Genomic DNA, 115,343 nt, shown 5'->3' with positions numbered 1-115,343 from the left:
GAACTACCAAACCTCTGCGTTATTGCGGTTGCAAAGATAGTACAGAATTTCATTTCTGCAAGTGTTTTTATAAAAAAAATGAAATTATTTTTATAAAAATCACCCAAAGTTTTGTTTTTCAACTAAATATGTTGTCAATATTTTTTCAAAATTATCGCCAACATTTACCGGAACGTACTTAATTTGATTCTTTGCACAGGTTAAAGCCAAGTTTTTAAAGTAAGCTTCTACCCTTTTTTCATATTCTTCTTTTACATTGTCAGCAAAAATCGAAACCTCTTCACCTGATTCTAAGTCGATAAACTTTCTTGGTGCGTTATCAAAATCAAATTTCAATTCGGTTTCATTATCAACTACATGAAACAAAACCACTTTGTGTTTGTTGTGTTTAAGATGCTGTAATGCATTAAAAAGCTTTTCATCATCTTCGGTCTGGAACATATCGGTAAACAAAATAATCATAGAACGGCGATGCATTTTCTCTGCAATTTGATGCAGATAGGTAATCGTATCCGTCGTTTTTTTGACTTTTGGTTGAACCAATAATTCTTCCAGTTTATTCAAAAGCATTCTGTGATGGCGATCGCTTCCTTTTTCTGGTGCGTAATATTCGTAATGATCGGAGAAAACGCTTAAACCAACAGCATCGCGCTGTTTCTTTAAAATATTCATCAAAACTGCCGAGGCCAAAACTGCAAAACCAATCTTCTTTTCATAAAAAGGCTGATTCGATTTGAGCTCAGGATAATGCATTGATGACGAATTATCTACAATAAGATGACAGCGTAAATTGGTTTCTTCCTCAAAACGTTTCGTGTACAAACGATCCGTTTTGGCGAATAATTTCCAGTCGATATGTTTGGTGCTTTCGCCTGCATTATAAACTTTATGTTCGGCAAATTCGGCCGAAAATCCATGAAACGGACTCTTGTGCATTCCCGATATAAAACCTTCCACAACCTGATTCGCCAGCATTTCTAGATGCTGAAAACTGGAGACTTTCTCTATTTCCGATTCGATTTTCATTCGGTTTCTTTTTTAATATTTTGTGCTTTATAAAGCAAATCTGTCGCCTGAAACAATTTACGCTTCAAGATCGGACTAAAATTAGGGTTTTCTTTTAAGAATCGCTGTACTTCATCAAAAGCAAATTTCGACGAATATTTTCCAACAGTATTATCCAGCCAATCTTTCGGAAAGAAAATATCTCCCGTGCGCTGAATTTCATCAACCAAATCTAATGAAAATCTAATATATTTCTGCGCACTTTCTTGACGAAGCGGATGATGAATATTTGCCAAACCAACCGAAACCCAAGATTCTTTCTCACGGTTTGCATCGTCTTTTAAAGATTCCATAAAAGCATTTCGAACCGATTCATCATTTGATAATGAAGGCAATAAAAACTCAAAACGCTTTTGTTTATCCGGATTTGTGAAAGATGTTCTGGTTTTTTCCAAGATTTCATCGGCTTTTGGATGTTTAAAAATCGCTAGATTCATCGCCATATTGGTGTAATCATCTTCGTTAAGTTTCAAGTTCGGAATCGAGATTTCTTTGCTCCAAACCTTATATAAACTAGTCATTCCAAGATCTGAATAAGCAACCGAGCTAAACAAACCAAATAAGGTCTTTTTAATATTAAAAGACAAGTCCGATGGCAAACGTGTAAACAAAGTATATACAAGCATTTTTTCACTAATTGTCTGTTGTTTTTCTGTAAAAAATCTCCAATATATATTGTTTATATTATTAGTTATAATTCGCAAAACCAGTTCATTTTCTTCTAATTGAATTCCTCTAAAATAACATCTAAATGCATCATCAGGTGAAATCTTCCCAATAAGCATATTTTCGTAGAGATTACTGTAAGCCGAAGCTCTCGCCATTTCATCTTTTAAAGAAGCAATATAATTCAAATTATTCCCGTCAAGCGGAAAAACACCGTATCCAAAACCATTATAATTGTAAATGATAGCAAACGGTTTTTCAAGTCCGATAGCTTCTTTTACAACGGTATTTTTGTCATTAACATTGACTGATAAAACCTTCACTTCTTTGGCATAAACCAAACCAATCTGAAAAACCTGAGGCCAGATATTCTCTGATTTATCTTCTGCTTTTTGCTGAATTTCAAAGCTTTTAATTCGGTTTTTAGCATCATATTCGATTTGATCCGTAAAAATGGCTCTCCCCGATTTATTTACCCAGACATCGCTCCATTTTTTCATGTCAAGCGGAGTTTCAGCATCAAGAAGTTCTACGAGATTATTCCAATCTGCATTGTCGTTGGCATATTTCTGAATGTATTTTTCGATTCCTTTCTGAAAAGCTTCCTTTCCCATAGAAGCCTCTAACTGACGCATCATAATTGGCGCTTTGTTGTAAATAATGGCTCCGTACAACGAACCCGCATCTTTTAAATTCGCCAAATGCTGTTTGATCGGATGAGTTCCTAAAGATCGATCTTCCGCGAAAGCGCTAGGATAATGCGCCGTAAAAAATTGCAGATTATGATTGACTTTTGGAAAAATCGGATTCATGATTTTATCGGCCATGAAGTTGGCGAAAACCTCTTTCATCCAAACATCGTCAAACCACTTCATCGTAACCAAATCGCCAAACCACATATGTGAGGTTTCATGAGCAATGAGTTTTGCACGGTTTAATTTCTCGCTGTCGGTTGCACTGTTGTCCAGAAACAAAGTCGATTCTCTGTATTGAATCGCACCAACATGCTCCATTCCGCCATATTGAAAAACGGGAATCGAAGCAAAATCCAATTTCTGAAATGGAAATTTATAATTAGTATATTTTTCTAAAAAATCTAAAGATTGCTGATGTAAACTGAAAATAGTATCAGCGCTTACGCGAAATTTCTCCGGACTGTTTTCACGATACAACATTGTCATTTCTAAACCTGGCTTTTGTGTCGCGCTTTTGAATTTTCCTGCAACGAAAGAAAATAAATACGTACTCATTTTGTCTGATTCTCCAAAAGTGTACAGTGTAAAATCTCCCTTTTCGGTTTTTTCTTTTACATGGGCTCCAGCCAAAACTGACCATTCTTTGGGCACAGAAAGACTTAGTTTATAAGTCGCTTTTATGTCTGGCTGATCGAAACACGGGAACAATGTACTTGCGCGATCTGGAACTAATAAAGTGTATAGAAAATCATCATTTCTATTTAATGATAAATTACCTGCAATAAAAGAAATTGAAATGCTATTTTTTCCTGAAACTAAAGCCGAAGAATCAATCACAATATGTCCATTTTCGTGTACAATTGAAACCTTTTTCCCATTGACTTCAATTGCTTGTATGTTTTCCGTTTTCTCTTTAAAATCTAAATAAATATAACGATAAGGATGATTTGGCAAAGTTACTCCTAAAACCAAATTGGCTTTAATTTGTTCTTCTTTTTTATTCGGAATTTCAAATGAAAGTCCGTAAGTGACATCTGAGATTTCCTGTTTTCTATAATTAGCCAATGATTCTGAAACACCTTTATCCAAAAGATAAACCTGCATTTCTTTTGACTGAGAAAAACCATTGAAAATCAAGATAAAAAAACAAAGAAAGCTGTAGAAAATTTTCATTTTTAAGGAATATAAGATTTGCTAAAATTAGCAAAAGCATTGATTTTTCGCAAACAATTACTGCAACAACATTGCATTTAAAAATAAGATTTCTATATTTGCAACACTATTGCATTAATTCTGACTTTAAATGAGTCGGAAATAATCTCAACGAATGAAAAAGAAACTTAAACTTATTAATCTTTTAATGCCTTTAATTGTATTGTTCGCAATACTTTTTCCGGCTGTCCATTCGTACGAACATATTTTAGACACTCATAGTTGCAAAGAGAAATTAGAGTTTTCTGTTTCCGAAAAACCGCAATTTAAAGCCAAACTGCATTCATTTCATAAATGTTCGATTTGTGATTTTAAATTCAGTGCTGTTGGCACCTTTGAGTTTACTGTTTTTCAGTTTTTCAAGAATAATCCTGTTGTAAAACACCTTAGTTTTTACAGCAAACCACATTTTACATTTTTTAAGGGCTCTTTATTTTCCCTTCGAGCCCCGCCTTTTACACTTTAGTTTTTTTTTGTATTCCCTATTGTTTTGCAATTCGGCTATTTAATTGTTTTTATGATTTCAAAATCTTAAAACATTCAAAGGCTATTTCATTCATTTTAAGCATTTAATGCAACATATTGATATTGATATTGAAATAGCTTTTCTACACAAAAAAATCACCTCAAAATTTTATTCTTTTTTCATTTAGAACAAAGCTTTATCCAAAAGTTTTAGTCTGAAATGAACTGCTTTTATTCTGTTTATCCGATTGCTAAAATCGGTAGGCATTGTCTTTCGCAACCCAAATACCCTTTATAAAATGATCAAAATCAAATTAGAAAAAATGAAAACAACAAAACTCATTCTGGTTTCGCTCTTTGCCGCAATGGCTCTTACAAGCTGCAGTAACGACGATTCAGAAGAAAAACAGGCAATTCCAAAGATTGACAAAATCGAACTAGGTCTTAACAACAGCGAAACAGCAACTATTGGCGCAGATTTCCATTTTAATGCAGAAGTAACTGCTGCTGATAAAATCGAAAATGTACAAGTAAAAATTCTACAAAGAAGCACCGAAACATACTCAAAAGTCTGGTCGCACGAAATTACTTGGACACAATATGCAGGTGCAAAAAATGCAACTGTTCACAAACATTTTGATATTCCAGAAGATGCTACAGAAGGAAAATACAACTTCATCATTATCGTAAACGATCAAAACGGAAGCAAACTTGAAGTAAAGAAAAACCTAACGATTATAACTCAAAAAATATGAAAAATTTAAACCTCTTATTAGGCATTTTTGCTTTTGCCTTTATAACGTCTTGCTCCAGCGACAAAGCCGAAATTGACACCGAATATCCTTTAATTGACATTTCAGCAACAGATGCTTTTCCAATTCAATGCAGCACGATCGAAAGCGGAAAAACCTTCACTTTTAAAGCCACTTTTAATGACAATGTCGCTTTGGGCTCTTACAGCTTAGACATTCACCACAATTTCGATCATCATACACATAGTACAGAAGTTAATACCTGCAAAACCGAAGCTGTAAAAAGTCCCATAAAACCAATGCTTTTCATTAACAATTACAGTATTCCGAACGGTGTGAAAAGTTATGAAGCAACGGCACAAATCACCATTCCTGCCGATGTTGATCCTGGAGATTACCATTTTATGATTCGCTTGACGGACAAAGAAGGCTGGCAGACGCTGAAAGGTTTAAGTATTAAAATTTTATAAGATCAGATTAATGAAGAATGCCCTATCCATGTATTGGAAATATTGTTTTTTACTACTCAGTTTATTGGTTTCAGCAGAAGCTTTTTCTCAAAATCAGCCATCAGAAAAGAAGCCAGAAATCAAGGAACTTGACGAAGTTTTAATTAACGGAAATTCTGCCGAAAAACGCAAAAAAGAAGAATCGCTGAATGTTGAAACGGTAAACAATAGTTTCATTCAGCGTAATCTTGGCGGGAGTTTAATGCAGTCTTTGCAGAAATTGCCTGGCGTTAAAACTATTTCGATTGGTTCGGGAGGTTCAAAACCGCTTATTCGTGGTTTGAGCTTTAATCAGGTGATTGTGGTTGAAAATGGCTTGAAACACGAAGGCCAACAATGGGGCGCAGATCACGGACTTGAAATCGATCAATATGCTGTCAATCGGGTAGAAATTATAAAAGGCCCTTCTTCATTTATTTACGGATCTGATGCTGTTGGCGGTGCAGTCAATATTAAACCGTTGCCGCTTCCATCTCAAAATACTTTTGGCGGAAGTGTTGATCTTACTGGAAAAAGCAACAATGCGCAATTTGGAAGTTCCATTAATTTATTTGGAAGAAACGAAAATTGGTTCTTTTATTCTCGAGTAACCACAATGGATTATGGCGATTATCGCGTTCCGACCGATGTGGTTCATGTCTATAGTTATGCTGTTCCATTATACAAAAATCATTTACGAAATACGGCTGGACGAGAACTTGATTTTCATGTGAGCACAGGTTATTCGGGAGAACATTTTAAATCGGTTTTCTATATCAGCAATGTGCATACCAAAAGCGGTTTTTTCGCGAATGCGCATGGGCTCGAACCTCGAAATGTAGATCTCGAATTACACGACAAATCAAGTCGTGATATTTTGATGCCGTATCAGCAAGTCAATCATTTAAAGGTTAGCAATACGACTTCTTTTCAATTGGGAAATCATGCTTTTGAGATGCAAATTGGTTTTCAAAATAACTTCAGAAGAGAATATAGCCATTATGTAAATCACGGTTATATGCCACCGATTTATCCGGAAGATATGTACGCTCCACAAGATTTGGAACGTCAATATGATAAAGATGTTTGGTCGTTTTCTGCTAAAGACGAATTTAGAATTCAAAATCATCAAATTACGGTTGGTTCGAATGTAGTTTTTCAGCAAAATGAAATTGGCGGATGGAGTTTTTTAATTCCATCTTTCACGCAATTTAACGCGGGTTTATTTGCTTACGATAAAATTGAACTGAACGAAAAATGGTTTTTAAACGGTGCTGTTCGTTACGATTACGGAAAAATCAAAATGAAATCGTATTACGATTGGTTTCAAAGTCCCGTTTCTGAAAACAATCAGACGGAGTTGGAATATTTACAGCGTTCTCAAGATCTAACTAAAATCTTTAACAGTTTTACATCGTCAATCGGAGCAAATTACAATCTTGGAAAGCTTTCGCTAAAAGCCAATTTGGGTTCGAGTTTTAGAATGCCGATTGCCAAAGAATTGGCTTCAAACGGTGTAAATTATCATTATTTCCGATTCGAAAAAGGAAATCCGAATTTGGATGCAGAACGTTCCTATCAACTGGATTTGGGAATGGAATGGAAAGCGCAAAACTTCTCTTTTCAATTTACTCCATTCGTAAATTATTTTCCAAATTTCATTTATCTCAATCCGACTTCAGCTCATGATATTTATTATGGCGCAGGAAATCAGGTTTTTGAATATGAACAAAGCAAGGTTTTCCGTTATGGCGCAGAATTTCAAACGAGATATTATTTCCTGAAATCTTTAAGTGCAGAAATTGGTGCCGAATATCTTTATTCGGAACAAAAATCAGGAAGCAAAAAAGGCTATACACTCCCGTTTTCTCCGCCGCCTTCTGTTTTGTTCGGATTGAATTATGAACCTCAAATTAGCTTTTTAAAAGAACCTTACTTTTCTGTTGATTATCGTTTTACGGCACAGCAAAACAATATCGTTCCGCCTGAGAAAAAAACGGCCGAAAGTCATGTATTCAATTTGGCTTTTGGCTCAAAAATTAAAACAGGAAAACAGGATATCAGCCTCAATATTCAGATCCAAAATTTATTTAATACCAGATACTTAAATCACACCAGCTTTTATCGACTTATCGAACTTCCAGAAGCGGGACGAAACATTATTGTTTCTATGAAGATTCCGTTTTCGATTTCGAGATAAGTTCAACCATTCAAAAAATCAATTATTTACAAATTTTAAACCCTTTATTACAATGAAAAACAATTTTTACAAACTGCTTTTTTTATTCGCTTTATCGCTTTTTGCGGTTTCATGCAGCAACGACGATGACAACCACGACGATCACGATCATGATCACGACACTTCTGAAGAACACACTTTTGTTCGAGTTTTACTTTCTGACGAAAAAACGACTGAGCTAACTCTTTTTGATCCGCATGAAGATAAAATCAGCTCTTTTACGGCAAAATTTGCTAAATCGTCTTTGTACACAACAGAATCTGGACGTTATGCAGGAATTGTTCACAGAGACAATAATTTTGTAGAAACTTTCGACAGCGGATTGGAATTACACGGCGATCATATTGATGTTGATGATGTTCCGAAATTTGGAATTTTAGCGACAAGCGCATTAAAACCAACGCATTTTAAAAGTAAAATTGGCGAAATCCTGACTTTTAATGACGGCGACGGAACGCTTTCTGTTGGTAAAGAAGCTGATGTAAACAAAGTTGGCTCGACTTTCAAAACCATAAACGCAGGTTTATTGGCGCATCACGGTGCAATGGCGACTTTTACAAACGGAACTTATGCGATTACGGTAAAAGATAATTCGGTTACGGGAACGCTTCCAGAAAAAGTAAAAATTATCGACAACACTGGGAAAACACTTTTTGATGCTAAACTTGCGACAAAAGGAATTCACGGAAATGCTTCAGACGGTGTTTATGCTGTTTTTGGTTCATCAAGCGGAATTTTGGTTGTAGAAAGTAACGGAAACCAAAAACTAATCGATCATCCAACAGATTTTGGAACAGCTTGGTTTGGAAGTATTTTAGAAACGGCTTCGGCTGGAAAATTTATTGGTTATACAGCTGCAAAAGGCGCTTATTTAATTGATGTTGTTGCTGGTTCAGTAAAACCAATTATTCAGAATACAACCATTATGCAGTGCAAAACAAGTTACGATCGTAAAAAACTGGCTGTTTTACTGCATTCTGGAGAGTTTAAACTTTATGATATCAGCAGTTTGCAAACGGTGAAAGAAACTAAAGCAACTGCAGAAACAGCTACAGATGCGACATTAAAACCTCAAATGGCAGTTACAGACCGTTTTGCTTATATCACTTCGCCAACAACTGGAGAGTTAGTACAAGTAAACCTTTCTACATTGGCAATCAAAAAGACCAAAGTTTCAAGTACACCTTATATGATTACAGTTTTGGGTTATGAAAACAGTGAAACGCACAGTCATTAATTGATTTTATAGCAACTCTTACAATTATTTTAACACATAGAAACATAGCTTATCTTTGAGTGTAGAGGCGTTTCACTTATTTAAAACCACATAGCTATGTGTAAAAACTAGTTTTCTCTAAACTCTTTTATGAGCATAAAATTTATGTTTCTATGTGTTTAAAAAACTTAACATATAAAACAATAAAAAAGGTTTGACTTTCGTCAAACCTCTTTTATATAAATCGTAATCTAAGATTACAATAAAGCGTCTAAACTATCTGCGTAGGTTTGTTTCGGAGCTACTCCTACTTGTTTTCCTACTACTTCACCGTTATGAAACACCAAAACGGTTGGTATGTTACGCACACCATATTTTGCAGCAAATTCTTGGTTAGCGTCTACATCTACTTTACCAACAACTACTTTACCAGCGTACTCGTCGCTTAATTGGTCAATGATTGGACCAACCATTCTACAAGGACCACACCATGCTGCCCAAAAATCTACCATTACTGGTTTATCTGATTTTAAAACTACTTCATCAAAAGTAGCATCTGTTATTGCTAATGCCATAATATATTAAGATTAAATTAGGTCTGAAATATTAACTTTCAAACTACAGTACAAATTTAAAAATTTAAAATAAATCAAACACCATTACTAAATTAGTTTTCGTTATAAATGTATTATCATTAATTATGAGCTAAATAACTTTAAAATTACAATTTATTTACCTGAAAATCAAACCAATAAAAAGTTAATGTTTTTTGTAGTATCTTTAATACATCTAAAATTCGGCTACTATGAAAGAAGCTTTATCCAAAACCAAATCCTTTCTGCAATCTGATTCTTTTAAAAAATATGCCAAACGTTTTGGATATTTTATCTTGGGCTTAATTGCCATTCTTTTGCTTGCCTGCGGAGGTTTGTCGATATATTTTAACCGAAATAAAGCCGAAATTATTGCTAAAGTCAATACCAAAATCAATGAAAATATAAATGGTAAATTTCATATTAGAGATTTTCATTATAAATTTCTAACTGGTTTTCCGAATTTTACATTGGCGCTTAATGATGTCGAAATAAAAGACAATCAATGGCAAAGCCACAAACATACTTTGCTGAGAGCAAAAGAAATTGAAGCGCGTTTGAACATTTTGAGTTTGTTGCAACACGAAATCAACATTCATAAAATCTTAATCAACGACGCCCATATTTATATTTATAAAGCCGAAAACGGTTATTCTAACGCCAATATTTTTAAACCCAAAAAGAAAAAAACGCAAACCGACAAAGAAAAACCCGAAACTACGATTGATGAAGTAAACCTCAACAAAGTCCACGTAATTATTGACAATCATTTGGGGCATAAACTGTTTGATTTTGATGTGGCAAGTTTAGAATCTAAAGTAAATTATGGCGATAACAGCTGGCAGACCAATCTCTATTTGAAAACCAAAATTAACAGTCTAGCCTTTAATACCGTTCACGGAAGTTTTGCCAAAGAAAAAGTTCTGGAAGGCAATTTTGATATTTCGTATGCCGAAGCCAATCAGAAAATAGATATTAAAACCAAAGGACTTAAAATTGGTTCTGACGTTTTTGACATTATCGCTTATTTTAATATCGGAAAAAACAATTCGCTGTTCGGAATCAATATTGGAACGGATATTTTATGGCGAAATGCTTCCAATTTATTGTCGGCAAACATCAGTTCAAAACTTAACCAATTTGATATAAAAAAACCGATTAAGGTAAACTGCGACATAAAAGGAGATTTGAATGTAGAAGGCGATCCTAAAATTGTGGTTCAGGCAGACATTCGCGATAATGAAGTGAGTATTCCAGATGGTTTGTTTACCAATTGCAGTTTCAAAGGAATTTTCACGAATAATTTCAAACCAAAAGAAGAACCCAGCGATCCAAATTCAGCCATTATTCTAACCAATTTTAAAGCTGAATATGAAAGTATTCCGTTAAAAATTGCTCAGGCCGTAATTAACAATCTCGAAAAACCGATTGCCACCGGAGTTGTAAATTCTGATTTTGACATTTCGAAACTCAACGGAATGATGAACGAGAAAATTCTTCATTTCGAAAGCGGCCATGCCAAAGCCAATTTGAAATTTCAGTTTGATATTGTCGATTTGTACATCAATAAACCCAAATTTACGGGCGATGTAGATATTGCTGATGCCACATTTGATTATATTCCAAAAAAGATTCACGCCGAAAAAACGGCTGTACAATTGTCGTTTACGCAAGAAGCGCTTTACATTAAAAAAATAGCCTACAAACACAAAAAGAACATTATCCGCATTGACGGAAAAATTGATAATTTCTTGAATCTCTATTACGACGCGCCCGAAAAAATGGTGGTAAATTGGAATATTTATTGTCCGAATATTGACGTGAAACAGTTTTTAGGCGTTCTGCAAAATTCTCCAAAACAAAAAGTGGCAGAGAAAAAACCAGTTAAAAAGAATGTCAATTTTACAAATCAGTTACGATCAGTAATAGAAAAATGTGCGGCTGTAATTAATCTCAAAGCCGATAACATCACCTACGGATCACTTACCGCAACCAATACTCAGGCCACAATCCAGATGCTAAATTCTAAGATTCTTCTTAAAAACGGAACATTAAATACTTCTGGCGGAAGCATAAACTTTAGCGGTTCTGTGCAGCCAAGCGGAAATCGTTATGTTTTTACTTCAAACGCACAAGTAAACCGAGTTGATATTGCAAGTTTTTTAAGGTCTTTTAATAATTTCGGAATCAAATCTTTTAGTCCAAAAAACATTCGCGGACGATTGACAAGCAATGCCAATGTTGCGGGTTTAATGAGCAGTAAAGGCGATCTGATTGTCAATTCGATGAAAGGGAAACTGGATTTTAATGTCAATCAAGGTGCCTTAATCAATTTTGAACCGATTATGAAAGTCGGAAAATTTGCTTTTCCGTTTCGCGATGTTGAGAATATTACTTTCAGCGATTTGTCGGGTTCGCTTAATCTGCGCGGCGAGCAAATCGATATCCATAAATTGACTATAAGTTCAAGCGTTCTCAACCTAGACGCAGAAGGCATTTATTCTTTCGGTCGAGGCACCAATCTCGCGCTTACCATCCCGCTAAGAAATTCTAAAAACGACGCCAAACTCGCCACCAAAGAAGAACGAAAAGCCGTTCGAGAACGCGGTATTGTCTTGCATTTGATTGCTTACGATAATGAAGGAAAAATGAAGGTTAAGTGGGGGAAGAAGGATAAGGGGTAGAAAAAGCTTCTAATTTTTTGTCATTAATGAAAAACCGTATAAATACGCTGTTTTTATCTCGTATTTATTAATAAAATTGTCCACATAAAATATGGTTTTCCGTAATCAAAGTAACTAGTTTAGAACTATATTTGTTTTAAAATTTATTATAGCATTTTTTTGATTAAAAATTATTTTTATTTTTAACGAGATAAAACCTATAATAATAAAATAAAAAACATGTTTTTATAAAACGTTTAAAATTAAGAAGGTCATAATTGCTCTTCTTAACTACAAAAAAGCTTAAAAGTTAAAACGTTTTTAAAATAGAATTAAATTATGGAGAATAGCCTCAATTTTATTGATTTGTTTGCCGGTGCCTCTGGTATGTCTGAAGGATTTATCAAAGCAGGATTTAACCCTGTATCTCATATCGAAATGAATCCTGAAGCTTGCTTAACGATAAAAACGAGAGCAGCATATCATTATTTAAAATCAAAAAATAATCTTGATTTATATTATAAATACATTCAAAACGAAATCACTTCGAGAGATTTTTATAAAGAAATTCCAGATGAAATTCTTAATTCTGTTTTAAATGTAGAAATTAATGATGATACAATTTCTGACCTTTTTGATAAAATAAAACAGTCTAAAAAACAAATAGATTTAATAATTGGTGGCCCGCCTTGTCAGGCGTATTCCTTATTAAGAAGACATCAAGAAGACATTGAGAAAGACCCTCGAAACAAACTATATATTCAATACGGTAGGTTTCTTAAAGAATTCAAACCAAAAGCATTTGTTTTTGAAAATGTTCCTGGATTATTAACTGCAAATAAGGGAGAACATTTCAAGAATTTAAAAGCATATTTTAGAAGGCTTGGTTACGAAGTACATCATGATACTTTAATCGCATCAGATTTTGGTGTTTTACAAGCTCGTAAAAGAATCATAATTGTTGGATGGCGAAAAGAAAATGATTTTGGATTTCCTGAATTTGAAAAAATAATTCATGATTATAAAGTAAATGATGCTTTTCAAGATTTACCTAAATTAAAGCCCGGAGAAGGTTTTAAAACAGTAAATTATACTCAAATCAAAAATGAATATCTTGAAAAATTCGAATTGCGAAATGGAGTCGATTTTGTAACACAACATATTTCTAGACCCCATAATTCAAGAGATTTAGCTATTTACAAAACTGCAATTCAAAAATGGAATAAAGGACAAGAAAGATTGCGCTATCCGGATTTACCTGAAGAATTAAAAACACATAAAAACGAAACAGCGTTTACAGATAGATATAAAGTAATTGATGGATTGGGAATTTCTCACACTGTTGTAGCTCATATCGCTAAAGACGGACATTATTATATTCATCCAGACGTAAAGCAATGTCGTTCTATTTCTGTTCGTGAAGCTGCAAGATTACAATCTTTTCCAGATGATTTTTATTTTGAAGGCTCCCGTTCAGCAGCATTTAAACAAATTGGTAATGCAGTTCCTCCTTTAATGGCTAATGCAATTGCTAAAAAAATGAAAGATTTATTATGCCAGAAATTTTAAAAGAGAAACACTTCAATCCAAAAGCTCATATTTTAACTTTACTTGGAAATGAATTAATAAAGAGTCCAGTAATGGCAATATATGAACTTGTAAAGAACAGTTATGATGCCGACTCTACAAAGGTTAATGTTAGATTTAGAGATATTGAAAATATTGAAAAAGCAGTAATCATTATTGAAGACGATGGTATTGGAATGACCTCAGAAATAATTGAAGATGTCTGGTTAGAACCTGGCTCTGATTTTAGAAAACCTGTCGACAAAATAACAGGAGAAAGGACAATCATAAAATCTCCTATATTCAATAGAGTCCCTATGGGAGAAAAAGGAGTTGGCAGATTCGCAGTACACAAATTAAGCAGTCAAATATTACTTATCACTAGACCAGTTCTATTAAAATTCAAGCCTGATTCCAGAGAAATTGAAAGTAAAGAGTTGGCTAACTATGAGATCCAGCTTTATATTGATTGGAAAGATTTTAGTCAATCTAAGCATTTATCAGATGTTCCGATTAAGTGGAAGATTAAAAATGATATTCAAGATTTTAGATTTAAAGAAAAGGGAGGTACTTACATTAGATTAAGTGGTCTAAAAGAAACTTGGACTAAAGGAATGGCTCGTGAGTTAAAAGGCCAAATAATATCGATGCTTTCTCCTAAAATACAAGAAGATGGCTTTAAAATTAATTTAAATCTTGAAAACGATTGGTTAATTGATTTTCCATCAGTTAATTCAATTCTTGAAGCTGCCCCCTACAAGATCAGTGCCTTAATTGATTCTTCTTACAATCTAAGCTTTGAATATATTTTCACATTAAAAAACAATTCTAACATTGGATCTAGGATTATATTAGATAACCCTCAATACGATACAAATATAAAAGGTGATATTAGACCACATTATAGAAATTATCTCGAAAAAAAAGAATATAGTGATAATGCAATAGAAGATTTAATGACCGTTTTCGATCAAAACAACTTGTCAATTGGAAACTTGTTTTTTGAATTTTATTCTTATGATCTGGATCCGGTCTCTTTGAGAGACTATACTAATGATCCAAAAGTTCTTAGAGAAATTTTAAAACTACATTCTGGGGTAAAAGTTTTTAAAGGCGATTTAAGGGTTTATGATTACGGAGAACCAAATAACGATTGGTTAGGGTTGGACTTAGAACGTATTCAAAACAAGGAATGGTTTTCAAATAACCAAAATATTGGTTACATATATTTAGATTCTGAAAATTCTGGTGGTTTAATTGAAAAGACTAATAGAGAAGGATTTATTAAAAATGAAAGTTTTGATTTATTTTATATCATCATAAAATACTTATTAACGGAATTTAAATCTACTCGTTTAGTTGATAGAACCAAATGGTTAAATCATAATAAAAAACATTCATCAAATTTATTCGATTCCAAAATAAATAATTTTAAAACTCTTTTGGAAGATTCAGATTTAGATAATGAAGAAAAGAAAAAGAAACTTTTAGAAGAAGCTGAAAAGCTAGAAGAAAAATATGAAGAAGATAAAAATATATTACTGATTCCTGCTGGTGTGGGAATGACTGCCTCAGTTGCTCTACATGAAATTGAAAAGCTCGTTCCTAGAATGGAAGAAACAGTTAATAACTCTGTGATTGATAAAATAATAATTTCTGATCAAGTAAATGAGTTAAAACAATACACAGATGGCATTATCTCAATATTACGAAAAGGAGGGGATAAACCTATTAGTATTAAAGAATGTTTAGAAATTGCTTTTTCTAATTACAAACTTAAAATGAGAGTTAGGAAAGTTAGTTATGAACTTTGCTTAGATGACTCCTTGAATATTATTAAATGTGACAAAAGATATTTCATAACAATGGCTATGAATATCATAGACAATAGCATTTACTGGCTAGATACCACTTATGTTGATAACAAACAAATCTTTGTAAAAACCTATAAAGAAAATGATGCAATTTGTTTAATTTTTGTTGATAATGGTCCTGGATTTAAAGATGAAATTACTGATCTTGTAAGACCATTTTTTTCACGAAAAGTAGAGGGCATAGGTATTGGCTTATATTTAATTGACACTATTATGATGAAGTATGGAAAAGTTGACATCATTTCCAATAATGATAAGTTAGAAGAATTAGAAATTCCTGCCCAGTTCAGAGGCGCTGCATTAGTTTTAAAATTTAATAAAGAACAAGCATGATAGAGTTTGGCCCTGTAATAGCAATTGTAGATGATAAAAAGGACGAGGTTCAAGGAATAATAGACTATTTATCATCCCAAGATATTGGTTTTAGATATTTTGATGCTGATATCGACGAAAGTAACTTTCCTGAAAAACAAATTGAATCTGTAGAACTGATTTTTCTTGATTTATATTATTCTTCAGCATTTGATCCATACCAATGTGCACAATGGATTGATGAAATTATACCATCTAAAAAACAATATGAGCTTGTTGTTTGGTCAAGAGATAGTCATAGAACCGAAGAATTATTATCCGTTTTAACAGAAATCAACAAATTTCCTAGATTTTGTATTACCAAGCAAAAAAGCGAAATTTATGAAACTCCTGATGGAATTCAAAAATTAATAAATGAGGTTAAAAATGAAATAAATGAAAATAAAAATGTGAGAGTGGATGAATTTTTGGCTGAAATAATAGATTTTTCTGAAGAACACGTAATATTAAATTGTTTAATTGATCAAAAATCAGATTTTTTTCAAATTAGAAAATTTGAAAAAACGCCATTAACGCATTTTTTAAAATTTGATGTAGGAACAATTTTAATGGTCAAAGTAACAACAAGTAAAGGAGAAAGATTATTTGAATATATAGAACAATTTGAAGATTATTCAGATCTATTTGAACAAAAAAATATTTTTGATAAATTTAAAGATTCGCCTTTAACCAGAGATTAAATTTATTATGGTAAAAATAACTTTTAAAGATGTTGGACAAGGTGACTCAATTCTTATTGAATGGCTCACTAAAACTAAACAATTAAAACTTGGAATAATAGATTGTAAAAGTAAAGCCGGAAAAAATCCAATTCTGGAACATATTATAAAAGAAAACATAAAAGAAATTGATTTTATAGTACTTTCACATCCCCATACAGATCACTATTCAGGAATGACAGAATTATTAACTTTCTGTTCAGCGAATAATGTTAGAATAAATAAATTTTGTCATACGCTTAAAGACATCGAAATAGAATATTGGAAATATCTAGAACCAAACATTACAAATTCAACCGAATTATTCAAGGTTTTCGAAATAGTCCTGAACAGTTATAATAAAAATTTACAAGAAATCATAAAGTTAGATTTTGACTATAGAATTTACTTAACGGATGAATATTATTTACGTTGTCTTTCTCCTTCTCATTTTGAAAAGGCGGAATACATCAGTACTTTAGGCTCTATTCCTGAAAAAAACAGAATGAAAAGAAGTAGAGTTGCGAATCTATTATCCACTTTATTTAAACTTAAACTTGATGACAAATTTGTTTTATTTACGTCTGATGTTGAAAAAATAACCTTTCAACGAATAACACAAAAGAATCTAGATTTATTTACCGACAAAACTAACTTACTATCGCAAATACCACATCATGGATCTGAAACAAATCATGAGCCAAGCTTTTGGTCAGCTCTAAATAAAATCAACCAATGTTGTGCAATGGTATCTGCTGGCGAACATAAATCCTATAACCACCCTCATTATGAAGTAGTCAATTACTTTTACAGCCTTGGTTATAACGTTGAATCTACAAACATTATCAATGGCATGAAACAGCATGTACTTGACATTCAATTGAAATCTTTAGCATTAGATTCTGACAGTCTAATAGCAGAAGAATTCTATGTTTCGGGTGATAAAGTTTATGAATTTTAAAACCCGATTATCAAAAATGATATTCATAAAGAATTGTGATACTTAACTTTTATAAATTCAAAACAAAATAAACTGAACATTAATCAAATAAAAAAACAAAAAAGCCAGTCCTTCAAGTGGCTTTTTATATTTCTTAATCAATCACCAAATAAGGATCAAGAATTTCTGCTAATTCATTTAGCCAATAGAAACCATCTTCAATATTTACGGTTTCAGTTTTCATAAATCCATCTTCTCGTATTGCATTTAACGCAATAAGGAAATTTACTTGCCTAATGGTTTTTGCCATACTTTTGGAATCAATTGAATTGTTGAAGAATTCAGTCAATCTCAATTCGGTTTCTTTTGAAAGGGTGTTTGTACTCATTCAGTCTGAGAGTTTAAAACTACATACCCATAAAACCAATAAACAAGTTTTTCCCTTAGCTTATTAGGTAACTTTTGGCCATATTGGAAATTACAAAATTGAAAAATAAATCAATTTAAAATTTCATAATATTTCCTTAACCTACTTGTCTTTTAGCTTTAAAATCGATAAGTTTGAGAATGAATCATTAAATTTTATTTGTTATGAAAGTACAAATCAACACCGACAAAAACATTGAAGGAAGTGCAAGATTAGAAAGTTATTTTTCTGGAGAAGTAGAAAAAAGCTTAGACCGTTTTCAAGATAAAATTACTCGCGTAGAAATTCATTTTGGAGATGAAAATGGAGAAAAATTCAGCTTGCATGACAAAAAGTGTGTGATTGAAGTTCGTCCCGTAAAACTACAGCCAATTACAGTTACAGAACACGCCGAAAGTCTTGAAAAAGCTTTTAGCGGTGCGTTGGCCAAAGCTAAAAAAACATTGACGAGCACTTTCGAGAAGATAAAAGAACATTAATTTTTTTTAAACCATATAAGTGATATAAGTTCATTTTAAGTTTACTGAAAAACTTATTTCATAAAAAAAGCGAAGCACAAAAATGCTTCGCTTTTTTTTATGGATAACAACAAGTGAAAATCTTAAATTAACTTATATCACTTATATGGTTTACTTTATTTAGGCAACGGTGCGCCAACTGCAATATCGCAACGGTGACCTGGTTTTCCGTGTGGCGGATTCATTCCCTCTGCTACTGTAGCTTCAGTACCTTCTGTACTTAACAAAGCTGGAACTGGGTTTGATGCTGGTGGAGTAACCGTAAAATTTTGCGTAACTGTTCCGCTTTGAGCGGTATTTGAAGCTGTTGTTGTTGTTGTTGTTGTTGTAGTTTTTGCAGGAGCAGAATTTAAAGGTGCTCCAACAGGAATATCACATCTATGTCCTGGCTGTCCGTGTGGCGGATTCATTCCTTTTGCTACTTTAACTGGCGCAGCAGTTGTAGTCGTAACCATTTTCTGCTGAGTCGGATTTACCTGAACGGTTTGTGCTTGAGTTGCCTGCGCTTGCTGTGTTGGTGCAGAATTTAAAGGTGCGCCAACCGCAATATCGCAACGGTGTCCCGGCTGTCCGTGAGCAGGGTTAATTCCTTTTGTATCGCTTAAAACTGTATTTGGGTTTGTTGCAGGTGCTTCCACCAGTGGTGCAGCAGGTTTTGTGGTATCTTTTGCAAGTCCTAATCTTACTAATTCAGAAGTTGCTGTGCTTGCTTGCGGTTCTAATTCCTTTTTACAGGAAATAAAAAGTAAAGAAGTAACAGCTATTGAGCTTAGAAGTATTTTTGCCTTCATGACTGGGGTATTTTTATTGAGAATCAAATATAGTGGTTTTTGAGATATTACACCATATAAGTATTGTAAGATAATTTAAGCTTTACTTTAGGATTGTAATTTGTAAAGAGTTTCGTTTTTATCTCTCGCAAAGTCGCAGAGTCGCAAAGTTTTTTTGTTTCACGCAGATTTTAAAAGATTTGAGCAGATTTTTTTTAGAAATTAATCTGCGTTTATCTGCCTAAATCTTTTAAAATCTGCGTGAAACCAGAATTATAAAAACTTCCATTTCCTTATATCACTTATATGGTTTAAAAAAAATTATAACTTTAAACTCAAATACTATATCTCATGAAAAAAACACTTTTACTTCTTTTATTCGTTGCTTCTTTTGCCAATGCACAAACAGACAAAAACAAAATCAATCAGACTTTAGATGCGTGGCATAAAGCTGCCGGCGAAGTAAAATTTGATGCTTACTTTAATACATTGGCAGACGACGCAATTTACATTGGAACCGATGCAACCGAGAATTGGACTAAAAAAGAATTTGCCGTTTGGGCAAAACCCTTTTTCGACAAAGGAACTACATGGAATTTTAAAGCTTTAGAGCGTCATATCTTTTTTGATAAAAGCGGAAAGATTGCTTGGTTTGATGAATTGCTAGACACACAAATGAAAATCTGTCGCGGTTCTGGAGTTTTGGTTAAAGTGGGGAACGAATGGAAAATTCAGCATTATGTTCTATCGATGACCGTTCCAAATGACGAAGTTGATGCTGTAACAAAGATAAAAGCTCCAATTGAAGACGCTTTGATTGCAAAACTTCAGAAAAAATAAAACATTTTACGGTTTTCTTATTATAAACGTAACTTTTTGAGCACTTTAGAAGCACTGTTAGCAGATTATTTTTAATTAATTCGGCAAAAACAGTGCTTTTTTGTAACTTTAGAATAAGATACTGTCAAAAAAACGAGCGGTATTTTACAAAATTCATCAAAATAAAAGCCACACCTCTATTTTATCAGCCTTAAAAACAAGAATATTTATTTTTTTCTAACTTTGACCCCAAAAAAAATAGGGTTAAACAAAGTATTTTAAAAATGAAAATAGAAAAACGCTGGATTATCTCCTTTATCATGATAAGCGTCGTATGTACGATAGGGGCTTTTTGGCCAACAGTTACCGAAAATAATTATGTTTTATCAGAATTTGGAACGACAGATCATATTGTTCCTGCCGATGTTGCCTGGATGCTTACTTCAAGCTGTCTGGTTTTAATCATGACACCAGGATTGTCTTTCTTTTATGGTGGAATGGTAGGAAAGAAAAATGTTATTTCGACCATGCTTCAAAGTTTTATCTGTCTAGGTGTCGTTACGCTTTTATGGGTTGTAGTTGCATTTAGTTTAGCTTTTGGAGAACCGGTTGGTTTTGGTTCTGGCGACCATTTTTACAGCTTTTTTGGTAATCCGACCACTTTTGCTTTTATGGATTATGTTGGCGTTCTGCCTCATAAACAATTGGCCAATACAATTCCGTTTATGCTTTTTGCTTTGTTTCAGATGAAATTTGCCATCATTTGTCCTGCGATTATCACAGGTTCGTTTGCAGAGCGCGTTCGCTTTATCTCTTATTTAGTTTTCATTAGTTTATTTACCATTTTTATATATGCTCCTTTATGTCACGCGGTTTGGTACCCAACGGGCATTTTAGGAAGTTATTTTGGTGTTAAAGATTTTGCTGGAGGAACTGTGGTGCACATGAGTTCTGGTTTTGCAGCTTTAGCCGGAGTTATTGTTTTAGGAAAAAGAAAAAACAGCCAGCATATTCCAACCAATATTCCATTTGTATTATTAGGAACAGGAATGCTTTGGTTTGGATGGTTCGGATTCAACGCTGGATCTGCGCTTGCGGCCAACGGAACTGCCGCTATGGCTTTTGCTACAACGACAACTTCATCGGCTGCAGCGATGTTAACTTGGATTTTCTTTGACAGAATGAACGGAAGAAAAGTTTCTGCTTTAGGTGCTTGTATTGGAGCTGTTGTTGGTCTTGTTGCCATTACGCCTGCTGCAGGATTTATTTCTGTCCCAGAAAGTATGTTCTTCGGTTTCATTACAGCTTTGGTTTCTAATACGGCTGTAAATTGCAAATATTCTAAAAGATTTGACGATACACTTGACGTTTTTGCTTGTCACGGTGTGGGAGGAATTATGGGAATGATTCTAACCGCTATTTTCGCTCACGGCGAAAATGCAAGTTTACTTCACGGCGGATGGAATGTTTTCGGACATCACATGATGGCATTGGTTCTGGTTTCAGTCTTTACTTTCTTTGGAGCTTATTTCTTGTTCAAAGTAACCAATTTCATTATTCCGCTAAGAGTTTCAGAAGAATCAGAACACATCGGATTGGATTTATCACAACACGATGAAACATTAGATCCGAAATCAAAACCAATTACTGAGCCTCATTACGGTTAACACATTATAGAATCGCAAGATTTGTTTTAAAAAAGACAACTCTTGCGATTTTTCTCTTTTTTAAACAATCCTACCGTTTATATTCCTTAATTTTGCGGAAAATTTTTGTAAAAGTGGGAAGTAAAAATAAACTAAAAAGATTCAGAGAAAACGAAACATTTCAAAACGTTTTTCAGCCAACCAGAGAAGAAGTTGTAGGCGATTTAATGCCTTTAAAAGGAAAATGGAACTCTGATTTCTTTAAAAATGATAATCCATTAGTTTTAGAATTAGGATGTGGAAAGGGAGAATATTCTGTTGGATTAGCAGAAAAATACCCAAACAAAAATTTTATAGGAATTGATATTAAAGGAGCTCGTTTCTGGCGTGGTGCAAAAACTGCTGTTGAAGACGGACTTCATAATGTTGCTTTCGTTCGTACTCAAATTGAATTGATCAATCATATTTTTGCTGAAGGCGAAGTAGACGAAATCTGGATTACTTTCCCAGATCCGCAGATCAAATACAAAAGAACAAAACACAGAATGACGAATTCTGAGTTCTTGAAATTGTACAAAAAAATCTTGAAAAAAGACGGTGTTGTAAACCTTAAAACCGATAGCGAATTTATGCACGGTTATACTCTTGGATTACTTCACGGAGAAGGTCACGAAGTTTTGTATGCCAACCATAACGTCTATAAAAACGAAGGAAGCCCAGAAGTTGTAACTTCTATACAGACTTTTTACGAAAAACAATATTTAGAAATTAATAAGGCAATTACGTATATTCGTTTCAAAATTAAAGACTAACTTTAATTTTGAAACCTTTATCTAACCGATTTTAATAACTAAATGACCTATCTTACCCCATTACTTTCAGGCTTTATTGCTGCAGCCATCGGGACTATTCCGCCAGGATTGCTCAACATGACAGCTGCCAAAATAAAAATGAAAGAAGGCAAAAAAAATGCTTTATGGTTTGTAATCGGGGCTGTTTTAGTTATTTTTTTTCAAGCTTATGTTGCTGTATTGTTTGCTCGCGTTATAGATAATCGACCAGATGTTGTAACCTTATTGCGTGAAGTTGGTTTTGTCATTTTTTCGATCTTAACTATTTACTTTTTGTTTTTTGCAAAAGATCCGATAGCAAAGAAAAAAACGAAAATCAAAAAGAGTAAAAAAAGCAGTTTCTTTCTCGGAATGTTACTTTCTGGATTAAACTTCTTTCCGATTCCGTATTATGTTGTCGTAAGTGTTACTCTGGCTTCATACAATCTTTTTACATTTCAAAACCCGATTATACTAACATTTGTATTAGGTTCTGTTCTTGGGGCTTTCGGAATTTTATACAGCTATATCGCTTTCTTCGGAAGAATAGAAAAGAAAACCGATTACTTCATGAGAAACATGAATACCATTATCGGGACCATTACTGGATTAGTAGCTCTAGCAACACTTTTTAATATCCTGAATTACTACTTCGGATAAATAAAACGAACCACTAAGAGATTAAGAAAATTAAGTTTTTATCTTTATTAACTTCATATCTTACTAGAAAAACATTTTAAAATGGCAGAGGAAAATTTTTTCGAAAGAGTTTATGTAATCGCCAGACAAATTCCGTTTGGAAAAGTTACTTCTTATGGTGCAATTGCAAAAGCATTAGGCACAGCTCGTTCCGCTCGAATGGTCGGCTGGGCAATGAGTGCCTGTCATAATATGGATGATGTTCCTGCACATCGAGTGGTAAACCAAAAAGGACTTTTGACAGGAAAACATCATTTTGACGGAACCAATTTAATGCAGCAGCTTTTAGAAAATGAAGGCATAAAAGTGGTCAACAATCAGATTGTAGATTTAGAAAAGCACTTTTGGAAACCGGAAGTTGAATCGTAAAAATCATTTTCACCATATAAGAGATATAAGTTCATTTTAGAAGAAAGAATTTATATTTTTATTTTTCTCTCGCAGATTTTGCAGATCTAGCCGATTTTCTTTTTTTAAATTCAAATCTGCCGAATCTGCAAAATCTGCGGGAACAAAAAAACTTTGCGACTTCGCGTCTTTGCGAGATTAAATGACAAAGTAAAACTTTAAATGAACTTATATCACTTATATGTTTCATTTTTCAAATCAAGCAAATCACAAAACTCGTTTTATCTTCATCAGTTTGATAGCTTAGATAACCTCCGTGTGCTTCTATAATATTCTTAGAAAGCGTTAAACCTATTCCGGCTCCGTCTTTTCTGGTGGTGAAAAACGGAAGGAAAACTTTATCTCTAATTTCAGCATCCACTCCTTTTCCGTTGTCTGAAATCACAATGAAAAAACGATTGTTTTCGGTATAGCTGGAGATTATTAATTTCTTTTCTGACTTCTCTTTTAAAGCATGAATACTATTGGTAATCAAATTGATAATCACTTGTTCCATCTGATTTTTGTCAATTAGAATAGAACGCGAGCTGTGAATTTCATTAATCAATTCAATTCCTTCTGCTTTCAAAATTGGACTCATAATTCGCAGACAATCTTCAAACAGCGCATTGATTGGTGTCATTTGTTTATTCGGCGTTGGAAGCATTGCCAGTTTGCGATAATTTTCCACGAAAAACTGTAAATGATCGCTCCTATTTATGATGGTCGAAATACTGCTTTTGATATCTTCAAAATCGTCATCTTCCAATTCATCCTGATCTACAATGTGGAGCAAATTCTGCGAAAGCGCACGAATAGGCGTTAAAGAATTCATTAGTTCATGCGAAATAATCTTCATCAGATTAATCCATGCTTCTTTTTCTTTTTTCTCAATAACGCGCTGGATACTATCTAGCAAAATGATAAAATACTCTTTGTCATAAGTCTGCGTAAGAGAAGTTTGCAACATAAAAGTCTGCAGGTCCTGATCTTCAATTTTGATTGAAATAGCGGTTTTTAATTCTGCAAAACCAACCTTTTCAATTTCACTGCACAAACTCGGAAGATAGTTTTTAAGGTATTTCCAATGACTTACTTTTGGCACTTTGAAAAGATTCGAAAAACAGTCGTTCATTATAAAAATGGACCAATCTTCATTTTCTTTTTCTAAGATTAAAGCAGCAGTATCAATACTATTCAAAATCGAACGATAGATTAATTCTTTAGAGATCTGCTCTTGTTTCTGAACCTTTAAAGTATCATATAAAAGATATAGACTATTAAAATTATCTTTTTTGTGCTCTTCTGGAAAATGGGCAGAAAAGTCGTCATGCAAAATAGAGTTGATCGTTTTGTCATAAAACAGCAACTGGTTTTTGACAAAAAAATACATTTCAATTAGAAAAATCAAAACAAAAACACCCACTAATAATGCATTGTATTGAAATCCTTTGTAAAACAATAATGCACTGCAAATAAAGAGCGCCATTACAAATACAACTCTTACAAATAACGCGTTATAAAACTTCCAATTCTTCATTTAATTATTTTTTTTACCACGTTTTTTCTAACCACAGATTAAAAAGATTAAAGGGATTTTTTTATCTGATGAATTTGCAAAATCTGCGTGAAACTAAAATTTAAGACAAAGCAAAAATCTTAATTCTTGCTTCTTCCTCTTTAATTCTTCAAATCGTATTTTTCTATTCTTCTGTACAACGCAGCGCGCGACAAACCAAGTTCTTCAGCCGTTTTACTGATGTTTCCGTTATGCTTAAAAAGTGCTTTTTCAATTGCGCCTTTCTCCATTTCCGATAACGGATTTTCATCATTCTCCTGAATTTCTTCGAAGTTCAGAATATCCAGATCCATTACAGAAATGGTATTGTTTTCTGCTAAAATCAAAGCGCGTTCAATTTTGTTTTCCATTTCTCGGACATTCCCTTTCCATGGATATTTTTCAAGATAGGATGCAGCATTTTCTTCAAAACGCCAATTTTCCTGATTGTATTTTTCGGCAATTTGTTCCAGAATAAAATTGGCCATCGGTACAATATCGTCTTTTCTTTCTCTTAAAGAAGGCAGATTAATCTCCATGGTATTAATTCGGTACAGCAAATCTTCACGGAACGTTTTATTTTTGACTTCTGTTTTTATATCACTGTTCGTTGCGGCAATAACACGAACATTCAGCGATCGCGGTTTGCTTTCGCCTAAACGCGTTACGGTTTTGGTTTGTAAAACGTGCAATAATTTAGCTTGAAGATGCAGCGGAATATTTCCAATTTCATCTAAGAAAATAGTTCCGTTTGATGCATTTTCGAAACGGCCAGCGGTATCGATTTTAGCATCCGTAAAAGCACCTTTGGCGTAACCAAAAAGTTCACTTTCAAACAGGTTATCGCTTAGAGAACCTAAATCTACATGTACAAAAGGCTCGTTTTTCCTTTCAGAATGCTGATGAATAAATTCGGCAAAAACATATTTTCCCGTTCCATTTTCGCCCAAAATCAAAACATTGGCATCTGTTCTGGCCACTTTTTCGGCAATTGAATAAGCTTGTTTTATTTTTGCTGAAGTGCCGACAAAATATTTCTTTTCGGCCTTCTCTGTTTTTTCTGAAGCTGTTTTTTTGCTAGTTTTTCTGCTTTCAGCGACTGCTTTATCAATAACTTCTATCAATTTTTCGTTATTCCACGGCTTTAACACATAATCAAAAGCTCCAATTTTAATACCCTCTACAGCGGTTTCAATTTTACCAAAAGCGGTCATTAAGATCACAATTGTATTCGGAGAAAGGGTTTTAATTTCTTTCAGCCAATGAATTCCTTCTCGCCCATCTTCAAAACCAATTCGGTAATTCATATCCAGCAACACCACATTTATGTCATTTTCGCTTAAGATTGAAATGATTTTTTTAGGACTATTGGTTGTAAAAATGGTCTCGAAATGTTTTTTAAGAATCATTTTTGCAGAAAAAAGAATTTCTTCCTGATCGTCAACAACTAATATTTGGGCTAGTTTTTTTCTCATGTGGTCTTTTTTCTGTCCGCTTCCGAACGGTCAACTGTTCATTATCGGACACTGCTTTTTAGAAGTGTTTTTTAGAGCCTCTTTAAAATCAATACTTTACAGATAATAAATTTTATGGCACAGTATTTACCTATTGATTATCAGTAAAATAATTTAAAAAATGGACACGATAATTCCTCGTAAAAGTAAAAAATTTAGATATCTCGCAATAGCAATTGCTGTTTTTTTAGTTTTGCTCGTAATCGTCCTTTTTGCATTTAACACCAAAAGAACTTTAAATGTAAAATCCGACGAATTGGTAATTCAAAAAGCAGAAAAAGCCTTTTTTGAAGATTTTGTAGTTTTTCAAGCAAAAGTAGAGCCATTGAACGTTATGCTTGTAAATGTTACTGAGGGAGGTTCTGTAAAAGAAATCTTTGTAGAAAATGGCGCAATGGTTACCAAAGGACAATCGCTGGCTCGTTTGTACAATCCGAATACAGAATTGAATTATCTTACTCAGGAAACTGCTATTATTGAGCAAATCAACAATTTGAATACGGGTAAATTAAATATCCGAAATCAAGAATTAAATCTAAACAAAGATTTGGTTTTGATAGAGCATGATTATAACGACGCGAAGAGATTATATGATATGAATGCGAAGTTGTATGAGAAAGATGTAATTTCTAAAAATGACTGGAATACTTTTAAAGAAAGCCTTCGTTTTCAGGAAGAACGCAAAAGAACAATTCAGCAAAGCATTCAAAAAGAAAAACAAAGCAATCAGGTTCAGATTTCGCAAATAAACCGTTCGATCCAGACTATGGAAAAAAGTTTGGATATTCTTAGAAACAACAAAAAGAACTTTTTAATTACAGCACCAGAAACAGGACGATTAACCTCTTTTGAACCTGTTTTAGGAAAGACTTTTCAGGCAGGTGCAAGCATTGGAAGAATCGATTCTAACAAAGGTTACAAGCTGATTGCCGAAGTAGACGAATTTTATCTGGAAAAACTTAGAGAAGGTTTAAAAGGACAGGTAGAATTTAAAGGGAAAAATCTTGAAATTATCGTGACCAAAGTAATTCCTGAAGTAAAAGGCGGACGATTTACTGTGGAGCTTGCTTTTGTAAGTAAAGAAAATATTGTTCTGCAGGACGGACTTAGTTTTGGCGTAAAACTGATTTTGTCTGAAAAGAATAGAACTTTGGTAATTCCGAGAGGAGCTTTTAACCAGGAAGCAGCAGGAAAATGGATTTTTGTCGTAAACGGAAACAAAGCAGTAAGAAGAAATATCAAACTAGGCCGCGAAAATCCTTCGTATTATGAAGTGCTGGAAGGCTTAAAAGAAGGCGAATCTGTAGTTACTTCTTCTTACAGCGATTATAAGGATATCGAAGAGCTTTCTCTCGAGTCGCAATCGCAGTAGATAGTCGCAGTTTACAAATCGCATTTCACATTTTACAATTATAAAAGATCAATCATCAATCAAAAAACGTATTTAATAACATTTCAAAACCTAAAAAAATTATGATCACAATTCAGAATTTAACCAAAGTTTTTAGAACAGAAGAAATAGAAACTGCTGCTTTGAGCGGTATCAATTTAGAAATAAAAAAAGGAGATTTTTTAACCATCATGGGGCCTTCTGGATGTGGAAAATCGACTTTATTAAATATTATCGGGCTTTTGGATAGCGCAAGCACAGGAAGCTACAAACTGCTAGACCAAGAAATGATTGGCTTAAAAGAAAAAGGCAGAGCGCAAGTGAGAAAAGAAAACATTGGTTTTATTTTTCAGAATTTCAATTTAATTGATGAGCTTTCTGTTTACGATAATATCGAAGTGCCCTTGCTTTACAACAATGTAAAAGCTTCTGAAAGAAAACAGAAAATTGAGGCGATTGCTGAGAAACTTAATATCTCTCATCGTTTGAAACATTTTCCGCAACAGCTTTCTGGAGGACAGCAGCAGAGAGTTGCCGTTGCAAGAGCTCTGGTAAACGATCCAAAAATTATTTTGGCCGATGAGCCAACAGGAAACTTAGACAGTAAAAACGGTAATGAAGTAATGGAACTTTTAACCGATTTGCACGCTAAAGGCGCTACCATTTTGATGGTTACCCACTCTGATTATGACGCTTCTTTTTCGCAAAGAACCATTCATATGAAAGATGGAGTTATATTTTCTGAGAAATTAAATCAACGCAATGTTGATGTTTTTATGGACGCTAAATAATAAAGTGATGATTAAAATTATTGTTACTGCACTTGTAGTTCTGGTAGAGCTAGTATGCAAAATATTTACTATGATGTAAAACCGAAAGGTTTACCAAAAACAACCATATCAACTATAAAAAATATACCTCAAAATGATTTTTAACTGGTTTAAAATATTTATATATCATTTAAAACAAAGCAAATTGTTTTCGTTTTTAAATGTTTTAGGACTAAGCATCGGGATTGCTTCTGTCATTTTTGCGATCTTATATTGGAACAATGAAAATGCATACGATCAATGGAATCCTGAAAAAGAGAATGCTTATCTTGTTCTAAACAAAATTGGTTCGGGAGATATCTGGGCGACTAGTTCGATCCCTTTTGGCGAGACTTGTAAAGCTACAATCCCTGAAATTGACAAAATTTGTTTTCTCTACAATTGGTACGAAGATGGCGTTGTTAAATTTCAAAATCTAAAAATATTAGATAAAAAAGTTATCCGTACAGACGAAAACTTTTTTGATTTTTTCCCTTTTGAAATTATAAAAGGAAATAAACAGAACATTTTAAAAGAAAAAAATAGTGTTGCCGTATCCGAAGATCAAGCAAAATTGCTTTTCAAAAACGACGATCCAATTGGTAAATCAATTACGTATGGTAATGGCGATTATATCGTAAAAGCGGTTTTTCGCGTAACTAAACCGTCTTCAATCGAGCCAAATTATGTCTTTAACGGGGTTAAACGCGAGGGCGACAGAGATCAATGGGGGAATTTTAATTATGCTTTAATGGTCAAAGCTAAAAAAGGAACCAATTCTGCTGCTCTTATAAAGAAAATGCAAAATGTAATTTTTGTTAACAGAACCGTAAAAGATGCCAAAGCCAGCGGTCAGACCGTAGAGCAATATTTAAAAGAAAACGGACAGGTAGAAGTGATCCTAGATCAATTGAAAACGTCTCGTTTATATGGCACAATAAGTTCAGGAGGCCAAAATTTTCCTGAAGGGCAGGGCAATTTAAAATTGCTTTACATTATGGGCGGTTTGTCTGTTCTAATCTTATTTTTATCTATAGTAAATTATATCAATTTGGCAACTGCATCGGCCATCAAACGTGCCAAAGAAGTAGGTGTGCGTAAAATTGTGGGTGCAACAAAAAAACAAATTGTTACGCAGTTTATTTTTGAAACCTCTATAATCGTAACGCTTGCAATTGTTTTTGCACTTGCAATTGTAGAACTTTCATTGCCTTATTACAATACCTTTTTGAGAAAAACTTTGACTATGAATGGCGGCGAATTTTACCTGCAGCTTATTTTTATATTTGGATTAGTAATCGTTCTTGCGGGTATTTTCCCTGCTGTTTATATCTCAAATTTTGAAACATTAAAGGTTTTAAAAGGGAATTTTTCAAGAAGTAAAAGCGGTATTTGGATTCGAAACTCAATGCTTATCTTTCAATTCGGAATTGCTGCCTTCTTTATCATTGGAGCATTGATTGTTAATTCGCAGGTTAGTTACATGATGAACAAAGATCTAGGCTTTAGCGGTGATCAGGTACTTTCTATTACCTACAACACAAAAGACCGATTAAGCAGAACAGATAAATATTTAGCAGAGAAACAAGAAATTAAAAAAATTCCAGGAGTTGTAGATGTTACTACATTTGCTGGCACTTTTGGAGGCAATTCGGGATCAAGTTCAGGATTTAAGCATAATGGAATTTTTGTACAGCCAAAAAACATCGAAATGGATTTTGGATTTCTTGAAATGATGAAGATTAAAATAGTTGAAGGACGCGACTTATCTGCTCAATTTGCTTCAGACACTGTAAACGGCATGCTTATAAACGAGACACTTGCCAAAGAACTAAATCTTAAGAATCCAGTAAACACCATGATAACATCGGGCTGGAGTATTGGAAACAGTGATAATTTGAAGTTTAAAGTTGTTGGAGTTGTGAAAGACTTTAATTTAATCAATTTACAGAATAAGGTTCCGCCAATGGTTTTTATTAGTTTAAAAACACTAAAATGGAATAATTTCAATAGAGTGCTTGTAAAGGTTTCTCCAAATAATTTAACAGAAACGTTAGAAAAATTGAAATTATATTGGGAGAAAAACGTTAACCCTGACTATCCGTTTGATTACGAATTTGTTAACAAAGGATTTGCAAAAACTTATGAAGAGCAAGTCAAACAAAAAAACCTCTTTTTCATCCTAAATTTAGTCGTAATCATAATTGCTATCTTTGGATTGTTCGCTTTGGCATCATTTTCGATGGAGAGAAGATTGAAAGAAATCGCCATTCGAAAAACATTAGGAGCCGAAACAGATATACTCTTAAAAGAATTGTCGAAACAATATATTGTTTTCTGTTTTATAGGATTTGCAATCGGGATTGTTCCTGCTTATATATTATTACAGAAATGGCTTGAAGATTTCGCTTTTAGAATTGGAATATCAACAGTTCCGTTTATAATTGCCCTGATTTCACTTTTGTTTTTAACATTAGTAATTGTTTTAACAAAAGCATTTCAGGTAACTAGAATAGATGTATTAAAATATCTAAAATACGAATAAGCTTGTAGACCATTTTTTTTAAAGAAGCCCGACAGATTTCAGTAAAATCCGTCGGGCTTTTATTTTTAATCTTTCATTGTAATGGCATCATTATAAATTAACTTATCCAGACTTTGGTCTCGATCGTAAACATCTGGGAAAAAATTGACTTCTCCATTGTCCTGAACCCAGCAGGTAAAATAACCTATATAAACCGGAATTTTACGTTTAAGCATGCAGGTTGTTTCTTTTCCGCCATTCATAGCACTCTCAATTTTGTCTGCCGGCCAGTCTGGATCGTCTTTTAAAATATGCAATGCAAGCTGTTTGGCTTCTTTCACATTGATACAGCCGTGGCTAAAAGTGCGTTTTTCAAATTCGAATAAACTTTTTGCAGGCGTATCGTGCATGTAAATATCATTCGGATTTGGGAACATGAATTTTACTAATCCCAGCGAATTTTTCGGCCCTGGTTTTTGTCGCACTTTACCCCCATTCCATTCCATGTTATGCTCTTCCAAATAGTTCTTATCACTTGCAATCTGGAGTTTTAATTCGTTTTGAATAATGCTATTGGGTACGTACCAATAAGGGCTAAAGACTATTCGATCCATACTTCCGCTAAAAATCACCGTTTCACTAAGTCTGTTACCCACAAAAATGTCCGAAACCAGATCATATTTTCCGTCCTTAACATAAAACAGTCTAAATGAAGGAATATTAACCATGACGTACTCCTCTGCTTTTGCCAATTTGGTCGGAATCCATCTGCATCTTTCCATGTTCAACATAATGGTTCTGATTCTCTTGCTAATCGGCTCATTCATTTGATTAATAATATCTCTCGTTAGGGCATAATTTATTTTTAAATTATATCTCTTTTTATAATTTAAAACTCCCGCCATCAATTCTTCATCATAAATATCACTTCCAGAATCTTGTTTTAAATCTCCTACTACAAATAAGCGATTTCTAATTTGTTTAATGGCGATAGCTGTATCGTCTGGTCTTAAATCTTTAAAAGTCGCACTGTCAATCGCAATTTTCTGCCATAGATTATCGGTTTCAATTTTACGGTATTTTTTTAGCGCATCTTTCAATCTGTAGTATTGGCTGAATAAAAGATTATCGTCTTTATCCAATCGATCCGAATCCACCATTAATGAATCTAGAATGTGAGAATACGAAATGGATTTTGCAGGCAGATACCATCCTATTTTTTTCAATGTCGCGGGATCAACTCCAGAATACACATTGCTTGCATAAAACACATACATACTGGTAAGTAGTAATTCGGTATCAAGCTGAGATGGTTTGTTTGAAGAACTTTCATTAAATGCCTCATCAATTTGTTCTTTATAAGGCATCTTTTCTTCAATTCCCTGATCTTTCAGAACATTTACTTTCTGATACAATAAGGATCCAAATTCAGTGATACTTTTATCATCATACCAAATAGATTTGTACTGTTTGGCTTTATAAATATCATCAACATCTTTCTGATATTTTTTAAGCTTTGGATATTTCTTGAAGAAGGCATTGATGGAAGCCGCATCGATTGTAATGACAGCAACATCTTTTCGATTTGACAGATCAGAATTGCTTTTAGCATTGTTTGACAATGAATTGAATGAAAATGCAAAAAAACTGACTGTAACAATAATTAAAGAAAAAGTAAAATTTCGCATATTTTTAAAGTTTAAATTGGTAGAAATAACTTTAAAAAAAATACCGAAAACCCAAAAAATTACTCAAAAAACCTTAGTTTTCACATATTTTTTTCCTGTCTGGTAATCAATCGATTTGGGTAATCAAATATAACGAAGTTTTGTGAGAATTTTATTTATTTGAAAGAAAACTTACATAAAAGAACATTCTTTTAAATTGGAAAAACTTTTCTAAATGCATCAAAATAGATAATGCTACATAAATTCCATTTTAATGAAAAGTTATGTTGAATAATTTTGAATAATCTCAATATCAATAATTACAATCCAAAAACGCTTAATTTCCGAACTTAATCTGTTATCTTTGCACCCTGAAATCAGTTTAAATAAATATAATCTTATAAGACTGTTTTTAGAGAATAAAAAAATAGCCCATTACAATGAAACTAGATAGAAAAGAAATTCTAAAAGCCTTAGAGACAATCACTATTGCTGGAGAAGGAAAAAATATGGTTGAAAGCGGTGCTGTAACCAATGTTATTACATTTGGAGATGAAGCTGTTGTAGACCTTGTATTGCATACGCCTGCTATGCACATCAAAAAAAGAGCTGAAGATGATATTAGAAGAACAATTCATGAACTAATATCGCCAGATGCAAAAGTAAAGGTAAATATTAAAGTAGAAGCTCCAGAGAAACCGGAAATTAAAGGCCGTGCTATTCCTGGAATTAAAAATATTATTGCAGTTGCTTCTGGTAAAGGAGGAGTAGGAAAATCTACTGTAACTGCAAACTTAGCTGTTACACTTGCAAAAATGGGTTTTAAAGTTGGTGTTTTAGATGCTGATATCTATGGCCCCTCTATGCCAATTATGTTTGACGTTGAAAACGAAAAACCGATTTCTGTAACCGTTGACGGAAAATCAAAAATGAAACCTATTGAAAGCTACGAAATCAAAATGCTTTCAATCGGATTTTTTACAGCGCCAAGCCAAGCCGTAATCTGGAGAGGACCAATGGCTGCAAAAGCATTAAACCAAATGATTTTTGATGCAGATTGGGGAGAATTAGATTTCATGCTTCTTGACCTGCCTCCTGGAACTGGAGATATTCACCTTTCTATCATGCAGTCACTTCCAATTACTGGAGCGGTTGTAGTAAGTACTCCGCAAGCAGTGGCACTTGCAGATGCCAAAAAAGGTGTGGCAATGTTTATGCAAGACAACATCAATGTTCCTGTTTTAGGAATTATAGAAAATATGGCTTACTTTACACCAGAAGAATTGCCAGAAAACAAATATTATATCTTTGGACAAGAAGGTGCTAAAAACCTTGCTGAAGATTTAGGAGTTCCGTTTTTAGGAGAAGTTCCAATTGTACAGTCTATTCGCGAAGCAGGAGATTACGGTCGTCCGGCAGCATTGCAAACTGGTTCTCCAATAGAAACAGTTTTTGAAGAAATTACTAGAAATGTTGTACAAGAAACAGTAAACAGAAACGAAAGCTTACCAGCAACAGAAGCCATCAAAATTACAACAATGGCAGGTTGCTCGGCAGTTAAAAAATAATTAGATAATTGAGATGATGAAACTAATGAGATAATTTGAAAATTAGATAATGAGATAATTTCACGCAACAAAGTAAATTTTCTAATTTTCTAATTGGCACATTTTCGAATTAAAAAACATTCTCTAATTGACACATTAATATTATGACAACAGAAGAATTAACAAGTAATGTTTTATTGGCCTTAGATGAGATAAGACCATTCTTAAAATCTGACGGTGGAGATATTTCATTAATTTCTATCGAAGATGACAAACATGTAAAAGTTCGTTTGGAAGGAGCTTGCATTAGCTGTAGCGTTAATCAAATGACACTAAAAGCTGGTGTTGAAACTACCATAAAAAAATATGCGCCACAAATTGAAACTGTGGTAAATGTAATGTAACAAAAACAGCATCTTTTTTTCCAAATTAAACCCTAAAAGTTTAACAAGAATAATAGGTAAATTATTGTTTGATTGAAAAAATCATAAAATAACACCTAAAAAAAGACGTTTTTTGCCACATTCACAAAAAACAACGCAAAGATTTAAGAGTTTCTGTTAAGGAATTGTTACATTTTTAACTTAAATTTGTCACAAAACCCTTAAATCTTAAACTTATGAAAAACTATTACGCTCTTTTTTTATTATTGTTTTTTGTTTCTGTAGGATATGCCCAAAGTAAGAATGTTGTGGTTGACAAGGCTTGGGTAAGTGAATCTGAAGAATGGTCTGACTTTCAATATTCAGGTAAGATTATCTTTTCAATCAATCCAAACGAAGCACCTGGAACATTGCGAATTGGAAACTACGATTTCTTATACGATTTTGTAGAAGGAAAAGCAAAATTTACAGTAAAATCAACTTACAGTTCAGCAGAATTCTCAAATCCGAGAAAGCTTTCTGCTTCAACTGACAAACAAGGAGTATTAAACACGACTTACGAAGGAACATTGATTTTCCAGTCTGATAGAGATTATTATTCTGTAATCGCAGTGGTTACAATTCTTGAAAAAAACGATAACGTTCTTGGTGTAAAAATGCACTTAAAAGAGAATGATAGAAAAGAATACGCTTTTAGTACTAAACCTACTAGCTAATATAAATTAGGATTTTTTCACGTTATAAAATCCTGCCAAAAATTCCAATAATTAAAATGGATGTATTAATTAAAATTAAAGATCGAGAAGGAGTTATACACGAATTACAGGCTCCGACTGATATGGCAATGAATATAATGGAGTTATGCAAAGCATACGAACTTCCTGTTGAAGGAACCTGCGGAGGTATGGCCATGTGCGCATCTTGCCAGTGTTATGTTCTAAATGATGTTGCATTACCAGAAATGGGAGACGATGAAGAAGCTATGCTTTCGGAAGCATTTTATGTTAAGTCTAATAGCCGTTTGGGTTGTCAGATACCAATTACTGAAGAATTAGAAGGACTAGAATTAGAACTGGCTCCGGAATATTAAAAATAAAAGAAAAGCGAGGATTTATTGATTCTCGCTTTTTTATTATCAGTTCTCATTAGCAATATAACTTCGAAATAGATTCTATTTCTCTCATATACGGTTTCATTCTTCAGAATTATTAAACTCTCTTTTACAAAGCTTTCATAAACTCCCTCGGGTTTTTAAATAATTTTGTTCCCGCAATTAGACAAAAACTAAATAAGTTTACACCACATTAAGCTTATTATATTATTATCCTGACTTTTACAGGCTACCCATAGACTCTTTTGAAAATACTTTTGTAAAAAATTAAGGACTAAACCTATCCTTATATTAATCAGCAAAAATATTCTAATATGAAAAAGTTTCTAAATTACATCAGTATTACATTAATTGCTTTGACATTGTTTTCATGCAGCAAAAATGAATGGACGCCAGAAGTAGAAGCTGAATTTAAAATTGATGCAAAAGAAGGAATGCTAAAAAAGGGGAAAGGAATGCTTTCAGAAGACCAGGTGGATTATATTGTTGATTGTTCTGTTCAAAAATTCAAACAGCAAAACATTTTACCCAATGATGCAAAAAAACCTGAAAATGAATCAAAAGTAAAACAGGCTGCTAAAGAATGTGCTCAGGAATGGCTTACCAAAAATCAGGACAAAATAGGAAAATCGATACTAGCAGAATAAATATTCTAGAATTATAATTCTATTAAATCAAAAAAACCGTAATTACATTGCTGCAATTACGGTTTTCTCTTTATAACAATTTAATTTAATCTCTAGATTATACCAAACCTGCTTTGATTAAGTATTCAGCGATTTGGATCGTGTTTGTTGCAGCACCTTTTCTTAAGTTATCGGCAACAATCCACATGTTTAATGTATTTGGCTGGCTTTCGTCACGACGAATTCTTCCAACAAAAACATCATTTTTACCTTCTGCGTACAATGGCATTGGATAAGTAAAGGTATCTAAATTATCTTGAACTACTACTCCATCTGTATGGTGTAGAATTTCGCGAACTTCATTTACATCAAAATCATTTGTAAACTCAACGTTTACCGCTTCGCTGTGTCCACCTACAACTGGCACACGAACTGCAGTAGCTGTAACTCTAATGGTGTTATCGCCAAGAATTTTTTGAGTTTCGCGAACTAATTTCATTTCTTCTTTAGTGTATCCGTTTTCTTCAAAACTATCGCAGTGTGGAATTGCATTTCTGTGAATTGGATATTTGTAAGCCATTTCACCTTGAACTCCAGCGTACTCGTTTTCTAATTGTTTTACCGCTTTTACACCAGTTCCTGTAATAGATTGGTAAGTAGAAACAATGATTCTTTTAATGTTGTATTTTTTGTGCAAAGGAGACAAAGCCAAAACCATTTGAATTGTAGAACAGTTTGGATTTGCAATAATTTTGTCTTCTTTCGTTAAAACTTCAGCATTGATTTCTGGAACTACCAATTTTTTAGTAGGGTCCATTCTCCATGCAGAAGAGTTGTCGATTACGGTTGTTCCAGCTTCAGCAAATTTTGGAGCCCATTCTAATGAAGTATCTCCACCAGCAGAGAAAACAGCAATATCAGCTTTCATATCAACAGCTGTCTGTAATCCTACTACTTTATATTTGGTTCCTTTATATTCGATTTCTTTTCCAACTGATCTTTCTGATGCAACAGGAATTAATTCTTTAACAGGAAAATTTCTTTCTGCTAATACTTTAAGCATTACTTCGCCTACCATTCCGGTAGCACCTACAACTGCAATTCTCATTTTTATATTTTTAAATAATCAATTAATCTAATTTGTAACGCAAAAGTAAGTATAATAAAAGTTTCCACAAGGCGATTCACAAAAAATAACAAAATGTTATAAAATGAACATTTTGTAAAAAAAACCATTTCTACAATACATCCTTATTGATTAACTTATTACTCATTTTCTCCCCAAATTAATACTTTGTCAATATTGGTAATGTTAAGTTTTTCTGTTTGGTTAATTAATCTCAGTCGACTCGCAAAAATCTCCAATACTTTATTTACTTCAATGATTGCAAATTCCAAGTCAGACTTTTCAAGATCTATAATATTATATAAAACGGGAGGCACAAATTTTTCCTTAACTTCAATGTCAACAAAATCAAAGCGAATTTTATTGTTCACTTCTGTTACTCGTGGGAAAGGATGCCCGATATAAAAAGATTCTGTAATGCCCATTATTAAATTTTCCCATTCTTTTATATCAGACAAAGAACCACAACATTGAGGATAGTAAACTGCTTTGTCATCAATATTTAAAATATAGCCTCCACTAAAAGAACACTCTAAATCTTTTACTCCTTTATAATCATCAGTTTGCTGAATATCAATTTCTTTTTTAATTACACACAACAAATCTATGTCGGATATTTCATCAATTTTATATAATGATAAGCCTTTAGAATAAGGCTTAAACATATTTGAAAAACCTGCACAAATATTAGTTAAATGATAATAGCCAGCCCACTCATCTTTATATTTCCATGAAGGACCGAAAGCAGGTAATTCTATATTCTGATCGGCATTTAAAACTTCAATAACTGGAATTAATTCTATTTTCATACCACACTTTTTTAAAGCATATTCTTTTTACAAATTTAGACTTTTTCTTACAATTTAATAAAAAAACCGCCTCTTTAGAAGACGGTTAAGTTAGACTTAGTGTAGCGGTATTATATTTTTATTTATTTTTCAATAAATCTCTAATCTGTATCAATAATTCTTCTTGAGTTGGTCCAGCTGGAGGTGGCGGTGCAACATCTTTCTTTTTAGCATGGTTCATTGCTTTAATTATAAGGAACAAAACAAAAGCCACAATAATAAAGTTAATTACTGCCGATATAAAGACTCCGTACTTTACACCTCCAAAAGCAGTTAATTGCTCAATAGTAGACAAATGTGCAGCATCTAAAGCTGGTTTCAACAGCAATGGCGTAATTACATCTTCAATAAATGAGCTGACAATTTTACCAAAAGCTGCTCCAATGATCACCCCGACAGCCAGGTCAACCACATTGCCTTTCATTGCAAATTCCTTAAATTCTGAAAAAAATCCCATATCTGATCTGTTTAGTTGAATAATAAATGAATATCGAAAATACGCAATTTTATTGAAAATTCTTAATATTATCTAAAAAATACCCTCTTAACACGTTGCGAAATACTCGTCATTATCTCATACGGAATTGTTTTTAAGGCTACAGCCATCTCTATCACAGTCGGGCTTTCGCCGAAAATAATTACCGAATCGCCTTCTTTACAATCTATGTCGGTTACGTTGACCATTAGCATATCCATACAAACGCTTCCAACGATTTTGGCTTTTTGATTTTTGATGGTGACAAAACCCACTTCATTTCCCCATAATCTCGCAATTCCATCAGCATAACCAATCGGAATTGTGGCAATTTTAGTTGCTGCATCGGCCATAAAACGGCGTCCGTATCCCACGCTATCGCCAGCAGGAATGGTTCTGACTTGAGAAATGATGGATTTTAACGTTCCAACATTTTCTAAATACTTTTGCTCTGCAGGATCATTTGAAACACCGTACAATCCAATTCCTAAACGCACCATGCTGTATTGTGCATCAGGAAAATTACTGATTCCAGAAGTATTCAAAATATGTCGAATCGGATTAATGTTTAATTCGGCCATCAGTTTTGAAGACAGTTTTTCGAACAATGCAATCTGCTGTCGCACAAAATCAAAATGTTTTGGATCATCGCTTGTTGCCAAATGCGATAAAATACTTTGAACACGAACCGTTGAATTTCCTTTTAAAGTTGCAATCAATTCGTCGATCGTATTGTTTTCAAAACCCAGACGATGCATTCCTGTATCTATTTTGATATGAATTGGATACTCTTTTAAGTTCTTTTCGCGAGCTATTTTCAAAAAGGCATTTAGTCCTTTCAGACTATAAATCTCAGGCTCTAATTGGTATTGAATAATAGATGGGAAACTGGTCGATTCTGGATTTAAAACCATAATGGGAAGTTTTATTCCTCCGTTTTTCAACGCGATTCCTTCATCCGCGAAAGCGACACCCAAATAATCTACTTTTTGATGTTCTAGTAATTTTGCAATTTCTAATCCGCCGTTTCCATAACCAAATGCTTTTACCATCACCATCATTTTGACATTTGGCGCTAGTTTTGACTTATAATAATTGAAGTTATGCGTGATCGCATCGAGATTAATTTCAAGAACGGTTTCATGTGTTTTTTCTTCTAGAAGCGAAACAATTTCTTCAAATTGAAAAGATCTTGCTCCCTTTACTAGAATCGTTTCATTATTGAAATTCAGATTATCGATTTCGGCTATAAAATCGGTCGTGTTTTCAAACATTGTACTGTTTGGAAACTTCGCTTTAAAAGAAGAAATTGTGGGCCCTATACCAATTACGCGGTTTATTTTATTATCTGAGATTAACTGAGCAACTTTAGAATACAATTCTTCATTGCTGAATCCGCTTTGAAAAATATCTGATAAAATAACCGTTTTTGAAGCACCTTTTTTCTTCTGACTTTCTAAAAAGTCTAAAGCAATTTTAAGCGATTGAAAATCGGAACTGTAGCTATCGTCAATAATACTGCAATTATTGATTCCGTTTTTTACTTCCAAACGCATACGAACAGGATATAGCATCTCAATTCGATTCTGAATCGTTTCTTGATCGTAATTAAAGTTTAATAAAACTAATAAACAAGAAATCGCATTTTCTACCGAAGCCGAATCGTTAAAGGGAATTTCTAAACTGAAAATTTCGTTTTTGTATCGATATTGAATAAAAGTATGGTCATTTTTATGTTCTCGTTTTTCAATAAAAACATCTGCATTTTGATCGGTAAAACTCCATGAGAAAAGTTTTCGTGGATGCACCATGTATTCTGCTGCAAACTGCGTTAAACAAGATTCGACAACTTCGTTTTTTTGATAGATAATGATCGGACAATCTTTAAACAAAAGTAATTTTTCATCAATCTTTTGCACCAAATTTAGAAACCCTTCATCGTGCGCGCTTCCAATATTAGTGAGCACACCTATTGTAGGTTTAATTATTTTTTCCAGATGAGTCATTTCGTTAACCGTCGAAATTCCAGCTTCGAAAATGCCTAAATTATGCTTTTCATTAATTGCAATTACCGAAAGTGGAACCCCTACTTGAGAATTATAACTCTTTGGACTTCTAATAATATTATAATCCGGACTCAATAAGAAATTAAGCCATTCTTTTACAATCGTTTTACCATTGCTCCCTGTTAATCCAATAACTGGAAAATGGAATAAGTTTCTATAGTAAGCAGCAAATTCCTGAAGTGCAAAAAGCGTATTTTCAACAATCAAAAAATTAGCTTTATCGGCATAACCTTCTGGAATATATTGCACAACAAAATTTTGAACCTTGTTTTCTATTAAATCTGGAATAAACAAATGAGCATCATTGTTAACCCCAGCCAGAGCAAAAAATAATGTTTGCGATCCGTTTTGAAGCGAACGGCTGTCAATTGAGATATGATCGATTAAAACATCAGCATCTGAGCCAATCCATTTGGCGTTGAGAACTGAAACAAGGCTTTTTAAATTTAGACTCATTTAGAAATTTCTTTTTTTCAAATTTAAAAAAAGGTTTGCCACGAATGTCCCAAATTTTTACAAATTAATTTCACGCAGATTTAAAAAAAATTAAGCAGATGCGCGCAGATTTTTTTATTAATTAAATTGGCTTAGATCTGCCTAAATCTGCAGAATCTGCGTGAAAATTTTTAGCCACAGATTAAAAGATTATCACTGATTATAATCCTTTTTAATCCTAAAAATCTGTGGCAAAAAAAATAATTTGTGGATTCGTGTAATTCGTGGCAGAAAAAATTTATTGATTATATTTGTTTTTACACTACAAATTTCCATGTTTTGAAAAAAGTACTTCCGATATTCTCCTATATATTACATCCGATTTTTATATCGTTATATGCAACTTTGTTTTACCTATTTTACAAAGACGATATTTTCAGTACAAACGAAAAGTATTTTGTCTTAATTCAGATTTTGGTCATTAACGTCATTGTTCCTGTCTTATTTTATCTATTGTTAAAATCGACTGGGCATGTAAAATCAATAATGCTAAGTCAGACTTCAGAACGAACGATTCCGCTTATTCTGCAATGCTTCCTGTATATTTTATTAGTTAAAAGAAGCATCATAATTACGCGTTATCCAGAGCTTCATTTCTTTTTTCTTGCAGCATTATTCAGTACTATTTTAGCACTGGTATGTGTACTGTTCAAGACAAAAGCAAGCTTACATATGGTTGCTATCTCAGGTTTAACGATTTTTGTTATCGGATTAAATATTCATCTTCAGCTTCATAATCCGTATTGGCCCGCTTTACTTATTTTATTATCGGGAATTGTGGCCTCATCCCGTTTAGAAATGAATGCGCATACTTCTAGGGAAATATTAATTGGATTGTTTGTTGGAATAATGCCGCAGCTTCTATTTTTATATTTGTGGCTATAAAATGTAAAAGATCAATCCTGCATTTAAGGTTTTCATATTGATTTTTTCGCCAGACAAAGTAGTTGCCGAATTAAACAAAGGGCTTAAACCATAATAGATGTAAACATTCCAAGTGTTGTATCCCGCCGAAAGATATGGGCCGTACTGAAATTTATTGATATTATCGTTATTCTTAATTCTATATGTCGTTTCTCCATCATCAAGAATAGAGGAACTTGAAAACACATAACTCAATTTTATACCACCATAAATACGCCAGAATTTAGTGCTCTCGAAAGTCGAATTACGCCATCTAAATTCTATTGGAAGATCTACAGAATATTGTCGGTAACGATTAGAAACAAATTCTCCATAACTGTTAACTCCATATATAATTGCACCTGAAGCATCCTCAGAAATCGTTAAATTTTGATAATAATTCTGATAACTCAATCCCAAACCCGTAGCAATAGCAATAGTTCTCGATTTATTAACCGGCATATCGCGTAAGAAACCTCCCGAAAGCCCAAGAGAAAACTTATTCTGTTTGAAATTAACTGGAATATCAGTAAACATATTATAAGTAACCGAAAAATAAAACTGATCTTCTCGATACAAAGAATCTATTTTTACAACTGGTTTTATCTCAGGCTTAACGTCTTCTTGTGCAAAAGAGTTAAAAAAAGTGAGTAAAAATAAGCAGCTAAAAATAATTCGCATATCGTAAATTGGGTTTAAAAAGAGGATTTTAAAATAAACGTTTTTATGTGTTTATTTATTTCATATACAAATATAATACAATGCTTTTAGCAACACTAAGAAATGCAAATATTCTTATTTTACCTGCTAATAAAATTAATTGCTGCATATTTTTCAATAAATCGGCTGGAAAAACCAAAAATAAATGAATTATCTTTTTATGTTTTATACCTTTGCAGTAAATGAAGAAAAAACAGCTCATACTAAGTTTATCTTTTGCTGTCACGATATTGTTCTCAATATTGTTTCAGTCTATACATAGTTATGAGCATATTGTAAGGCAGCTTTCAGAAAAACAGTGCCATCATAATTATAATGATCCGAACGGCGAAATAACGCATCAGCATCATGATTATGACGTTTGTTTTGTTTGCCATTTTGCTTTTGAATCTTTTATTCTTCCACAAGATTTCTCTTTTGAATTTCGTTCATTTGATAGAGAAACCCCATATTTCTTCCCCTCTTCAGAGAAGATTTTTTCAATTTCGACCACTTCGTATTTCTTACGGGGACCGCCTGCCGCTATAGTTTCTTAAGTTTCGATTATTCGAAAAAATAGCACATTTCTTTTAATTTAAATTCAAATAACATTGAGTTTCCTAATCCTATTTTTATCCATTAGGATCAGAATGCTTTATTGTTGGCTTTTGGTTTTTCATTCGAAGAAAAAAATCCATTTAACTATAGCATCATTTTCAAATGAAAAAATTTATAATAGCCCTTATTTTAGGGTTTTCGAGCATACTTACTGCTCAAAATTCGGTTTCTGGAACCGTAACCGACAATCAGAATAATCCATTACCTGGAGTTTCTGTTTATGCTCCAGAATTACATAAAGGAACTACAACAGACGCAAACGGAAAATACGAATTGAATAATCTTCCAAATGGAACTCTACGTATTGCTTTTACTTATGTTGGATATGCCAACCAAAACAAAACGATTGCTAAATTATTAAAGCAAAACACACTAGATATTGTTCTTGAAGAATCTATTTTAGAAATGGATGAAGTAGTGGTTTCAACGCCTTTTAACAAACTGCAATCGCAAAACGTAATGAAGATTGAGCACGAAAGCATTAAAACATTACAGCAAAAAGGAACTTCTACTTTAATTGAAGGTTTGGCAACAATTCCTGGAGTTTCTCAGATTTCTACAGGAACTTCTATCGGAAAACCTGTAATTCGCGGACTTAGCGGTAATCGTGTTTTGGTTTACTCTCAAGGCGTTCGTATAGAAAATCAGCAGTTTGGAGACGAACATGGTTTAGGTTTAAACGATGCGGGAATAGAAAGTGTTGAGGTTATTAAAGGCCCAGCTTCTTTATTGTACGGTTCTGATGCTTTGGGAGGTGTTTTATATTTCAATCCTGAAAAATTTGCTGATGCCGGCGATTTTAAAGCTAATTTCAGTCAAAAATATTTTACAAATACGCAAGGAAGCAATTCGTCTATCGGATTGAAAACTTCTACCGATAACTGGAAATTCTTAGCGCGAGGAAGCTACAACACGCATTCTGACTACAAAATTGCTGACGGCGATCGCGTAACCAATTCACGCTATAACGAAACTGATTTTAAAACGGGAATCGGGTACAGCAACTCTACTTTTTCTAGTGTTGTAAGATATAATTTTAACAAACTGGACATTGGAATTCCAGAAGATGGAATTGCAGAACAATCTTCGAGCAAAAACACTCAATTTCCGAGACAAGGAATTTACAATCATTTATTAAGTTTGAATAATGTGATTTTCTTTGAAAACTCAAAACTAGATGTCGATTTAGGATATATCGCTAATGATAGAAGCGAATTTGAAGATAGCAACGAAGCTTCTCTTCACATGAAATTGAATACTTTTAATTATAATGCGAAATATCATTTTCCTAAATTCGGAAAAATTGAAACTATTTTTGGTGTTCAAGGAATGCATCAGACCAACAAGAATTCTGGAGAAGAATATTTAATTCCAGATGCCACAACGAATGATTTTGGAGTTTTTGGAACTGCAAATTACGAATGGGACAATAGCGTTATTCAAGCCGGATTGCGTTTTGATAACAGAAACATCACTTCTATCGCACACGGAATTGAAGGCGAAGAAGGCTATTTTCAAGCTTTAGATCGCTCTTTTGATAGCTTTAACGCTTCTTTAGGTTACAAAACAAAATTTGCTGAGCCTCTAACTTTTCGTTTGAATGTAGCAACAGGATTTAGAGCGCCGAATTTGGCAGAATTGACTTCAAACGGTGTTCATGAAGGAACCAATCGTTACGAAATTGGAAATGCAAATCTGAAAACAGAACAAAACGTTCAGACTGATTTGAATTTAGAATATAAAAACTCGCATTTTGAGTTCTTCGTAAACGGATTTTACAATCACGTAAACAACTATATTTACACTTCGCCAACAGGAGAGGTTTTAGAAGACAATGATGTTTTTGCTTATATTCAGGATAATGCACAGTTGTACGGTGGAGAAGTTGGTCTTCATTTTCACCCTCATCCGTTAGATTGGTTGCATTTTGAAACGAGCTTTGAAACGGTTACTGGTAAAAAAGACAACAAAGATTATCTTCCTTTGATTCCTGCAAATAATTGGAATAATACGCTTAGAACTGAATTTAATATCAAAAATTGGTTGAGCGAAGGTTTTGCTTCTTTGAATGTTTCTTCTACTTTCAATCAAGATAATGTAAGCGGTTTCGAAACAGCTTCTAAAGGTTATACTTTGGTGAATTTAGGTTTTGGAGGAACTGTCAAACTAGGAAAAACGGCTTTCGACCTTAACCTTAATGGAAACAATTTGTTTGATAAAAAATATATTGCACACCTTTCTAGATTAAAAACAGACGGTATTCCGAATATTGGAAGAAATATCGTTTTGGGGGTTAATTTTAATTTATAACTTTAAATTTAACCGCAAAGAGCGCAAAGTATTACGCAAGGTTCGCTAAGTTTTATTTTATAAAATGACGATTAAAAGATTCTCGCAAAGACGCCAAGCCGCAAAGAAATTTTAAAACTTTGCGCCTCCGCGTCTTTGCGAGATTAATTCTGCGTGCTTTGCGTAAACTCTTTGCGTTCTTTGCGGTTAGTAACACAACAATCTCACAAAAAGCGCTATTTTTGTTACAACAGATAAAAACTAATTATGAAGAAAACATTTTTATTAATGGCACTTACAACTGCAGGGGTTTCGTTTGCCCAAACTAAATATCCCGAAACCAAAAAAGGAGAAACTGTTGATGTTTATTTTGATACTAAAATAAGCGATCCGTACCGTTGGCTAGAAGATGATAAGTCTGCCGAAACTGGTGCTTGGGTAAAAGCTGAAAATGAAGTTACTTATGCGTATTTAGATAAAATTCCGTTTCGCGAAGAACTTAAAAAGCGAATGGAAAAACTTTGGAACTACGAAAAGATTGGAGCTCCATCTAAAGAAGGAAAATTTACTTATTACTCTAAAAACAATGGACTTCAGAATCAATCTGTTGTTTACAGAAAAGATGCAAATGGGAAAGAAGAAGTTTTCTTAGACCCAAATACTTTTTCTAAAGACGGAACAACTTCTCTTGGCGGTCTTGACTTTTCTGAAGACGGAAACAAAGCGGCTTATGCAATTTCTGAAGGCGGAAGCGACTGGAGAAAAGTAATCATCATAGATGCGCTTTCTAAAAAAGTTGTAGAAGATACTTTGGTAGATGTGAAATTTAGTGGTGTTTCATGGTACAAAAATGAAGGTTTCTACTATTCTAGTTATGACAAACCAAAGGGAAGTGAATTATCTGCTAAAACAGATCAGCACAAATTATATTTCCATAAACTGGGAACTTCTCAAAAAGAAGATAAAGTAATTTTTGGAGCAGATCAAAAAAGAAGATATGTGGGCGGATATGTTACTCAAGACAATCGTTATTTGGTAATTACAGCTGCTAACTCAACTTACGGAAATGAATTGTACATTAAAGATTTGACAAAACCGAACAGTCCAATTGTTACAATCGTAGACAACTTTAACAGCGATAGCAATGTTATCGAAAACGAAGGAAGCAAATTGTTTATAGAAACCGATTTTAACGCTCCTAACAAACGTGTTGTAACGGTTGATGCAGCAAATCCGAAACCAGAAAACTGGAAAGATTTTATTAAAGAAACCAAAGATATCTTATCTCCTTCAACTGGTGCTGGCTATTTCTTTGCTAATTACACAAAAGATGCTGTTTCATTTGTACAGCAATATGATTACAACGGAAAATTGATTCGTGAAATAAAACTTCCTGCTGTTGGAACCGCAGGCGGATTTGGCGGTAAAAAAGAAGATAAAATTTTATACTACAGCTTTACTAACTATACAACTCCAGGGAGCATCTATGCTTTGGAGCCAAAATCTGGTAAATCTGAAGTGTATCAAAAACCAAAAGTAGATTTCAAAAGCGAAGATTATGAATCTAAACAGGTTTTCTATACGTCAAAAGACGGTACAAAAGTTCCTATGATTATTACATATAAAAAAGGAACAAAATTAGATGGTAAAAATCCAACTATCCTTTATGGTTATGGCGGATTCAATATTTCTTTAACTCCAAGTTTCAACATTGCAAATGCGGTTTGGTTGGAAAACGGAGGTATATATGCTGTAGCGAACTTAAGAGGAGGCGGTGAATATGGTAAAAAATGGCACGATGCGGGAACAAAACTTCAAAAGCAAAACGTATTTGATGATTTTATTGCTGCTGCAGAATATTTAATTGCTCAAAAATATACTTCTTCTGATTATCTAGCTATTCGCGGAGGATCTAATGGAGGTTTATTAGTTGGCGCAACTATGACACAGCGTCCAGATTTAATGAAAGTAGCTTTACCAGCTGTTGGGGTTATGGATATGCTTCGTTACAATGCTTTTACAGCAGGTGCAGGATGGGCTTTTGACTACGGAACTGCTCAAGACAGCAAAGAAATGTTTGAATACTTAAAAGGATATTCGCCAGTACACAATGTAAAAAAAGGAACTCATTATCCTGCTACAATGGTAACTACTGGAGATCATGACGATCGTGTTGTTCCTGCGCATAGTTTCAAATTTGCTTCTGAGTTACAGGAAAAACAAACAGGAGAAAATCCGGTTTTAATTAGAATTGATGTTAAAGCAGGACACGGAGCAGGAAAATCTGTTGCAGCTACAATTCAGGAAAATGTAGACATCCAAGCTTTCACGCTTTACAATATGGGTTTCAAAGCTTTGCCTAAAAAGTAAGACTTTAAGCTTAATTTTTTTAGCCACGAATTCACGAATTTAATTTTGTGAATTTGTGGCTTTTTATTTTGATTGAGTTTGAGAATTTTACCGCAAAGCACGCAAAGTTTTTTTATCAGTTTGATTTTGTAAAAAAAAAGCAAAGTTCGCAAAGCTTTATATTGAACCAGCTTTGCGAACTTTGTTTTTCTATAAATATTCTAAGTATAAAAACTTTGCGTGCTTTGCGGTAAAATTAAATCTACTAAATCTGCAGGAAAAATAAATTCGTGGAAATTAGTAGAATTCGTGGCAAACCTTTTTTAAATTTGAGAAACTTAAAACCTAAACCATGAAAATTATAAAATGGGGAATTATTGGCTGTGGAAATGTAACCGAAGTTAAAAGCGGACCAGCTTTTCAGAAAGCTCCAAATTCGGCTTTAGTTGCGGTTATGCGAAGAGATGCGACTCTTGCTGAAGATTACGCCAAACGCCATAATGTTCCGAAATGGTATTCTAACGCTGAAGATTTAATAAATGATCCAGAAGTTGATGCTGTTTACATAGCTACTCCTCCATCTTCTCATAAAGAATACACTATTTTATGCGCCAAAGCTGGAAAACCTGTTTACGTAGAAAAACCAATGGCTTTGACATTTGAAGAATGTAACGAAATGATTAGCGCTTGCAAAGAGCATAATGTTCCTTTGTTTGTTGCTTATTATAGAAGGGCTTTGCCTCGTTTTTTAAAAATTAAAGAAATAATCGATCAGGGAAAATTAGGAACTATTAGACACGTAAATTGTGTTTTGTATCATCCTTTTGAAGCACGTTATGATGACGAAATCAATCTTCCTTGGACGGTTCTGCCACATATTTCTGGAGGTGGAATTTTTGTTGATCTTGCCTGTCATACTCTAGATTTTCTAGATTTTGTTTTAGGTCCGATAAAATCAGTTCGCGGACATGCCACTTCTCAATTAAAAGCCTATCCCGCCGAAGATGCTGTTTCAATGTCATTTTTATTTGAAAACGGAATTCACGGATCTGGTTTATGGAATTTTGCGAGTTTTGAACGTTATGATAACACTGAAATTGTAGGCGATAAAGGTAAAATCTCGTTTTCTACTTTTGGTAATGATCCCGTTCATATTCAATATGTAAATGGCGAAAAAGAAAGTATTACAATAGAAAATCCGCTGCACATTCAACAGCCGTTTATTGAAACTGTTATTGCTGATCTTTTGGGCAATGGAACTTCTCCATCTAAAGGAACTTCTGGTGCAAGAACAACGTGGGTTATTGATCAAGTTTTGAAGGAGTTTAGAGAAGCTTCTAAATAATATTCTAGAGTCATTGCGAGGAACGAAGCAATCACATTTTGCATATCAATATTTGACATTAGGTGTAGTGTGATTGCTTCGTTCCTCGCAATGACAAAACAAAAAAAGAGGATATTCTTTCGGAATATCCTCTTTTATTAACTATAAATTGGAATAAATTATAGGCTGTATTTGATACCTAAAGTTAATCCTAAACCAGAAATTCCAACATAAGAACTTAACTCGTCCATTGGTTTTGTTTGATCAACACCATTAGGGTTTGTTAAACTATTATTTGAAGTTGTAGTTAATTTATCCACATAGTTAGTATGAGTTGCAGCTGTTGAAGCCACTCTAAAATTAGTAGTTGTATTTAATTTATCTACCCCATTTTCAGTGTAAACTTCAGTTTCTTTAGTTTTTCCGTGAACTGTAAAGTTGCGATATTCTAACTCCGCGAAAGCAGAAATATGTTTTCCTAATTTATAAGATGTCCCTAAAGATGCCATGAAACCTAATGTTGGGTTTGGTTTTACTACGTCTTTAGAGTAAGCATCAGTTTTAGCAACTTGGTTTGCTCCCACGAATGTTGTATATTCTCTATTTGTTTTAATATCTAGTGTACCATGAACCGGAACAATAACACCAACTTTAGTATAAGGCTCAAAACCATGAGCTTCTCCCAAAAACATTACAATTGCAGGAGCTAAATCAAAAGCCTTAATTTCTCCTTCAGCTGTAAAGCTTAAATAGGTTACTGGTACAGTTGCGCTAGGAGCTGGAGTTACCATTCTATTTGTTGTTTGAGCCATAGTTTTCTCATTGCTTATATAGTAGTTTGCAGACATTTCTACTCCTAAACGAGTTGAAAAACGGTAACCAGCAGTAATTCCACTTCTAAAACCTTGTCCAAAAGAACCTGTTACACTTTCTCTAGAAACTAATCTATTAGCTCCTAAAGTACCTTCATAAACATCTCTATTTGGCAATTGCCCCCCAACAACTGGAAATTCAGTTGAAGCTGTTTGGTTAAAATAAGAAGCTCCCAATTTAAAATACCAGCTTTCTGGTTTATCTGCTTTTTCTGTTGTCTGCGCTACTGAAGCCATAGAGCAAACTAATAATCCTAATAAAAATAGGTTCTTTTTCATAATTCTGATTTATTGATTTATACAAACTTAGAACATTTTAACATATTCCTACAGTTTGAAAGGTTAGACTTGGAACGAAAACGTTGTAATTTTGGGCAATATTACTAAAAAACTATTATGCATGCATATTTTTAACATAAAAAATTAACATGTGTTTAAATTTTAACTGTTAATTTTTTAGTTCAATTTAAAATTAATCTGCATTTTCTCTAATTCCTGCAATAATTCAGTTGAAATTTTAACCTTCAAACGACGACTCGGCATGGTTAATTTGGTGACTACTTTTATCTCTTCGACCTCATTTACCTCTTGAATCTTAGTGTCTTCCATCGCAGTATCTTCATTTTCATTTTCTCCCTCAAAAACAGCATCATCTGAATCAAAATCTGTTGGAGTTTCAACCTCAACCAATTTTTTTATTTTTTCTAATTCCATGATTTCAAAAGTCACAGAATTCTCTCCTTTGTATTCAGCAAACAAATGACTCAGCTTATGAATAAATTCAGGATGAAGATCTTTGATATTTAACAGAACTATTAATTTCTTAGCGAAAGCTTCTAAAATATCCTGCAATTGTCGAATCTCCACAAATTGCATTCTAGGATCTGACTTTTTACCTGTATCATGGTTTACCCATCCGTCTTTGATCAATATTTTTAAAAAGGCAAAATTGTTCTGAATTAAGAAGTGGCGGAATTTTAAATATTCCTCTCCAAAAATCTTAAACTCGTAACTTTCATCATACCCTTCTAAGTTGAAAGCCGCCCATCCTTTTCCGTTTTTGGCTACACGATGCTGTACGTTATTGATAATTCCGGCAAAGTGCAAATTCTTTCCAACATATTCATTCATACTCTTTAAAGCTTCCAATCGAGCATTGCAGAAGTATTTCATTTCAAATCTAAAATCGTCAAGCGGATGTCCAGAAATGTAGATTCCGACAACCTCTTTTTCTTTAGCCAGTTTTTCCATTGTACTCCAATCTTCACATGCAGGAATAATTGGCTCTGCAATTTGCACTTCGCTGGCTTCTCCAAACAAACTTACTTGTGATGAATTTTCATTTTCCTGAAACTTTGATCCATACCGAATTGCTTTTTCATAAAATGTAATTCCGTCGCCATCATCATGAAAATATTGTGCTCTGGTTGTTCCTTCAAAAGAGTCGAAACCACCAGCAAGTACTAAGTTTTCAATCGCTTTTTTATTGGCCGCACGCAAATCAATTCGCTTCGCCAAATCAAAAATCGATTTATATCTTCCATCTTTTCTATTTTCTACAATGGTTTCTACAGCTCCAGAACCTACACCTTTAATCGCTCCCATTCCGAAACGAACAGCATAATCATCATTTACTGTAAATTTATAGTACGATTCGTTTACGTCTGGACCTAAAACCTGCAATCCCATACGTTTACATTCTTCCATGAAGAAAGAAACCTGTTTGATGTCGTTCATGTTATTCGAAAGTACCGCTGCCATGTATTCTGCAGGATAATGCGCTTTCAAATAAGCGGTTTGGTACGCAATCCAAGCATAACAAGTCGAGTGCGACTTGTTGAAGGCATAACTCGCAAAAGCTTCCCAGTCCTTCCAGATTTTCTCCAGAACTTTTGCGTCGTGACCTTTTGCGGCAGCTTGCTCCACAAACTTAGGCTTCATTTTATCTAGTACGTCTTTTTGTTTCTTACCCATCGCCTTACGCAAAACGTCGGCCTCACCCTTTGTAAATCCTGCTAAAGACTGAGACAAAAGCATTACCTGCTCTTGGTAAACGGTAATTCCGTACGTTTCAGATAAATATTCTGCACAGGCATCTAAATCGTATTTGATTTCTTCGTCACCATTTTTTCTTCGAACGAAAGACGGAATGTACTCCAAAGGCCCTGGACGATAAAGTGCATTCATGGCAATTAAATCTCCAAAAACCGTTGGCTTCAGATCTTTCATGTATTTCTGCATCCCGGGTGACTCGTATTGGAAGATTCCAACAGTTTCACCTCTTTGGAAAAGCGCATATGTTTCTTCGTCATCAATTGGAAAATTATCTGGATCCAGATCAATTCCAACCCTATATTTTACCAGTTTTACGGTATCTTTTATCAGCGTAAGGGTCTTCAGACCCAAGAAGTCCATTTTCAGCAATCCGGCACTTTCTGCCACCGAGTTATCGAACTGTGTTACATATAAATCGGAGTCTTTTGCTGTCGTTACGGGAACATAGTTTGTAATATCCGATGGCGTAATGATAACCCCACAGGCGTGAATTCCCGTATTACGCATCGATCCTTCCAGAATTTTTGCCTGCTGAATGGTTTCTCCTGCCAAATCATCTTCATTGGCAATCGCGATTAATTCTTTTACGTTATCAAATTCGTCAGAACGAAGCGCTTTTTTAACCTCATCTTCACTCTCAGAAATAAAACGCGCCAAATTCCATTTAGAAGGCATCATTCCTGGAATCAGTTTCGCAATTCTATCGGCTTCAAATAAAGGTAAATCCAATACACGCGCCGTATCACGAATCGCCGATTTGGTTGCCATTTTACCATAAGTGATAATCTGAGCAACCTGTTTTTGACCATATTTGTTGATTACATAATCCATTACACGTCCACGACCCTCGTCATCAAAGTCGATATCAATATCGGGCATCGATACACGGTCAGGATTTAGGAAACGCTCAAAAAGCAAATCATATTTAATTGGGTCAATATTGGTAATTCCCAGACAGTATGCAACGGCAGAACCCGCTGCAGAACCACGACCAGGCCCTACTGATACGTCCATTTTTCTTGCCTCAGCGATGAAATCCTGTACAATCAAAAAGTAGCCCGGATATCCTGAGTTTGAAATCGTCATTAACTCAAAATCCAAACGTTCCTGAATCGATTCGGTAATTTCACCATAACGTCTTTTGGCACCTTCCATCGTAAGGTGTCGCAAGTATTTATTTTCCCCTCTTACACCGCCATCTTCTTCATCTTCGGGAACCATAAACTCGTCAGGGATTTCGAATTTCGGAAGTAATACATCACGATACAATGAATATCCTTCAACCTTATCTATAATTTCCTGAATATTGATAATCGCTTCAGGTAAATCGGCAAAAAGTTTTTTCATCTCGTCTTGCGACTTGAAGTAGTATTCCTGATTTGGAAGTCCGTAACGGTAACCGCGTCCTCTTCCAATAGGTGTTGCCTGCTTTTCACCATCTTTTACACAAAGTAAAATATCGTGCGCATTGGCATCTTCTTTATTTAAGTAATAAGTATTATTAGTTGCAATTAATTTGACATTATGCTTTTGCGAAAATTCAATGAGGGTTTTGTTAACGCGATTTTCGTCTTCCTGATTGTGGCGCATAACTTCTAGATAGAAATCTTCGCCAAATTGTTCCTTCCACCAAATTAAAGCTTCTTCGGCTTGGTTTTCACCAATGTTCAGAATTTTACTCGGAATTTCTCCGTATAAATTCCCAGACAAAACCATAATATCTCCTTTGTATTGCTCGACAATCTTTTTGTCAATTCTCGGCACATAATAAAATCCTTCGGTATACGCAATAGAAGCCATTTTGGCCAAATTGTGATAACCTGCTTTATTTTTAGCCATCAAAACAACCTGATAACCGTTGTCTTTTTTACTTTTATCTAAATGGTTTTCACAAATATTAAATTCACAGCCTACAATTGGTTTTACTTCGGTTTCTGTTGGTTCTTCACCAGCTTCAACCAAAGCTTTATTTTTTCCAGAAGCCGCTTTGTTGTGGTTCATTACAGCACTCACAAAATGGAAAGCCCCCATCATGTTTCCAGTATCAGTCATGGCAACGGCTGGCATTCCGTTTTTGGCAGCAGCAGCTACAATATTTCCAATTCCGATAGTCGATTGAAGTACCGAAAACTGCGTATGATTGTGCAAATGTGCAAATTTTGCTGCTTTGAAATCAGCTTTATCTTCTTCTGAAACAACGGTCTGCTGACCTTCTCCAGCTAAAGCTTTAAGCTGTTCTCTGATTTTATCAGATGCTGCTTTTAAATTAATGTGTTTTAAACCAATTAACTTAAATGGCTCCGCATTTCTTTCCTGAAATTCTTTGAAATATTCTTTCGGAACATCTAATTCTTCTTTTGTAAAAACTTCTCTTCTAACCAATTCAAGGAAACAACGCGTAGTTGCCTCAACGTCGGCAGTTGCGTTGTGCGCTTCCGCGAAAGGCTGATCGAAAAGATAGCTGTGTAATTCGGTCAAAGTTGGAAGTTTGAATTTTCCTCCACGACCTCCAGGAAGCTGTAATAATGAAGCCGTAACTTCGGTACAAGTATCCAGAACAGGCATTGAAGCCATTTGAGACTCCACTCCCATTCTATGGAATTCGGCCCCCATAATATTAACGTCGAAACCTAAATTTTGTCCAACGATAAATTTGGTTTTGCTTAAAGCAATATTGAATTTCTCCAGAACTTCGGCCAAAGTGATTCCATCGGCTTCAGCCAATTCAGTTGAAATTCCGTGAATACGTTCGGCATCATACGGAATATTAAATCCTTCTGGTTTTACCAAATAATCCTGATGTTCGATGAGCTGTCCCATTTCGTCATGAAGCTGCCACGCAATTTGTATACAGCGAGGCCAGTTATCAGAATCGGTTATTGGGGCATCCCAGCGTTTTGGTAATCCGGTTGTTTCGGTATCGAATATTAAATACATAGAGTTGTAAAAGTCAAATTTTAAAGATCCAAATCTCAAATCTTACACATTGCAAAACATTGACAACATGAAACATAACAAAATGCGAAATGAAAAATGGAAGGAAGTCAAATTTACGCTTTTTTTAGAGAAATAAAGAAGTGAAAGTTGTTAACAAAAGCATTTTTAACATGATTATGAAAGAGCGCCAAAAACCTTAAAAAGTACATTTAATTCCATTATTTTCTCTTAAAAACTTCAATTATTCATTTTGGATACTCATTGCACCAAAATGAACACTTTTAAGCTGTACTGTATCCTGAACTTTGCTTCATCAAATTAAAACAATTAAAAAGTAATAATCATGAAAACAATTTTTATCACAGGCGCATCATCAGGTTTAGGAAAAGCAACAGCAAAATTATTCCACGAAAAAGGATGGAACGTAATTGCCACAATGAGAACTCCTGAAAAGGAAACAGAACTTTCTCAATTAAAAAATGTAACACTTTTGCCATTAGACGTTACCAATTACGAACAGATACAGACTACAGTTCAAAAAGCTATTGAATTAAGCGATATTGACGTTGTTTTTAATAACGCGGGATATGGATTAATTGGGCCTTTGGAAAGTCTTTCTGACGATCAAATTACAAAACAATTAAACACTAACTTATTGGGAGTAATTCGAGTTACCAATGCTTTTATTCCGTATTTCAGAGAAAGAAAAAACGGTTTATTTATCTCTACAACTTCTATCGGCGGATTAATCGCTTTCCCTTTAGGGTCTGTCTATCACGCAACGAAATGGGGATTGGAAGGTTGGAGTGAAAGTATGGCTTACGAATTAAATCCGTTTGGCGTACATATTAAAACGGTTTCTCCAGGCGGTATTAAAACTGAATTTCTGCATGGCTCTCTTGATACAGGAGCAAAATCCGAATACGAGGCCATGACAAACAGTATGTTTGCAAGTGTCGACACTATGTTTGAAATGGCATCAACCCCAGAGCAAATTGCCGATGTAGTTTATGAAGCTGCAACCGACGGAAAAAATCAATTAAGATATGTTGCCGGAGAAGACGCAAAAGCACTTTACAAACAACGATTAGAATTAGGCGCTGAAACTTTCCGCACCGAATTTGGAAAACAGTTTCTTGGAGCATAATAACTCCTAATAAGCCTGTCCAAAAAGCTTTCAATATTCTTTTTTTAAGCTCCAGCGGAGCGAAATATTTATAGAAATTCAATTATGAAAGTGCAAAATAGCTCCAGCGGAGCGACATATTTATTGCAATACAGATGTCGCTCCGCTGGAGCTCTGCTCTCAATAATAAATATGATTCCTATAAATATTTCGCTTCTCCGAAGCTGATCTTTCATAAATCAAAGAGCTTATTTAATACTTTTTGGAAAGCCTCATTAGTCTTTTAATTTTCTTATTTTTATATCATGGAAAAGAAAAACAATAATCCGGAAAAAATCTCTTCTATATCACAGTTTCATGACCTACTTCGATTGCCAAAACCGCTTCATCCAATGGTGAGTTTGGTAGACAACACACAATTGGTCATTAATGGAGATTTAGCGAATCATGCCTTTTTGCTTGATTTCTATAAGGTATCTTATAAGTTTTCCACTAATGGCAAAATGGGCTACGGTCAAGGTTATTACGATTTTAATGAAGGCGGACTCCTGTTTGCTTCTCCCAATCAGTTAATCTTTACTGAAAATGAAGAAGGTGCTGAATATGGCGGCTATACACTTTTATTCCATCCTGATTTTATTCGAAATTACCCTTTAGGAAAAAGCATCAAAAAATATGGTTTCTTTTCTTATGACACCAATGAAGCACTGCATCTTTCAGATAGTGAAAAAACAATTATTATTGGATTATTAAAAAGTATCGACAACGAACTTAACACGGCAATTGACGAGATGAGTCAAGATGTGATTGTTTCTTATATCGATGTTCTGCTGAATTACAGCAATCGTTTTTACAAACGTCAATTTATTACCAGAAAAACCATCAGCCACGATTTGTTATTAAAGGTCGAAGAAACTCTGGATAACTATATCAGTAATGCAGAAACCCTAAAAAGAGGATTACCTACGGTAGAATTTCTGGCTTCACAGATTAATGTTTCGAGCCATTATCTCAGCGATATGCTTCGTAATTTAACTGGATTAAATGCGCAACAGCATATTCATTCGAAATTAATAGAAAAATCAAAGGATTTCCTCATTACCACCAATCTTTCTGTTGCAGAAATTGCTTATCAATTAGGTTTTGAATATCCTCAGTCGTTTAGTAAATTATTCAAAAAGAAAACCAATCTTACTCCATTAGAATTTAAAAATTCATTGAATTAATTTTCAAAAATACTGCTCTCAAAAAATCAGTTTTTGCCTCAAAAAATCATAAAATTTCATAAAAATACACTTCTTGGATGTCGTAGTATTTAGATGATTTATTGAATCTAAATAACGTCCTAAAAACTCTTTTAAAAGCCTTCAAAAACCAACAAAGCATTCTTTTTGCAAAGAAATCAAAACTAACAATTATTACTATTTTTATGTATTTTGTTAGATTTTTTCAATCAAATTCTTATATTTTATATTGATTTTGAGATAAATTTGCAAACTATTAAAACAAAAAACAACCAAGAAAAATTAAAGCCGAAAAAGAAAAAACAAATCAGTTTCTTAATCATTTTTCTTTCAAATTTTAGTCTACAAAAGCCGTTTGGCAATTTGTAAATTAGTTTGGGTATCGTATATAATGAAATATCGAAATTGACGCTTTTTTATCTTTTTTTACTTTTGTTTTGCTATTATAATGAACAGGAAATTGCTGTGGTTATAGAAATTACAATTAAAAAAAATAAAAAATGAGTAAGACATTATTTGACAAAGTATGGGATTCACATGTTGTGCGTAAAATTGAAGATGGACCAGATGTGTTTTTTATTGACCGCCATTTCATTCATGAAGTTACGAGTCCTGTTGCTTTTTTAGGATTAAAATCAAGAGGCGTTAACGTATTATATCCGGAACGTACTTTTGCAACTGCCGACCACAATACACCAACCATAAACCAACATTTACCAGTTCAAGATCCGCTTTCTGCTAACCAGCTTCAGGCTCTTGAAGACAATGCAAACGAATACGGAATTTCGCACTGGGGATTAGGTCACCAAAAAAATGGAATTGTACACGTAGTAGGTCCTGAAAACGGAATTACTTTGCCAGGTGCTACTATCGTATGTGGGGATTCACATACTTCTACTCACGGTGCTTTTGGAGCTATCGCTTTTGGTATCGGAACATCTGAGGTTGAAATGGTGCTTTCTACTCAATGTATTATGCAGCCTAAACCAAAGAAAATGCGTATTAACGTAAATGGTAAATTGAGCAAAGGTGTTGGTCCAAAAGACGTTGCTCTTTATATTATTGCTCAATTAACTACTTCTGGAGGAACAGGTTATTTTGTTGAATATGCTGGTGATGTTTTTGAAAGCATGACAATGGAAGGTCGTATGACGGTTTGTAATTTAAGTATCGAAATGGGTGCTCGTGGAGGAATGATTGCTCCTGACCAAACTACTTTCGATTTCCTTGAAGGAAGATTATACGCTCCAAAAGGTGAAGCTTGGACAAAAGCTGTTGAATACTGGAAAACTCTAAAAACGGATGCTGATGCTGTGTTTGATGCAGAATTAAATATCAAAGCTGAAGATATCGAACCAATGATTACTTACGGTACAAACCCAGGAATGGGAATTGGTATTACAAAACATATCCCAAGTGCAAACCAAGTTGAAGGTGGTGAGGAGACTTACAAAAAATCTTTAGCTTATATGGGCTTCCACGAAGATGACGTAATGATTGGAAAACAAATCGATTATGTTTTCTTAGGAAGCTGTACAAACGGACGTATTGAAGATTTTAGAGCTTTCGCTGAAATTGTAAAAGGAAGAAAAAAAGCAGATAATGTTACCGCTTGGTTAGTTCCAGGTTCTCACGTTGTTGAAGCTCAGATTAAAGAAGAAGGAATTTTAGACATCCTGACTGAAGCTGGTTTTGTATTACGTCAGCCGGGTTGTTCAGCTTGTTTAGCAATGAACGATGATAAAGTTCCTGCAGGAAAATATGCAGTAAGTACTTCAAACAGAAACTTTGAAGGTCGTCAAGGTCCTGGTTCGAGAACTTTATTAGCAAGTCCAATTATGGCTGCTGCAGCTGCTGTTACAGGAAAACTAACAGATCCTAGAGAGCTTTTTTAAAGATTTAGGAATGAAGATTAACGATTTTTGATTTCAGATTTCGATACGCTTCATTAAAAAATCTTCTAAAATTTCAATTTACATTTTACAAAAAAACATTAACGATTACAATTTTAAGATACAACAACAAATCTAAAATCTAAAATCAGAAATCGTTAATCTAAAATCAAAAATCAAAATGGCATACGATAAATTTACTATACTTACCAGCAGTGCAGTGCCACTGCCAATTGAGAACGTTGATACAGATCAAATCATTCCAGCTCGTTTCTTAAAAGCTACAAAACGCGAAGGTTTTGGAGACAACCTTTTTAGAGACTGGAGATACAACGGAGACGATACACCAAAAGCAGATTTCGTTTTAAATGATTCTACTTATTCTGGAAAAATTTTGGTTGGAGGAAAAAACTTTGGTTCTGGATCTTCTAGAGAGCACGCTGCTTGGGCAGTTTACGATTACGGATTCCGCGCTGTAGTTTCTAGTTTCTTTGCTGATATCTTCAAAGGAAACTGTTTAAATATTGGTGTTTTGCCAGTACAAATCAGCCCAGAATTTGCTGAAACTATTTTCAAAGCAATTGAAGCTGATCCTAAAACAGAATTAGAAATCAATCTTCCAAACCAAACTATTACTTTATTGTCGACTGGTCAGCAAGAATCTTTCGCTATCAACGGATACAAAAAAAACAATATGATTAATGGTTTTGACGACATTGATTATTTACAAGATATGAAGGAAGATATTAAAGCTTTTGCTGATAAACTTCCTTACTAAATAGAAATCTCATTCAGGATATTAGACCCGACAGGTTTCAAAAACCAGTCGGGTCTTTCTAGAATAATTGGACGCGGATTTTATTTTATTCAATATAAAAAATCTGTTTTATCAGAGTCTTCGCAAAACGAATCCGTAAAATCAGCGTCAAAATTAAAACAGGAATATTAAAAATATTCCACCCGTTAGAAACATCAATATGGAAAAAAGAAAAATTGAAATAATGGATACGACACTTCGTGATGGTGAACAAACCTCAGGAGTATCTTTTTCTGCTGCAGAAAAACTAACCATTGCGCAATTGTTGTTGGAGGAATTAAATATTGATAGAATCGAAATTGCTTCTGCACGTGTAAGCGAAGGAGAATTTCAGGCCGTAAAAGGCATTACTTCATGGGCTGAAGAACGTGGTTACATTGAAAGAATCGAAGTTCTGACGTTTGTTGACGGAGGCGTTTCAATTGACTGGATGAAAAAAGCTGGAGCCAAAGTGCAAAATTTGTTGACCAAAGGTTCAATGAATCACTTAACGCATCAATTGAAAAAAACACCCGAACAGCATTTTTCTGAAATTGCTCAGATTATATCTTTAGCTAAAGAAAATAATATAGAAACTAATGTTTATCTGGAAGACTGGAGCAACGGAATGCGAAATTCTCCAGATTACGTTTTTCAATTCCTAGATTTCTTAGCAACTCAGCCAATTAAAAGAGTTTTACTTCCTGATACTTTAGGCGTTTTAATTCCATCTCTAACTTTTGAGTTTATTTCAAAAATTAGAGCGAAATATCCAAACATTCACTTTGATTTCCACGCACATAACGACTACGATTTAAGCGTTGCTAATGTTATGGAAGCGATAAAAGCTGGAATCAACGGACTTCATGTAACAGTAAACGGAATGGGAGAACGTGCTGGAAATGCACCTCTTGAAAGTACTGTTGCTGTAATTAACGATTATTTGCCACAAGTAAACATCAATGTAAAAGAGACTTCTCTATATTCTGTAAGCAAGTTGGTAGAAACTTTTACAGGCTACAGAATTCCTGCCAACAAACCTATAGTAGGTGATAATGTTTTTACACAAACAGCTGGAATTCACGCTGACGGTGACAACAAAAACAACTTGTATTTTAACGATCTTCTTCCGGAACGTTTTGGAAGAAAAAGAAAATATGCTCTAGGAAAAACTTCAGGAAAAGCCAATATCGAAAAAAATCTTCAGGAATTAGGTTTAAAACTAAACAACGAGGATTTGAAATTGGTTACCCAAAGAATTATCGAGTTGGGCGACAAAAAAGAAACCGTAACCAAAGAAGATCTTCCATACATTATTTCGGATGTTTTGGACAGTCATACGTACGAAGAAAAAATAACTATAAATTCTTATATGCTGGTTCATTCTAAAGGAATGCGCCCATCTACGACTTTATCTTTAAATTTAAACGGAGAAATAATCGAAGAAAATGCACAGGGAGACGGTCAGTTTGATGCTTTTATGAATGCTTTATCTAAGATTTATAAAAGCAAAAAATTAACGCTTCCAAAATTAATTGATTATGCGGTAAGAATCCCTCCAGGAAGTAGTTCTGATGCATTGTGCGAAACCATTATTACATGGGTCAACAACGGAAAAGAATTCAAAACCCGCGGATTAGATTCAGATCAAACCGTTGCAGCGATTATTGCAACGCAAAAAATGCTTAATATAATTACTTAAGGAGCTAAGAAACTAAGGCCTGAGGTTCTAAGATTTTTCTTTGACCTTAGAACCTTAGCAACTCAGAACCTTAGAACCTTTAAAAAAAACTAAGCCACTAAGAAGAAAAACTTAGAACCTTAGCAACTCAGAACCTTAGAACCTAAATAACACATATAGAATGAAATTAAACATAGCCCTTTTAGCCGGAGACGGAATCGGACCAGAAGTAATAAATGAAGCAGTAAAAGTATCTGATGCTATTGCAAAAAAATTCGGACATGAAATCACTTGGAAACCAGCTTTAACCGGTGCTGCTGCAATTGATGCAGTGGGAGAACCTTATCCAGATTCAACACACGAAGTTTGTAAAAATGCTGATGCGGTTCTTTTTGGAGCAATCGGCCACCCAAAATATGATAATGATCCTTCTGCACCAGTACGTCCAGAGCAAGGTTTGTTAAAAATGCGTAAAGCTTTAGGTTTATTTGCAAACGTAAGACCAACTTTTACATTCCCATCTTTATTAGATAAATCTCCTTTAAAAAGAGAAAGAATTGAAGGAACTGATTTAGTTTTCTTAAGAGAATTAACTGGAGGAATTTACTTTGGTGAAAAAGGAAGAAAAGACAACGGAGATACAGCTTACGACAACTGTGTTTACACAAGAGCCGAAGTACAGCGTTTAGCTAAAAAAGGTTTTGAATTAGCCATGTCTCGTTCTAAAAAATTATGCTGCGTTGACAAAGCAAACGTTTTGGAAACTTCACGTTTATGGAGAGAAACAGTTCAGGCAATGGAAAAAGAGTATCCAGAAGTTGAAGTAAGCTACGAATTTGTTGATGCGGTTGCTATGCGTTTGGTTCAATGGCCAAACTCTTATGATGTATTGATTACGGAGAACTTATTTGGAGATATTTTAACTGATGAAGCTTCTGTAATTTCAGGTTCAATGGGATTAATGCCTTCTGCGTCTATGGGAGCTGAAGTATCTTTATTTGAACCTATTCACGGTTCTTACCCACAAGCTACAGGATTAAACATAGCAAACCCAATGGCTACTATTTTATCTGCTGCGATGATGTTCGAAAACTTCGGATTGATGGAAGAAGGAAAAGCAATGAGAGATGCTGTAAACAAGGCTTTAGAAGCTGGAGTAGTTACTGAAGATTTAGCTAATGGCGGAAAAGCATACGGCACTAAAGAAGTTGGTGACTGGTTAGCTGCGAATGTATAACTTAGTTAATTTTTGTTTCAGGTTTCAAGTTTCAACAACCTGAAACTTGAAACCTGAAACAAAAAAAGGGATCAACGAAAGTTGATCCCTTTTATATTTTAGAAAAAAAACATTAATATTCTCTTCTGTTTCCGCGATCTCCGCCACGGTTGTTTCCGTAACCACCACGATCGTTTCCTCCGCGGTTGTTATTAAAACTTCTTCTTTCGCCTTCTGGTTTTGGCTCAGATTTATTTACAACGATTGTACGACCTGAAACTACAGCACCGTTCAATTCATCGATTGCTTTTTGAGCCTCTGCATCATTTGGCATTTCAACAAAACCAAATCCTTTACTTCTTCCAGTAAATTTATCAGTAATAATTTTAACAGAGTCAACTGCTCCATAAGCCTCAAAAGACTCTCTTAAATCTGCTTCCTCAATACTGAATGGAAGGCTTCCAACAAAAATATTCATAGATATTTATTTATAATAATAAGCAAATGTAGTCTTATTATTCTGTAATCTACTATATATTAGTTTATTTAAGTTTTTATTTTGATTTTGCAAAATATATTCAGACGAAGAACTTAATCAACGGGAACAAAATTCCCTTCTGGTGCAACTGGAATTTTATAAAAAACACCTTCTGAAAAGCGCATTTCTTGCTTCTCAGCACTAGGATCAGTATTAACTACAGTAAATTTAAACGTTCCCGAAATAGTTTTTTCTTCCGTATTATATTCCGTCACGACAATTTGCCCGCTTCCTTTGGCAGCTCCTGTACTAAATTCTGCTTCTTGTCCTTTATAAGTGTTTTTATAAATAGCTTTTGTAACATCATCTACACCTAAAACATAGGTCTTTACGGTTGGCGTAGGAAGTTTAAAACTTATTTGTTCATACCCTAGAGAACCATGTATAACAAAAGTTCCATTCGATTCTGTTCCTGCTTCGTAAACTTGAGCCCTCCAAAAATTATTGTCTTTTAAAGTCTGAAAAGCAGGATTATTAAATCTTACATCTTCTGTACAAGAGATAAGTAAAAGTAAAAATGATAAAAAGTAAAAGTATTTTTTCATGTTTAAAATGAATTTGATGCAAAAGTATTGCATTAAGAACTAAATACTTAAATTAAAAAGTCAAAAAAATGCTAAAAAAACAACTCAAGTATATTTAATCTTCTTTAAAACGTGTTTTTCATAAAAAAATTATATCTTTGCGCCCTTAATTAACAGAGGTCGAGTACCTCAAAATTTAATCACTAGATTATGTCAGTAAAAATTAGATTACAAAGACACGGTAAAAAAGGAAAACCTTTTTACTGGGTAGTAGCTGCAGATGCACGCTCAAAAAGAGATGGTAAATACTTAGAGAAAATCGGTACTTACAATCCAAATACTAACCCAGCAACTGTTGAGTTAAACCTTGACAGCGCAGTTAAATGGTTACACAATGGTGCTCAACCAACTGATACTGCAAGAGCTATTCTTTCTTACAAAGGTGCTTTATTGAAACACCACCTTGATGGAGGAGTTCGTAAAGGTGCTTTAACACAAGAGCAAGCAGATGCTAAATTAACTGCTTGGTTAGATTCAAAAGCTGGTAAAGTTGATGCTAAAAAAGATGGTTTATCTAAAGCAAAAGCTGATGCTAAAGCAAAAGCTTTAAAAGCTGAGCAAGAAGTTAACGCTAAACGTGTTGCTGATGCTGCTGCCGCACAAGCTGAAGCTGAAGCTGCTGCACAAGCTACTGAGGCTGCTGAAGAAGTTGCTGAAGCTACTGAAGAAGCTCCTGCTGCTGAAGAGAATAACGAAACAACTGAAGCATAATTTTACTTAGCGATAATGCGTAAAGAAGACTGTTTTTATTTAGGTAAAATCGCTAAAAAATTTAGTTTCAAAGGTGAAGTCTTGGTCTATTTAGACACAGATGAGCCTGAGTTATACGAAAATCTGGAATCAGTGTTTGTTGAACACAACAAACACTTGGTTCCTTTTTTTATTGAAACAAGTTCATTACACAAAAACGACTTTCTAAGAGTTCGTTTTGAAGATGTAAATACCGAAGAAGATGCAGATGCTTTATTAGGAAATGCAATCTACCTTCCTTTAACTATGTTGCCAAAACTTACTGGCAATAAATTCTATTTCCACGAAGTTATTGGCTTCGAAATCGAAGACCAGCGTTTAGGTGTTTTCGGAAAAATAACTTCTATCAACGATTCAACTGCCCAGCCTCTTTTTGAAGTTTTAAATGGTGAAGTTGAAATCTTAGTTCCAATGATTGATAATTTTCTTGTAAAAATTGATCGTGAGAACAAAAAAGTAATCATGGATCTTCCTGAAGGTCTTGTTGAGATGTACTTATAAAGTTAGAAATTCCAATTCTTAAATTCCAAATTCCAAAACTTAAACAAAGTTAAATTCCAACTTTTTTAAATTCCAAATTCCAAAACTTAAATTAGGTTAAATACCGATTCTTTAAGTTCCAAACCTTAATCAAGGTTAAATTTTTTCAAAATTCCAAATTCTGGAAATGGGAGGCTTTTTTATTTATTTTTGAAAGAAAAAACTTTCTTTTCATGTCTTTTTATTTATATTTATGCTTAATAAATTGAAATTTGGAATTTAAAAAAATTGGAGTTTAATAACCATGAGTAAACCATACAATCTAGAAGAAAGAACCTTCTTGTTTGCGAAAGAATGCAGAATTTATATTCGTGCTTTACCTAAAACCACATCTAATATTGAAGACGGAAAACAATTAGTACGTTCATCTGGTTCTGTTGGAGCAAATTATATTGAAGCAAATGAAAACCTTGGAGATAAAGATTTATTGTTTCGTCTTAAAATAGCCCGGAAAGAAGCTAAGGAATCTAAATTTTGGCTTCAGCTCTTAAACGATTTAAATCCTGATCAAAACTCACTTTCAGAATCTTTATTATTTGAAATTGAAGAGTTACGAAAAATTCTTTCTGCCATAATTACCAAAACTTCTAAGCAATAAATTAATATTTAATCTTACTTTTGCAGCTCAACAAAACTATCCACTTCAATTGGAATTTGGAATTTTCATTTTGGAATTTCTGCTCTTAGATTGGAATTTGGAATTTTACAAATTGGTATTTTAATTTATGTTTCAGTTTAAGCAATTTTCTGTTAAACAAGACAAAACCGCTATGAAAGTAGGCACTGATGGTGTTTTACTTGGCGCTTGGGCTCCCATTCATCATAATCCGTTTAGTGTTTTAGATGTTGGCGCTGGAACAGGAATTATTGCTTTAATGCTAGCACAGAGAAGCCATGCTGAACAAATTGATGCTCTAGAAATTGATGAAGACGCTTACGAACAAGCGGTAGAAAATTTTGAAAGTTCTCCTTGGGGCGATCGTTTATTTTGTTTTCATGCTGGTTTAGATGAATTTATTGAAGAACCGGAAGATGAATATGATTTAATTGTTTCGAATCCGCCTTTTTATGCTGAGGATTACAAAACAGATAACGAACAACGCGATTTAGCGCGTTTTCAGGATGCAATGCCTTTTGAAGAAATTGTTGAGGCTGCCGATTTATTACTTTCAGAAAACGGAATTTTAGCCGTTATTCTTCCTTTCAAAGAAGAAGAAAAATTTATTGCTTTAGCAAAAGAATCAGAACTTTATCCAATAAAAATCACAAGAGTTAAGGGAACTCCAAAATCGGAAATTAAGCGTAGTTTATTAGCTTTTAGCCGAAATGAAGTTCCTGAAATTGAAATCGATGAACTTATCATCGAAATCGACAGACACGTTTATACTCCTGAGTATATTGAATTGACTAAAGATTTTTATTTAAAGATGTAAAAAGCATCTTTAAATAAATTACTCTTTTTGCAGACACACTCCTCTTTGAAAACCTATTCCATTCGGATTTTCTTCATTAAAATATACTATTGAATAAGTAACACATTGATCATCTGTATAAATTATTTCTGCTACACTTTTATCCCCAATTTTAACATTATCTGCTCCTAAATTTTTAATACAGATCTTTTCTAATTTGCAATCACTAAGCCATTTGACACTCCAAACTGTTTGCAATTTACTTTCAAAATAACCCTCTTCAATAGAATCTTTCCGAATAGCATATTCATCTGGAAAAGCTGGAGCCGCAAACTTTCCATTCTTAAATTTAGTACAATCTAATTTTTGAGAATAACTAACAGCCCCTAATAAGAATAGACAAAAAACGATGATTTTTTTCATTATACTTTTACTATTATTTTAATTATTTGCCGTTTTTAGCAAAAAGAATTGCTCTTTCCAAAACTTCATCCTTGCCTTGCTGAATACCTAAAATAGTTGGTTTAACTTCGATATCTGGAACAATACCAATTCTTTGAGTTTCTTTTTTGTTTGGATAAAAAACTCCATAGCAGGTAAATGAAGTATAAAATCCTTTAATGAGCGAAAATCCGTAGTTTGCTCCATCTGCACCACCAGTCTGACTTCCGATAACTACACAATTAGGAACCGTTTGTAAACTCATTACAGTAAATTCAGCATGACTTACAGCTTTTTCATTAGTTATAACAATTACTTTTCCTTTATAATGATCTGGATTATTTTTTCCGCACTTCTGAATTCCTTCTCTCCAATAATAACGCCCAGGATAATTTACATCTGGATCAAGAAATCTAGCAAATTCGTTCTCTTCAGAATTAAGCCAATCTGCAATTGGATACATAACCTCGTGTGGTCGATTTCTATTATCAAAAATTATTGCATTCGTATTGTTTAATGCCGAAATTAAGGCTGGGACATCTGCTGGATTAAGTTCATCAAAATCAACGTAACCTATATTACCCTCTAAAATTTTCCATTTTTCTTTATCTGAAAACTGAATTTTTAAATCTTCGTACTTATATCTATTAATAGACTTTACTGCCGTTTTTCCGTCTCGAATAAATTCGATTTCAAAAGAAGGTGTTTTTCCGTTAAAAATTGCCCAATATGCATTCTTTAAAACAGACGGCTCGTTAGACCCTTCTACATACTTTCGGTTTTCATTCAAAATTTCCGCAATTGTTTTTCCTTCTACTTTTGTAATTACATCTCCAATTTTAATGTCACTAACTTTTGCTAGAGAATCATTTTTCAATGCAACAACTATCGCTTTTTCATCAATGATATTAACATCTGCAGGAATAAATTTATCCCCAAAATATTCGAACAATTGAGACATACTAGTTGAAGCGTGAGTATCATTTAGCTTTACAGAGATCTCGCGCATTGCCAAATTAAAATCCTTTTCAGATTCTGGAGTATAATATCTTGGTAGCATTTCATTTAATACTTTATCCCAATTTTGATCCATTTGGTATTTATAGGGAAAGAAATATTCAATGTAATTCCAATATCTGAATAACGCCAAAAGACGAAGTTTTTTGTCCGTCCATTTAAAATCTGCATATTTTACTTCATTTTTAAATTGTAATGGAGGGCCATTACTGCCGAATTCATAAGCAACATAGTACTGTTTTTCATGAATTCTATTCTCTTCAATAAATTTCAATTTTTTTGAAAGTGATTTCGAGAACAATTCTTTATTATTGACCCATGACAAATCGAAATTTTTATCAAAATATTCTTTTTTTACAGCAGGTTTTAAAGATTCCTGTTTTTTAATTTCCCCCAAAGAATCAATCCAATTTTCAATTACCAGAGAAAATGCTTCAGAAGTCTTCGCTTCTTCAACTTTTGGTAGGATTTGAAATAATTGTTCATCCCAATTTTTACTTCCATCGGTAACATTTGGATGATAATATTTTAAGAAACCCCAGATTTTACAGGTTGCAGCTAGCTTTTGAGTTTCGGTAATTGGTTTTGAAAAAGAATATTGAAATAATAATAAAAAGGCAATAAGTACTGTTTTTTTCATTTAAAATTTGTGATTTTGGTTAGTGGTTAGGTATGTGGGATTGGTTAATTTTTAAACTTGTTCAAAAATGCTTTTAAACTGATACAGGATTCTCTCAATTAAACGCAGATCTTCGGTTACAATCTCTGCATTTCCTTTCATTTCCTGCTGGAAAGCAATTTGTTTATTGTATGATGTTTTCAAACCGTTTGGAAGCGCAACATCTATAAGTAGATTTCCTTCTTTATCGGGCACCAGCGAAATATTTTTGATCTCTCCTTTTAAAACGCCAAATTCTCTATCAGGAAAATTTGCCAAACGAATATTCACCCTCTGCCCCACTTTTATTTTTCCTGAATTTAAAGCTGGAGCTTTTACTTTTCCTATGAAACTGTTTTTTGCATCTGGAATAATAGAAAACACGTTATCTCCAACATTTATAGTCTGATTTTCGTTCCAAACCTGCAAAAAGGTGACCTTTCCACTAATTGATGATTTTAAAGCATACGCCAACTCCCAATCTCTTATCACTTTTTTCAATTGATAAAAGGACTGAGAAACACTACGGTCGAGATTAACCTCTTCTTTAGTGCTATTTATTTGCAAATTCTGGCTTGATTTTGTGTTGTCAATCAAAGAAGATCTCAATTGAGAAATCGAGGACAGCAGGCTTCGATAGTTCTTTTGCGCCTGAAGGAAATTCAATTTTTTAACTTCCATTTCCTGAGCAGAAATAATTCCTTTATTGAACAGCGTTTCAAAACGAGCCACTTCATTTTTCTGAAGTTCCAATTCGCGTTCGTTAATTATTTTCTGTTGCTGCAGGATTTCCAGTCTTTCTGTTATTTGGACCTTTTCAGACTGTTGCGCTCTACTTTCGATCTGAAATGGATGTAGGTCTTTATTTAATTCTTGCGCCTGGTAATCTTTCTGGAATGCAGCATAAGCGCTTTCTACTTCACCGAACTGAACATTTTTCAATAGCTCAAAAGGAAATTCTTTTTGGGAGTTATTGATGTCGTATTTGTCAACAATATCCTTTAGTCGAAAAATATCCTTGTAATTGGCTGTGTTTTCAATAATAGCCAATGTGCTGTTTTTAGGAACCAGCATTTTATTTTTAACCAAAATAGCCTCAATACGTCCAGAAGATTTTGAAACGATCTTCTCTGGCGGAATATTAGTGGTAATTACGATTTCTGTTTTTACAACATCTGGATATTTGACAAACCAGGAAACAAAAAACAATAAAACAATTATGGTAAATATTAAAACTGTTCCCCATCGTATCATCCAATGTGGTACTTTGGTCAGGATATCCTGAACCTCTTCGCTTCTTAATTCAAATGTATCTTTGTTCATGATTAATTTCCTAATTGCAGTTGGTTTTTAACCAATTCAAAATAATTACCTTTTTGTTCTACCAATGACGAATGGCTTCCTATCTCTATGATTTTTCCTTTATCTAAAACCACAATCTGATCAGCATTCATAACAGTACTCAATCGATGCGCGATTACCACAACCGTTTTTTCTTTGAAAAAGATATCGAGTTTTTTCATGATTTCTTTTTCATTATTGGCATCTAAAGCCGAAGTGGCTTCATCAAAAAATAAAATTTCGGGATTTTTATAAACGGCTCTTGCTATAAGCAAACGCTGTTTCTGTCCTGTACTCATTCCCAATCCTTCAGAACCTACCTTGGTATTAAAATTTAGAGGCAGCTCACTGATATATTGTTTAATATTTGCCACATCTGCAGCATAAAGCAATCTCTCTTTATCAATTTTATCAACTCCAATAGCAATGTTGTTCGCAATGGTATCACTAAAAATAAAACCTTCTTGCATTACGGCTCCAATATTAGCTCTCCATGCATGTTGCGAAATATTTTTAAGCTGTGCGTTTCCAATAAGCACTTCTCCTTTTTCAGGTTCGTAGAACTTGAGCAGGAGCTTCATTAAAGTCGTTTTACCGCTTCCGCTAACACCAACTATTGCCGTTACTTTATTGCTCGGAATTACAAGACTTAAATTGTCTAAAACAGGAATATCTGAACCTAAATATCGAAAAGAAAGGTTTTTAATTTCTATATCGACATCTTGCGGAACTTCACTTGTCTGGTTGACCTCCTGCTGGACTTCATCTTCTTTTTGATGGATTTCAGACAATCTGGCTAAAGATATTTTAGCATCCTGAAGCTCCCTAACAAATTCAATAAGCTGCGTAATCGGCCCATTTAAACTCCCAACAATCGAGCTGATTGCTAACATCATACCTAAAGTTATAGAACCATCAATCACTAATTTTGCCGAAAGAAATACGATAAAAATATTCTTTAATTCATTAATAATTGAAGAACCAATGGTTTGAGTCTGCTCCAAAACCAATCCTTTTATAGAAACCCTAAAAAGTCTTGCCTGAACATACTCCCAGCCCCATCGTTTTTGCTTTTCGGCATTATGAAGCTTAATTTCCTGCATTCCGTTTATCAGCTCTATTACTTTACTTTGCTCATTCGAAATTTCTGCAAATCGTTTATAATCTAATGCTTCTCTTCTTTTCAAGAATAGAATTATCCAACCAAAGTATAACACACTTCCTGCAAAAAAGACTAAAAAAATCTGCAGATTATAATAAGCCAAAACAGCTCCCATTATAAACATATTAATTACAGAAAATAGAACATTGAGCGATGATGTGGTAAGAATTTTTTCGATACGGCGATGATCATTTATTCGCTGCATGATATCTCCAGTCATTCGGACATCGAAGAAGGAAATAGGCAGATTCATTAATTTAATAAAGAAATCTGAAATAAGGGAAATATTGATTCGGGTTGATAAATGTAGTAGAATCCAGCTCCTAATAAGGTCCAAACCTGTTCTTCCAGCAAAAAGAAAAAGCTGGGCAAAAAGAACCAGATAAATAAAATTAAGATTTTGATTTTGGATTCCGACATCAACAATACTTTGAGTCAAGAAAGGGAAGATAAGCTGCAGCAAACTGCTGGCCAATAAACCGATACTCAACTGTATCAAAAATGATTTATAGCGAAGAATATAATGCGATAACAGTCCAAAACCTATTTCTCCACCTTCTTGTTTATCAAATTCAGACTGAAAGAAAACAGGTGTTGGTTCCAACAGCAATGCCACACCTTCTTTGGTTTGATCGTCGGCATTATTGCCAATCCAGAATTTTAAAAAGTCTTCTTTATTATATTGAATTAGTCCAAAACCTGGATCAGAAATATAGTATGTCCCTTTTTTGATTTTATAAAGTACAACATAATGGTTTTGGTTCCAATGCAGAACACAAGGCAAGGGCACCTCTTCTAATCTCTCCAGGCTTAGCTTTACCCCTAAAGTTCTAAAGCCTGTTTTTTCGGCAGCATCGCTTAAAAAAAGTAGATTACTTCCTTCACGAGTTGTCTCGCTTGCATCACGCAATTCCTGAATTTTGATTGTTTTTCCGTAATGTTTTGCAATTATTTTTAAACACGTTGGGCCACAATCTTTGTAATCTGCCTGTTTATAATGGGGAAATTTTTTCAATTTTCATTCAAATTTATTGTCAGCAATATAATCTAAAATACTTACAAAAGAGTATAAAATTACTATGATATTGCGTCCTCTGCCATTTCACTAATAAAATATTTCAGATCCAGCAAATCATATTCAGAAGGATAGATACTTCCATTTATTAATTTTACAGGTACAGAATTGAATCCATTTTTTTCAAACCAATCATATTGTGTCTGGATTTGTACTTTAGTCTCATCTTCTATAACTATATCCCATTTCTTATTCCAATCTTCTATTGGAAGATTATCAATATGCCAGTCAGATAGTGCTTCAGCAACTTTTTCAGGATTATTTTTCTTGATTTGTAAAATTTTGCATGGAATAGTTACCGATGGATTGTCTTTATTAATATTAAACAAAATGCTCAAAGATATTTTATCAGGATAATTCTTTACCAAATCTACACCTTCTTTAAAAGCAATATGACAATATTTACAATTTGGACTCAAAATTAAATTTAGCTCGATTTTAGCACCTGAATTCCCTACAAATATCTTATCAAGATTATGAAATTTCTCTTCTAAAACAAGCCTTGAATCCGTTAGTATTTTGAATATTTTATAATTACGCTTAAATCGTTTTAATTCCTTATTTTGTGTATTTAAATCTATATTTTTAGAAATAATTGGCTTTATTATCAACCAAGATGACATCACAAGAACTAAAGAGATTATATACTCAAAGTAAATACTATAAGAATAAAAATTTCCCTCAAATAAAACCGAATAATAAAAGCCTGCATTAAATAGTAGAATACATGATATTATCAAACACAGTAAACACCATTTTTTTAGTTTTACTTTTTGCAACCAAATAGAATATAAAATAAATGGAATTGCAACAATACTTAACATCCCAATAGTGAGAGTTGCTTTATATGTGTCAAAAATAAAACTAAAGAAGCTACTTCCGAAAAAAATCAGAGGTAAATCAGAAAAACTTAAAAGTCCAAAAAAGAATTGTTGATCTGATTTTATAACACTATTACATGATACTTCTTTACTTAAAGAACAAAATTTAAACAATGACTCTTCTGTCAAATTAAACTTTTCCTGAATTATAAAGATGCTAAATATAAGACCAACTAGTGTAGAAAAGAAAAAAACTAAATTGATCCAATTAAATGAATTATAAAATATAAAACCAAATATAAAAACTGTTGGCACAAGATAAAACCAATACTTGCTTTTGATATTAGCATTACCTTTTTTTTCTGTATTTGCCTCTAAACCAAGAACAATTCCAGTCCAAATGTCATTAAACTCATTCCGATTTAATATGATTGAATTTTGATTTTTATAATGAACTAAAATATTTAAATCTTTCTTTTCTATTAACACTAGCTCTTCAGATATACTAGATTCATTTATTAATGCTAAAAAAGAATCTGGTAAATCTTCAAATTGATCGATAGAAATTCGAGTTGCTATATTTTCAATCTTTAGCATATCTAAAGTATCATTTATAGCAAACAAACTAGGATAATTAGGATGAGATAAAAATAGGTCAGTAAACTCTTCAGTTAAATATTTATAATCATTTAATACTAAAAATCTCTTTAGAAGCTTTTCCATTAATTTGTTTTTTTTCTAACCTTTTTACCTTTCTTGTTTTTTTGTTATCTATGATTATAACTACCTCTGTTACGTCATATGCGTTTTTATTAAAAAATAATAATGTAGATATTTTTAAATTTTCAAGCCATCTCGAAAATGCCTCTTTTAGATTTAAAATGCTTAAATAGAATTCAAAGAATATCTTATAGAACTTAATTCTAAAGGATTTCTCAGGATAAGAGGAAAAGTAATTCTTACCGATATAAAATTTTGAAGGTACTTTTTTCCAAAAAAAAGGCACAAAGTGTGGAAAATTCTTAAATGAGATTAAATGATACAATAGTATTTCGTACTGATCTTTAAAGCTAAGCGTACCATTATCCCAAAGTAAATTTCCTGGAACACCTTCAACAACAAAGAAATCAAAATAAGCTCTAATTTTTTCTTCCTGATTAAGTCTTTTTATCACATGAGTCATTGTTTCTATTTCCGATTCTAATTCAAAAATAGATTCTCCCGCTTGAAGCTCTGAAAACAAGTTGCCGCATTCATCAAATACAAAGTTTTTTTCGTTCTGAAAAACAAACTTATAATCTTTACTTTCCTCATATAATTTATTTACAAATTCATTATTTCTAAACAAAGTAAAAAAACCTGTAACGTATTCATCCCGAACACAGACCACATCAAAATTATCTAAAATCTCATCGGTCATAAATGTCCTTATATTTCCGAAGATTAAATCAATGTCTCCATGTCCCCAAAAGTCATAATCAGTAATAAATTCTGAAAAAATTACTCCATATGCGGGCTTAAAATCACATAATTTATAAGGAGAATTCAATGAAACAGAAAAGCCAATTTTCTCACTTATTAATTTTTTCAATTCTAAAAATGAGTATTCAATTACAATTATATTTTTCGGCAGTTCGTCATTAATTTTTATATCTGTGAAAATTATAAAATCTACTGACGGATTGTACTTACATGATTCAATGAAAAATTTAAAATACCATGGAAATTTTCCATAGTAAGGATATAGCAAAGCTATTTTCTTAGGATTATCCATGCTCTAATTTATTTAATAAGGGAAGCCGTTATTTTATCATAAAATTTTTGTTTCTCGCTTGGATAACCTTCAACTAAAGTTATTTTTTTTGTTTTGTAATTATAAACAAAATAATGAGGCACATAATCAATAACTGCTTTCATTATTTTTTCATTTCTATAGATCTCGCTTGCAAAATAATGATACCCAACTAAACCGTAGTCGTTAATCATTTTCTTCCATAAATCAACACTTGCTTCGTTATCAATAGTCACATACATCGTTTTAATATCCTGTTTGCCTAAAAACAGATGCAGTTCGTCATTATATTCAAATTGTTTAATACATGGAGAGCAATATGTTGCCCAAAAATCAATGAACAAATTTTGATTTGGATATTTTTCAGCAATTGCCTCCTCAAAGGATTTCTTTTCATCAATAAGGCTATTTGAAATCGACAACCCAACAGTTGAGTCATACGAACTTAAACTTCCTATTGGAGAATTATTATTCTCCTTTTGTTTTAGATCATCTTCAAAAAGAAGATTCTCAATTATCATATTATAATTGCTTTCAGGATATTTTTTTATAAAGGCCCTGTAAACAGCTATTAAGTCTTTTTTATTTTTTACACAATTGAATCGTATTGACTCAAAAATACAACTTGCAATATATATTTCTTTGTATTGTTCGGGCTCTACAAAATCAATTACACCAAAATTTGATCTGCAACTTTTAAATAGCTCATCAAATTGATTCCAAAAACTATTGACTTTTTTATTTGTTTTTTTGGCCTGTGCTTCCATATTCCAACCCGTCATATAGAGGTTTTGATCCAATATGGTACTATACAAACTATTTTCGTTGAATACAGAATACTTTGAATTATAAAACTCAACTAATTTTTGAGCTTCTTTTGTATCAAATGCTAATCCTAATTTTTTTTTCGTTTCCTCATTTCTTCCGTTTTCTGAATAATTACCCGCAAAAAAATTAATTCGCCCCTCTATTTCAGCATTAACTGCTTTTAAACAATTCGCACTAATTTTTTTCTCTTTGTTTAAAACTTTGTAAAAATTAAATATTTTTTGTTTTTGAATATCTACATTTTTAATAACATCATCTGCATTTTTGTACTTTTTTAAAACCGTCAAAACATCAAAAACGCTATCTGCACTTAATTTTAAGTATGAATTATTTGTATAAAGGTTATTAAAAGCTGAATTATTCCCGCTTATTTCAATTCTATCTTTTTTTTGTTCTATTATTATGGAATCTCCTTTCTCTACAAAAAAAGAAAAACTTCCAAACATATACGGATCTTCATAAACTGTAATAAAGCCATTAGAATCTAATTCTAATTTTTTTACAAATTGGCCATTTTCAACTTTTATATCGTCGCCATTTTTTTTATAAAAACTTTTAGGATAATTTCCAATTGGTTTTGCTACTTTAAGAAGTTTGCCATTTTGTTTATCAAAACCTTTGCCTAGAATAACTGCATTATTTTGCGAAAAAATTTCCTGGTTAAAAAATAGCACAAGAAACAAAACTAGTAGTCTTTGTTTATATTTATAAATACTTATAGTCATAATAATTTAAGATAATTCTGAAGGCTTTGTTGCTGATTAAAAGAAAAATTAATAAAGAGTAAGGAGTTGCCTCCTTACCCTACTCTGTAATTTAGCAACTTACATTGCAAGCAGAGCAACATGCGCTAGCAGAAGAATACTCTCCTAGATAACGACCATTGCAAGAGCAAGAAAATCCGCCATTAATACTCTTCATTTCAGCTTTGCTTAAAGCTTTACCAAATTTTTGTAAATTTTTCATAATTTTAAAAATGTTATAGTTAGGAAATAACTCATAGATAATTTTAAAGTTTTATGATTTGCTCGCGATCAAATTTATAATTTTAAGATTAAACTTATGATTATTATAAATATAATACTTTTAAACTTACAAAATAGCAATATTTAAATTTTAACATAAAAAAACAGAGAAGATATAATCTTCTCTGTTTCGTATTTAAAAACAAATTTTAGCAACACAATTTCTTTAGGACATGGTCGCGGTTACCCTAACCAAATAAAATTAACACAGCGACCAACTCCTAAGAATCTCAGTACCAATCATCAATACTGAGAATTTGCTCAATGTTCCACGATCGAGCGCCTATACATTCAAAAAAAACATGACTAAATTCTAAATAAGGCTATATCGTATTACTTTTAAAAAAAGTTAAAAATCAACAACAAAGACGACTTGTATCACAAATACCCGATGATGTATTTAGCGGACAAGTTTCGCCTAACGGTATTAAAATGCATCCTGCTTCCAAAGCATAAACCCAACAATCTGGAATTCCTCCCTTCATGGTCTTCTGTACATTTTTGTTAATGTACTGAGCACCTTCGAGTTTTAAAATCTTCTTTAACATAATTAATACCTTTTTTATATAATAACAGTGTTTGATTGTTACTATCTAAACATTAAAATTAGCAAGCATAATATTTCTCGACAGCTGTGTCATTGCAATTCAGTTCTTGTGAATACTCACTTCCTAAAATGCTTTTCTGCTCTTTTTTTGTCAGCTTTCTTGTTTCTTTGCTTTTTAAAATTTTTTCTAACATAACTGGTTATTTACATTTTTGAGTTTAAGCCTCAAATCCCTAATAACTTGATGCTTACTATTTATTCCTTAACAACTTCCGACGTAACTATTTGGTATGCAGTTCCAATGTGCTTTCACAGTTCCAAATTCTGTACATCTTTTCGCTTTAAATCCATCTTCACAAATAGGAGCATGATCTCCATTCATTGTTTTCAGCTCATTTGCAGTCAATTCTACTGCACCTTTCAATTTCAAAATATTCTTTAACATAACTGCAGGTTTTAAATCGGGGGATTCACTTTTTCTATTTTAACAGTCGAAATTTCTGTTTTTTTATGCTGTCTTCTCTAAAACTTGAACTTCCTCAACAAAATCATTTAAGAAATATTTCAATTCGTTCAATTCATATTCATTTGGAAACAGCCTTTCATTGACAATTTTAATAGGTGTATAATTAAAATTGTTCATAGAGCACCAATCGTATTGTTTCTGAATTTCCTGATTTATCATCATGCTTACAGAATCAACATTCCATTTTTTAAGCCATTTTTTGTGAACCATTCTCTTGATATACCAATCTGAGATTGCTTCAACTGTTTTTCCTGGCGTTGTTCTATTAATTGTTAATAGTCTTTCTACAACTGCTTTGTAAGGATTGTCGTTATTTTCTGGATTAATATTAAAGAGAACATTCAAAAATATTTTGTCTGGAAACTTCAATACTAAATCAAAAGCTTCTTGAAAAGTTTTATAACAATGTCCGCAACTTGGGCTAAGAATTACAGAAAGTCTAACTCCTGCATTTTTATTGCCAAATGTCAAGCCTCTTAAATCTTCAAATCCTTTTGTATATTTTACTTTTTTAGATAAGAAATTTAATAGCGAATAATTTCTTTTAAATTTTTTAAGCTCTTTTAAAGAGTTCTCATTATCAAGCATTTTTTTAATCATCACTTTAACTGTCGCCCAGATCGGAATTAAAAGCAATAAAGAAAATACATAAGGAAAAATGGCATTAAAACTAAAACTCAATGTAAAAAGATCTGATGAAAACCAAACAATACTTTGAACCAAGATTAAGAATGATATTGCTAAACACATTATACACCATTTTTGAATCTCGAATTTCTGAATCCAGATCGAACAAACTATTATTGGAATGGCTAATAGACTTAAGAATCCAATAAAAATAGCCGAACTTAAAGGCTGAACTAATATGGCAATGATGCTTGATCCAAAGAAAAGCAATGGCAAATCTGAAAAACTCAACCATCTATTTGCAATATCATCATTGAAACTTATTACAGAATGGCAAGAAGAATTTGAACTTAAATTACAGAATTTTGAAATTACGGTGTTTTTAACTCCCCATTTCTCCTGTACAATAAATATGCTTACAACAAAACCTAGTACTGATGTTACCAAAAAGGAAGCGCTAAACAAATCAAAACGATTAAAGAAGAAAGATAATCCAGCTACTAGGGCAAGAGGCAGAAAATATTTCAACCAATTGTATTCTATTTTAAGATTATCTCTTGCTACAACATTGTTTGGTTCAATAGCTACAATTACACCATTCCAGTCTAAAAGGAATTTATCATAAGATAATTTTTGAGTTCCTTTTTTTGTTGTTGTGATTCTAACGCCGCTTTTAATTTTTTCTACCAGTATTAATTCGTCTTTAAAATAAGCCAAAAAGTTTGAAGGCAAATCTTCAATCTGCTCTTTCGAAACTCTCACTGCTGCGTTCTCTACAGAAAGCAAATCAAACGAGTCTGTAATGGCAAACAAACTCGGATAATTTGGATGTGACAAAAACAGATCCTTAAACTCATTTTTGATATCTGAGTAGCGATTGATTTGCAGAAATTTTTGGACCAGCTTTAACATCGTTTTGGATCGTTTTTAAATCATAATTACACTGCAAAGATTGGGGTTTTTATTGATTAAAATCGCATGAACACATACATTTTATTAATTATACCACATACAATTTATAAATTATACCAAGTATAGTAACCACGACAACATGTTGAAATACAAGACTTTAAATGTTTATTTATTTATCAAAAAGCTTCAAAAGCCCATTTTCGATTAACGGTTTCGCTTTTTATCTAGTTTTGGATAAGTAATAATCTAAACATTAATAAACATGAAAAATAGGCCCTAAAAAAGAGGTGATTTTACAAGAAAAAAATCATAAAAAGAGGATGCAAAAAATGACCAATTTAGTCCATAATTGATCCTCCAAAAGAACAAAAAACACTCCCAAAAAAGCAAAGAAAAACAATTTTAAAAAATCGGAATTAACTTATAAATAAATCTCTTTTTCTACTGCTTTTAAAGACCAAAAAATAAACCCAAAAAACTTTACATAATCAATTTTTAGCGCTGTTTTTTATCGCATCTGATGTGACTGCCAAAAAATATTTATGAAAGATTTATAGTACTAATTTTCAATAATACAAATATCAAAAACATGAAAAATTCAAAATTAACATTCAGCGATTTTCAAATAGATAAACTTTCTAAAGAAGAACAAAAAATAATTAGAGGGGGAAATATAGACCCAAATGATGTAAACGAGCCAAAAAAAACTGGCGGAAACGGGAACCCATAAACAATAGAAAAAACTCTTTAAAAACTAATCCAAAAAAAATTAAAAGTCATGAAAAATAGCAAATTAACATTCGAAAATTTTCAATTAGAAACAATCTCTAGAAAAGAGCTAAAAACAATTAAAGGAGGTGACGATCCAGTTATTGATCCAAATAATCAAAACGAACCTAAAAAAACTGGCGGAAACGGGAATCCATAAGCAATAGAAAAAAAACTCTTTAAAAACTAATCCAAAAAATTAAAAGTCATGAAAAATAGCAAATTAGCATTCGGAAATTTTCAATTAGAAGCAATCTCTAGAAAAGAGCTAAAAAAAATTAAAGGAGGTGACGATCCAATTGATCCAAATAATCAAAACGAGCCTAAAAAAACTGGCGGAAACGGGAATCCATAAACAATAGAAAAAAACTCTAAAAACTAATCCAAAAAAATAAAGTCATGAAAAATAGCAAATTAACATTCGAAAAATTTCAATTAGAAGCAATCTCTAGAAAAGAGCTAAAAACAATTAAAGGAGGTGACGATCCAATTGATCCAAATAATCAAAACGAGCCTAAAAAAACGGGCGGGAATGGAAATCCCTAAGCAATAGAAAAAACTTTTAAAAACTAATCCAAAAAAAAATAAAGTCTTGAAAAATAAAAAATTAACATTCGGAAATTTTCAATTAGAAGCAATCTCTAGAAAAGAGCTAAAAACAATTAAAGGAGGAGGTGACGATCCAACTATTGATCCAAATAATCAAAACGAGCCTAAAAAAACGGGCGGAAATGGAAACAATTAAAAAAAGTTACATCTTATGAAACTAAATATTATTCGCAAACTGAGCTGGAGACACTCCGGTTCTTTTGCGAAATGATTTTGCAAAAGATACGGCATTTTTAAAACCAACACTTTCTGCAATTGCCTGCGTCGAATATTTTCGATACAAATGGTTTGTAATCATCTGATTGATCACGTAGTTAATTTTCAATTCATTAGAATATTCACTAAATGATTTTCCAAATCTTTTATTCACTACATAAGACAAATAAGTGGTATTGGTCTTTATTTTTTTTGCAGCATAGGAAAGCGTAAAATCGGCATTTAAGTATTCTAGCTTTTCTTCCAAAAGCAATAGTTTTTCTACTATTTTATTTTCTTTGGCTTCGTCGATACTCAAATTAGCATTTTCTTTTTTCAAGGCAACATCCTCTACTTCTGGAATTTCTGTTACTATTGCTTCAGCTGCAACTTGCTCAGTTTCTGTTTTTTCAAGTTCTTTTCTTTCCAGATTAGCTTTGAACTCTTCAATTAAAGCGTTCATTTTCTTTTGCGCTTTATTTTTATCCCTAATATTTTTTATGAGAAAAAATACAATTCCAACTACGAGAATGACATAAAATATTTTTAATGCTTTATTCCAAAACACTTCATATTTATATTTCTCCTGAACGCTAAGCATTTCTCCGCTAAGATCTGCCGTACCCAATTTATAGTTAACCTCTAATGCTTCATCTCTAAGATTTCCTTCATATTTTTCATAAGAATCCAAGTATAGTTTAGAGTGTTTGTAGGCTAACTCAGGTTCATTTTTGATACTGTAAATTTTAGCCTGTATATAGTTAGACCTAAAAAAACTAATGTCTACCGTTTTGTTTTTTTGACTAATAGAATCTACCTTTTTTAAAAATATAAGCGCTCTATCATATTTTTTAATCGAATAATAAAGGTCTCCTAAATTAAAACAAGCAACTTGATATAGCGATTCATTGTCCACTTGTTTTGCATAAAAAGAGATATCGTAATAAATTTTTTCGGCGTTGGTAAAGTCCTTTTTAAATACATAAATATTACCTAAACTAAGTTTGGCAGTAGTCTTGTTATCGATAAATTTATCCGAATAGGCTACACTTTTTTTGTAATAATATTCCGCAGAATCTAATAAATAGGTTTTTTCACGATTTTTAGAATAATATCCTTCGTAAGAATTTCCAAGATTGGTATAAGTGTTGCTTTTAGAATTTTGAAACTGATCTTTTTCGTACAGACTTTCATTCTTGTCTAAGAATGCTTCATTTTGTTTTAAGATTTTTATAGATAACTGATAGTTGCCAACACTTTCATTAAGCAAAGCAATATTGGCTTTAAATTTTACAATTTGAACAACATCACCTATTTTAGTAGAAAGTTTAACTCCTTCCTGATAGCTGCCCAGAGCCTTACCATAATTAGATCTTTTCCAATAAGTAAGACCTCTATAGTTACACAGATAAGCTTGCAGTTTTGTTTTTTCGTTTGATTCAGGAATCTTGTCTAAGTGCTTTATCGCTTCCGCATACATTTTTTCAGACTTATCAGCATCTCCTTTTAACTGATACAAATACGAACCTGCACCATAAGCAAAAGCTTTGTGGATGTTATCTTTAGACTTAAGCATCTGATTCACAAAACCTAAGCCTTCATCATTATCTCCATTAACACTAAAGCGGATTTTATCCTGTAATTCTAAATACTTTTCTTCTGTAAGCTCTCCATTGGTTTGAGCAGCTCCACTGCAAAGCATTAGTAATAAAAAGAAAAAAGAGATGATCAGCCTCATTAAGTTTGTTTTTGGAATTCAAAAATAGTCTATAAATTATCAATAAACTACAATTTATTTGCCAAATTCCTATTAATTTTATTTTTACTATAAAAAAATATAACAATTTTATATCTATTTGTTATATTTTTATTCAGTAAATTTGCTTTGCTAAATTAAATAACATGAAACCAGACCTATTTCAATCTCCAGATTACTATAACATAGACGATTTGCTAACAGACGAACACAAATTAGTTCGCGAATCTGCACGTGCGTGGGTTAAAAGAGAAGTTTCTCCTATAATAGAAGAATATGCTCAAAAAGCTGAATTTCCTAAACAAATTATAAAAGGTCTTGGCGAAATTGGTGGTTTCGGTCCTTATATTCCTGTAGAATATGGAGGCGCAGGACTAGATCAAATTTCTTATGGCTTGATTATGCAGGAAATCGAAAGAGGCGATTCTGGCGTAAGATCAACCTCATCTGTACAATCTTCTCTAGTCATGTATCCTATATGGAAATACGGAAATGAAGAACAAAGAATGAAATACCTGCCAAAACTAGCTACAGGAGAATTTATTGGCTGTTTTGGTTTAACAGAACCCGATCATGGTTCGGATCCAGGAAGCATGATTACCAATTTTAAAGATATGGGTGATCATTATCTTTTAAATGGTGCCAAAATGTGGATTTCAAATGCTCCTTTTGCCGATATTGCTATTGTTTGGGCTAAAAATGAAGAAGGTCGTATTCACGGATTAATAGTAGAACGTGGTATGGAAGGTTTTTCGACTCCAGAAACGCACAATAAATGGTCGCTTCGTGCATCTGCAACAGGCGAGCTTATTTTTGATAACGTAAAAGTTCCAAAAGAAAACCTTTTACCAAATAAATCTGGCTTAGGCGCACCGCTTGGCTGTTTAGATTCTGCTCGTTACGGAATCGCATGGGGAGCAATTGGCGCAGCAATGGACTGCTATGACACTGCTTTAAGATATGCAAAAGAAAGAATCCAGTTCGGAAAACCAATTGGAGGAACTCAATTACAGCAAAAAAAATTGGCCGAAATGATTACCGAAATCACAAAAGCACAATTATTAACTTGGCGTTTAGGTGTTTTAAGAAACGAAGGAAAAGCTACGACTGCGCAGATTTCTATGGCAAAACGAAACAACGTAAACATGGCGATTACTATTGCTCGCGAAGCAAGACAAATGCTTGGAGGTATGGGAATCACAGGCGAATACTCTATTATGCGCCACATGATGAACCTAGAAAGTGTAATTACGTACGAAGGAACTCACGATATACATTTATTAATAACTGGAATGGATGTAACTGGAATCCCTGCGTTTAAATAATTGATAATTATTAAAATATATACAAAATCAATCTTAAAAAGCTTCTTCTAACAGAGAAGCTTTTTATCTTTGCATTAAAATTTTTTTAAAATGAATATCGAAACGATAAACAAAAGCATACAAACACAAAAAGACCAACTATTACATCATTCTTTATACAATAAGATTCAAAACATAGATGACTTACACAGCTTTCTAGAAACACACGTTTATGCTGTTTGGGATTTTATGTCACTTTTAAAAGCATTGCAGGCCAAACTTACTTGCACAACAACACCTTGGTTTGCAACTAAAAACCCAGAAACTCGTTATTTAATTAACGAAATTGTTCTTGCAGAAGAAACCGATTTGACAATTGACGGAAGAAGACAAAGCCACTACGAAATGTATCTAGAAGCAATGGAAGCTTGTGGAGCCAATACAACCGGAGTTTTAAGCTTTTTATCAGAAGTACATTCGCTTCAAAATATATTTGTTGCCATCAAACAAAGTTCATTACATCCAAATGTAAAATCTTTCCTTGATTTTACTTTTAGAGTTATCGAAGAAGGAAAACCACACGAAATTGCTGCTGCATTTACCTTTGGAAGAGAAGATTTGATTCCGAGTATGTTTACTCAGATTTTGAAAAATTTCCAGAAAAACCTTCCCGATACAGATCTAGCAAAATTGCTATACTATTTTGAAAGACATATCGAATTGGATGCCGACGAGCATGGACCAATGGCTATGCAAATGATTACAGAACTATGTGAAGAAGATGCTCAAAAATGGAAAGAAGTTGAAGAAGTTTCAATTCTTGCCTTAGAAAGACGTATCGCACTTTGGAACGCCATCGAAGAAGAAATCGTGATGAAAACCGAAATGGTTTAAAATAAAATAAATTATTTAACGTAACTCTTTTCTAAAAAATTCCAATAACAGAAACTGTTTTAACAACAGGTAAGTTATTGGAATTTTGTTTTTCATACCTTTGACATTCAAACTGTTGAAAACACTTTCAAATGAAAATTATCGATTTCATTCCAACAGAACAATTAAAGCCTTTTGTCAAAACTTACAGAATTATTCAAAGCGAAGACGAATTGACAAACAGGGTTTTGCCTAGCACTTCGCTAGCAATTGCTTTTCGCTGCAAAGGCGACGTCAATTATATTCAAGAAAATCGGCATGATAAATTACCCCTTTCTACAATTTCGGGTATTCGCAAATCTGTACGATTAATTAATTATGCAAAAGATACGGCAACTCTTGTCGTTCAGTTTAAAGAAACTGGTGCTAAAGCTTTTTTTAAAGAACCGCTTCATGAATTATTTGAAGAAAGTGTTTCGCTCGACAACTTTATTCCAAGGCAAAAAATTGCCATTATTGAAGAACTTTTAGCCGAAGCAAAAACCAACAATCAAAAAATTGCAATTATAGAACAGTTTCTTTTATCGAGACTCCACAATTATAAACCAGACGATTTAATCTCGGCTGCCATTAATATCATACAATCTAAAAAAGGCATCGTTAAAATAAAAGAACTTGCCGATGCACTTTTTATCAGTCAAGATGCTTTTGAGAAAAGATTCCGAAAAACAATTGGATCATCTCCAAAACAGTTTTGTTATGTTGTTCGTATAAAATCAATTATCGATCACAAACAAAAAAACCAAAACCTTATAGATCTGGCTTTTGATGCGGGTTATTTTGACCAGCCTCACTTTAATAAAGACTTCAAATTGTTTACAGGACAAACTCCAACAGAGTTTTTCAACTTTCCTTCATTTTGGTAAATCAATGATTTTTTACAATGATTAGAGCTTCGTAATTCTGAATTTTACATCAATAAAAACAAGAATTATGAAAACAAATCTTTTAATCGTAATTGTCTTTTTGACATTATTCAGCTATAGAACAAATGCTCAATCAACAACAATCAATTCAGAAATTGAACCTAAAAAATCAGAAACCATGCAGCAAATTTTTATCGATAAATTTATTGTTCCTGAGAAATCAAGACAAGAATTTTTAGAACGAGTGCAAATCAACCGAAACTTTATAAAACATTTAAACGGATTTGTAAATGACAATGCTTACGAACGCGTTGATGAAAAAGGCAATTTAATTTACATTACAATTGCCGTTTGGGAAAATGAAACGGTCTTGAAAAGCGCCAAAGAAGCTGTACAAGCTTACTATAAAAAAGAAAGTTTTAATATCTTTGAAATGTTTGAAAGACTTCACATTACTATGGAACGAAATATTTACAAAGAAGCCACAAAACCGTAACTAGTCATTTAACGTAACTATTTGTTTAAAGCGACTAGAATCTAATTGGAACAAATTATGAAACCACATTTTAAACAAATAGTTACTATTATACTTTCAGTATTTCTTTTGAGCTGCAGTTCAGACGAAACTACTCCCACAACTTCTCCACCAGTTGTAACTCCACCTAAAACCACAGAACCACCAATTGCCAGCAAAGTAAATTATTTAGCTTTAGGCGACAGTTACACCATTGGTCAAAGCGTGTGCGCTACATGCCGTTTTCCTGAGCAATTAAAGGCAAGTTTAAACGCCATGTACTCTAGTAGCATTTCTCTTAAAATAATCGCTACAACAGGCTGGACAACATCCAATTTAATTTCGGCCATTGATTCTCAAAATCCAGAATCCAACTACGATCTCGTAACACTTTTAATTGGTGTTAACAATCAATTTCAGCACAGAAGTTTTTCTATTTACGAAAAAGAATTCCCAGAATTAGTCAACAAAGCCATTATGCTAGCCAAAGGCGACAGAAAAAATGTTGTCGTAATTTCTATTCCAGACTACGCGTATACTCCATACGGACAAGCTCTTGCAGGAAATCAAAGCGGTACAATTTCAACAGAAATTAACCAATATAATGCTTTTGCAGAGAAATATTGCAATAACAATCAAATTGCCTTTGTATCGATTACAGAAATCACGCGCGAAGGACTTAACAATCCTATTTTGGTTGCTTCAGATGGTTTGCATCCTTCAGAAGCCGCTTATAGAATGTTTGTCGATAAGATGATGCCTAAGGTTAAAATAGCACTACAGGATTAAGATTTTTTATTTATTAGAAGCAGAAAAACTCATTTTCAAAATCACGTTTAGTCCCGTCCCGATAGCTATCGGGACTGTATCTTTTGTGTTGAACCCCAACACAAAAGGATATCGCTTCTATCGGGGCTAGATTAGACGTTTTCTTTTTCATAAATTTGGCTTTTCGAGAATAATTATAAACCGTATCTTACAAAATCTAGCCTGTTTTTTACTGAAATCTATTTTTCTCTAAAAATTTTAAATACCTTTGAAGTATGAGCACAACAACAAGACCAAGTCATATAGGAAGAAAAATCAGCCGAATTCGTGAGCTGAAAGACATGAAACAAGAAGCTTTGGCACAAGCTTTAGGAATGAGTCAACAGAGTGTTTCTGCTATGGAAAACAGCGAAACCGTAGACGAAGAAAAGCTTAAAGAAGTGGCAAAAGCACTTGGAATGACCGTTGAAGCAATTAAAAACTTTTCGGAAGAAAATATGATTAATTATTTCAACAACTTTTATGATAATAGTAGTGGCGGTAATGGAATATTTAATTCTAACAATTACAATTGCACTTTTAATCCTTTAGATAAATTAGTTGAAGTTTATGCAGAAAAGGAGAAACTTTACGAACGATTATTGCAATCTGAAAAGGATAAAAATGAGTATTTGGAGAAGTTGTTGAATAAGAAATAAGTTTCTTAAAATAAGAAACCACAAAAAAGAGATCTTGTTTAGATCTCTTTTTTATATTACGAAAAGATTTCAAATAAAGAATTTATCGATTAGTTTTTCTTATATTCTCAACGTAATTACTGAAAGGTTTACATGATGGATGATTATCAATTTCCATATTTGCTTTTTCAATTATCTTTTGAGGTGCATCAATTTTATAAAGCATCACCCTAACTCCTGTAACAGTTTGTTTTCCTTGATAATCTGTTTTCCTATAACTAATTTTTAATCCACTTTTTTTCACTATACTTAAAAGAGTTGGAATTACGTGTTGAAAGTTTTTTGGAGATGAAAATGTTAAATCATCAATATATCTAGTATAAGTAATATCATTTTCCTCACATATTTTTATAAGCTCATAATCTGTTTTAAGAAAAAATATATTTGAAAGATGTGTACTTGTCGGAGTCCCTTGTGGCAGTTCACCTTTCCAAGTTGTTAATTTAGTCATATAAAAAGCAAACTGTTTATTATAACCTAATTCAATAAATAAATCGTGAATTTTCTTCGATTTAACTGAAGGATAAAAATCTTTTAAATCTGTTACAAAAACATATTTATTGCCTTGATGTGGTTTTGCATTTGTTATATTACTCTTTCTCTTCACTCCACCATGCACATTCTTTGGCAATTCAATTTTAGAAAGAATTCTATCTTTAATTTTTGACTGAATAAGATTCAATCTTTTTTTTGAAGGTCGAATTATTCGCTCCTTAACAGTTCCATCTAAGTATGTTTTAGGCTTTCCCGTTTTATTATCAATTTTTTGTTCAATACGCTCTCTATAATGATTATCTATTGACTGTATAATCTCATCAAGATCTTTACTTTTCTCACCTATAATTGATGGTAAAAACAATTTATTTTTTATCTCTAAAGAATTCACTAATAAAGGATTTAACGGATGGATTTATAATTGCAAAAGCTTCTCTTTTTTCTGGAGCTACATCTTCTTCATCTAAAGACATAAAAAACAATATGGGCAAAGGAATATCAAGCTTTTGACTTATAACTTTTAAAGTCGATAAATTGGGCTCCTTTGAATTATTTTCTATTTGAGAAAGATATGTCTGAGTGATTCCACAAGATAAAGCAAACTCGTTCTGAGTTTGCCCCTTCTGTTTTCTTGCGCCTTTGATGACTTGACCTATATTCATAATAATTAGTTTAAAAAAATTAAAGGGGTGTCGGGAATTTAGCGATATTGTTTCTAAAATCATGCTTATAGCATTAAATTAAAAAATCTTATTAGAAGAGCGATAATATCTGATACCTCAGATTTGTAATTCTTATCAGTCAATCCTTTTTTATTTCTTAATCTATATAATTTAACTACAGCATCATTTAATAAATTAACATCATTCTCCGATAGAGAGCACTGGTTCTTTGCGATGGTTAAAGCATTTATTAATCCATCGATGTTTTGAAGTCTTGAAATTCTTGACATATTATTTAAGTTTTTAGTAATAGCTTCGTTGCTATCTGCTTATTTAACACTCGTTAATTACTAAATGCGTAGACAATGCTCTCTAGGCACCACTTCAAAATTCTGCTTCTAAAAAAAAGAAACTTTAGTAACAATCAATTTATCTCCTTATTCACTTAAAACTTCCTTTGATCATAATCGAATTGATTTCTCGATTCCTTTCCTTTCACGATAAAGACAGCGGCGCTCTTTTCAGGGGGCGTCGACAGCGTTCAGCAACTTTAGATAATTGTGTCCTAAATCCCTGTAAAGGGTTGTTCAAGAAAATGAACAAAAATTTAAACTCTCCATTTAGCAATTAACTTTCAAAACATGTTTCAAAGAACTATGATGCAAATATAGAAATATATTACTGACAGTTAATAAAAAATATGTTAAAATTTCAAAAAATTTAACAAATCACTTAAAATCAATAGATTAGCACTTAAGAATTAGAAAAACTATACCATCAAAAATAAATTGAGGTTTTCTTATTTAGAAAAGAGAAATTCAGTTGTCAAGTAATCCTTTACAACTCAAACCGCGCAGACTATTAAACTTCAATACATTAAAACAAAAAAACGTAAATTTCTCTAGAGGTATCAAAAAATCTGGCACTAAGAGAATCTTAATAAAAAAACCTCGAAATATACATTTCGAGGTTTGGTATTATTTTTAATTAAAAACTCGCAGAAAGGAAGGGATTCGAACCCTCGATACAGTTACCCATATACTAGCTTTCCAGGCTAGCTCCTTAAACCACTCGGACACCTTTCTAATTTGGTCTGCAAATAACACAAAAAAAACTGACTTTACAAAAGTAAAACGTAAGTTCCTTTTAAATGCTTTTTTTAAATTCTTCCATGAATAGTTTTACGGCTTTTTTCTGGTAACCTCCCATTGTCAGCATGTAGGAATCTCTCTTTGTAGAAACTCCTGTAATTTGAATGGCTTGTAGGCTATCCCAATCTTTTAAAGCCATTTCGGCTACAATTGTGGCCCAATCGCTATTTTCTACCATTTGCAATAATGCGTGAATAGACTGGAGCTCTATCGAAATTTTTGGTTTCATATTAAACTTTTTAAACAATTCTTCGACATATTCTCGCGAATTGGATCCTTTCCCTGGCAATATCAGCGGAATATCCTCTATTTTCTTAAAAGCAATTTTGTCCAAATTGGCTAAAGCATGATTTTTAGAAACCACCATAACCATATTTGAAGTAAATAATGGCACTTTCTGAATCGGCATTTCAATTTCGTGTGATGAAATAACGAATACTAAATCTAATTCGTTATCAATTAACTTCTGTTCTAAAACCTCAGTAGTTCCATACTCGACAATAATCTTGAGATTTTGGTATTTCTTAGCAAATGCATTCACAACAGGCAAAATCAATAAACCAAAAATATACGTCACGCCAATACGTAATTCGCCACCAATCATTTCGTTTAAATCCTCAATGGCCTGTTTTCCGTTTTCTACATTCTCTACTACTTTTTTAGCATGAATTAAAAAAACCGAACCTGCTTCTGTCAATTGCACTTTTTTGCCGATTCGCTTAAACAAAGGCAAACCAAGTTCTTCTTCGAGTTTTTTAATTTGTTGCGAAAGTCCCGATTGGGTTACAAAACATAATTCTGCCGCTTTGGTAAAGTGCAAAACCTCAGCTGTTTTGATAAAATATTGCAGTTGATAAATCTCCATATTGATAAGTTTTACTACTTATTATCAGTAAAATTATTAATTTTTCTAATGCTATCATAATCCCGACCTTTGTATTAAATATTTAGAGTCATGTTTAAAGCCTTAAAATCAAAAAATTTCAAATTATTTTTCTACGGTCAATCGGTATCCGTTATCGGAACCTGGTTGCAAAAAACAGCAGTAAGCTGGATGGTTTACAGCATTACAGGATCTGTTTTTTTATTAGGTTTGGCAACTTTCTTAAGTATGATTCCGTCTTTGTTTCTGGCACCTTTAGCAGGAAGCATTATTGGGCGTTATGACAGACATAGAGCGATGATGGTATTGCAATCTTTGGCAATGCTTCAAGCTGGAGCTCTAGCCTTGCTAATTTATCTTAAAATTTACAATATCAATTTTATACTTGCGCTAAGTCTTATTCAGGGAATTATCAATGCTTTTGATATGACGTGCCGTCAAACCATGATGATTGATATTGTTGATAATAAAGAAGATCTCCCGAATGCTGTAGCGCTAAACTCTACCATGAATAATTTTGCCAGAATTGCAGGTCCTGCTCTTGCTGGAATTATCTTGCATCAATATGGAGAAGATATCTGTTTTATTGGAAATTTCGTGAGTTATGTTCCTGTCTTGATTTCATTAATGATGATGAAAATCACTCCACATATTAAAGCCGAAAATAAGCTGAATATGCTAGATGATTTAGTAGAAGGTTTAGATTATGTAAAAAAAGAAACCGAAATGGCCAGAATGCTTTTAATGCTTACCTGCAGCAGTTTATTCGTCATTTCTTTTAATACTTTGATGCCGGTTTTTGCAAAAGATATCTTTAACGGAAATGCCGAAACTTTCAGCTGGTTTGAAAGCGCTGCCGGAATTGGTTCTGTTTTGTCTGCAATTTATTTGGCCAATCTAAAATCTGCTGAAAACATGAACAAATTGATGATCTCAGCAAGTTTACTTCTTGGTTTCAGCGTAATTATTCTGGCCCTTTCAAGCAGTATTACAATTGCATTGATCTGTATGACTTTAAGCGGAATTGGAATGATGGGACAAACTTCTTCTATCAACATTTACATTCAGACTCACAGTACTGTCAATATGCGCTCAAGAAGCATTAGCTACTACATGATGGCTTATCAAGGAATGATTCCTGTGGGAAGTTTAATTATTGGATATGTTTCTCACTTTTTAGGTGTAAGAGCTACAGTCGCTGTTCAGGGAATTATCTGTATTATTTCTGTAATCGTTTATTTGTATTACAAAAAACATAAAGCAATCGAAGATTTGGAAACTTGCCCGGTTACTTATAAAAATTCGAAGTTTTAAGTTTTAAATTCCAATTGCATTTTGTCATCCTGACGGAGGAAGGATCACACTAGTAATTCCGCATGCAAAATAACCCATCTTTGTCGAGTTTCTTGTGTGATCCTTCCTCCGTCAGGATGACAAAATGAAACGGTTAAGTGAAATTTTTTTAAATAAAAAAATCCCAAATTCCAAATTTAGATTTTGAAATTTGGAATTTGGAATTTGGAATTTGGAATTTGGAATTTGGAATTTAAAAAATATTGGAATTTAAATTTAAGATATTTCCCCGCGAAGTGCAGTTTCAAAAATATCTTTAAACTCATTTTGAGGAATATTATGACCAAGCAAATACATTAATTTAGTAATTGCTGCTTCTGTCGTGATGTCTTTTCCTGAGATCACTCCAAGTGATTTTAAAGCTGTACTGGTTTCGTATTGTCCCATATTCACGCTTCCGCCCGAGCATTGCGTTACGTTTACGATATGCATTCCAGATTTGATTGCTTTTTCTATTAGGTTTAAAAACCAATCTTCTGTTGGAGCATTTCCTGAACCATAGGTTTCCAGAATGATTCCTCGTAAACCTTTCGTTGAAAGAATGGAAGCTAGAACAATTTCACTCATTCCAGGAAACATTTTTATAATCGCAACGTGATTGTCTAATTTTTTATGAACGATCAGTTTTGCATCTTTATTTATTGGAAGAAATAAATGCTTGTTTAATTTTAAATGAACACCAGATTCTACCAATTCAGGATAATTTGGCGCTGTAAAAGCTCTAAAATGTTCTGCATTTACTTTAGAAGTTCGGTTTCCGCGGTATAATTTGTATTCAAAATACAAACACACTTCTGTAATAACCGGTTTTCCGTTTTCTTGAAGAGAAGCAATCTGAATTGCTGTAATCAAGTTTTCTTTTGCATCGGTACGCAAATCACCAATTGGCAATTGCGAGCCTGTAAACACAACTGGTTTGGCCAAATTCTCGAGCATAAAGCTTAATGCCGAAGCCGAATACGACATAGTATCTGATCCATGTAGCACTACAAATCCGTCGTAAGTAGTGTAATTTTCCTCGATAATGGTGGCAATTCTTGTCCACATTTCGGGATTCATATTAGAAGAATCAATTGGATGTTCGAACGAAATTGATTCAATTTCGCAGTCCAATTGTTTAATTTCTGGTATTTTCTGAATTAATTTACCAAAATTGAAGGCTTTAAGCGCTCCAGTTTCAAAATCTTTGCTCATACCGATAGTTCCTCCGGTATAAACCAATAATATTTTTGATTTAGATGACATCTTGGTATTTCAATTTATTGACAACAGGGTTAGCATACATAGCCAAGAATCCTTGTCTTGTCACAGGATTATCGCTTCCGATACGCATTTCTAAACGACGCTCAAAAAGCTGCTTTTCGCTTTCTTTATACTTGTGAGCAAACTTGTCTGTTTCGTTTAAAATATCGTAAGCAATAAAGTTTGTTGGCCATAATTGGTAGTTTTTCAAAATAACATCATCAATAGTTTGTGCCAAAGCTTGAACTTGCTTGTTTGCATTATCGTTTTCAGCCACAATCTGATCGATTTCTGTATCTAGAACATCGCCAACAGAAATGTGTATTCTTTTCTTCGTTCCCATGATACCACTTAAAATGGTCATGAAATCTTCATTTTTGTCTTTTACGTAAACCTCATTATTTGCTTCTGCCATTAATTGCGGCATTTTCAAAACATCGGTAGGATCGTATTCGTAAGAAATAGAAACTGGAACAATTTTTAATTTCTTAAAATAATCCATTAAGTTTTCTTCGTCAGAACCCATTCCGATCATTTTTAAAACTCCTGGATTGGTTTCGTCATTTCCATCTTTTGTTCTTCCTTCTCTTTGGGCAATCCAAACCGAACGATTTTCGCGAAGGAGTAATTGTCCCATATATTCAGACAACAACTTTGAACTTTGCAGCATTTCACGAGGCGTTAATCCTCTTAAAACCAAAAAGTTTCTATTTAATTTTGCTAAAGTTGCCAAGAAAGCTTTCTTTACTAAATTATCTCCAATTGCCGAAGCAGTCATCACCAAACCATGTTCGAATAAACAAACATTTAATAATGTTGTATCCAAAAGAATATCTCTATGATTCGAGATAAATAGATAAGAAGTATTGGGTTCTAGTTTCTCAAAACCTGAAGTTGTAAGACCCTCAGAACTTTTTTCTAAAACTTTCTGGATTGTATTGTAAATAAAATTGCATTGAAAATCACGAATAGAATGTGTTTTCTTTAATTGTTCCTTCCAAACCTCATCTTCGACATCCGGAAAAGTAAAGTTCATCATGGTTTTCATCATAGGATGATTTACTACACCATGAAGTGCTTCATTTATTTCGGAATCATAAAACGGTCGAATGGCATCAAATCTCTGCATTATTTATTTGGGTTTAAGTGGGCAAAAGAACAAAAAAAAAATTAAAGTTTTGTAAGGTACAAGTTAAATCCCGAAAACGTCTTTAGAATTCTGGGTTGTAATTGCTGCAATTTCTTCTGTAGAAACACCATATACATCGGTTAATTTATCGATAACGTTGACCAAATAACTGCTTTCGTTTCTTTTTCCTCTGTAAGGAATCGGAGCTAAATACGGCGAATCTGTCTCCAAAACGATGTGTTTTAAATCGATTTGATTTAAAAACTGATCGATTTTTCCGTTCTTAAAAGTAACAACGCCGCCAATTCCTAATTTCATTTTGTAGGAAATCGCACGTTCTGCTTGTTCTAAAGTTCCGGAAAAACAATGAAAAATCCCAAATAAATCTTCAGATTTTTCTTCTTCTAGCACTTCAAAGATTTCATCAAAAGCTTCTCTGCAATGAATTACAATGGGTAATTTATATTGTTTTGCTAACTGAATTTGTCTTTTAAAAGCGATTTGCTGTTCTTTTAAATGGGTTTTATCCCAATACAAATCGATCCCGATTTCGCCGACAGCATAGAATTTTCTTTTAGATAATTCTGCTTCTACATGCGCCAATTCTTCCAGATAATTATCTTTTACGTAGGTGGGATGCAAACCCATCATTAGAAATACATTTTCGGGATAGTTTTTCTCCAAATCGTACATAGACTGCGTAGCGGCGGCATCAATTGCTGGAATAAAAAAACGAGTAATTCCGGCATCAATTGCGCGCTGAATCATGGCGTCACGATCCTGATCAAATTCTTCAGAATATAAATGCGTGTGGGTATCGGTAATAATTGGTGTTGAATTCAAGACTATAATTTTAAAGCGCCAAAATTACGACAATAATAAAAGAATAGCAATTTCGTAAATGGGACACGGATAAAACGGATTTCACTTTCGTGAAAACGCTGATTTTAACTGATTTTCTCTTTTTTATAAATGCCTAAAAATAAAAAACCTTTGTCAAAGCTTGGAGCTTTGACAAAGGTCAGAATAATAATCACCTAATTTTTGTTATTCTGAAGAACAAAGGGCCTCACAAGAAGCGTCGAAAAGAAAACCCCCATTTTTTCTCTCGATCAGCTAGTGTGACCCCTCGTTCTTCAGTATGACAAACGAGGCTTTATTTTCCCGTTTCTATATATAGCAAAGCCCGTTCCAAAACTTCATCTTTGCCTTGTTGAATACCTAAAATTGTTGGTTTTACCTCAATATCGGGTACGATTCCTATACGTTGGGTTTCTCTTCCGTCTGGGTAGTAAACGCCAATACCAGAGAAATTAGTATGATAGCCACTAAAATCAAATTCAAAAACATTTCCGTCCGCTCCAGCAGTCTGACTTCCAATAATTGTGGTATTCCCAGCTGTTTGAAAACACATCGCCGTCCATTCTGACTGGCTTATAGAATCTTCATTAAGCAATACAATTACTTTTCCTTTGTAATTGTCTTTATTTTCAAATCCCGCTTTTCTTCCTTCTTCCCAAATATACTTTCCTGGATAATTTGGATATGGATAGGTATAAAGGCAAAATTCTTTTTCTTCAGAATTCAAAAAATTACCAATTTCTCCAAAAGTTCCATTTGGATAATTTCTCATATCAAAAACTATAGCTTTTGTCGATTTCAGAGCATCAATCATATTAGGAACATTTTTGGGTTTAATAACTCCCATGTTTACGTAACCAATATTATTGTCCAAAAGTTTAAATTTATCTTTCTTTATTTGTGCTCCTTTTTTATACTCATTTCGATGTGAATCGTGATAGTTAAACCAAGTCATTGACTTTGTTTCGTATTTTCCATCTTTCAGGAATTCTACATTTACCTTTTCAGATTCACTCACTAAAATTGTGCGCAGAACTTTATCCAGAAAAGCAACCTCGTTTGAAGCAGAAACAATATCTCTTTTCTCTTCAATAATTTCTCTAATGCTCTTATCGTTTATTTTAGTAATTACAGTTCCAATTTTAATATTGTCGACCTCTGCAAGACTATCTCCCAAAATCTCGGTAATTACTAATTTTTCATCTATTACTTTACCTGTTGCTGGAAAATAATAAAAACTCTTTTTTGCTGTTTCAGACGGGTAAATATGAAACTGGACATGAGTATCATTGAGTTTTGCAGCCGCTTTTCTCAATACTTTATAAAAATCTTCTGGTGTTTTGGATTCAACAACAGAAGGCAATAACTCATTTAAAGTTTTATCCCATCTCTGATCCATTATGTATTTGTATGGATAATAATATTCTACCACATTCCAATACGCATAAAACATTAAAAACTTTGAATTTTTATTAGTGTAATCAAGATTAAAATAGTTTTTTAAGTTTTTAAAACCGTCAAAACTTGGTCCAAATTCTTCATTACTTTGAAATCTATTTTCTTCGATAAATTTTAATTTTTTTGAGAGCCTTTTAGAAAACAATTTGTCATTGAACCAGCTTAGATCAAAGTTCTTATCAAAAAATTTAACCTCTTTTGGAGTAACAATTGGAGCAATTTCTTTTACTGGTCCCAAATCATCAATCCAATTTTCTAAGATTAAAGAGAACTCTTCTTTAGTTTGTGCTTTTTCTATTAATGGCAATTTCTCCAAAAGCTGATTATCCCAATTCAATTCTCCATTAGCCACTTTTGGATGATAATATTTTAAGAAACCCCAAATTTTGCAAGTCGCAGCCAACTTTTCAGTCTCGGTAATTTTATTGAAACTAAAAATGGTTTGCGAACAAATAAAAAGAAACAACAGGATAACTTTTTTCATTTTGGTTTTAATGGTTAGGTTAAATTGATTTTGGGCTATTCCTTAAAAAAGAAAATCGAATTTAGAACTAAAATTCCAAATTCGATTGAGGTTTTCCGTAAAGAGATAAAATTTTTCTTAATAATTAATTTTTATTCCAATTCTTCTAGCAGTTGTTCTACGTCATCATAGCCTTCATAGTCTTGCGAAATAGTCTGTAAAATGGCTTTGCATTCGTTATATTTTCCTTGTTTTAGCTTAGATAAAGCCAGATTCCACTTTGCTTTTTCTTTGTAAATAGAATTTCCAGCTTCCAATTCTTTAAAAATGGTTTCTGCTTTTACGTATTTGCTTACCTGCAATAATGAAACAGCATAAAAATATTTTATTTCGTCTGAATTGTTTTCTTTTAAAATCATTTCAAAAATCGGAATCGCGGTATCATATCTTTTTCCGTTAAAATTATTTTCTGCTTGTTTTAAAATTGCTTCAGAAACCCCTCTTTCTGTAAAATAAGCACTTTCTGGATGGTTATAATCTTCAAAATTAGGATAATGTCTATAATCGAAGAAAAACAATCCGAACATTACAATTATAGAAATTGCTACGGCAAAATACCAAGGTTTAAGCGACGCTGTTTTATGTTTCTTTTTATTGAAATATTTATCGGAAATTTTAGTCAGGTTTTCTTCAAAAGCAATTCTATCCTCTATTTCCAGTTTGTTTTCGTTTCCATAATGCTTTTGTTCTTCTTCAAATTTTTCTGTTTGAGCAATCAATTCGTGAGCAGATTCATTAACAGATACCACGTTTTCATAAATTGTCACATCCTTATGGGCAGAATTTTTCAGTTCGTTTAGCCAGCGTCTTTTACAGAGCAAGAAAAAATAAGCATCAAATGGACATGTTAGGTGAAGTTTTCCTGCTTTCGCCTGATTAAAAAGCAAAACCATGATTTCGTGAACCACATCCTGCGCTTGATCTTTGTCTCCAGAATTATTGGTTATAAACTGGACCACTTTGGGCGCAAACTTTTTATATATCATTTCAATTACTACCGAGTCATTTGCAGCAAGTCCGTCGATATATTTTTGATCAGGATGAATTGTATTTAGATCCATAAAAAAGCATTTTATAGCTAATTTAAAAAAAAGAATCCTAAAAATCTTAAAAAACAAAAGGTAACCACATTATAATCAACTGCATATAATCAAAAAAACTTCATTAAAAAGCTAAAAAAAAGAAAGGAATAAAATGAGAAACGACCTACCGTATATTTCGGAACTCCTAAAAGGCTTGCAATTATATCTTTTGCATATCATTAGTTTTTTGGGTTTAATTGCTTTATTTTTGAGTTTCAATCAATACGTAGGAATGGAAAATCTTCACGAAATTCTCAAAATAGAGAAGTACAAAAAAATAAAGTTTAAAATAACCAAAACACAGCATTTACTAATTAAAGCTAAAATTAATGGCTATTCTGGAAATTTTATTTTAGATACAGGCGCATCAAATACTTGTGTAGGTTTTGAGTCTATTGAACGTTTTGAACTTGCTGCAAAAAATTCTAAAACAAAAGCTTCTGGAGCTGGCGGGACTGGAATGGCAACACAGATTTCGTCTCAAAATAAACTGCAATTAGGCAGCTGGAAAAGTAAAGATTTTAGCATTGTCATTTTTGATCTTTCGCATGTAAACGAAGCATTAGAATCGTACAAGGCAAAACCGGTTCACGGTATTATTGGTGCCGATGTTTTATTGCAAGGAAAAGCAATTATTGACTATTTTAACCATTATTTGTATTTAAAATAAGACAATCCCTTTTTTTGATATATTTGTTGAGCTATTTTAACAAATATATCTGTATGAAAAAAACTCTACTTTGTTTTCTCTTTTTATTGCCTACTTTAATTTTTGCTCAGATTAGCAAACTTGAAACCTGCCAAAATTATCCTTTATTTAATTTGACTACTAAAAGTGCGGAATTAATTGGAAATTTAAATCCATTGCAGACAACCGTCAGCTATCATCTAAGTCTTGAAGACGCTAATAATAATATAAATGCAATACCAGATCCTGTAAGGTATTCTTCTTATAATCCTCGCACTATATATGCCAGAATAAATAATAATGGCACTATTAGCATTAACTATTTTGAGTTAAGTTTCTATCCCTCTTTTGAAGTTCAATATCTCACAACTGCAATAACTTGTGATCAACCAAAATCACAAATTATGATAGTTGGGCCAGGAGGCAATACCACTTATTATTATTCTCTTGATTATGGAGAAACTTACAAGCCAACAAGTTTCTTCTATTTAGATCCTGGAAACTATACAGTTCTGATTAGAGACAGTAAAAATTGTGCACCTCTCAATAATCCTTTACACATACAAGTAGGCAGCTATACTCCATTGATTGCAAATGCAACTGTTACAGAAGGTGTTAGTTGTGGCGATAAAGATATTGTTACAATCACAGGAACTGGAGGGGCATCTTTTTATACTTATTCTTTTGATGGCATAAATTATTTAAATTCAAATACATCAAGCGATTTAAAAGCTGGAACTCATACTGTATACATAAAAGATCAAGTTGGATGTATTGCTTCAACAAACGTTACAGTCAATCAATATAAATCTACTTTATCTTCAATGGCTGCGATAACCAATACTACTTGTAATAACAAAGGTTCAATTAAAATTGTTACTGAAGGCGGAAAACTGCCATACCAGTATTCTATAAATGGTGCTCCTTATATAACTAATCAAACATCTAACTTTACTTTAAACAACTTAGAACCAGGCGCTTATTCTATAACAACAAAAGATGATGCAAACTGTACATTTACACAAAACATTCTTATAAGACAATATAACCCAATATCTGTTGATTTAACAGCCAAAAATGTATCCTGTAAATCAGCAGCAGACGGATCAATTGAAGCAAATGCAACTGGCGGTGTTTTTCCCTACAAATTCCAACTTAGAAACGCCATTGGAACTCAACTAACAGACCCGCAATCGTCTAATATTTTTAAATATTTAGGAGTGGGAGATTACACTGTTGATGTTATTGATGCCGTAAACTGCAGTATAAGATCATCAATAATACATATAAGTGAGCCTGATCCAATAATTGTAAGTGCAAATATTGAAAATCAGACCATAACTGTAAATGCAGTTGGAGGAACTGGAAAATATCTTTATTCTTTAGATCTTTTCGAACGTGTGACTAATAATGTCTTTACAAATGTAAGTTTTGGAAATCATGAAATTTATGTTATCGATGAAAATGGCTGTTTCACCATGTTATATATAACGGTTAATCCGCCAGCTCCAATAATTGATGGAAAAACAGAAATAGTTTTAGAATTCAAGTCTGGGCAAACTTTAGGTGATCTTGTTATTAATGGTCAAAACATTAAATGGTACAGTAGACCAGGAACTTCTCCAACCGGAAAAACAAGTAAAGTTGCCATAGAACCTTCTTTACCATTGTCTACGGTTTTGGTTGATGGTGTAACTTATTATGCTTCTCAAACTATAAACGGAATTGAAAGTAAAGAACGTCTTGCTGTAACTGCAAAATTAAACGGTTCGCTTTCTACTCCAGATTTTGACTTGACTGGTTTTCAGTTTTACCCAAATCCTGTAAAACATATTTTAACGATTAAAAACAAATCAATAATTGAAGACATTCAAATTTTCTCTGTTTCAGGACAAGCTGTTTTATCAAGAAAAATAAATAAAACAAATTATGAAATTGATTTGTCAAATCTTGCTAAAGGAATGTATATTTTAAATATAAAATCTGACGGAAAAGAAAAAGCTGCAAAATTCATTAAGGAATAAAACTTCACCAAAAATAAAAAAAGCCTTCATATTTAAATATGAAGGCTTTTTACTTTAAAATATAGCTTTTACTGTTTCTTTTCTATTTGTGGAACAGCATGTTTTTTCAATGAAAAATAAGCAACAACTGTACTTAACAACATTAAAACTCCTCCTAAAATAAAAGGCGCTCCAGCAAATTTAAACGGTGCATCATCGTGCGTAAAAAAGTAAAATGTATTGGCCATCATTGGCGGACCAATAATAGAAGAAGCACTCATTAAACTGGTTAAAGTTCCTTGAATTTCTCCTTGCTCGCTTGGTTCTACTTTACTTGCAACAACAGATTGTAGTGCTGGTCCAGCAATTCCGCCAAGACAATACGGAATTAAAAATACAAACATCATCCAGCTTTCTGTTGCAAAAGCAAACAACAGCATTCCGACTGTATATAAAGCTAAACCAATGTAAATACTTTTCTCGTTTCCAATCTTCGGATTGATGTATCTAACCAATCCACCTTGCACAACTCCTACCAAAAGACCGATTATTCCTAATGAGATTCCGATCATTCTTTCGTCCCAATTAAATTGATAAATGGTAAAGAAACTCCAATTACTTTGTACGGCATGAGAACCTACATACAACAAAAATATTGCAGCAATTAAACCAATTAAAGTTGGATATTTTCTCAAACCTAAAATAGCTCCAATCGGATTGGCACGTTTCCAATCAAAAGGTCTGCGGTTTTCTTTTTTAAGAGATTCTGGTAAAATAAAAAATCCATAAAGAAAGTTTACCATACACAAAATGGCCGCAGCATAAAAAGGAACTCGTGATCCGTACTGACCTAAAAGCCCTCCAATAACTGGTCCGATGATAAATCCTAATCCGAAAGCAGCGCCGACTAATCCGAAATTCTTAGCTCTATTCTCAGGAGTGCTGACATCGGCAATATAAGCCGAAGCGGTTGTAATACTCGCGCCGGTGACTCCAGCAATAATCCTTCCGATAAAAAGCCAGATAATGGTTGGCGAGAACGCCAGTAAAATATAATCTAAAGAAAATCCGAAAAGGGAAATTAAGATGATTGGTCTTCTTCCGAATTTATCACTTAAATTTCCAATTACAGGAGCAAATACAAATTGGGTTATCGCATACGCGAAAGTTAACCAGCCGCCTATTTTTGCCGCTTCGCTGATGTCTCCATGAATCAATTCTTCGATTAATTTTGGTATTACAGGAATAATAATCCCCCATCCTGTAATGTCTATTAACATGGTTATGAAAATAAAACCAATAGCTGCAGACTTATCTTTTTGTAGCATAATTATTTTAGTAAGGTGATGCAAATAAACATATTTTTCAATTAACAATAGAAAAATTCCAAATCTCAATGTTTAAATCCCAAAGTTCAAATTCCAAATTCCAATTTAATAAACGCGGATTTCTTTCAATCTGATCTTCCCCAATATTCATCATTTTTATTAACATAGCCCGTGGTTTCAACCACGGGAGACGTATTATATGTATGGTGTACTCGTGGTTGAAACCACGGGCTATATTTTAATACCCATAAAAAAATCCCAAATTCCTAATTGAAGGAACTTGGGATTTTAATGGGGAAATTCCAATTTCGGACTTTGGAATTTCTATTGAAAATCAAAACTATTAATGTGTATGTTTCGGATTAAAACCATCTTCGCTTAATTCTGTATGCTCATAATCGGCATGCATTTCAGCTTCGTAATCGATTTTTTCTCCTTTAGAGAACTTACGGATAATTTTCTCCATAATGTCATAGATAACTGGTACAACAATCAAAGTAAGGAATAATGATGAAATCAAACCTCCAATGATTACCCATGCTAATCCGTTTTTCCATTCAGCTCCTGCTCCAGATGCTAATGCAATTGGGAACATACCAAACACCATCGCAATTGTTGTCATCAAGATCGGACGTAAACGAGCGTGGTTTGCTTGGATTAGGGCATTTCTAATTGATTCTCCCGCTGCTCTTCGCTGATTGGTATAATCGACAAGCATGATCGCATTCTTACACACCAGACCAATCAACATGATTACCCCTAAGATCGTAAAGATATTTAAGGTATTGTTTGTTAATGCCAGTGCAAATAAAACTCCAATGAACGAAAGCGGAATTGCGAACAATACGACAAACGGGTGAACAAAACTGTCATATAATCCAACCATTACAAGGTAAACCAAAATAATAGCGGCTAATAATGCAATTCCTAAAGTACCAAATCCTTCTGATTGGTTCTCTTGGTCACCACCCCAGATGTAATTAACTCCTGTTGGTTTTTGCAATTTATCTAATTTCGCCTGCCATTGCTGAACGATTGTTCCTGCTGGAACCCCAACGTTCTGACCTTGTACAGTTACAGAAGCTGTTTTATCTCTACGCTCTAATTTACTTGGTCCAGAACCTTCAGAAATTGTTGCAAATTGGTTTAATTTAATCTGTTGACCAGCATTGTTGATGAAAATCAAATTACTAACGTCTGTGATATTTTTTCTATCAAATTCGTTGTATTTAATGTTGATGTCATATTCGTATTCACCAGCTCTAAATTTACCGTCTGTGTTTCCACTATAAGCAGTTTGCATCGTTAAACCAACTGTTTGAAGTGTTAATCCTAAAGCAGCCATTTTATCTCTGTCAACTTGAACGTTGATCTCTGGGTTTCCGTCCTCAACTGTTAATTTAATCTCAGTTGTTCCAGGAATTGTACGTAATTCTGCTTCGGCAAGTTTAGCAAATTTCATTGCGCTTTCTACGTTCGGACCTGTTACGATCAAACCTAAAGTTGCATCCTCCGCAGTACCTAAGATACCTACCGGAACTGTTTTTACTTTTGCACCAACTAAAACTTTTTCTAGTTTACGTTTTACTTTTGCAGCGTACACGTTGGCGTCGTCTGTACGATCTTTTTGATCGATCATTTTAACGTCAATCTCAGCTTTGTATGCCGTTGCCTGAGCAGCTCCTAAACCTTCACTAGTTTGTCCAACTGTTGTAATCTGGCTGAAAACATATTTCTCTCCTTTTAAGAAAGCTTCTGCTTTTTGCGTCATAAAGTTAGTCTGCTCTAACGAAGCATCTTTTGGCATCTCGATTTGTACTAAGAACTCCCCACTATCAGATGATGCGAAGAACTCTCCTCCAATATATCCGCCTCCCATTAACCAGAAGATCGTACCAAAAAACATTACTAGAATAACTCCCATTGTTTTAATGTAGTGATCTAAACACCAGTTAAGCAAGTTTGATACCCAGTTTGTAAAACGAGTCAAATAACTTTCGAAACCAAGAATAATTTTTCCGAAAAGGTTTTTACCTTCAATGTGCTCTAATTTTCCAAAACGAGAAGATAACCATGGAATAATCGTAAATGAAGCCAATAACGAGAACATTGTAGAAATAATTACCGTAACACAAAACTGTGTAATAATGTTCGATACTAATCCAGTACTCATCGCAATTGGTAAGAACACTACCACAATTACTAATGTAATCGAAGTTACCGTTGCACCAATTTCGGCAGTTCCATCATAAGCTGCACGGATTCGGCTTTTACCCATCTCCATATGTCGATAAATATTCTCTAGTACCACAATCGCGTCATCCACAAGAATACCAACAACAAGAGATAAACCAAGTAAAGACATTAAGTTAAGCGTATAGCCTAATAAATAAATTCCGATAAATGTTGCGATCAAAGATGCTGGAATAGATACCATTACGATCAAGGAGTTTCTAATACTGTGCAAGAAGAACAACATTACGAAAGCTACCAGAATAACCGCAATTAATAAATCGTGTACAACAGAATCTGCTGCTTCAAGAGTAAAGACTGTACTGTCTTTTGCTACTTCCAATTTCAATTGAGCCGATTTATAATCGTTCTCTAAAGTCTTAATTGTCTTAATCAATTGCTCACTTACCGCAACGGCATTAGCATCTGACTGTTTTACAATTTGAAGTACAATCGCACTTTTTTGATCTACACGCGCAATTTTCTCTGCGATTTTTTGCGTATCCTGAACGTCGGCGATATCTCCTAAACGAACTTGGATTCCGTCTTGTGAAGAAACTACTAAGTTTCTTAATTCATCTACGTTTTTATATTTACCCGCTAAACGAATTAATATTTTTTGGTTACGAGTTTGAATGTTACCCGTTGGGAAATCCAGATTCGAAGTTAAAATAGTCTGCTGCACCTGAGGAACTGAAAGTCCGTAACCTTGCATTTTTACTGCGTCAAGGTTTACTTGAATCTCACGCTCTTGACCACCAATAATGTTTACCTGAGCAACCCCTTGTACACGAGATAAAACTGGAGCAATCTTTTTATCGATCAAATCGTAAAACGCTGCTTCGTCCATTTTTCCATTCGCACCAAGCGTCATAATTGGTAAATCACTCAAAGAGAATTTAGTCAATGACGGTGGATCTGCATCGTCTGGAAGATCACTTAAAATGGCATTAATTTTACGCTGCGCATCGTTCATCGAAATATCAACATTTGCATTTGATGTCAATGTAATCGATACTACAGAAAGAGATTCATAAGATTTAGAATCAATTTTCTTGATATTTTCCAGAGACGCAATCGCATCTTCAATTTTCTTTGTTACTGTATTTTCAACCTCACTTGGAGAAGCTCCAGGATATACAGTTGAAACCGTAATAACGTTGGTTTCGAATTTTGGGATCAGCTCGTAGCCTAATTGGCTGTAGCTGAACAATCCACCAAGAGTCAGAATTGTAAACAATACAATTACCAACGACGGACGTTTTATGGATATTTCGGCTAATTTCATATATCTTATTTTTGGCTATAAGCTATATGCTGTAGGCTTTAGGCTTTTATTAAAGGCTTAAAGCTTATGGCTTAAGGCTTAGAGCGGTATAATTATTTAATAATTTCTACTGTATTTCCGTCTTGTAAGTTGATCTGACCTGTAACAATTACTACTTCTCCGTCATTTAAACCATTAATGATTTCAACTTTATCTCCTAAAATTCTTCCAGCTACAACTTTTTTCAATTTAGCAACATTGTTTTCTACAACAAAGATTTCGTTGCTGCTCACACTTCCAACAAAAGCATTTCTAGGAACAACTTTCAAGTTTTGTTGTTGGTTTTTAGCACCAAAGTTTGCCGTTCCGTACATACCTGCTTTTAAGTCGTTGTTAGCATTGTTTGTAATTTCAATTTCTACAGGGAAATTTAAAGAAGCATCTGCTTTTGCTGCAATGAAAGTAATTTTTCCGCTAAATGATTTATCAGGATAAACACTTGCTGTAATGTCTACAGTTTGTCCTAATTTTAAACTAGCAACTTGCGTTTCGTTTACTGTAACAGTTAATTTCAATTTAGAAACATTTACAATATCAAATAAAGCAGTTGCAGGCATTCCAGCTAAAATAGATCCTGGTTCGATATATTTTTTATTGATGTATCCGTTAATTGGAGCTTTTACTCTTGTATCTCCAACATTAATTTTAGCTTGAGTATAGTTAGATTGAGCATTAGTTAAAGCCAATTTTGCTTGATCTAATTGTTGTTTTGTAACACCGCCAGTTTTGAAAGCATTTTCATATCTAGCATAATCAGATTTTGCATTTTGATATGCTGCTTCAGCTGCTTGAGCATTTACATTGATAACATCACCTCTTACTGTTAAAAGAGTTTGTCCCACTCTTACATAGTCACCTTCTTTAACTAAAACACTAATTACTTTTCCAGATTTTTCAGCAGAAAAAGTCAATTCCTGAATCGGTGCGAAGTTTCCGTTTGCAGTAAAACCTAAGTTAACATCTTCTGTTTTAACTGTAGCTACTTTTACAGAAACTGCTGCATTTTTTTCTGCTACAATTGCAGTTTTCGCTTCGTTTTCTGTTTTGTTCTTATTTAGAATGTAGTTAATCCCGACAATAGCCACGACTATGATTACGATTGTTATAATTATTTTCTTCATTGTAATAATTTGTTATTTAGTAAGAGATTTTAGTTCGCCTTTCGATTTGATTAGAGATATTTCGGCAATTTTATAATTTAAAACTGCTCTTGTAAAATTATTTTGAGCTTCAAGTGATGCATTTTCTGCATCTAGCAAATCGGTTAAAGATGCTAAACCTTGAAGGTAATTGTTTTTAGTATTTCCTAAAATTTCTAACGCTAAACGCATGTTTTCTCTCTGATTCTCAATAGTCACAAGATTATTATTAATCTGCGTCATTGCATTTCTATAATCTAAATCAAGAGAAAGTTTAGTGTCTTTGATATCTTCTTGAAGAGATCTGATTTCAACATCAGCTTGTCTTACTCTAGAACGAGTTCCAAAACCTGTAAAAATCGGTACTCTCAAATTTAATCCGATTCCAGAGAAATCTGACCAGTATACTCCAGATGATGGTTTTGCAAACCAAGGAAATTCTGGACCTTGACCTATATAGTTATATCCAGCTGTCAATGAAAGAGTAGGATAATATTCTGCCTGAATTGCCTTTTTATTAAATACTAAAAGCTCTTCTTGTTTCTTTAAAAGCAGGTATTCTGTTCTGTTTTCAACATTTGGCTCTTCTGTTAAAGACGTTGGAACCACTTCAAATTCTTCTTTAGGCATCACAAATTGAGATTCGATAGGCATACCCATGTAGAATTTCAATGCATTTTCCTGCAGTTCAATTTGATTTTTAACTTGCTGACGATCTGTATCAATGTTAGACATTTTTACAATAATACGGTCTAAATCTATTTTTTTAGCCAACCCATTATCAAATTGTCCTTGCACAATATCACGAACCTTTTGAGTATTTACATAGTTACTGTCTAACAATATCAGTCTTTCACGCTGTACATAAACAGAATAGTAGTTATTTGCAACTCTTTCAATAACTTGTTCGTCTGTCAATTGACTATTAATCTGATAAAATTCACGTGTAGACTGTGCTGCTCTTAAACCTGTAAAAACCGCCTGATCAAATATTGCCTGAGTTAAAGAAACCCCAGCTGTTGATGTCCATTTCTGACCAAAAGCAGCTTGAATTGTCGTTCCTGGCTGTCCAAATCCCGCACCATCAATAACTGTTGTTTGAATGATAGGATTATAAGTTAAGTTACCATTTGCAGTTATTTGCGGTAATGCTCTCGAGCGTATTTCTTGAATTTTATATTCGCTGTTTTCGACCTGAAGTTTTGCCTTCTTAGCATCGGCTTTATTTTCAAGTGCATATGTAACAGCCTCTTTCAAGGTTAAGGTTTTGACTTGTGCGCCAGCAGTTATGCCTAGTGTACACAAAACTATAAGAAAGATTCTTTTCATAAGTAGTTACTATTTATTTTAAAAATTTGAGATGGCATCGTCATTTCCTCTTTTACAACTCTCCCAGAATAAAATGACGACAATTTGGATAATTAATTATTTATTTTTTTTAATTGCTTTTCTAATTCCTCTACTCCTTTTTCGGTTGCCATTGCACGAGTATGATACTCCAAGGCCTCCAACTCTATTCTTTGCGCTTCACTTTCAGAAACCGTATTTTCGTTTATATGAAAAACTAGAGTGTAATAAAACTTAACATATACCTCTACATTTAAATCACTTCTATATAGGCCTTCACGAATTCCTTTTTCGATATTTTCTCTAAAAAGTTGCGTACACTGATCAATTTCAAAAGACAAAATGTTTTGATAAATCTCTGGATAGTGTTTTTTCAACTGATAGATTGGCGAAGTGTCAATGTTGTTTTTAAACATATCACGAAACATTTCTCTAATCTCAAAATTCTCATGAATAGCGTTATAATTCTTTGCTATAATCGTGTCCATGATTTCGTGCACTTGGCCATGAACTAATGATGTGCTTTCCTCAATCAAAACTTCTTTGTTGCAGAAATATTTGTAAATCGTTTTTTTCGAAATACACATTTCACCTGCAATATCATCCATTGTAACACTTTTAAAACCAAGCTTTAAAAATAACTCGCTTGCTTTTGCTATAATCTTCTCTTTCATTTTAAATTCTCGAATTGCCTTACAAATATACTTTGGAAACTAAAATCAAAAAAATAGTTTCCGATATTTTTGTAATAATTTTACATTAATTTATTCTTTTAGTAAGATTTATATGCTAAATTCTAAATTTGCTATAAGTTTGATGTCTTTACCCAAAGCGGCGCCAGAAGAATGATTAAAAGAGCTAAAATCTAAACCAAAGTCTTCTCGTTTGATGTTTCCTTTAATTTCAAAAGCTACTTTCTTTTCTCCGTTATATATATTTTCTCCTAGAAATTCAGCATCCAATTCAACTACTCTTGTAATATCTTTTATGGTTAAATCTCCTTTGAAGAAATTGATATTCTGATTTACTTTTTGAAATGAAGTCGATTTGAAGCTAATAATTGGATGCTCATCTTCTTCAAAAAAGTCTTGAAGCTGTAAATAAGCATCTATAGATTGGAAACTTTCATTTTTGTTATTGATATCCAAAGAGAATTCAACCGAAGCATCTTCAATCTCATTATCTTCAATGTTTACATAACCATCAAATTTATTTGTGCTTCCACCCATATAAGCAGTTCTCGATCTTCTCATTTCTAATAAAACATCTGACTGACTAGAATCTAAGGTCCATTTTGTTTTCATAAATACTTGATTTAATTGAGTTTATAAATCATTCAAACTCTTATGGAAACTTTTACAGTGTTCTTAGTTTCCATTATAACGCTGCAAATATAGACAGGAAACTCTAAATACCAAAAAAGTTTCCAAGTTTTTTAGAAAAAATTTTAACATCTTAGAAATGAGAATGGTTAAGAACCCTTTCTAATTCTTTAAAGAGCTTTTAATCATTTCAATAATTGAAATTCATATTTGAATTGTATCTTTGAGCCTCGAAATCAGAATTCATTATGCACGATATAAGTCAGTACCAAGATTTTTTCATCAATTATCTTCAAAGCCAAAACATACATAAAGAGCCTAAAAATCTTTACGAGCCTATAGAATATATTTTAGGACTTGGCGGAAAACGCATCCGTCCTGTTTTAACTTTAATGGCCGCAGAGGTTTTTGATACTGATTATTCGATTGCGCTTCCGGCAGCAATGGCGGTGGAAGTTTTTCATAACTTTTCGCTGGTTCATGATGACATTATGGATGATGCGCCTTTGAGAAGAGGACAAGTTACCGTACATGAAAAATGGGATTTAAACACCGGAATTCTTTCTGGAGATGCCATGCTTATTTTGGCTTATCAATATTTTGAACAGTATGAACCAACTGTTTTTAGGAACCTAGCCAAATTATTCAGCAAAACAGCGCTTGAAGTTTGCGAAGGACAGCAGTGGGATGTAGATTTTGAAACTCGTAAAGATGTTACAATTCCCCAATACCTTAAAATGATTGAATACAAAACAGCTGTTTTGGTTGCAGCTGCCATGAAAATGGGAGCAATTGTATCTAAAACTTCTGAAAAAGAAGCCGATTTAATTTATGATTTCGGATTGAATTTAGGATTGGCCTTCCAGCTTCAAGATGATTATTTGGATGCTTTTGGAGATCCTGAAACTTTTGGAAAACAAGTAGGAGGAGATATTATTGAAAATAAAAAAACGTATTTGTATCTAAAAGCATTAGAATTTTCTACTGACGAAAAAGCTTCAGAATTAGAAAAATTGTTTACGCTTCAGCTAGAAGATAATGTAGAAAAAATAGAAACTGCCAAAGCAATTTTTAATCAATCTGGAGCATCAAAATCCACTCAGGAAGCAATTGAAATGTACACTTTTAAAGCTTTTGAAACATTAGAAAAAATGGAAATCAGCGGTGAAAAGAAAAACGTTTTGAGGACTTTCGGAGAAAATTTAATGGGACGTAAAGTTTAGTATTCAGAAAAAAATCTACAATCAGCAATCTAAAATCTAAAATCACATGTTTGTAGCACCCGTAAATACCGAATCATTATTAGCGCAAGCGCAGGCAGAGACTTTATATTTGAATCTTATTGAGCAGATTAACAAGGATTTTAATTTGGCGAATGAAGGAATTGACTTTCCATTAAGCATTTCGCCTGACGAATTAAAAATTCAGCTTCACGAAAAAATCTACCGAATGATTCAATACAAATTTGCTGAATATTTAAATCTGCTTTACATTATTGACGTTCCCGAAAATGAAATAAAAAGTCTTGACGGATCTGATTTGGTGATTCTAGCTGAACAAGTCGCTTTCTTGATTTTAAAAAGAGAATGGCAAAAGGTTTGGTTTAGAAATTATTACAAATAAAAGATTCTAAGGTTCTGAAATAATATCCCGAAGCTTCGGGACTAAGTTTTTTTCTCATTGGAACGAACGATATTGTGTAGCTTATCTAATTCACTCCAAAGTCCAAAATACTGTGTATCAATTTCACTTCCAATAATTTGGAAACGATAACATTTAAAGCAAATCTTTGCTATTCCGATTGTCTTTTTTTTCTTTTTAAAAATAAAAACATCACGATATTCAGGGATACAAGCAAATTCATTAGTCTGAATAGAATCTTTTTCACTGAATACGTCTTGAATTTGTCTTTGTTGTTTACTTGATAATTTCGATTTTTTATAATCATATTTCAACAACAGATTCTCAAAATCTTTTTCAACAGTATTTGGATAATACCAATAAAAAAAGCTTGAGAATTCTTTTTTCTTTTCTACCTGTAAATCATTATCCTTGGATAAATGTTCGAAATCACTTTTGAAATCAATATAATAATGATCGATTTCATCAGAATCAAAAAAAGGTCGTAATTCTTTTTTTACCATCTTTTCTCCATTGCTATCTGGTTTCTTAGAATTACAACCTAAAAGTATAATTACCGTAATTATAAAAATAAATTTCTTCAAATTTCTGCATTTAAAACTTAGAATCTTAGCAACTCAGCACCTTAGCAACTTTAGAAATACACTCTCACAAAAGGCATAAATCCAGAGCCATAAAGACTTTTATTAGGATCATATAGAACATCGTAACGCGCTCCAATTGTTACATTTTTTGTTCGGTAACCTGCTCCTAAATATAACGCAGTATTCCAATAACTATCTGAATACGATGGGAAGTTGTAAGTGGCTTCATATTGAGTATCAACTCTTACCTGTTCTAATTCCGCTGATAATTGGATTTCAGGAATCGGATTCACAAGACCGATAAGGCTTCCTCCCCAAACGAAAGATTCGTAATAATTTTTTTGATACAAATAACCGAATTGAAGACCTGTTCCTACAGCTACAACTTCGTTGATATTGTAAATGGCACTTGGCATTACAGAGATATTGGTATATCCTGAACCAAATCCGAGACCTAAACCGCCTCCAAATTGAACTTTGTCCCAAAAATGGCTACTGTTGTCAATGACATATTTTTGTTGTGCAATACTATAACTTGAAAATAAGACAGTCAAAATCACAAAAAAATATCTGCAATCGATTGAAAATTGAATTTTATTCATAGTTAACGTTTATTTTAACAAATTTTTACGTAAAAGTACGTAAAAAAAAGATTTAAATAAATGTGATTGTTGTACTTTTGCCTTTCTATATAACAAAAAAGTATATTCACTCATATTATGGATAGGTTTTCATTTTTAAACGCAGCGCATACCGAGTTTTTTGCACAATTATACGATCAGTATTTAGTTAACCCAGACAGCGTTGAGCCTAGCTGGAGAAGTTTCTTTCAAGGTTTTGACTTTGGACAAACAACTTATAACGACGAAAACCCTGTGCAAACGATTGTTGAGTACGTGACTAGCGACAACACAGATTACAGTCAAGTTTCAGAAAAACTAAAGAAAGAATTCAACGTTCTAAAATTAATTGACGGATACCGTACGCGCGGGCATTTATTCACAAAAACAAATCCTGTTCGTGATCGTAGAACTTCATCTCCAACTTTGGATATTGAAAACTTCGGATTATCTACAGCTGACCTTTCAACTGTTTTTGATGCTGCTCAAACAATCGGCATGGCGCCTTCTTCTTTACAAGATATCGTAAATCGTCTTAAAGCTATTTACTGCCAGCATATCGGTATTGAATATATGTACATTAGAAATCCTGGTGTTGTAAAATGGATTCAGGACAAATTGGCTGTAAATGTTAATCAGCCAAATTTCTCTACAGAAGAAAAGAAAACAATCTTAAATAAATTAAACGAAGCTGTTTCTTTTGAAAACTTCCTTCATACTAAATATGTTGGACAAAAACGTTTCTCATTAGAAGGAGGAGAATCTATCATCCCAGCTTTAGATGCTTTGATCGAGCAAGCTGCTGAAAAAGGTGTTGAACAATTCGTAATGGGAATGGCTCACCGTGGTCGTTTGAACGTTTTGGCAAACATCTTCGGAAAATCTACTCAAGATATCTTTGGTGAGTTTGACGGTAAAGATTACGATCAAGAATATTTTGACGGTGACGTAAAATACCACTTAGGCCTTACTGCCGACAAAAAAACAAGATCTGGAAAAAGCATCAACATCAATTTAGCACCAAACCCTTCTCACTTAGAAACTGTTGGAGCTGTAATTGAAGGTATCACAAGAGCTAAACAAGATAAATACTATGCTGACGATTTCTCTAAAGTATTGCCAATCGCAGTACACGGAGATGCTGCAATTGCAGGTCAAGGTATTTTATATGAAATCATTCAGATGGCTCAACTTGATGGTTACAAAACTGGAGGAACAATCCACATCGTAATTAACAACCAAGTTGGATTTACAACAAACTACTTAGACGCTCGTTCTTCTACTTATTGTACAGACGTTGCTAAAGTAACCCTTTCTCCAGTATTACACGTAAATGCTGATGATGCAGAAGCTGTTGTACACGCTGTATCTTTTGCATTAGACTACAGAATGCAATTTGGACGTGACGTATTTATTGACTTATTAGGATATAGAAAATACGGACATAATGAAGGTGACGAACCTCGTTTCACACAACCTGTTTTATA

Annotated in this window: 98 protein-coding genes and 2 tRNA genes (2 of these 100 running past the window's edge); 54 read left to right on the top strand and 46 right to left on the bottom strand. The window is 33.3% G+C overall.

What is annotated here, in order from left to right; genetic code table 11:
• From BSF41_RS12160 to BSF41_RS12150, 3 genes are all read right to left on the bottom strand, one after another.
• Nucleotides 1-13, bottom strand: a tRNA-Asp gene (locus tag BSF41_RS12160); it reaches 61 nt to the left of the window's first position.
• 86 nt (nt 14-99) lie between these two features.
• Nucleotides 100-1,026, bottom strand: a complete 927-nt coding sequence (locus BSF41_RS12155) for a DUF58 domain-containing protein (protein WP_095929759.1) — start codon at nt 1,024-1,026, stop codon at nt 100-102.
• Nucleotides 1,023-3,599, bottom strand: a complete 2,577-nt coding sequence (locus BSF41_RS12150) for a M1 family aminopeptidase (RefSeq protein ID WP_095929758.1) — start codon at nt 3,597-3,599, stop codon at nt 1,023-1,025. The genes BSF41_RS12155 and BSF41_RS12150 overlap by 4 nt, the downstream gene beginning before the upstream one ends.
• A gap of 827 nt (nt 3,600-4,426) precedes the next feature.
• Here BSF41_RS12150 and BSF41_RS12140 point away from each other — a divergent pair.
• The 4 genes from BSF41_RS12140 to BSF41_RS12125 are packed head-to-tail and all read left to right on the top strand — an operon-like array spanning nt 4,427 to nt 8,819.
• Complete coding sequence (locus BSF41_RS12140; RefSeq protein WP_172426897.1) at nt 4,427-4,858, top strand: DUF4625 domain-containing protein; 432 nt, start codon at nt 4,427-4,429, stop codon at nt 4,856-4,858.
• Entirely contained in the window at nt 4,855-5,325 is a 471-nt protein-coding gene (locus tag BSF41_RS12135; protein ID WP_095929755.1) for a DUF4625 domain-containing protein, read from the top strand. The genes BSF41_RS12140 and BSF41_RS12135 overlap by 4 nt, the downstream gene beginning before the upstream one ends.
• A 10-nt stretch (nt 5,326-5,335) precedes the next feature.
• Complete coding sequence (locus BSF41_RS12130; RefSeq protein WP_253251815.1) at nt 5,336-7,543, top strand: TonB-dependent receptor; 2,208 nt, start codon at nt 5,336-5,338, stop codon at nt 7,541-7,543.
• Nucleotides 7,544-7,595: 52 nt separating this feature from the next.
• On the top strand, nt 7,596-8,819 hold the full coding sequence (locus BSF41_RS12125) for a hypothetical protein (RefSeq protein WP_095929753.1): 1,224 nt from the start codon (nt 7,596-7,598) through the stop codon (nt 8,817-8,819).
• Between the two features lie 236 nt (nt 8,820-9,055).
• Here BSF41_RS12125 and trxA read toward each other — a convergent pair whose 3' ends face one another.
• Nucleotides 9,056-9,373 carry a thioredoxin gene (gene trxA / locus BSF41_RS12120; protein WP_012023423.1) on the bottom strand — a complete coding sequence of 106 codons (318 nt, stop codon included), beginning with the start codon at nt 9,371-9,373 and terminating at the stop codon, nt 9,056-9,058.
• A 230-nt stretch (nt 9,374-9,603) separates the two neighbouring features.
• Between trxA and BSF41_RS12115 the strand changes: the two genes are divergently transcribed.
• From BSF41_RS12115 to BSF41_RS12095, 5 genes are all read left to right on the top strand, one after another.
• Entirely contained in the window at nt 9,604-12,075 is a 2,472-nt protein-coding gene (locus BSF41_RS12115) for an AsmA-like C-terminal region-containing protein (protein ID WP_095929752.1), read from the top strand.
• A gap of 318 nt (nt 12,076-12,393) precedes the next feature.
• A complete protein-coding gene (locus tag BSF41_RS12110) occupies nt 12,394-13,623 on the top strand; it encodes a DNA cytosine methyltransferase (protein ID WP_095929751.1) in 1,230 nt (409 codons plus the stop codon).
• Nucleotides 13,608-15,827, top strand: coding sequence for an ATP-binding protein (locus tag BSF41_RS12105; RefSeq protein WP_095929750.1), 2,220 nt, complete (start codon nt 13,608-13,610; stop codon nt 15,825-15,827). The genes BSF41_RS12110 and BSF41_RS12105 overlap by 16 nt, the downstream gene beginning before the upstream one ends.
• Nucleotides 15,824-16,546: a hypothetical protein gene (locus BSF41_RS12100; protein WP_095929749.1), complete on the top strand. Its 723-nt coding sequence runs from the start codon at nt 15,824-15,826 to the stop codon at nt 16,544-16,546. The genes BSF41_RS12105 and BSF41_RS12100 overlap by 4 nt, the downstream gene beginning before the upstream one ends.
• Before the next feature lie 7 nt (nt 16,547-16,553).
• Nucleotides 16,554-17,525, top strand: a complete 972-nt coding sequence (locus BSF41_RS12095; RefSeq protein ID WP_095929748.1) for a ComEC/Rec2 family competence protein — start codon at nt 16,554-16,556, stop codon at nt 17,523-17,525.
• A 133-nt stretch (nt 17,526-17,658) separates the two neighbouring features.
• Here BSF41_RS12095 and BSF41_RS12090 read toward each other — a convergent pair whose 3' ends face one another.
• Nucleotides 17,659-17,892, bottom strand: a complete 234-nt coding sequence (locus BSF41_RS12090; protein ID WP_095929747.1) for a hypothetical protein — start codon at nt 17,890-17,892, stop codon at nt 17,659-17,661.
• 203 nt (nt 17,893-18,095) lie between these two features.
• Between BSF41_RS12090 and BSF41_RS12085 the strand changes: the two genes are divergently transcribed.
• Nucleotides 18,096-18,410 carry an HPF/RaiA family ribosome-associated protein gene (locus tag BSF41_RS12085; protein WP_095929746.1) on the top strand — a complete coding sequence of 105 codons (315 nt, stop codon included), beginning with the start codon at nt 18,096-18,098 and terminating at the stop codon, nt 18,408-18,410.
• Between the two features lie 155 nt (nt 18,411-18,565).
• On the opposite strand, the gene BSF41_RS12080 is transcribed toward BSF41_RS12085, so the two are convergent.
• Complete coding sequence (locus BSF41_RS12080) at nt 18,566-19,240, bottom strand: hypothetical protein (protein WP_095929745.1); 675 nt, start codon at nt 19,238-19,240, stop codon at nt 18,566-18,568.
• Between the two features lie 330 nt (nt 19,241-19,570).
• On the opposite strand from BSF41_RS12080, the gene BSF41_RS12075 reads away from it, so the two are divergent.
• The 5 genes from BSF41_RS12075 (at nt 19,571) to BSF41_RS12055 (ending at nt 23,582) form a co-directional block, all read left to right on the top strand.
• Nucleotides 19,571-20,059, top strand: coding sequence for a nuclear transport factor 2 family protein (locus BSF41_RS12075; protein WP_095929744.1), 489 nt, complete (start codon nt 19,571-19,573; stop codon nt 20,057-20,059).
• A 263-nt stretch (nt 20,060-20,322) separates the two neighbouring features.
• A complete protein-coding gene (locus BSF41_RS12070; RefSeq protein WP_095929743.1) occupies nt 20,323-21,705 on the top strand; it encodes an ammonium transporter in 1,383 nt (460 codons plus the stop codon).
• Between the two features lie 113 nt (nt 21,706-21,818).
• On the top strand, nt 21,819-22,496 hold the full coding sequence (trmB, locus tag BSF41_RS12065; protein ID WP_095929742.1) for a tRNA (guanosine(46)-N7)-methyltransferase TrmB: 678 nt from the start codon (nt 21,819-21,821) through the stop codon (nt 22,494-22,496).
• 42 nt (nt 22,497-22,538) lie between these two features.
• Nucleotides 22,539-23,174 (top strand): LysE family transporter, encoded by a 636-nt coding sequence (locus tag BSF41_RS12060; RefSeq protein WP_095929741.1) that lies wholly within the window; start codon nt 22,539-22,541, stop codon nt 23,172-23,174.
• A gap of 81 nt (nt 23,175-23,255) precedes the next feature.
• Nucleotides 23,256-23,582 carry an MGMT family protein gene (locus BSF41_RS12055; RefSeq protein ID WP_095929740.1) on the top strand — a complete coding sequence of 109 codons (327 nt, stop codon included), beginning with the start codon at nt 23,256-23,258 and terminating at the stop codon, nt 23,580-23,582.
• Between the two features lie 232 nt (nt 23,583-23,814).
• Here the strand turns inward: BSF41_RS12055 and BSF41_RS12050 are convergent, their stop codons facing one another.
• Together BSF41_RS12050 and BSF41_RS12045 are read right to left on the bottom strand one after the other, a co-directional pair.
• The gene (locus BSF41_RS12050; RefSeq protein WP_095929739.1) at nt 23,815-25,140 is read right to left on the bottom strand and encodes a PAS domain-containing sensor histidine kinase; all 1,326 of its coding nucleotides are present in this window, start codon (nt 25,138-25,140) and stop codon (nt 23,815-23,817) included.
• 140 nt (nt 25,141-25,280) lie between these two features.
• Nucleotides 25,281-26,633 (bottom strand): sigma-54 dependent transcriptional regulator, encoded by a 1,353-nt coding sequence (locus BSF41_RS12045; RefSeq protein WP_095929738.1) that lies wholly within the window; start codon nt 26,631-26,633, stop codon nt 25,281-25,283.
• A 160-nt stretch (nt 26,634-26,793) separates the two neighbouring features.
• On the opposite strand from BSF41_RS12045, the gene BSF41_RS12040 reads away from it, so the two are divergent.
• The 3 genes from BSF41_RS12040 (at nt 26,794) to BSF41_RS12030 (ending at nt 31,416) form a co-directional block, all read left to right on the top strand.
• Nucleotides 26,794-28,044, top strand: a complete 1,251-nt coding sequence (locus BSF41_RS12040; RefSeq protein WP_095929737.1) for an efflux RND transporter periplasmic adaptor subunit — start codon at nt 26,794-26,796, stop codon at nt 28,042-28,044.
• A gap of 101 nt (nt 28,045-28,145) precedes the next feature.
• On the top strand, nt 28,146-28,853 hold the full coding sequence (locus BSF41_RS12035; protein ID WP_095929736.1) for an ABC transporter ATP-binding protein: 708 nt from the start codon (nt 28,146-28,148) through the stop codon (nt 28,851-28,853).
• 133 nt (nt 28,854-28,986) lie between these two features.
• Nucleotides 28,987-31,416, top strand: a complete 2,430-nt coding sequence (locus BSF41_RS12030; RefSeq protein WP_095929735.1) for an ABC transporter permease — start codon at nt 28,987-28,989, stop codon at nt 31,414-31,416.
• Between the two features lie 65 nt (nt 31,417-31,481).
• Here BSF41_RS12030 and BSF41_RS12025 read toward each other — a convergent pair whose 3' ends face one another.
• Nucleotides 31,482-33,083, bottom strand: coding sequence for a murein L,D-transpeptidase (locus BSF41_RS12025; RefSeq protein ID WP_095929734.1), 1,602 nt, complete (start codon nt 33,081-33,083; stop codon nt 31,482-31,484).
• Between the two features lie 419 nt (nt 33,084-33,502).
• On the opposite strand from BSF41_RS12025, the gene BSF41_RS12020 reads away from it, so the two are divergent.
• From BSF41_RS12020 to BSF41_RS12000, 5 genes are all read left to right on the top strand, one after another.
• Nucleotides 33,503-34,630 carry an Mrp/NBP35 family ATP-binding protein gene (locus BSF41_RS12020; RefSeq protein ID WP_095929733.1) on the top strand — a complete coding sequence of 376 codons (1,128 nt, stop codon included), beginning with the start codon at nt 33,503-33,505 and terminating at the stop codon, nt 34,628-34,630.
• A gap of 143 nt (nt 34,631-34,773) precedes the next feature.
• The gene (locus tag BSF41_RS12015; RefSeq protein WP_095929732.1) at nt 34,774-35,013 is read left to right on the top strand and encodes a NifU family protein; all 240 of its coding nucleotides are present in this window, start codon (nt 34,774-34,776) and stop codon (nt 35,011-35,013) included.
• A gap of 215 nt (nt 35,014-35,228) precedes the next feature.
• Nucleotides 35,229-35,708 carry a hypothetical protein gene (locus BSF41_RS12010; protein WP_095929731.1) on the top strand — a complete coding sequence of 160 codons (480 nt, stop codon included), beginning with the start codon at nt 35,229-35,231 and terminating at the stop codon, nt 35,706-35,708.
• 56 nt (nt 35,709-35,764) lie between these two features.
• The gene (locus BSF41_RS12005; RefSeq protein ID WP_095929730.1) at nt 35,765-36,082 is read left to right on the top strand and encodes a 2Fe-2S iron-sulfur cluster-binding protein; all 318 of its coding nucleotides are present in this window, start codon (nt 35,765-35,767) and stop codon (nt 36,080-36,082) included.
• A gap of 335 nt (nt 36,083-36,417) precedes the next feature.
• Nucleotides 36,418-36,750 (top strand): hypothetical protein, encoded by a 333-nt coding sequence (locus tag BSF41_RS12000; RefSeq protein WP_095929729.1) that lies wholly within the window; start codon nt 36,418-36,420, stop codon nt 36,748-36,750.
• Nucleotides 36,751-36,847: 97 nt separating this feature from the next.
• On the opposite strand, the gene BSF41_RS11995 is transcribed toward BSF41_RS12000, so the two are convergent.
• From BSF41_RS11995 to BSF41_RS11980, 4 genes are all read right to left on the bottom strand, one after another.
• Nucleotides 36,848-37,837 (bottom strand): aspartate-semialdehyde dehydrogenase, encoded by a 990-nt coding sequence (locus BSF41_RS11995; protein WP_095929728.1) that lies wholly within the window; start codon nt 37,835-37,837, stop codon nt 36,848-36,850.
• A gap of 158 nt (nt 37,838-37,995) precedes the next feature.
• On the bottom strand, nt 37,996-38,664 hold the full coding sequence (locus tag BSF41_RS11990) for a hypothetical protein (RefSeq protein ID WP_095929727.1): 669 nt from the start codon (nt 38,662-38,664) through the stop codon (nt 37,996-37,998).
• Nucleotides 38,665-38,782: 118 nt separating this feature from the next.
• Nucleotides 38,783-39,160, bottom strand: a complete 378-nt coding sequence (mscL, locus tag BSF41_RS11985; protein ID WP_095929726.1) for a large conductance mechanosensitive channel protein MscL — start codon at nt 39,158-39,160, stop codon at nt 38,783-38,785.
• A gap of 68 nt (nt 39,161-39,228) precedes the next feature.
• A complete protein-coding gene (locus BSF41_RS11980; RefSeq protein ID WP_095929725.1) occupies nt 39,229-41,700 on the bottom strand; it encodes a bifunctional UDP-N-acetylmuramoyl-tripeptide:D-alanyl-D-alanine ligase/alanine racemase in 2,472 nt (823 codons plus the stop codon).
• Between the two features lie 318 nt (nt 41,701-42,018).
• On the opposite strand from BSF41_RS11980, the gene BSF41_RS11975 reads away from it, so the two are divergent.
• A complete protein-coding gene (locus BSF41_RS11975) occupies nt 42,019-42,624 on the top strand; it encodes a hypothetical protein (RefSeq protein ID WP_253251814.1) in 606 nt (201 codons plus the stop codon).
• On the opposite strand, the gene BSF41_RS11970 is transcribed toward BSF41_RS11975, so the two are convergent.
• Nucleotides 42,619-43,323: a porin family protein gene (locus tag BSF41_RS11970; RefSeq protein WP_095929724.1), complete on the bottom strand. Its 705-nt coding sequence runs from the start codon at nt 43,321-43,323 to the stop codon at nt 42,619-42,621. The two genes, BSF41_RS11975 and BSF41_RS11970, sit on opposite strands and share 6 nt — an antisense overlap.
• Before the next feature lie 738 nt (nt 43,324-44,061).
• Between BSF41_RS11970 and BSF41_RS11960 the strand changes: the two genes are divergently transcribed.
• The 3 genes from BSF41_RS11960 to BSF41_RS11950 all read left to right on the top strand — a co-directional run bounded on the left by BSF41_RS11960 (nt 44,062) and on the right by BSF41_RS11950 (nt 49,942).
• Complete coding sequence (locus BSF41_RS11960) at nt 44,062-46,269, top strand: TonB-dependent receptor (RefSeq protein WP_095929722.1); 2,208 nt, start codon at nt 44,062-44,064, stop codon at nt 46,267-46,269.
• 246 nt (nt 46,270-46,515) lie between these two features.
• Nucleotides 46,516-48,618, top strand: coding sequence for a prolyl oligopeptidase family protein (locus tag BSF41_RS11955; protein ID WP_095929721.1), 2,103 nt, complete (start codon nt 46,516-46,518; stop codon nt 48,616-48,618).
• A gap of 331 nt (nt 48,619-48,949) precedes the next feature.
• Nucleotides 48,950-49,942, top strand: coding sequence for a Gfo/Idh/MocA family protein (locus tag BSF41_RS11950; protein ID WP_095929720.1), 993 nt, complete (start codon nt 48,950-48,952; stop codon nt 49,940-49,942).
• 158 nt (nt 49,943-50,100) lie between these two features.
• On the opposite strand, the gene BSF41_RS11945 is transcribed toward BSF41_RS11950, so the two are convergent.
• Together BSF41_RS11945 and dnaE are read right to left on the bottom strand one after the other, a co-directional pair.
• Complete coding sequence (locus BSF41_RS11945; protein ID WP_095929719.1) at nt 50,101-51,072, bottom strand: outer membrane beta-barrel protein; 972 nt, start codon at nt 51,070-51,072, stop codon at nt 50,101-50,103.
• A 177-nt stretch (nt 51,073-51,249) separates the two neighbouring features.
• Nucleotides 51,250-55,785 (bottom strand): DNA polymerase III subunit alpha, encoded by a 4,536-nt coding sequence (gene dnaE / locus BSF41_RS11940; RefSeq protein ID WP_095929718.1) that lies wholly within the window; start codon nt 55,783-55,785, stop codon nt 51,250-51,252.
• A gap of 343 nt (nt 55,786-56,128) precedes the next feature.
• On the opposite strand from dnaE, the gene BSF41_RS11935 reads away from it, so the two are divergent.
• The 6 genes from BSF41_RS11935 to leuB all read left to right on the top strand — a co-directional run bounded on the left by BSF41_RS11935 (nt 56,129) and on the right by leuB (nt 63,761).
• Entirely contained in the window at nt 56,129-56,932 is an 804-nt protein-coding gene (locus BSF41_RS11935; RefSeq protein WP_095929717.1) for an SDR family oxidoreductase, read from the top strand.
• 284 nt (nt 56,933-57,216) lie between these two features.
• Nucleotides 57,217-58,137, top strand: a complete 921-nt coding sequence (locus tag BSF41_RS11930) for an AraC family transcriptional regulator (protein WP_095929716.1) — start codon at nt 57,217-57,219, stop codon at nt 58,135-58,137.
• A gap of 518 nt (nt 58,138-58,655) precedes the next feature.
• Entirely contained in the window at nt 58,656-60,050 is a 1,395-nt protein-coding gene (gene leuC / locus BSF41_RS11925; protein WP_095929715.1) for a 3-isopropylmalate dehydratase large subunit, read from the top strand.
• A 178-nt stretch (nt 60,051-60,228) separates the two neighbouring features.
• Nucleotides 60,229-60,825 carry a 3-isopropylmalate dehydratase small subunit gene (gene leuD / locus BSF41_RS11920; RefSeq protein ID WP_095929714.1) on the top strand — a complete coding sequence of 199 codons (597 nt, stop codon included), beginning with the start codon at nt 60,229-60,231 and terminating at the stop codon, nt 60,823-60,825.
• A gap of 199 nt (nt 60,826-61,024) precedes the next feature.
• Nucleotides 61,025-62,545: an alpha-isopropylmalate synthase regulatory domain-containing protein gene (locus BSF41_RS11915; protein ID WP_095929713.1), complete on the top strand. Its 1,521-nt coding sequence runs from the start codon at nt 61,025-61,027 to the stop codon at nt 62,543-62,545.
• 160 nt (nt 62,546-62,705) lie between these two features.
• Complete coding sequence (gene leuB, locus BSF41_RS11910; RefSeq protein ID WP_095929712.1) at nt 62,706-63,761, top strand: 3-isopropylmalate dehydrogenase; 1,056 nt, start codon at nt 62,706-62,708, stop codon at nt 63,759-63,761.
• 112 nt (nt 63,762-63,873) lie between these two features.
• Here the strand turns inward: leuB and BSF41_RS11905 are convergent, their stop codons facing one another.
• Both BSF41_RS11905 and BSF41_RS11900 read right to left on the bottom strand, forming a co-directional pair.
• On the bottom strand, nt 63,874-64,218 hold the full coding sequence (locus BSF41_RS11905) for an RNA-binding protein (RefSeq protein ID WP_095929711.1): 345 nt from the start codon (nt 64,216-64,218) through the stop codon (nt 63,874-63,876).
• Between the two features lie 113 nt (nt 64,219-64,331).
• A complete protein-coding gene (locus BSF41_RS11900; RefSeq protein WP_095929710.1) occupies nt 64,332-64,823 on the bottom strand; it encodes a DUF6252 family protein in 492 nt (163 codons plus the stop codon).
• Between the two features lie 189 nt (nt 64,824-65,012).
• Here BSF41_RS11900 and BSF41_RS11895 point away from each other — a divergent pair, with 189 nt between their 5' ends.
• The 4 genes from BSF41_RS11895 to BSF41_RS11880 all read left to right on the top strand — a co-directional run bounded on the left by BSF41_RS11895 (nt 65,013) and on the right by BSF41_RS11880 (nt 67,585).
• Entirely contained in the window at nt 65,013-65,573 is a 561-nt protein-coding gene (locus BSF41_RS11895) for a 30S ribosomal protein S16 (protein WP_095929709.1), read from the top strand.
• 15 nt (nt 65,574-65,588) lie between these two features.
• The gene (rimM, locus tag BSF41_RS11890; protein ID WP_095929708.1) at nt 65,589-66,113 is read left to right on the top strand and encodes a ribosome maturation factor RimM; all 525 of its coding nucleotides are present in this window, start codon (nt 65,589-65,591) and stop codon (nt 66,111-66,113) included.
• 283 nt (nt 66,114-66,396) lie between these two features.
• Nucleotides 66,397-66,750 (top strand): four helix bundle protein, encoded by a 354-nt coding sequence (locus BSF41_RS11885; protein WP_095929707.1) that lies wholly within the window; start codon nt 66,397-66,399, stop codon nt 66,748-66,750.
• Between the two features lie 127 nt (nt 66,751-66,877).
• Nucleotides 66,878-67,585 carry a tRNA1(Val) (adenine(37)-N6)-methyltransferase gene (locus tag BSF41_RS11880; RefSeq protein WP_095929706.1) on the top strand — a complete coding sequence of 236 codons (708 nt, stop codon included), beginning with the start codon at nt 66,878-66,880 and terminating at the stop codon, nt 67,583-67,585.
• 18 nt (nt 67,586-67,603) lie between these two features.
• On the opposite strand, the gene BSF41_RS11875 is transcribed toward BSF41_RS11880, so the two are convergent.
• The 9 genes from BSF41_RS11875 to BSF41_RS11830 form a co-directional block, all read right to left on the bottom strand.
• Nucleotides 67,604-67,987, bottom strand: coding sequence for a hypothetical protein (locus BSF41_RS11875; RefSeq protein ID WP_095929705.1), 384 nt, complete (start codon nt 67,985-67,987; stop codon nt 67,604-67,606).
• Nucleotides 67,988-68,009: 22 nt separating this feature from the next.
• The gene (locus BSF41_RS11870) at nt 68,010-69,662 is read right to left on the bottom strand and encodes a S41 family peptidase (RefSeq protein ID WP_095929704.1); all 1,653 of its coding nucleotides are present in this window, start codon (nt 69,660-69,662) and stop codon (nt 68,010-68,012) included.
• Between the two features lie 51 nt (nt 69,663-69,713).
• The gene (locus tag BSF41_RS11865) at nt 69,714-71,003 is read right to left on the bottom strand and encodes an HlyD family secretion protein (RefSeq protein WP_095929703.1); all 1,290 of its coding nucleotides are present in this window, start codon (nt 71,001-71,003) and stop codon (nt 69,714-69,716) included.
• 2 nt (nt 71,004-71,005) lie between these two features.
• Nucleotides 71,006-73,198, bottom strand: coding sequence for a peptidase domain-containing ABC transporter (locus BSF41_RS11860; protein WP_095929702.1), 2,193 nt, complete (start codon nt 73,196-73,198; stop codon nt 71,006-71,008).
• Nucleotides 73,199-73,260: 62 nt separating this feature from the next.
• A complete protein-coding gene (locus BSF41_RS11855) occupies nt 73,261-74,802 on the bottom strand; it encodes a vitamin K epoxide reductase family protein (protein WP_095929701.1) in 1,542 nt (513 codons plus the stop codon).
• Entirely contained in the window at nt 74,765-75,853 is a 1,089-nt protein-coding gene (locus BSF41_RS11850; RefSeq protein WP_216359044.1) for a DUF6625 family protein, read from the bottom strand. Before BSF41_RS11850 ends, BSF41_RS11855 begins: the two co-directional genes overlap by 38 nt.
• 8 nt (nt 75,854-75,861) lie before the next feature.
• A complete protein-coding gene (locus BSF41_RS11845) occupies nt 75,862-77,145 on the bottom strand; it encodes a hypothetical protein (protein WP_141248138.1) in 1,284 nt (427 codons plus the stop codon).
• A 1,388-nt stretch (nt 77,146-78,533) separates the two neighbouring features.
• The gene (locus BSF41_RS11835) at nt 78,534-78,716 is read right to left on the bottom strand and encodes a hypothetical protein (RefSeq protein WP_095929698.1); all 183 of its coding nucleotides are present in this window, start codon (nt 78,714-78,716) and stop codon (nt 78,534-78,536) included.
• Nucleotides 78,717-78,779: 63 nt separating this feature from the next.
• Entirely contained in the window at nt 78,780-80,336 is a 1,557-nt protein-coding gene (locus BSF41_RS11830; RefSeq protein WP_095929697.1) for a vitamin K epoxide reductase family protein, read from the bottom strand.
• A 589-nt stretch (nt 80,337-80,925) separates the two neighbouring features.
• Here BSF41_RS11830 and BSF41_RS11825 point away from each other — a divergent pair.
• The 5 genes from BSF41_RS11825 to BSF41_RS11805 are packed head-to-tail and all read left to right on the top strand — an operon-like array spanning nt 80,926 to nt 81,849.
• A complete protein-coding gene (locus BSF41_RS11825) occupies nt 80,926-81,066 on the top strand; it encodes an rSAM-modified peptide (RefSeq protein WP_095929696.1) in 141 nt (46 codons plus the stop codon).
• Between the two features lie 48 nt (nt 81,067-81,114).
• Nucleotides 81,115-81,264 (top strand): rSAM-modified peptide, encoded by a 150-nt coding sequence (locus BSF41_RS11820; protein WP_095929695.1) that lies wholly within the window; start codon nt 81,115-81,117, stop codon nt 81,262-81,264.
• Nucleotides 81,265-81,312: 48 nt separating this feature from the next.
• Nucleotides 81,313-81,459, top strand: coding sequence for an rSAM-modified peptide (locus BSF41_RS11815; protein WP_095929694.1), 147 nt, complete (start codon nt 81,313-81,315; stop codon nt 81,457-81,459).
• A gap of 44 nt (nt 81,460-81,503) precedes the next feature.
• A complete protein-coding gene (locus BSF41_RS11810) occupies nt 81,504-81,650 on the top strand; it encodes a TIGR04149 family rSAM-modified RiPP (protein WP_095929693.1) in 147 nt (48 codons plus the stop codon).
• Nucleotides 81,651-81,696: 46 nt separating this feature from the next.
• Entirely contained in the window at nt 81,697-81,849 is a 153-nt protein-coding gene (locus BSF41_RS11805) for a TIGR04149 family rSAM-modified RiPP (protein WP_095929692.1), read from the top strand.
• A gap of 21 nt (nt 81,850-81,870) precedes the next feature.
• On the opposite strand, the gene BSF41_RS11800 is transcribed toward BSF41_RS11805, so the two are convergent.
• A complete protein-coding gene (locus BSF41_RS11800) occupies nt 81,871-83,646 on the bottom strand; it encodes a helix-turn-helix domain-containing protein (protein WP_095929691.1) in 1,776 nt (591 codons plus the stop codon).
• 164 nt (nt 83,647-83,810) lie between these two features.
• Between BSF41_RS11800 and BSF41_RS11795 the strand changes: the two genes are divergently transcribed.
• The 6 genes from BSF41_RS11795 (at nt 83,811) to BSF41_RS11770 (ending at nt 88,747) form a co-directional block, all read left to right on the top strand.
• Complete coding sequence (locus tag BSF41_RS11795; protein ID WP_095929690.1) at nt 83,811-84,989, top strand: acyl-CoA dehydrogenase family protein; 1,179 nt, start codon at nt 83,811-83,813, stop codon at nt 84,987-84,989.
• Between the two features lie 90 nt (nt 84,990-85,079).
• Complete coding sequence (locus tag BSF41_RS11790; RefSeq protein WP_095929689.1) at nt 85,080-85,862, top strand: DUF3050 domain-containing protein; 783 nt, start codon at nt 85,080-85,082, stop codon at nt 85,860-85,862.
• 131 nt (nt 85,863-85,993) lie between these two features.
• Complete coding sequence (locus BSF41_RS11785; RefSeq protein ID WP_095929688.1) at nt 85,994-86,767, top strand: helix-turn-helix domain-containing protein; 774 nt, start codon at nt 85,994-85,996, stop codon at nt 86,765-86,767.
• A gap of 67 nt (nt 86,768-86,834) precedes the next feature.
• A complete protein-coding gene (locus tag BSF41_RS11780) occupies nt 86,835-87,263 on the top strand; it encodes a hypothetical protein (RefSeq protein ID WP_095929687.1) in 429 nt (142 codons plus the stop codon).
• 57 nt (nt 87,264-87,320) lie between these two features.
• Nucleotides 87,321-88,070 (top strand): SGNH/GDSL hydrolase family protein, encoded by a 750-nt coding sequence (locus tag BSF41_RS11775; protein ID WP_095929686.1) that lies wholly within the window; start codon nt 87,321-87,323, stop codon nt 88,068-88,070.
• 254 nt (nt 88,071-88,324) lie between these two features.
• Nucleotides 88,325-88,747: a helix-turn-helix domain-containing protein gene (locus BSF41_RS11770; RefSeq protein ID WP_095929685.1), complete on the top strand. Its 423-nt coding sequence runs from the start codon at nt 88,325-88,327 to the stop codon at nt 88,745-88,747.
• 82 nt (nt 88,748-88,829) lie between these two features.
• Here BSF41_RS11770 and BSF41_RS11765 read toward each other — a convergent pair whose 3' ends face one another.
• The 5 genes from BSF41_RS11765 to BSF41_RS11745 form a co-directional block, all read right to left on the bottom strand.
• Complete coding sequence (locus BSF41_RS11765; RefSeq protein ID WP_172426896.1) at nt 88,830-89,672, bottom strand: reverse transcriptase family protein; 843 nt, start codon at nt 89,670-89,672, stop codon at nt 88,830-88,832.
• Nucleotides 89,647-89,943 carry a helix-turn-helix domain-containing protein gene (locus BSF41_RS11760; protein WP_172426895.1) on the bottom strand — a complete coding sequence of 99 codons (297 nt, stop codon included), beginning with the start codon at nt 89,941-89,943 and terminating at the stop codon, nt 89,647-89,649. The genes BSF41_RS11765 and BSF41_RS11760 overlap by 26 nt, the downstream gene beginning before the upstream one ends.
• Before the next feature lie 65 nt (nt 89,944-90,008).
• Nucleotides 90,009-90,233: a hypothetical protein gene (locus BSF41_RS11755; RefSeq protein ID WP_095929682.1), complete on the bottom strand. Its 225-nt coding sequence runs from the start codon at nt 90,231-90,233 to the stop codon at nt 90,009-90,011.
• 708 nt (nt 90,234-90,941) lie between these two features.
• Nucleotides 90,942-91,028, bottom strand: a tRNA-Ser gene (locus BSF41_RS11750).
• Nucleotides 91,029-91,089: 61 nt separating this feature from the next.
• On the bottom strand, nt 91,090-91,959 hold the full coding sequence (locus BSF41_RS11745) for a LysR substrate-binding domain-containing protein (RefSeq protein ID WP_095929681.1): 870 nt from the start codon (nt 91,957-91,959) through the stop codon (nt 91,090-91,092).
• Nucleotides 91,960-92,049: 90 nt separating this feature from the next.
• Here BSF41_RS11745 and BSF41_RS11740 point away from each other — a divergent pair, with 90 nt between their 5' ends.
• Nucleotides 92,050-93,291 carry an MFS transporter gene (locus BSF41_RS11740; protein ID WP_095929680.1) on the top strand — a complete coding sequence of 414 codons (1,242 nt, stop codon included), beginning with the start codon at nt 92,050-92,052 and terminating at the stop codon, nt 93,289-93,291.
• A gap of 255 nt (nt 93,292-93,546) precedes the next feature.
• Here BSF41_RS11740 and BSF41_RS11735 read toward each other — a convergent pair whose 3' ends face one another.
• The 5 genes from BSF41_RS11735 to BSF41_RS11715 all read right to left on the bottom strand — a co-directional run bounded on the left by BSF41_RS11735 (nt 93,547) and on the right by BSF41_RS11715 (nt 99,604).
• Nucleotides 93,547-94,575 carry an asparaginase gene (locus BSF41_RS11735; RefSeq protein WP_095929679.1) on the bottom strand — a complete coding sequence of 343 codons (1,029 nt, stop codon included), beginning with the start codon at nt 94,573-94,575 and terminating at the stop codon, nt 93,547-93,549.
• Nucleotides 94,565-95,701 (bottom strand): 1-acyl-sn-glycerol-3-phosphate acyltransferase, encoded by a 1,137-nt coding sequence (locus tag BSF41_RS11730; RefSeq protein ID WP_095929678.1) that lies wholly within the window; start codon nt 95,699-95,701, stop codon nt 94,565-94,567. Before BSF41_RS11730 ends, BSF41_RS11735 begins: the two co-directional genes overlap by 11 nt.
• Before the next feature lie 63 nt (nt 95,702-95,764).
• A complete protein-coding gene (locus BSF41_RS11725) occupies nt 95,765-96,544 on the bottom strand; it encodes a TatD family hydrolase (protein ID WP_095929677.1) in 780 nt (259 codons plus the stop codon).
• A gap of 313 nt (nt 96,545-96,857) precedes the next feature.
• On the bottom strand, nt 96,858-98,504 hold the full coding sequence (locus BSF41_RS11720) for a S41 family peptidase (RefSeq protein WP_095929676.1): 1,647 nt from the start codon (nt 98,502-98,504) through the stop codon (nt 96,858-96,860).
• A gap of 131 nt (nt 98,505-98,635) precedes the next feature.
• Entirely contained in the window at nt 98,636-99,604 is a 969-nt protein-coding gene (locus tag BSF41_RS11715) for a tetratricopeptide repeat protein (RefSeq protein ID WP_253251813.1), read from the bottom strand.
• 253 nt (nt 99,605-99,857) lie between these two features.
• On the opposite strand from BSF41_RS11715, the gene BSF41_RS11710 reads away from it, so the two are divergent.
• Entirely contained in the window at nt 99,858-100,295 is a 438-nt protein-coding gene (locus BSF41_RS11710; protein ID WP_095929782.1) for a retropepsin-like aspartic protease, read from the top strand.
• Between the two features lie 53 nt (nt 100,296-100,348).
• Nucleotides 100,349-102,337, top strand: coding sequence for a T9SS type A sorting domain-containing protein (locus BSF41_RS11705; protein ID WP_095929675.1), 1,989 nt, complete (start codon nt 100,349-100,351; stop codon nt 102,335-102,337).
• 68 nt (nt 102,338-102,405) lie between these two features.
• Here the strand turns inward: BSF41_RS11705 and BSF41_RS11700 are convergent, their stop codons facing one another.
• The 6 genes from BSF41_RS11700 to BSF41_RS11675 form a co-directional block, all read right to left on the bottom strand.
• A complete protein-coding gene (locus BSF41_RS11700) occupies nt 102,406-103,644 on the bottom strand; it encodes a TCR/Tet family MFS transporter (RefSeq protein ID WP_095929674.1) in 1,239 nt (412 codons plus the stop codon).
• 343 nt (nt 103,645-103,987) lie between these two features.
• The gene (locus BSF41_RS11695) at nt 103,988-107,164 is read right to left on the bottom strand and encodes an efflux RND transporter permease subunit (protein ID WP_095929673.1); all 3,177 of its coding nucleotides are present in this window, start codon (nt 107,162-107,164) and stop codon (nt 103,988-103,990) included.
• A 92-nt stretch (nt 107,165-107,256) separates the two neighbouring features.
• The gene (locus BSF41_RS11690; protein ID WP_095929672.1) at nt 107,257-108,324 is read right to left on the bottom strand and encodes an efflux RND transporter periplasmic adaptor subunit; all 1,068 of its coding nucleotides are present in this window, start codon (nt 108,322-108,324) and stop codon (nt 107,257-107,259) included.
• A gap of 12 nt (nt 108,325-108,336) precedes the next feature.
• Nucleotides 108,337-109,671, bottom strand: coding sequence for a TolC family protein (locus BSF41_RS11685; RefSeq protein WP_095929671.1), 1,335 nt, complete (start codon nt 109,669-109,671; stop codon nt 108,337-108,339).
• 92 nt (nt 109,672-109,763) lie between these two features.
• Nucleotides 109,764-110,363: a TetR/AcrR family transcriptional regulator gene (locus BSF41_RS11680; RefSeq protein ID WP_095929670.1), complete on the bottom strand. Its 600-nt coding sequence runs from the start codon at nt 110,361-110,363 to the stop codon at nt 109,764-109,766.
• Nucleotides 110,364-110,471: 108 nt separating this feature from the next.
• The gene (locus BSF41_RS11675) at nt 110,472-110,993 is read right to left on the bottom strand and encodes a YceI family protein (RefSeq protein WP_095929669.1); all 522 of its coding nucleotides are present in this window, start codon (nt 110,991-110,993) and stop codon (nt 110,472-110,474) included.
• A gap of 266 nt (nt 110,994-111,259) precedes the next feature.
• Between BSF41_RS11675 and BSF41_RS11670 the strand changes: the two genes are divergently transcribed.
• Both BSF41_RS11670 and BSF41_RS11665 read left to right on the top strand, forming a co-directional pair.
• Nucleotides 111,260-112,234, top strand: a complete 975-nt coding sequence (locus BSF41_RS11670) for a polyprenyl synthetase family protein (protein ID WP_095929668.1) — start codon at nt 111,260-111,262, stop codon at nt 112,232-112,234.
• Between the two features lie 46 nt (nt 112,235-112,280).
• Nucleotides 112,281-112,634 (top strand): hypothetical protein, encoded by a 354-nt coding sequence (locus BSF41_RS11665; RefSeq protein ID WP_095929667.1) that lies wholly within the window; start codon nt 112,281-112,283, stop codon nt 112,632-112,634.
• A 41-nt stretch (nt 112,635-112,675) separates the two neighbouring features.
• Here BSF41_RS11665 and BSF41_RS11660 read toward each other — a convergent pair whose 3' ends face one another.
• A complete protein-coding gene (locus tag BSF41_RS11660; RefSeq protein WP_095929666.1) occupies nt 112,676-113,236 on the bottom strand; it encodes a hypothetical protein in 561 nt (186 codons plus the stop codon).
• Nucleotides 113,237-113,286: 50 nt separating this feature from the next.
• Nucleotides 113,287-113,838, bottom strand: a complete 552-nt coding sequence (locus tag BSF41_RS11655; protein WP_095929665.1) for a hypothetical protein — start codon at nt 113,836-113,838, stop codon at nt 113,287-113,289.
• 117 nt (nt 113,839-113,955) lie between these two features.
• On the opposite strand from BSF41_RS11655, the gene BSF41_RS11650 reads away from it, so the two are divergent.
• Nucleotides 113,956-115,343 carry the 5' portion of a 2-oxoglutarate dehydrogenase E1 component gene (locus tag BSF41_RS11650; protein ID WP_095929664.1) on the top strand. The gene runs 1,387 nt beyond the window's last position, so only the first 1,388 of its 2,775 coding nucleotides appear in the window; it begins with the start codon at nt 113,956-113,958; its stop codon lies beyond the right edge, outside the window.

The sequence above is a fragment of the Flavobacterium sp. ACN2 genome, assembly GCF_002303885.1.
Classification (GTDB): Bacteria; Bacteroidota; Bacteroidia; order Flavobacteriales; family Flavobacteriaceae; genus Flavobacterium.
Note: the sequence above shows the minus strand (reverse complement) of the source record. Positions and strands in the feature narration are given on the sequence as shown.

Bases quoted from the DNA above. Each gene is read 5' to 3' on its own strand.
- BSF41_RS12155 (WP_095929759.1), bottom strand. From the start codon at position 1,026: ATGAAAATCGAATCGGAAATAGAGAAAGTCTCCAGTTTTCAGCATCTA.
- BSF41_RS11900 (WP_095929710.1), bottom strand. From the start codon at position 64,823: ATGAAAAAATACTTTTACTTTTTATCATTTTTACTTTTACTTATCTCT.
- BSF41_RS12055 (WP_095929740.1), top strand. From the start codon at position 23,256: ATGGCAGAGGAAAATTTTTTCGAAAGAGTTTATGTAATCGCCAGACAA.
- BSF41_RS11730 (WP_095929678.1), bottom strand. From the start codon at position 95,701: ATGCAGAGATTTGATGCCATTCGACCGTTTTATGATTCCGAAATAAAT.
- BSF41_RS11800 (WP_095929691.1), bottom strand. From the start codon at position 83,646: ATGAGGCTGATCATCTCTTTTTTCTTTTTATTACTAATGCTTTGCAGT.
- BSF41_RS11680 (WP_095929670.1), bottom strand. From the start codon at position 110,363: ATGAAAGAGAAGATTATAGCAAAAGCAAGCGAGTTATTTTTAAAGCTT.
- BSF41_RS11980 (WP_095929725.1), bottom strand. From the start codon at position 41,700: ATGAGTCTAAATTTAAAAAGCCTTGTTTCAGTTCTCAACGCCAAATGG.
- BSF41_RS12085 (WP_095929746.1), top strand. From the start codon at position 18,096: ATGAAAGTACAAATCAACACCGACAAAAACATTGAAGGAAGTGCAAGA.
- mscL (WP_095929726.1), bottom strand. From the start codon at position 39,160: ATGGGATTTTTTTCAGAATTTAAGGAATTTGCAATGAAAGGCAATGTG.
- BSF41_RS11865 (WP_095929703.1), bottom strand. From the start codon at position 71,003: ATGAACAAAGATACATTTGAATTAAGAAGCGAAGAGGTTCAGGATATC.
- BSF41_RS11695 (WP_095929673.1), bottom strand. From the start codon at position 107,164: ATGAAATTAGCCGAAATATCCATAAAACGTCCGTCGTTGGTAATTGTA.
- BSF41_RS11675 (WP_095929669.1), bottom strand. From the start codon at position 110,993: ATGAAAACAAAATGGACCTTAGATTCTAGTCAGTCAGATGTTTTATTA.
- BSF41_RS12105 (WP_095929750.1), top strand. From the start codon at position 13,608: ATGCCAGAAATTTTAAAAGAGAAACACTTCAATCCAAAAGCTCATATT.
- dnaE (WP_095929718.1), bottom strand. From the start codon at position 55,785: ATGTATTTAATATTCGATACCGAAACAACCGGATTACCAAAACGCTGG.
- BSF41_RS12005 (WP_095929730.1), top strand. From the start codon at position 35,765: ATGGATGTATTAATTAAAATTAAAGATCGAGAAGGAGTTATACACGAA.
- leuC (WP_095929715.1), top strand. From the start codon at position 58,656: ATGAGTAAGACATTATTTGACAAAGTATGGGATTCACATGTTGTGCGT.
- BSF41_RS12110 (WP_095929751.1), top strand. From the start codon at position 12,394: ATGGAGAATAGCCTCAATTTTATTGATTTGTTTGCCGGTGCCTCTGGT.
- BSF41_RS11905 (WP_095929711.1), bottom strand. From the start codon at position 64,218: ATGAATATTTTTGTTGGAAGCCTTCCATTCAGTATTGAGGAAGCAGAT.
- BSF41_RS11720 (WP_095929676.1), bottom strand. From the start codon at position 98,504: ATGAAAAAAGTTATCCTGTTGTTTCTTTTTATTTGTTCGCAAACCATT.
- BSF41_RS11700 (WP_095929674.1), bottom strand. From the start codon at position 103,644: ATGCTACAAAAAGATAAGTCTGCAGCTATTGGTTTTATTTTCATAACC.
- rimM (WP_095929708.1), top strand. From the start codon at position 65,589: ATGCGTAAAGAAGACTGTTTTTATTTAGGTAAAATCGCTAAAAAATTT.
- BSF41_RS11795 (WP_095929690.1), top strand. From the start codon at position 83,811: ATGAAACCAGACCTATTTCAATCTCCAGATTACTATAACATAGACGAT.
- BSF41_RS12025 (WP_095929734.1), bottom strand. From the start codon at position 33,083: ATGCGAAATTTTACTTTTTCTTTAATTATTGTTACAGTCAGTTTTTTT.
- BSF41_RS11835 (WP_095929698.1), bottom strand. From the start codon at position 78,716: ATGTTAAAGAATATTTTGAAATTGAAAGGTGCAGTAGAATTGACTGCA.
- BSF41_RS11710 (WP_095929782.1), top strand. From the start codon at position 99,858: ATGGAAAATCTTCACGAAATTCTCAAAATAGAGAAGTACAAAAAAATA.
- BSF41_RS11705 (WP_095929675.1), top strand. From the start codon at position 100,349: ATGAAAAAAACTCTACTTTGTTTTCTCTTTTTATTGCCTACTTTAATT.
- BSF41_RS11930 (WP_095929716.1), top strand. From the start codon at position 57,217: ATGGAAAAGAAAAACAATAATCCGGAAAAAATCTCTTCTATATCACAG.
- BSF41_RS11715 (WP_253251813.1), bottom strand. From the start codon at position 99,604: ATGGATCTAAATACAATTCATCCTGATCAAAAATATATCGACGGACTT.
- BSF41_RS12015 (WP_095929732.1), top strand. From the start codon at position 34,774: ATGACAACAGAAGAATTAACAAGTAATGTTTTATTGGCCTTAGATGAG.
- trxA (WP_012023423.1), bottom strand. From the start codon at position 9,373: ATGGCATTAGCAATAACAGATGCTACTTTTGATGAAGTAGTTTTAAAA.
- BSF41_RS11960 (WP_095929722.1), top strand. From the start codon at position 44,062: ATGAAAAAATTTATAATAGCCCTTATTTTAGGGTTTTCGAGCATACTT.
- BSF41_RS12090 (WP_095929747.1), bottom strand. From the start codon at position 17,892: ATGAGTACAAACACCCTTTCAAAAGAAACCGAATTGAGATTGACTGAA.
- BSF41_RS12095 (WP_095929748.1), top strand. From the start codon at position 16,554: ATGGTAAAAATAACTTTTAAAGATGTTGGACAAGGTGACTCAATTCTT.
- BSF41_RS11770 (WP_095929685.1), top strand. From the start codon at position 88,325: ATGAGCACAACAACAAGACCAAGTCATATAGGAAGAAAAATCAGCCGA.
- BSF41_RS11990 (WP_095929727.1), bottom strand. From the start codon at position 38,664: ATGAAAATAGAATTAATTCCAGTTATTGAAGTTTTAAATGCCGATCAG.
- BSF41_RS11950 (WP_095929720.1), top strand. From the start codon at position 48,950: ATGAAAATTATAAAATGGGGAATTATTGGCTGTGGAAATGTAACCGAA.
- BSF41_RS11780 (WP_095929687.1), top strand. From the start codon at position 86,835: ATGAAAACAAATCTTTTAATCGTAATTGTCTTTTTGACATTATTCAGC.
- BSF41_RS12050 (WP_095929739.1), bottom strand. From the start codon at position 25,140: ATGAAGAATTGGAAGTTTTATAACGCGTTATTTGTAAGAGTTGTATTT.
- BSF41_RS11655 (WP_095929665.1), bottom strand. From the start codon at position 113,838: ATGAATAAAATTCAATTTTCAATCGATTGCAGATATTTTTTTGTGATT.
- BSF41_RS11855 (WP_095929701.1), bottom strand. From the start codon at position 74,802: ATGGAAAAGCTTCTAAAGAGATTTTTAGTATTAAATGATTATAAATAT.
- BSF41_RS12010 (WP_095929731.1), top strand. From the start codon at position 35,229: ATGAAAAACTATTACGCTCTTTTTTTATTATTGTTTTTTGTTTCTGTA.
- BSF41_RS11775 (WP_095929686.1), top strand. From the start codon at position 87,321: ATGAAACCACATTTTAAACAAATAGTTACTATTATACTTTCAGTATTT.
- BSF41_RS12030 (WP_095929735.1), top strand. From the start codon at position 28,987: ATGATTTTTAACTGGTTTAAAATATTTATATATCATTTAAAACAAAGC.
- BSF41_RS12000 (WP_095929729.1), top strand. From the start codon at position 36,418: ATGAAAAAGTTTCTAAATTACATCAGTATTACATTAATTGCTTTGACA.
- BSF41_RS11760 (WP_172426895.1), bottom strand. From the start codon at position 89,943: ATGAATATAGGTCAAGTCATCAAAGGCGCAAGAAAACAGAAGGGGCAA.
- BSF41_RS11850 (WP_216359044.1), bottom strand. From the start codon at position 75,853: ATGGATAATCCTAAGAAAATAGCTTTGCTATATCCTTACTATGGAAAA.
- BSF41_RS11995 (WP_095929728.1), bottom strand. From the start codon at position 37,837: ATGAGAATTGCAGTTGTAGGTGCTACCGGAATGGTAGGCGAAGTAATG.
- BSF41_RS11955 (WP_095929721.1), top strand. From the start codon at position 46,516: ATGAAGAAAACATTTTTATTAATGGCACTTACAACTGCAGGGGTTTCG.
- BSF41_RS12125 (WP_095929753.1), top strand. From the start codon at position 7,596: ATGAAAAACAATTTTTACAAACTGCTTTTTTTATTCGCTTTATCGCTT.
- BSF41_RS12140 (WP_172426897.1), top strand. From the start codon at position 4,427: ATGAAAACAACAAAACTCATTCTGGTTTCGCTCTTTGCCGCAATGGCT.
- BSF41_RS11810 (WP_095929693.1), top strand. From the start codon at position 81,504: ATGAAAAATAGCAAATTAACATTCGAAAAATTTCAATTAGAAGCAATC.
- BSF41_RS12040 (WP_095929737.1), top strand. From the start codon at position 26,794: ATGGACACGATAATTCCTCGTAAAAGTAAAAAATTTAGATATCTCGCA.
- BSF41_RS12115 (WP_095929752.1), top strand. From the start codon at position 9,604: ATGAAAGAAGCTTTATCCAAAACCAAATCCTTTCTGCAATCTGATTCT.
- BSF41_RS11830 (WP_095929697.1), bottom strand. From the start codon at position 80,336: ATGTTAAAGCTGGTCCAAAAATTTCTGCAAATCAATCGCTACTCAGAT.
- BSF41_RS12020 (WP_095929733.1), top strand. From the start codon at position 33,503: ATGAAACTAGATAGAAAAGAAATTCTAAAAGCCTTAGAGACAATCACT.
- BSF41_RS12135 (WP_095929755.1), top strand. From the start codon at position 4,855: ATGAAAAATTTAAACCTCTTATTAGGCATTTTTGCTTTTGCCTTTATA.
- BSF41_RS11870 (WP_095929704.1), bottom strand. From the start codon at position 69,662: ATGAAAAAAACAGTACTTATTGCCTTTTTATTATTATTTCAATATTCT.
- BSF41_RS11895 (WP_095929709.1), top strand. From the start codon at position 65,013: ATGTCAGTAAAAATTAGATTACAAAGACACGGTAAAAAAGGAAAACCT.
- BSF41_RS11665 (WP_095929667.1), top strand. From the start codon at position 112,281: ATGTTTGTAGCACCCGTAAATACCGAATCATTATTAGCGCAAGCGCAG.
- BSF41_RS11970 (WP_095929724.1), bottom strand. From the start codon at position 43,323: ATGCGAATTATTTTTAGCTGCTTATTTTTACTCACTTTTTTTAACTCT.
- BSF41_RS11845 (WP_141248138.1), bottom strand. From the start codon at position 77,145: ATGTTTGGAAGTTTTTCTTTTTTTGTAGAGAAAGGAGATTCCATAATA.
- BSF41_RS12080 (WP_095929745.1), bottom strand. From the start codon at position 19,240: ATGAAGGCAAAAATACTTCTAAGCTCAATAGCTGTTACTTCTTTACTT.
- BSF41_RS11935 (WP_095929717.1), top strand. From the start codon at position 56,129: ATGAAAACAATTTTTATCACAGGCGCATCATCAGGTTTAGGAAAAGCA.
- BSF41_RS11880 (WP_095929706.1), top strand. From the start codon at position 66,878: ATGTTTCAGTTTAAGCAATTTTCTGTTAAACAAGACAAAACCGCTATG.
- BSF41_RS12100 (WP_095929749.1), top strand. From the start codon at position 15,824: ATGATAGAGTTTGGCCCTGTAATAGCAATTGTAGATGATAAAAAGGAC.
- BSF41_RS11745 (WP_095929681.1), bottom strand. From the start codon at position 91,959: ATGGAGATTTATCAACTGCAATATTTTATCAAAACAGCTGAGGTTTTG.
- BSF41_RS12070 (WP_095929743.1), top strand. From the start codon at position 20,323: ATGAAAATAGAAAAACGCTGGATTATCTCCTTTATCATGATAAGCGTC.
- BSF41_RS11815 (WP_095929694.1), top strand. From the start codon at position 81,313: ATGAAAAATAGCAAATTAGCATTCGGAAATTTTCAATTAGAAGCAATC.
- BSF41_RS11755 (WP_095929682.1), bottom strand. From the start codon at position 90,233: ATGTCAAGAATTTCAAGACTTCAAAACATCGATGGATTAATAAATGCT.
- BSF41_RS11825 (WP_095929696.1), top strand. From the start codon at position 80,926: ATGAAAAATTCAAAATTAACATTCAGCGATTTTCAAATAGATAAACTT.
- BSF41_RS11790 (WP_095929689.1), top strand. From the start codon at position 85,080: ATGAATATCGAAACGATAAACAAAAGCATACAAACACAAAAAGACCAA.
- BSF41_RS12150 (WP_095929758.1), bottom strand. From the start codon at position 3,599: ATGAAAATTTTCTACAGCTTTCTTTGTTTTTTTATCTTGATTTTCAAT.
- BSF41_RS12130 (WP_253251815.1), top strand. From the start codon at position 5,336: ATGAAGAATGCCCTATCCATGTATTGGAAATATTGTTTTTTACTACTC.
- BSF41_RS11915 (WP_095929713.1), top strand. From the start codon at position 61,025: ATGGAAAAAAGAAAAATTGAAATAATGGATACGACACTTCGTGATGGT.
- leuD (WP_095929714.1), top strand. From the start codon at position 60,229: ATGGCATACGATAAATTTACTATACTTACCAGCAGTGCAGTGCCACTG.
- BSF41_RS11875 (WP_095929705.1), bottom strand. From the start codon at position 67,987: ATGAAAAAAATCATCGTTTTTTGTCTATTCTTATTAGGGGCTGTTAGT.
- BSF41_RS11685 (WP_095929671.1), bottom strand. From the start codon at position 109,671: ATGAAAAGAATCTTTCTTATAGTTTTGTGTACACTAGGCATAACTGCT.
- BSF41_RS11820 (WP_095929695.1), top strand. From the start codon at position 81,115: ATGAAAAATAGCAAATTAACATTCGAAAATTTTCAATTAGAAACAATC.
- BSF41_RS11740 (WP_095929680.1), top strand. From the start codon at position 92,050: ATGTTTAAAGCCTTAAAATCAAAAAATTTCAAATTATTTTTCTACGGT.
- BSF41_RS12075 (WP_095929744.1), top strand. From the start codon at position 19,571: ATGAAAAAAACACTTTTACTTCTTTTATTCGTTGCTTCTTTTGCCAAT.
- BSF41_RS12045 (WP_095929738.1), bottom strand. From the start codon at position 26,633: ATGAGAAAAAAACTAGCCCAAATATTAGTTGTTGACGATCAGGAAGAA.
- leuB (WP_095929712.1), top strand. From the start codon at position 62,706: ATGAAATTAAACATAGCCCTTTTAGCCGGAGACGGAATCGGACCAGAA.
- BSF41_RS11670 (WP_095929668.1), top strand. From the start codon at position 111,260: ATGCACGATATAAGTCAGTACCAAGATTTTTTCATCAATTATCTTCAA.
- BSF41_RS11690 (WP_095929672.1), bottom strand. From the start codon at position 108,324: ATGAAGAAAATAATTATAACAATCGTAATCATAGTCGTGGCTATTGTC.
- BSF41_RS11945 (WP_095929719.1), bottom strand. From the start codon at position 51,072: ATGAAAAAGAACCTATTTTTATTAGGATTATTAGTTTGCTCTATGGCT.
- BSF41_RS12035 (WP_095929736.1), top strand. From the start codon at position 28,146: ATGATCACAATTCAGAATTTAACCAAAGTTTTTAGAACAGAAGAAATA.
- BSF41_RS11785 (WP_095929688.1), top strand. From the start codon at position 85,994: ATGAAAATTATCGATTTCATTCCAACAGAACAATTAAAGCCTTTTGTC.
- BSF41_RS12060 (WP_095929741.1), top strand. From the start codon at position 22,539: ATGACCTATCTTACCCCATTACTTTCAGGCTTTATTGCTGCAGCCATC.
- BSF41_RS11735 (WP_095929679.1), bottom strand. From the start codon at position 94,575: ATGTCATCTAAATCAAAAATATTATTGGTTTATACCGGAGGAACTATC.
- BSF41_RS11885 (WP_095929707.1), top strand. From the start codon at position 66,397: ATGAGTAAACCATACAATCTAGAAGAAAGAACCTTCTTGTTTGCGAAA.